Genomic DNA, 109,017 nt, shown 5'->3' on the forward strand with positions numbered 1-109,017 from the left:
CCGACAGCTGGGTTGCCCGGAACTGGCCACACGTTCGGGAATGGTGGGAGTCCAACGGCAACGGGCTCGACATCCTGCTCAAGGACATGCGCGCCGCACTACGCGAAGCCGACGACCTCGCACTCGCGCTGCCCACCACAGCGTTGACCTTCGACCTCATGCGGGCCGTGTGGCCAGCGTTCGGCGGATCCTTCCCCCGAGCCGACCAACCAGCGCCGGATCCGGTGGCATGGACCTGAACCCACGCCAGCTCATCCGTCTGGCAGTGACAACCGCGACCGACAACGCCCGCCAGGGACAACGCCCCTACGCGGCACTGGTCGTCGCTGACGGCACCGTGCTGGGCGACGGTGTCAACACCGTCCTACAGGACAACGACCCCACCGCACACGCCGAGGTCACCGCCATCCGCGCCGCATGCGCCCGAACCGGACGGCGGGACCTCACCGGAGCCGTTCTCATCGCCTCATGCCGGCCCTGCCCTATGTGCCAGGCAGTCGCCCGCCTGGTCGGCATCGGCACGATCTACCATGCCGGCCAATGTAGAACGCCCCCACCCCAGCTACCCGATCTGGAACTCATCCTCGTCCCGGACGACGACCTGAATCGTCCCTTCGTCGAATTCGAGCACCTTGGAATGCCCGACCTGGACCGACCCGCAGCCAAGCCTTTATGCAGCCCTGCTGAAGCCTGATCCGGCCAGGCGCTGTGGCCCATAATCGACCGCCACCGGACGGTCGGGCCGTTCCTCAGGCGGCCCGCAGGCTGGCCGGGCGCATGTCCGTCCAGACGTTCTCGATGTGGGTCAGGCACTCCTCACGGGAGCCACGGACCTCCATGTCCTGCCAGCCCTGCGGGACCGGCCGGTCCGCGGGCCAGATCGAGTACTGCTCCTCGGCGTTACGGACCACGACGTACTGCTCCGCTTCGAAACTCATCCCACGTCCCCCCGCTACGAACCACTGAGATCACTCGTTACGGACAACCCTATGCCAGCCGTCACGGACCGGGCAACGACCGCCTTCACTCGATTCGGGCGCCAACGATGCTCAGTCGTCGGTGGCGGCGCCGTTCGGCCGTGGTGGGTCCTCGGGCAGCGGCCGGACGAGCAGCTCGAACGCCTCGGCGTACCAGGTTTCGGGCACCGACTCGGGGTCGACCAGGCGTTGGACGCTCAGCCCGATGTCGAGCCCGAGGAGCAGGGTCGCCGTTCGCGCCACCAGCGCGGGATCCGGTCCGTCGGTTCGGGCGGCCAGGTGGGCGGCGATGCCGGCGCGGGTGCGACGTAGCGCCTCGATGTAGCGGGGCCGCACCCGGGGGTTGCGCATGGCCGCGATCCAGAACTCCATCATGAGCAGCGCAAAGTCGGCGTTCTCCCCGGCCCGGTCGCCTGTCGAGTTGGCCGAGCTGAGGGCGGCGAACGCCTGCACCATGTCGGTCTCGCCGGTGGCGACCTTGGTCAGGTCGGTGCTGATGATGTCGAGTTGCCGGTCCAGCAGGGCGAGGATGATGTCTTCCTTGTTGCGGAAGCTGGAGTACACGGCGCCCTTGGTCAAACCGGCGGCGGCGGCGATGTCGTCCAGCGAGGCCGCCGGTCCCCGCTCCGCCAGTAGCCGCTGCGCGGCGTCAAGCAGGCGGTTGCGGTTCTGCCGCTGCCGCTCCTGGCGCCCCATTCGTTCCATCAAGCGACTCTCCTGTCGTTCGGCTTGACCCGAATCTCCATATTCCCCATACTAGCCGGTATCTGGATACCGATCAGTATCGGAGATGTCATGGTGCTGCGGGTGGATCATGTCTGCAAGGAGTATCGCGGAGGAGTACGGGCGAACGACGACATCAGCTTCCAGGTCGGCGCCGGACAGGTGCATGGCCTCCTCGGTCACAACGGCGCCGGCAAGACCACGCTTGTCAACCAGGTCGCCGGGCTGGTCCGCCCGACCAGCGGCACGATCCGGATCGACACCGGCGACCCGGTCGCCGACCCTGGCTTCGCCCACCGGGTCTGCTCGGTGCAGCCGCAGGCCCAGGTGCCGCTGCTGGGTGTCACGCCCCGCCAGGCGATCACCCTGGTGGCTCGGATCCGGGGCGCGAGTCGGGCCGAGGCGGTCGCCGCCACCCAGCGGCTGATCGACGCCCTTGACATCAGCGAGTGGGCGGACACCCCCGGCGAGCGCCTCTCCGGCGGGGTCCGGCGCCTCACCGCGTACTGCCTCGCCGCCGTGCGGCCCGGCCGGGTGATCGTGCTCGACGAGCCCAGCAACGATGTCGATCCGGTGCGCCGGCGGCTGCTGTGGCAGCACGTCCGCTCGCTGGCCGACGACGGGCCGGCCGTCCTCCTGGTCACCCACAACCTCACCGAGGTCGAGCGGATCCTCGACCGGCTCTCGGTCCTGGCACAGGGCCGGGTGGTCGCCGAGGGCACGGTCGCCGACCTGCGCGCCGACGCCGGTCCCGCGCTGCGGCTCGACGTCAACCTGTCGACCGGCAGGCCGGAGCCGGTGGCGCCGCCGTTCGCCGCGCAGCCGCCACGCCGCGAACGCCAGCGACTGGTGTACGCCCTGGACCCCACCGACGCGGTGGCCGCGACCGAGTGGGCGACGCGTCTGCAGGCCGCCGGCGCCATCGACGACTTCTCCCTCTACCCGATGCGGGTCGAGGACATCTACCTCGCCCTCGACGAACACCAGCCGGCGACCGACGAGGAGGCCAATGATGTCGTGGCTCCGTAGCTACGCCCTGCTGCTGCGCTGGAACGCGCTACGGCTGCGTTCTCTGCTTCCGCTCTTCGCGATCGTCTCCGCCGGGCTCTCCGTCGGCATCATCGTCGGCTTCGCCTACCTGCTGCCCGACGTGGACGCGACAAGCGCGGCGTTCCTGGCCACCGGTGGCCCCACCATCGGGCTGATCACCGTCGGGCTGGTGATGGCGCCGAACATGGTGGCGCAGAGCAAGTTGCAGGGCAGCTTCGAGTTCGACCAGACCCTGCCTGTTCCACCGCTGGCCTCGTTCGCCGCCGGGGTCAGCGTGTGGATCCTGGGCGCGTTGCCCGGACTCGTGCTGTCGCTGATCGTCGCCGCGTTCCGCTTCGATCTGCGACTGGATGTCAGTCCGCTGGTGATCCCCGCCGCCCTGCTCGTCGCCCTGACCGCCACCACGCTGGGCTACGGGCTGGCCCATGCCCTCCCACCAGCGGCGGTCGGGTTGGTGACCCAGCTCGTCGTCTTCGTCACCCTGATGTTCTCCCCCGTCAACTTCCCCGTCGACCGGCTACCCGGCTGGTTGCAGGCCGTGCACGTCGTGCTCCCGTTCCAGTACATGGCGCAGAGCGTGCGCGAGTCACTCGTCGGCGGCGTCAGCCCCACCCCGTACCTCGTGCTGGCCGCATGGTGCCTGGTCGGTCTCGTCGTGACCTACCGGATGATCGTCCGGCGCCCCTGATCCAGGCCGGCGCCCCCTGGCCCAGGCCAGGGGGCGCCGGCCGGGCCAGGGGGCGCTGGCCCAGGCCGGTCCCCGGGCTCAGGCGGGCGTCACCTCGTAGAGCGGGAAGTAGCTGTCGAAGGCGTCCCGGGAGTACGCCTCGGCCAGTTGCGGGATGGCGTCGAAGGAGGCCACCGGCTCGTTGATCTCGGGCAGCCAGCCGGTGCTCTCCTGCACGTCCCGGATCCGGGCACAGTCCTGGAACCGCCAGGCATGGGTGTGCACGTGGATGTGCCGGCCGATGCACTCCACCGCCCGCAGGTTCGACAGCCGCATGCCGTGCTTCCAGCCGACGGTGGCGAGCACGCTCTCCCGCGCAAGTGATCGCAGTGTCACCCGGTGCAGCCCACCGCCCATGTTGTCCAGGAAGATCGAGACCCCCTGACCACCGCTGATCGCCATCACCCGCTCGACGAAGCGTCGCTTGGAATCGCGGTGCCGGTCCATCGCGTCCGGACCGCCGGAGGCTTTCGCCACGTCGTAGTCCAGGTCGAGGAACTCGCGCCGATCGATCGGGATAGCGCCGGACGCGGCGATCGCGGCCAGTCGGCTGTCGCGGCCGGAGACCATGGCGGTCCGGAAGCCGTCCCGCCGAGCCAGTTCCAGCTGTGCCCACACCACACCGCCGCCCCAGCCGAGCACCAGCGGGGGCTCGTCCCAGTGGTCGTCGACCTGCGCCTCCCAGCAGCGCCGGGCCACCCGCCAGTTGTCCCAGGCGGTGAAGTAGCGGGCGAACGGTGCCCAGCGTTCGATCGAGTGCCGGCTCTGTTCGGGCAGCGGCACCAGCAGCCGCGCCTCGGTGACGAAACGGCCGCACAGCAGCCCGGGCGAGCCGGGGGCGTCGTACGCGCAGATGCGCTCGGCGTAGCCGTTTCGATCGATCACTCCGAACGGGATCCACAGGCACTGCTGTCCCTCGCGCAGGCCCCGCACCCCCGGTCCGGTCGCGAGCACCCGGACCACTCCGCAGGTGCCGAGCACGATCCGGTCGTCGCCCCGCTGCCGGGCCACGTCCACCGGGTGTCGGGAGATCGCGTGCTCCATGTTGGCCTCCCAGCAGCCCACCAGCGGCTCGACGAGGACCTCGCCCTCCCCTGGCCGGCGCACCGGGATCTGCTCCAGCGTCAACTGCCCGCGGGTGAGTTCGCTGCCCGGCTCAGTGGCGTGCAGCACCCATGCCTTGGTCGTCGCCATCCCGCACCTCCTGATCGTCGTCATCCATCTGCGCGGCCAATGCCTGTTCCACGACAACGGCGAACGCCGCCACCGTGCGGTTCTCGAAGACGCTGCGGATCGGCAGCTCCACCTGCCACGCACGGCGAGCCCGCGACACCACCTGGGTCGCCTTGATCGAGGTGCCGCCGAGGGCGAAGAAGTCCCCGTCCGGACCGAGGCCGTCCACCTGCAGCACCTGACGCCAGAGCGTCGCCACCGCCTGCTCGGTGACCGTCATGTCGCCCGCCTCGGCCACCCCGTCGCCGGCCAGCTCACGCGGCGACGGCAACGCGCGCGTGTCGAGCTTCCCGCTGCTGGTCAGCGGCAGCCGGTCGAGCGGCACGACCGCACCGGGCAGCATGTACTCCGGTAGGACCTGCGCGCAGTGCGCGAGCAGCTTCTCCGCGTCGATGGTCCCCGCGCCGGACGGCACCACGTACGCCACCAGGGTGTCCGGCGTGCCGGTCGATCCGTCCGAGGCGCGGGCCACCACCGCGCAGTCCGCCACCTCGTCGTGCCGGCGCAGCACCGCCTCCACCTCGCCGGTCTCGATGCGCAGGCCGCGCACCTTGACCTGCTGGTCGGTGCGCCCGAGGAAGCGCAGCGCGCCGTCCTCGGTCCAGCGCACCAGGTCGCCGGTGCGGTAGAGACGGGCGGCGGGCGGACCGGACGGGTCCGGCACGAACCGCTGCGTGGTCAGGTCGGGACGCCCGGCGTACCCTCGGGCCAGTCCGACGCCGCCGACGTGCAGCTCGCCGGGGACACCGACGCCGACCGGTCGACCGGCGGCGTCGAGCACCCGGACCGTGACGTTCGGGATGGGCCGTCCGATGGGCGGTGCTTCCTCCTCGGGTCCGCACTCGTGCGCCGAGACCCAGATCGTCGCCTCGGTCGGACCGTACGCGTTGAAGATCCGTCGCCCCGGGGTCCACCACTGCCGTACCAGCGACGCCGGCAACGCCTCACCGGCGAGGACGAGCAGGCGCAGCTCGGGCAGGGCCGCGGCCGGCACGGCCGCCAGGGCCGACGGGGTGATGGTCAGCGCGGTGATCCGCTCGGTGGCGAGCAGGTCCCGCAGGTCGGGACCCGGCGCCACCCGTTCGGCCGGTGCGAGGTGCAGGGCGGCTCCCGCGCCGAATGCCATCGCCACGTCGAACACCGACGCGTCGAACGTCGGCGACGCCCACTGCAGCACCCGGTCGTCCGGACCCAGTCCGAACAGCGCGCGCTGGGCGGCGATGACGTTGCACATCCCTCGATGCGGCACGAGCACGCCCTTCGGCTGCCCGGTCGACCCCGAGGTGTAGATGGAGTAGGCGAGGTCGTCGGGGCCCACGGTGGCGGCCGGCCGGTCGTCGGCCAGGTCGGCGTACCGGTCCCGGTGCGCGTCCAGCAGGACGGTTTCGATCCCGGTGCGGGGCAGGCCGGCCCGGTGGCCGCGATCGCTGACCACCACCGTGACGCCCGCGTCGGCGAGGATGTCGGCCAGCCGGGCCGGCGGGTGGTCGGGATCCAGCGCGACGAAGTAGCCGCCCGCCTTGAGGACGGCCAGCATCGACACGACCAGTTCCGGGGTGCGCCCCAGGCAGAGCCCGACCGGTGTGCCGCGCCCCACGCCCAGCGCGTGCAGGTGCCGGGCGAGCCGGTTGGCCCGACGGTCCAGCTCCCGGTAGCTGACCGACTCGCCGCCGGCGCGCAGGGCGACGCGGTCACCGCCCAGGTCGGCCTGCTCCTCGACGAGCCCGTGCAGGGTCGCCGTGTCCGGGTACGGCGCGGCCGTGCCGCTCCAGCCGGTCACCAGGGCGCGTTCGGCGTCAGGTAGCACGTCCACGTCCCGGACCGCCGTGTCCGGGCGGGTGGCGGCGGTGTCGAGCACCGTCGCGAGGTGTCCGAGCAGCCGGGCGACGGCGTCGTGACCGACGCGGTGGCGATCGTAGCCGACCCGGACGGCGAGCCGGTCACCCTCGGGGATCACCAGCACGGACAGCGGGTAGTTGGTCCGGTAGCGGTACTGCCCGTCCCGGATCTCGACCGCGCCGCTGCGCCGGTGCAGGACGCCCACCCCGGGCAGGTTGAGCACGGTCATGATGGTCTCGAACAGGGGCAGGCCGGGCGGGACCTCGCTCCACCGCTGCACCTGCTCCAGCGGGCTGAAGTCGTAGCGGCGCAACGCCGCCTGCTCGTGTTGCAGGGCGACGGCGGTGGCGAGGACCGAACGGCTCGGGTCGAAGCGGACCCGCACCGGCAGCGTGTTGATGAACAGGCCGGCGGTCTGCTCCACGCCCGGGACCTCGGACGGGCGGCTGGACAGGGTGCCCCCGAACACCACGTCGTCGCGTCCGCTGTGCGCCCGCAGGACAAGCGCCCAGCACGTCTGCAGCAGCGAGCCGAGGGTGACCTTCCGGTGCCGGCCCAGCTCGCGCAGGGCGGCGACGGTCTGCGCCGGGACATGCAGTACCTGTTCCGGGTTGTCCCGGCCGGACGGTTCCGGCGGGTGCCCCTCGGCGGGACGGATCCACGCCGGGACGGTGGAGTCGGTGACGCCGTGCAGCGCTTCCCGCCACGCCTGCCGGGCCGCGTCGAGGTTCTGGGCCCGCACCCAGCCGACGTACTCCTGGAAGGAGGTCGCGGGCCTGGTCTCCAGCTCCCGCCCGGTGGCCAAGGTGTCGTAGTTGGCGAACGCCTCGTCGAGCACCATCAGCGCCGACCACGCGTCCAGCAGCAGGTGGTGGTAGCGCAGGACGAAGGTGTAGTCCTCGGCGCCGGTGCGGATGAGGGTCAGCCGGATCAGCGGCGGCTGCTGGACGTCGAAGCCCTGGAGCCGGTCGGCGCGCAGCCGCTCCTCCAAGCGGGCCGGCAGCTCCGCGGCGGGCACCTCCCGCCAGTCCAGGGTCTCCATGGGCACCTCGACGTGTTCCCGGACCACCTGGACGGGCTGTTTGATGTCCTCCCAGTGGAACGACGTGCGCAGCACCGCGTGCCGCCGCGTCAGCGCCTGCCACGCCGCGAGCAGCAGGTCCGGGTCGACGGGCCCGTGCAGCCGGTACTCGACCTGGTCGACGTAGAAGGCGGCCCGGGGGTCGGCGAGGCTGTGCGACAGCAGCCCCTCCTGCATGTACGACAGCCGGTAGATCGTGTCGACTCCGGGAACGGTCACCGGACCACCACCCGGGTGCCCCGTGCGGATGCGTTGCCAGTCATGTTCGTCCTCTCTGGTGGGATCGGACCGGTGCGGGCGCCGGCGGGGCGGGGGGATGTCACGGCTTGTCCTTCCTCGGCGTGCCGGTGGTGGTGCGACGGACGCCTGGCCGTCCGGAACTCGCCCCGGCCAGTTGCGCCGCCAGCGCGGTCAGGTCGCTCGCGTCCAGCGCCGCGTCGGCGAAGGAGGTCAGGTCGGGCGGCGCGTGGTCACCGTCGCCGGCCGGTGTCCGTTGCCCGCCCGGCTTTCGGGGTTCCGGGGCCAGGGCGCCGGTCGTCCGGCCGCCTGCGTCGTGGGTGTGGGCCGTCCGGTCGTCGGCGGCGACCGCGGCGAGGTCCCGGACGGTCGGGTGGGCGAAGACGTCGGCCTCGGCGATCCGCAGACCGGCCCGCCGGGCCGCCCCGACCAGCCGGAGGCTGAGGATGGAGTCGCCCCCGAGGTCGAAGAAGTTGTCGGTGACGCCGACCTCGTCGAGCCGGAAGATCTCCGCCCAGATCTCGGCGAGGATCCGTTCGCGCGGGCTTTCCGGTGCCCGGTGGCGGCGGTCGGGAGCCGCTCCGGGGGCCCGGGTGTGCGGGGGCGCGTCGACCAGTTCGGCGTAGAGGCCCGGATGCCACCGGTGGGGCAGGTGCCCGGCGAACCGGGACCAGTCGGCGTCGGCGACCACCAGGCACGGCGGTCCGGACGCGGAGCCGGCGAGTACATCCAACCCGTCGGCCGGATCGAGGGGGTGCAGCCCGAGCGCGCTCAGCCGCTCCCGCTCCCGCTCACCCAGTCGCGCCGCCATTCCGGTGCCCGCCCAGGGGCCCCACGCGATGCTGACCGCCGGCAGGCCCAGGGACCGCCGGTGGGCGGCGAGGGCGTCCAGGAAGGCGTTCCCGGCCGCGTACCCGCCCTGACCGGCGGTGCCGACCACCCCGGCCAGCGAGGAGAACAGCACGAAGAAGTCGAGCTGGTCGTGCAGGGTGGCGAGGTGCAGCTGCGCGGCGGCCAGCTTCGGGCGCAGCGGGGTGTCGAGCCGGTCGGGGGTCTGCGCCCCGAGCGGGGCGTCGTCGAGGCCGCCGGCGGCGTGCACCACGCCGCGCAGGGGTGGACCGGCGCGTCGCGCGGTGGCCACCGCCAGGTCCAGCCCGGCCGGGTCGGTGACATCGCAGGTCAGGGTCCGGACCCGGTCGCCCGCGCCAGCGATCGGTTCGGCGTCCTCGGTGGTGGCGCCCCGGGACAGCAGCCACACCCGACCCGCCCCGCGTTCCAGCAGCCAGGCCGCGACCCGGCGGCCGAGACCACCGGTGCCGCCGGTGACCAGGTAGCCGCCGTCCGGGTGCACGGGCAGGCTCGCCGGTGGGTCCGCCGGCGCCGGCAGCAGCCGGGGCACCAGCAGCCCCGGCGGGCGGACAACCTGCTGCGGTGGCGGCGCGGGCGCGGTGAGCGCGGTGAGCACGGCAGCGGCGTCGGCGGCCGGGTCGTCGCCGTCGGGCGGCAGGTCGAGCAGGACGAGGTCGGCGTCCGGCCGCTCGGTCATCGCCACCCGGCCCAGCCCCCACACGGGAGCGTGGGTGGGGTCGACCGGCCCGGAGTCGGCCTGCTGGCAGCCTCGGGTGACGAGCACCAGTCGTGTCTCCGGGTGCCGGGCGGCCTGGGCGTGCAGCAGGCGCAGGGCGGTGTGTGCGCCATGGGCCTGCCGGCCGCACAGCGCCGCGAAGCCACCCGGTATGGCGGGGGTGTCGTCGAGGGGCCACAGCAGGGCGATGCCGCGCAGCGGCTCCGGTCCGTCCGCCAGCAGGGCGGGCAGCCCGCCGGGATGGTCAGTGACCGCGGCTGGCGCGATCGTCCGGCAGGTTCCGCCCCCGTCGCGTACGGCTGCCGCGACCCGGTCGGCGATTCCCCCGCCGTCGGCCAGGAGCAGCCAGTCGCCGCTGGTGTCCGCGGCGGGTTCCGCGGTGGGTTCGGCGGGACGCCAGTCGACGCGGTGGCGCAGCCGGTCACCGGCGTTTGCCTCGCGCAGCAGCGCGGTGCGGCGCACCCGGCGCAGCCGCAGGCCGTCGACGACCAGGCGGATCCGGCCGGCGGCCCGCAGGGTGGCGTCGAGGACCAGTTCCTCGCCGTCGGGGGTGGCCGACCGGAGTCGGGCCCGGCAGGTGAGGTCGTCGTTGGTGTCATCGTTCGGGGCGTGCCAGGCGAGCCGGTCGACGCCGACCGGAACGGCGAGCCCGCCACCGTCGGCCACCAGCGCCTGCGGGGCGAGCGCCAACACCAGGCGGAGGCAGGAGTCGAGCAGGCCGGGTTCCGGTCGGGTGGACGCCGGTACGACGGGTGGGCGGCGCAGCGTGGCGTCGACCTCGTCGCCGTGCCGGACGACCGAGTCCAGCCAGCGGTAGCGGGGGCCCAGGCGGTAGCCGGCGGCGCGCATCCGGTCCTCCAGGTCCACCACGTCGACGCCCGTCGAGTCGCGCGGGCCCGGCGGTGCGGCCGGCGGAGGGCCGGCCGGCCGCACGGTGCCGGTGGCGTGCACCCGCCACAGTGCCGGGTCGGCCCCGGTCGCGCTTACCACCTCAGCGGTGCGGCCGGTGCCGTCCGGGGCGCCGAGCAGCACCTGCACCCTGACCTGCTCACCGGTGGTCAGGGTGAGCGGTTCGGGGAAGGTCACGTCGCTGATCTCGGCGGTTGGTTCGCCGTCGGCGGCGGTCGCGGCGAGGATCGCGGCGAGGTGGTTGGCGGCCGAGACGACGGTCGCGCCGAACAGGCCGTGATCGGTCAGCCGCTCTGGCAGTTCGGGGCCGATGGTCTGCTCGAAGACGCTGCCGGTCAGGGCTGGCGACCGCAGCCGCTGCCCGAGTGGGCCCGGGTCGACGGTCCGGGTGGCCGTGCCGCGGGTGTCGCGCCAGAAGCGGCGTCGCTGGAACGGGTACGTCGGCAGCGGCACCGCCCGGGTGTCCGGGTAGACGCGGTCCCAGGCCACCGGCGCGCCCCCGCAGAAGGCGGCGCCGAGCGCGTCCCGGGCGACGGTGCGGTCGCGGCGGTTCCGGCGCATCGTCGGCACCCACCGGACGCCGGGTGCCGTCAGCGCCCCGCGCCGGGCGAGTGTGCCGAGGACCGGGTCGGGGCCCAGCTCCAGCACCAGTCCACAGTCCAGCTCGTCGAGGCGTCGTACGGCCTCGGCGAAGCGGACCGGCTCGCGGGCGTTGCGCCACCAGTAGTCGGCGTCCATCGGCCGGTCGAGCAGCCGTCCAGTGACGGTGGAGATCAGGTCCAGGCGTGGTGCGGCGGGCCGCAGGTGGACCGCCTCGGCGGTGAGTTCGGTGCGGACCGGGTCCGTCAGCGCCGAGTGGAAGGCGTGCGACACTCGCAGGTCGCGGTGCTGGACGCCGGCGTCGGCCAGGGCTCGCGCGACGCTCTCGACCGCGCCGGCGGGCCCGGAGACGACGGTCTCGGCGGGACCGTTGTGGGCTGCCACGGAGACGTCGGGGTGCCCGGCCAGCAGGGCCTCCGTGACTGGCCCGTCGGCGGCGACGGCGAGCATCCGGCCGCCGGTGGGCAGGGCGTCCATCAGGCGGGCGCGGACCGCCACCAGCCGCAGGGCCTGTTCGAGCGGGAGCACACCGGCCACGCAGGCTGCCGTGTACTCGCCGACACTGTGGCCGAGGACGACGGCCGGTTCCAGACCCCAGGAGCCCCAGAGCCGGGCGAGGGCGTACTCGACGGCGACCACGGCCGGCTGGGTCCAGCCGGTGCGGTGCAGCAGGTCACCGCCGTCGTGGAGCACCCGGATCAGGTTGTCGCCCAGGTGCTCGCCGAGGATGTCGGCGCACTCGTGCAGGGCGGCGCGGAACACCGGTTCGCTGTCGTACAGGTCCCGGCCCATGCCCGGGTACTGGCAGCCCTGGCCGGGGAAGACGAAGGCGATCCGCGGCGCGTCACGTACCTCGCCCTCGAGAAGGTCGTCGGCCTGGCTCCGGGCGTACCGGTCGAGGCGCCGCCGCAGGTCCCGCGGGTCGGTGGCGGTGACCGCCACCCGGTGCCGCAGCGGGGCGCGGAACCGGGCCGCGGCGGCGCAGACGGACGACGTGGACAGTTCCGGGTGCCGGTCGAGGTGGGCGGCGTAGCGCCCGGCGAGGGCCCGCAACGCGGCGGGTGACCCGGCGGAGAGCGGCAGCAGCAGGTCGGTGGAGCCGGCCGGGGTGGGCGCGGCGGGAGTGGGGCCGGCCGGGGTGGGCGCGGGCCGGTGCTCGGCGAGCAGCACGTGCGCGTTGGTGCCGCCGATGCCGAACGAGCTGACGCCGGCGACCCGGGGCCGGCCGTCCGGCGCCGGCGGCCAGGGCCGTCCGTCGGTGGCCACCGACAGGGGCAGCTCGTCCCAGGGCAGGCGCGGGTTGGGCGTGTGGAAGTTCAGGTGCGCCGGGATCCACCGGTGGCGCAGCGCCAGCACCGTCTTGATCAGGCCGACCACTCCGGCGGCGGCCTCCAGGTGGCCGATGTTCGTCTTGACCGAGCCGACCACCAGTGGGGCGCGCCGGTGCCGGCCCAGCACGTCGGCGGCGGCGCGCAGCTCGATCGGGTCGCCGAGCGGGGTTCCGGTGCCGTGCGCCTCCAGGTAGTCGACGTCGGCCGGGGCGAGACCGGCGGTGCGCAGCGCGTCGGTGAGCAGGTCCTGCTGCGCGGTGCCGTTCGGCACGGTCAGGCCGCTGCTGGCGCCGTCGTGGTTGACCGCCGATCCGGCGAGCACGCCGTGGATGTCGTCGCCGTCGGCGATCGCGTCGGAGAGCCGCTTGAGCACCACCATCCCGGCGCCCTCGCCCCGGGAGTAGCCGTCCGCCGCCGCGTCGAAGGTCTTGCACCGCCCGTCGGGGGCGAGCGCGCCGGCGCGGCAGAGGAAGAGGGTGATGTCGGGGGCGAGCATCAGGTGGGCGCCACCGGCCAGCGCCAGGTCGCACTCGCCGGCCCGCAGTGCCTGGGCGGCCAGGTGGACGGTGACCAGCGAGGAGGAGCAACCGGTGTCGACCGCCATCGACGGGCCGCGCAGCCCGAGCACGTACGACAGGCGGCCGGCGGCCACGCAGAAGAGGTTGCCGGTGCCGGTGTAGCCGTCGATCCGGCTCGGGTCGGCGATCTGCAGGCCCTTGTAGTCGTCGATGGACAGACCGGCGAATACGCCGCTGCGGGTGCCGCGCAGCCGGTCCGCCGGTATCCCGGCGTGCTCCAGCGCCTCCCAGGCCACCTCCAGCAGGAGCCGCTGCTGGGGGTCCATGCTCTCCGCCTCCACGGCGGAGATGCCGAAGAACTCGGCGTCGAAGGTGTCCACGGTGGGCAGAAAGCCACCGCGGCGGGCGTAGATGGTGCCGGGTTCGAGGGGGTCGTCGCTGTGCAGGGCGTCGACGTCCCACCGGCCGCGAGGCACCGGCCCGGTGGCGTCGACGCCGTCGCGCAGCAGTCGCCAGAACTCGTCGGGGCCGTCGGCGCCAGGCACCCGGCAGGCCAGGCCGACCACGGCGATCGGCTCGTCGGAGGCGGGCGGGCGGGCGGGCCCGGCCGGGGTGGTCGCCGGCCCGGCCGGCGGCCGGTCCGGGTCACCGCCGAGCCCGGCCGCGAGGTGGGCGGCGAGGTCGGCGATCGTCGGGTGGTCGAACGCCACGGTGGGCCCCACCGAGACGTGTGGGCGCAGGTCCGCGGCGAGCCGCTCGGCGAGGCGGACGGCGGTCAGCGAGTCGAAGCCGAGGGCGAACAGGCCGGCGTCGGCGGGGATCGTGGCGCGGTCGCGACCCAGCACCTCCGCCGCCCGGTCCACAACGTGGTCGCGTACCCGGTGGGTGAGTCCGGCCGGGCTGCCGGCGCGCAACCGTCGCACGACCGGTGCTCCGACGGACACCTGCTCCGGCTCGTCGGCCGGGGCGCCGGTGCCGCGGTGGATGGCCGGCAACGCGTCCCAGGTGACCGGCAGGCCGGCGAGGTAGAGGTCCGCGGCCAGGGCGTGGATCGCCTCGGCGGCGGCCCGGTCGGGGCGCAACGAGCCCAGCACGGTGGTGCCGGGTCGTCCGCCCAGGCACTGCAGCAGCGCGGTGCGCAGCACCGGGGTGGGGCTCACCTCCAGGTGCACGGCGGCGTCGGCGCGGGCCACCGCGTCGAGGAAGCGCACCGGGCGACGGGACAGCATCCCCCAGTGCTCCGCGTCCAGCCGGTCGCCGCCGACCAGATCACCGTGGACGGTGGAGACCATGTCGGTGGTGGTGGGCCGGTTGCGCAGCAACGGCCGCAGGTCCGCCACCAGTTCCCCGGTGAAGGGCTCCATCTGGGGGCTGTGGAAGGCGTAGTTGATGCCGAGGTCGCGGTGGAACACCCGGTCCGCGGCCAGCCGTGCCACGGCGGCGTCCAGGGCCGACCGTTCCCCCGACAGCACCACGCTGGCCGGGCCGTTGACGGCCGCCAGAGACAGCCCGGCGGGCAGGTCGGCGAGCAGCCGGGTGGCCCGCTCCGCGGGGAGGCCGACGGCGAGCATCCCGCCGCCGCCGGTGGCCCGCTGCAACATCCGGCCCTGGTGGTACGCGACCGCCATGGCGTCGTCGACGTCGAGTGCCCCGGCGGCGTAGCCGGCGGTGATCTCGCCGAGGCTGTGCCCGATCACCACGTCGGGTCGCACCCCGATGCTGTCCAGCAGGGCGAGCAGGCCGATCTCCACCGCGACGATGGCCGGCTGGGCGACGGCGGTCTCGGCGAGCCGGCTCGACGTCGCCGGCCGCCTGATCTCCTCCGTGACGGACCAGCCGCCCAACGCCTGGATGGCCGCGTCGCACCGGTCCAGGGCGGCCGCGTACGGGGCGCATCCGGAGAGGTCGTCGCCCATGCCGGGCCACTGCGTTCCCTCGCCGGAGAAGACCAGGGCCAGCCGTGGGGCAGTGCTGCCGGTGGCCGTGCGTACCCCCTCGGTGGGTTCTCCGGCGGCGGCCGAGCGGAGCGCGGCCAGCAACGCCGTGCGGTCGGCGCCGGTGACGACCAGCCGGTGCGTCGCGCCCGCCGGGGCGGCCCGGGTGGTCGGCTCGGACCCGGCGGCCAGGTGGTCGGCGGCCTCGGCGGCCCGGCGGCGCAGCGCGTCCGGGTCGGCGGCGCCGATCGGCACCATCCAGGACATGGTCACCTCCGTCACCGTGGTTCCTCCGCCGCCGGGACGGGGAACGGTGTGTCCTTGATCTGGTGACCGCCCAGTTCACCCTCCACGAGCAGTACCTTCGCGGCGGCGGGTCGGGCGGGCGGGCGGAGCGTTTCGGCGATCGGCCGGTGCGGGTCGGCTGTGATCGCCGCGAGCGTCGCGACGAGGTCGTCGAGCACCCGGCCGGCGGCGTCGTCGGTCAACAGGTCACGGTGGTAGGACAGGATCAGTCCCAGTTCCACCCCGGGCATCACGTCGAGGCGGAACGGCTCGGCCAGCCGGCTGAAGAACGTCGGAATCCGCTCGGTGGAGCCGAACAGGGTCGGGTCGAGGTTCTGGAAGACCAGGTACGCGTCGAACATCGGCCGGTCCGCCGGCCAGCCGGCCCATTCCGCCACCCGTTCGGGTGCGACGTACTGGTGGTGAGCGGCGTCGGCGCCGAGGGTCATGACGTGTCTGAGCAGTTCCGCGACGGGTCGGTCGGGTTCGGGCAGCCGCACCCGCATCGGCAGCACGTTCATCGTCGGGCCGGTCAGGTCCTCGATGCCGGGCAGGTCCGCCGGGCGGCCGTTGAAGAAGACGCCCAGGGTGGCCTCGCCCCGTCCGGCGTACCGGGCGAGCAGCACCGCCCAGGCGGCCTGGACCAGGGTGTTCGGGGGCATTCGCAGCCGCTGCGCGGTGTCCCGCAGCGCCTCGGTGACCCGGGCGTCCACCTGCAGGTGCTGCCGGGCGTAGCCGCGCTGGGTGCCGGGCCGGTTGCCAGGGGTGGACGTGGCCAGCGGGGTCGGTGACCATCCGTCGGCGAACATCTGCCGCCAGAACCCGGGCGTGTCGGCGGGCACGCCACGGCGGCGCAGCCAGCCGACGTAACGGCTGAACGGCACGTCCTCGCCGGCCAGCGGGGTCTGGCCGGCGAGCAGCCGGTGGTACTCCCCGATGACGTCGCTGAGGAAGACGCTGAGGCTCCAGCCCTCCATCCGCAGGTAGCTGAAGCTGAACACGGTGCGGTAGGCGTCCTCGTCCACCTTGGCCAGGAAGAGCCGGATGCCGGCCGGGTCCTCGGGGGCGCAGCCCACCGCCTGGTCCTCGCGCAGGAAGCGGGCCAACTCGGTGTCCTGTTCGGTGGCGGTGAGCCCGGTCCAGTCCGCGTACCGGGAGGGCAGCTCGACGTCGCGTCGTACCACCTGGAGGGGTTCGTCCAGGCCGGTCCAGACGAACATGGTCCGGAGCAGGGCGTACCGGCCGGCGAGCCCCGCCCAGCAGCGGCGCAGCAGGTCCACGTCGATCGGGCCGCGCAGGGTGTCGACGCGCTGCACCAGGTATTCGCCGGGCCGCCGGTCGGCGACCAGCCGGCGCAGCATGTGGGCCTGGTACGGGGCCAGCGGGAAGACCTCCGTCACGTCGGGGTCGGCCAGCAACTGCTCCCGGCGGGCCCGGTCGCGTTCCGACAGGTGCCAGTGGTCCGGCTGGGCCGGGTCGGCGGTGGGCGCGTCGACGGCACCGCCCTCGGCGAGGCGGGTGTCGGCGACCGCGGCGAGTTCCGCCACTGTCGGGTACGCGAACAGGTCCCGCGGCACCAGCGGCAGGCCGGCCTGGTTGGCTCGGGCCATCACCCGGATCCCGCGGATGGAGTCCCCGCCCAGTTCGAAGTAGTTGGCGGTGGCGCTTACCCGTTCCAGGCCGAGGACGGCTGCCCAGATGTCGGCGACGAGCCGTTCGGTGCCGTCGGCCGGCGCGACGTGCGCGCCGTGGTCCCGGGCCGCCACCGGTGGCGGTGCGGGCAGGTCCGACCAGGCGACCTTGCCGTTGAGGCTGAGCGGGATGTCGGGTACGGGGACGAACACCGACGGCACCGCGTAGCGGGGGATCCGGTCCTTCAGGTGGGCCCGCCAGCGGGGGCCGAGTTCGCCCATCAGGCGGGCCTGGCGGGGCCAGTTCGCGAGCGCGCCGGTGCGGGTCGGGGGCGCCGGGGGCCATGACGGTCGCAGGTCGGCGCGGTGGAACAGGGCGTCCATCCGGGTCGGGTCGCCGGTGGACGGGCCGACGACGACGCGTACGCCCAGGTCGTCGGCGAGTCGGTGCAGTGCGTCGGGATCGACACCGGCCGGTTCCCGGTCGATGCGGGCGCGCAGCTCCCGCACGGTCCGGCAGGCCGCGTCGCCGGCCCGCAGCACGGCGACCTCCCGGAGGCGTTCGTTGGGTATTCCGGTCACGGCGACCGCCGGTTCCTCCCCGAGCCGCTCCCGCAGCCGGCCGGCCAGGTCGGCGTCCCAGCCCAGCGGGTCGACGGCCGGATCCGGCGGGTCGGACGCGGGGTCGACGACCGGATCCGGTGTATCGGCGGACGCGGGGCCGACTGTCGGTTCCGGTGTGGCCGGGCCGTCGGGCGTGGGGTCGGCGGCGACGTGGACCACCACGTCGTAGCGGAACCGGCTGAGTTCGTTGTCGTACCCGCCGGGCTTGAGCCGCACCTCGACGGCGGCGACGCCGGGCCGGGTCGCGGGGAGGGTGGTGAACAGCGCCGGGTCGAGCGCCAGCTCCTCCTCCTGCCAGGTGCGGGCGGTCGCCCGGGCGAGCACCGTCGCCAGGTCGTCGTCCGGGTCCGCCCGGCGCAGTTCCACCGAGCGGTGGAAGTCGGTAAGCAGGGGCAGGCTGCGGACATCGCCGACGATCAGCCGGCCGCCCGGGGCGACGAGCCGCAGGCACTGCTCCAGCACCTGCCGCAGGTAGTCGACGTCCGGGAAGTACTGCACCACCGAGTTCAGCAGCACGGTGTCGAAGGAGGCGTCGGGCAGCTCGGCCAGCTCGTGCGCGGCCCGCTCGTCCAGGGTCACGCCGGTCAGCGCGCGGGCCTGGACCTCGTCCCGGAGCTGGTCGAGCGCGAACCGGGAGATGTCGGTGCCGTGGTAGGCCGCGGCGTGCGGTGCGATGCGCAGCAGGAGCAGCCCGAGCCCGCAGCCCACCTCGAGGACCCGGCCGGGGGACGTGGTCAGGGTCAGGGAGACGGTCTCGTCGACCCAGCGCCGCATCTCGTCGGCGGGGATCGGGGCGCCCGTGTAGCTGCTGTTCCAGCTGGAGTAGTTGCGCTCCGCCGCGTCGGGGGTCTCCGGTTCGGTGTACGCCTCGTCGAACACCCGCGCCCACTGGCGCACGGTGCCGTCCACGTCGGTCACCGGAGGCCGGTCCGCGGCCGACGGCCCGGCCGGCCCCGGGTGCTCCGGCTCGGCGTGCGGCACCACGTACGCCACGAGCTGGCCTTCGTCGCCGGTGTCCCGGCGGACGGTGACCACCGCGTCCCGCACGGTGGGGTGCTCCCGCAGGGCCGCCTCGGCCTCGCCCAGTTCGAAGCGGATGCCGCCGAGCTTGACCTGGAGGTCCGCGCGGCCGAGGTAGGACAGGGTGCCGCCGGGCCGCCACCGGGCGATGTCGCCGGTGCGGTACATCCGGGCGCCGGGGTGGTCGGTGAACGGGTCGGGGACGAACCGTTCGGCGGTCAGCGCCGGCCGGCCCTGGTAGCCCCGGGCCACCTGGATGCCGCCGATGCACAGCTCGCCGGGCACGCCGACCGGCACCGGCCGGCCGGCCGGGTCCAGCACGTAGATGCGGGTGTTGTCGACCGGCGCGCCGATCGACACGTCGGCGGTGTCCTCCCCCGGTGGGCACCGGTGGGCGGTGACGTCCACCGCCGCCTCGGTCGGTCCGTAGAGGTTGTCCAGCCGTGCGGGCAGCCGCTGCTGGAAACGGTGGACCAGGTCACGGGGCAGCGCCTCACCGCTGCACACCACCCGGCGCAGTCCCGTGCAGGTGGCCGAGCGCGGCTCGTCGAGAAAGAGCCGGAGCATCGAGGGTACGAAGTGGACGGTGCTGATCCGTTGGTCGTTGATCAGGTCGGCCAGGTAGCCGGGGTCGCGATGCCCGTCCGGGCGGGCCATGGTGACGGTCGCGCCGACCAGCAGCGGCCAGAAGAACTCCCACACCGATACGTCGAAGCTGGCGGGCGTCTTCTGCAGGACCGCCTCGCCGGCGGTCAGTCCGAAGCGGCGCTGCATCCAGCGCAGCCGGTTCACCACCGCGCGGTGGCTGTTCATCACCCCCTTCGGCAGGCCGGTCGAGCCGGAGGTGTAGATGACGTACGTCAGGTCGTCCTCGGTGACCCCGCTGGCCGGGGCCCGCTCGGACTCGTCGGCGCAGTCGTCGCGGTGCAGGTCGATCACCGGTGGCCCGCCGGCGGGCAGCACGTCCCGCCCGCCGTCGCCGGTCAGCACGACGCGCGCTGCGCAGTCGGCGAGCAGGTACGCCAGCCGGGCGGGCGGGTGGTCCGGGTCCAGCGGCACGTAGCAGCCGCCGGCCTTGATCACACCCAGCAGCGCCACCAGTAGCTCGGGTGAGCGGTCGAGGCAGACCGCGACGCGGCTGTCGGGGCGTACACCGTGGCGTCGCAGCCGGTTGGCCAGCCGGTTGCCGCGCCGGTCCAGTTCGGCGTAGGTCAGCGACCGGTTGTCCAGCCGGACGGCGACGTGCCGCGGGGTGCGCCGGGCCTGCTCGGCGATCAGTTCGTGCAGGACGCGCGGCGTGGGTTCCGGGGCGGCGGTGTCGTTCCACACCCGCAGGACACGGTGGCGCTCCTCGGCGTCGACGAGGTCCAGCCGCGACAGCGGGGCGTCGGGGTCGGCGCAGACCTGGTCGAGAAGGCGCAGCAGGCTGGCCAGGATCCGTTCGACGGTGTCCCGGTCGAACAGGTCGGTCGCGAACTCCAGCCCGCCGGGCAGGGTGTCCCCGGCGTCCGCCAGGGACAGCCACAGATCGAATTTCGCCGACCCGGTGTCGCCCTCGACGAGCCCGACGAGTTGGGTGTCGGCGGTCAGGTCGACCCGGGGCGGTGGGGTGTTGTTCAGCGCGAGCATCGCCTGGAACACGGGGTTGTGGCTGGTGCTGCGCTCGGGTTGCAGCTCGTCGACGAGCTTCTCGAACGGCAGGTCCTGGTGGGCGAAGTCGGCCGACACGTCGGCGCCGACCCGGGCCAGTAGTTGCCGGAACGTCGGGTCGCCGGTCACCGTGGTGCGCAGCGCGAGGGTGTTGGCGAAGAAGCCGAACAGGTCCTCCAGCTCGGGCCGGTTACGGTTGGCCACCGGGGTGCCGACGACCACGTCGCGCTGCCCCGACCAGCGGGAGAGCACCACCGTGAAGGCGGCGAGCCACACCATGAACAGGGTGCTGTCGGTGCCGGCGCACAGCGCGCGCAGCCGTCCGGTGAGCCGTTCGTCGACGGTGAACCGCAGGGTGTCGCCGCGGAAGCTCTGCACGGTGGGCCGCGGCCGGTCGGTCGGCAGTTCCAGCAGCGCGGGAATGCCGTCGAGGCGTTCCCGCCAGTAGCGCACCTGCCGGGCCAGCGCGGGCCCGGTGAGCTGCGCGCGCTGCCAGACCGCGTAGTCGGCGTACTGGAGTTTCAGCTCGGGCAGCCGGGGTGTGCCGCCGGTGACCAGCGCGGAGTAGCACTCGGCCAGTTCCCGGGAGAAGACCCGGCCCGACCAGCCGTCGGCGATCAGGTGGCTCCAGTTGACCAGGAAGACGTGCCGTCGCGGGGTGAGCCGGAACAGCCCGAACCGGACCAGCGGCCCGACCGCCAGCACGAAGGTGCGCCGGGCCTCCTCCTGAAGGGCCTGCCGTACCCGCGCGTCGCGTTCCGCCTCGCTCAGGTCGCTCAGGTCGGTCACCGGCAGGTCGACGGTCGCCGTTGGCGAGACCACCTGCACCGGCTCGCCGTCGGACTCCTGGATGGTGGTGCGTAGTGCCTCGTGCCGGTCGATGATGCGCCGCACGCTGTCGCGCAGTGCCGTCACGTCCAACGGCCCGCGTAGTTCCACCGCCATCGGTGTGTTGTACGCCGGGCTGTCCGGCACCATCCGTTCGAGGAACCACAGGCGCTGCTGGGAGAAGGAGAGCGGTGCCGGGCCGTCGTCGCCGCGGCGGGGGATTTCGTCGCGGTTGCCGCGCCGCCCCTTCGACCAGGCCGACAGCAGTGCCTGCTTGGCCGGGGACAGCGTCGGGGCGGGGCGGGGCGCGCGCTGCTCGTCGACCGTCATCGTGGCGTCCCGTCCGACTCGTCGTCGGCCGCCGCCGGAGGTGCGGGGCTACCCGCCGCCGCCTCGGGTGCGGGGCTGCCCGCCGCCGCCTCGGGCGCGGGGTGTTTCGGAACAGGACTCTCGCCGGCCGTGGGCGCGCCGTCCTGGAGGGCACGGATGATGACGGCCTGGGCGGCGATGGTGTGCGCCTTGAACAGTTCCTCCAGCGGCAGGTCCACCGAGAAGCGTTCCCGCAGCCGGGTGACCAGGCGGGTGGTGAGCAGGGAGCTGCCACCCAGGGCGAAGAAGTTGTCGTGCACGCCGACGGTCTCGAAGCCGAGCAGTTCCCGCCAGGCGGCGGCGATCGTCTCCTCCAGGTCGTCGCGGGGTGCCGCGTACTCGGTGGTCAGGTGGGGACGCTGATGGAGGGTGCTGCCGAGGTCGACGTCGAGGCTCGTCGGACCGGCGTCGACCGGCTCCGGCAGCCGGCTCAGCGTCACCGAGTCGTCCTGCACCGGGACGGGTGCGTCCTGCGGCGTGTCGATCCAGTAGCGGCGGCGCTCGAACGGGTAGGTCGGCAGGGATACCCGCCGGCAGGACTGGCCGGCCGCGAATGACTCCCAGTCGACGTCCACTCCGGACTCCCAGAGCCGAGCCAGGGTGGCCAGCAGGAACGCCTGGTCCGGCTGCGGGTCACGGGGGTGCCGGATCGAGGGCAGGACCGGCGGTGCCGTGCCGTCGCCGTTCGCCGCCACCAGCGCGCCGAGCACGGTGCCGGGGCCGACCTCGACGAGCATCCGGTCGGTGGAGCCGGTGAGCAGGGTCCGTACCCCGTCGCCGAAGCGGACGGTGCCGCGCAGGTGGCGTACCCAGTAGCCGGGGTCGGTGGCCTCGGCCGGGGTGATCCAGGTGCCGGTGACGTTCGAGACGTACGGCTGTGTCGGCTCGTGCCGGGTGAGGCCGGCAACGTGGGCGCGGAACTCGTCGAGCACCGGTTCCATGGCCACCGAGTGGCCGAGGGTCCGCACGTGCAGCCGGCGGAAGTCCACCCCATCGGCGGCGAGCCGGTCGGCCAACTCCTGGACGGGTTCGACCAGGCCGGAGACGGTGCACTGGCCGGGCGCGTTCACCGCGGCGATGGACAGGTCCGGCCCCAGCCGGGCAGCCAGGTCCTCCTCGGGCAACGAGACGGCGAGCATGGCGCCGCCGGGTAGCCGGTCGATGAGTTGGCCGCGCAGGACGACGGTGTCGATGGCGTCGGCGAGGTCGAAGACTCCGGCCAGGCAGGCGGCCACGTACTCGCCGCTGCTGTGGCCGAGCATCGCCTCCGGGCGCACGCCCCACGACTGCCAGAGCCTGGCCAGCGCGTACTCGACGGCGAACAGGGCGGTGGTCACGCCGACGGAGGTGCCGAGGAACTCCTGCACGGCCCGGTCACCGTCCGGGGCACGGACCACATCCCGCAGGTCGAAGCCGAGGCGGTCGGCGGCCAGGTCGGCGCAGCGGTCGAGATGCTCGGCGAAGACCGGCTCGGCGGCGTAGAGCTGGCGCCCCATCCCGACGTACTGGCTGCCGCCGCCGGGGAAGAGGAAGGCGACCGTGCGGGCGGGCCGGAACTCGACGGCCGTGGCCGGCGGGGTGCTCAGTGCCGCGGCGGCCTGGGTGGCGTCCCGGCAGACCACCGCCCGACGACGCTCGAAATGCCGCCGACCCACCTGCAACGTGTACGCCACATCCGCCAACCCCACCCCACCGCCAGCCAACACCCCACCCACCCCACGACCCACCGCCACCAACGCCGACGGCGTCCGCCCCGACACCACCACCACCTGCCAATCCCGCACCCCACCACCAACCGAACTCACCACCGGCGCCTGCTCCAACACCACATGCGCATTCGTCCCACCCACCCCCAACGCCGACACCCCAGCCCGACGCACCCCCGCCAACGGCCACGACACCAACCCACCATTGACAAAAAACGGAGACGACTCCAACGCCAACTTCGGATTCGCCTCCCGAAAATGCACCGTCGGCGGCACCACACCCTCCCGAACCGCCAACACCGCCTTCACAAAACCCGCCACCCCCGCCGCCGCATCCAAATGCCCCACATTCGTCTTCACCGACCCCAACGCACAAAACCCCACCCCATCCGCATCCACCCGAAACGCCCGCGTCAACCCCGCAACCTCAATCGGATCCCCCAACGGCGTCCCCGTCCCATGCGCCTCCACAAAACCCACCGACGACGCCGACACCCCCGCCACCGCCAACGCATCCGCCACCACCTGCGCCTGACCCACCGCCGACGGCGCCGTAAAACCCGCCTTACCACCACCGTCGTTATTCACCGCCGAACCCCGCACCACCGCATGCACCACATCCCCCGCCGCCACCGCATCCGCCAACCGCCGCAACACCACGACGGCCAGTCCGCTGCCGTTGACGGTGCCGGCGGCTGCCCGGTCGAAGGCGCGGCAGTGCCCGTCCGGGGACAGGGCCATGCCGTCCTGGTGGCGGTAGCCCTCGGCCTCTTCGGCCCGGACGCCGACGCCGCCGGCCAGGGCCATGTCACACTCCCCCGCCAGCAGGGACTGGCAGGCCTGGTGGATCGCCACAAGCGACGTCGAGCAGGCCGTCTGGATCGTCATCGCCGGGCCGTGCAGATCCAGCTTGTACGCCACCCGGGTGGCCAGGAAGTCGTCGTTGGAGCTGATCATCATGGGCAGGTAGTCGAGGTAGAAGGCCTGCGCCAGCGCGGGGTTGCGCATGATGTTGTAGAGCGAGTAGGTGTTCATGGACTGGCCGGCGTAGACGCCGATCCGGCCCGGGAACCGCGCCGGATCGTACGCGGCGTCCTCCAACGCCTCCCACGCACACTCCAGGAACAACCGATGCTGCGGATCGGTCATCTCCGCCTCATGAGCGTTGAACCCGAAAAACTCCGCGTCGAACAACTCCACCCCATCCAACCGCGCCTTCGCCGGCACGTAACTCGGATGCGAATACACCGACTCCGGCACCCCCGCCGCCGCCAACTCCGCCGCCGAGAAAAACGTCACCGACTCCACCCCGGCACACACATTCCGCCAAAACTCCGCCACATTCGACGCCCCCGGAAAACGACCCGCCAACCCAACCACCGCCAGCGCGTTCTCCAGTTCCTCGGGGAGTTCGGTGGTGGCGGTGGCCGGGACGGTGTCAGCGGTTCGGGCCGGCGTCATGGGCTTCCCCTCTCGGTGGCTGGTGAATGGCCGGGCCGGTTCGTGGCCGGTTCCGGTGAGCGGACCGCCGGCGGCGGCCGTACTCCACGTCGATCGTCGGCGCGGACCCGGTCGGCGCGGTGGCGGTCGGACCCGCCGCCGCGTCGAGGTACGTGGCCAGCCCGGCGATGGTCGGGAACTCGAAGACGGTAAGCAGCGCCAGGTCGACGCCGAACCGGTCCGCGAGGGTGCGCTGGAGTTCGACCGCGAGCAGCGAGTGGCCGCCCGCGTCGAAGAAGTTCTCGTGCGGACCGCAGTCGCGGCCGAGCAGGTCGCGCCACACCTCGGCGACCCGGCGGGCGGTGGCGCTCAGCGGCGCGCCCGGCCCGGCGGCGCCCGCGGTCAGGTCCGTACCGGGTGTCTGGGCCAGGGCCCGCCGGTCCACCTTGCCGTTGCTGTTCAGCGGCAGGCTCGGCAGGGCGACGTACCGAGCGGGGACCATGTACGCCGGCAGCGTCGCCGCGCACCAGGACCGCAGTTCGGTGGCGTCCGGTGCGGCGTCGCCCCGCCCCACCAGGTAGGCCGCCAGGTGCCGGCGGGTCGGGTCGGCACCTGCCAGCAGGACGGCCACGTCGGCGACCGTCCGGTGTCGACGCAGCGTCGCCTCGATCTCGCCCAGTTCGATGCGGTACCCGCGCAGCTTCACCTGGTTGTCGGTGCGGCCGAGGTACTGGACAACCCCGTCCGGGCGCAGCCGCACCACGTCCCCGGTCCGGTAGAGCCGGGCACCGGGCGGGCCGTACGGGTCGGGCACGAAGCGGTCGGCGGTGGTGGCCGGCGCGCCGAGGTATCCGTGGGCCACTCCGGCGCCCCCCACGTACAGCTCGCCCGGCACCCCGGGCGGCACCGGTTCACCGGCGACGTCAAGCGCGTACAGCCGGGTGTTGGAGGTGGGGCGGCCGATCGGGGTCGGTCGCTCGCCCCGGCGGACCCGGTGGCCGGCCGCCCACACCGTCGTCTCGGTGGGGCCGTACATGTTCCACACCTCGGGGCACCGGTCGAGCAGTTGCTCGGCGAGTTCGGGGGTGAGGGCGTCCGCGGTGGAGACCGCCAGCCGCAGGTCGCCGCCGTCCCAGCCGGCGTCGACAAGCAGCCGCCAGGTCGAGGGGGTGCCGTCGAGCACGCTGACCTGGTGTTCGCGGACGAGCCGGAGCAGCCTGTCGCCCTGGCGGACGTCGTCTTCGCCGGCGAGCACCACGTGCGCCCCGACGGTGAGCGGGGCGAGCACCTCGTAGAGCGCGATGTCGAAGCAGATGGTGCTGACCGCGAGGACCACGTCGGACGGCAGCAGGCCGGGACAGGTGCGGACGCCGACCAGGAAGTCGACGACTGCCCGGTGCGGCACCAGCACGCCCTTGGGTCGCCCGGTCGAGCCGGAGGTGTGCAGCAGGTAGGCGGGGGCTTCCGGAGCGACCCGGGGCAGTGGGCGGTCGGGCGGCGGCGCGTCGGCCGGGGCGTGCGGCGGGCAGGTCCGCCGGCCGGGGAAGCGGCCGGACCATTCGTCGGCGGTGACCACCAGCTCGACCCCGGCGTCGTCCAGCAGGTCGGCGTGCCGGGCGGCGGGGTGCGCCGGGTCGAGGGGCAGGTACGCCGCGCCGCAGTGCAGCACCGCCAGCAGGGCCACCACCAGGTCGGCGGTCCGGGGCAGGCAGACCCCGACCAGCCGATCCGGGCCGGCGCCGGCGGCGCGCAGCTGGTGCGCCAGCCGGTGCGCCCGCTCGTCGAGTTCGCGGTAGGTGTGCGCGCGGCCGGCGCAGGTCAGCGCCACCGCGTCCGGGGTGCGGGCGGCCTGCGCTGTCACCAGGTCGTGCACGCAGCCGGTGGACACCGGCGCGGCGGTGTCGTTCCAGTCGACGATGAGCCGGTGGCGCTGCGCGGTGTCCAGCAGCGGCAGCCGGGCCACCGGGCGGTCGGGATCGGCAACGGCGTGTCGCAACGCGACGACGAACTGGTCGCCCAGGCCGCGGACGGTGTCGGGGTCGAACAGGTCGGTGGCGTACTCGATGATGCAGAAGATCGCGTCGTCACCGGTGCGGTGGGCATAGAACGACAGGTCGAACTGGGAGTTCCCGCTGTGCTGCGGGATCGGCGTGACGACCAGTCCACCGGTGCGGAACGGGCGCATCGGCTCGTCCTGCCAGCTGAACAGGGTCTGGAAGACGGGGTGCCGGCTCAGATCGCGGACCGGGTGCAGGGCGTCGACAAGCATCTCGAAGGGCACGTCCTGGTGGGCGAAGTCCGCCGACAGGTCAGTGCGTACCCGGTCGAGTAGCTGCCGGACAGTCGGCTCCCCGTCGAGGCTGGTGCGCAGGGCCAGGGTGTTGGCGAAGAAGCCGAAGAGGTGTTCCAGCTCGGCGCGGGTGCGGTTGGCCACGGGCGTGCCGATGACCAGATCCTGTTGGCCGGACCAGCGGGACAGCACTGCCGCGAAGACGGCCAGGCCGAGCATGAACGGGCTCACCTGCTCGGTGCGGCAGAACCGGTGCAGCGCGGGGGCCACGTCGGTGGGCAGGTCGAGGCGGAGGGTGGTGCCGCGGTGGCTCTGCACGGCCGGTCGGGGCCGGTCGGTGGGCAGGTCCAGCACCAGTGGCGCGCCGGCCAGCCGGTCTCGCCAGTACCCGAGCTGCCGTTGCAGGACCGGCCCGGTCAGGTACGAGCGCTGCCAGGCCGCGAAGTCCGGGTACTGCAGCGGCAGGTGGGGCAGCCGGGGCTGGCGGCCGGCCAGCAGTGCGGCGTAGCCCGCTGCCAGTTCCTGTGCCAGTACGCCGCCGGACCAGCCGTCGGCGATGATGTGGTGCATCGTCACCAGCAGTACGTGCTCGTCGGCGGCGAGGCGGACCAGCAGTGTCCTGATCAGGGGACGGCGCAGGTCGAAGGGCTCCCGGGCGCGGGCGGCGATGGTTTCGTCGAGGCGGGCTTGCCGCCGGTCGTCGGGCACCGCGGTGAGGTCCAGCGTCTCGATCGGGGTGTCGTCGACCGGCTCGATCACCTGGACCGGCTCGTCGCCGTCGTCGTGGATGGTCGTCCGCAGCGCCTCGTGCCGGGTGCGGATCAGGCGCAGCGCGCGGTCCAGCGCCGCGACGTCGAGCGGGCCGGTGAGCCGGAGTGCGATCGCCATGTTGTGTACGCCGGCGTTCGAGCCGGCCAGGCGGTCCAGGAACCACAGCCGGCGCTGCTGGAACGACAGCGGGGCGGGTCGCCCGGGTGGCCGGAGCGGGATCGCGGTGGCGGCGGTGCCGCGGGTCGCCGTCATCGTCCCGCCTCCGCCGGGTCCGTGTCGCTGATCAGTTGTTCGGCGTCCTCGTCGGAGAGACCCTCCAGCTCGGCGAGGAGCCGGTCCTGGAGCAGGTCGGCCTGTTGGGCGATGGTGCGCCGGGCGAAGGCTTCCGCGACGGTGATCGGCACCTGGAAGGTGTCCTGGAGGCGGGCGACCAGCCGGCCGGTCAGCAGCGAGTCCCCGCCCAGGAGCAGGAAGTCGTCGAAGACTCCGATCTCGCGGTAGCCAAGCAGTTCCCGCCACGCCTGGGCGACTGTCTCCTCGATGTCGGTGCGTGGTGGTTCGTACTCCGTATGCAGGTCGGGTCGGTCGTGTTTCGGGCCGGCCGCGGTGGGCGTCTCCTGCGGGACGGGTGCGGATCCGTTGAGCAGGCTGTAGCGGCGACGCTCGAACGGGTAGGTCGGCAGGGACACCCGGCGGCGCCGCTCACCGGCGGAGAAGGCGGTCCAGTCGATCTCCGTGCCGGCCAGCCAGAGCCGGGCCAGCGCGCCGAGCAGGGTCTCGTTCTCGTCCGCCCCGGAGGCGGCGGGCAGGGAGGCCACGATGGAGGTGGTGGTCTCGACGCCGGCCGCCCGGCTCATCGCCAGGGCCATCGTGCCCAACGCGTGTCCCGGCCCCACCTCAAGGAACGCGGCGTCGGAAAGGGTGGCGGCGGTGCGCAGGTTGTCGCCGAAGCGGACGGTTGCCCGCAGGTGGCGCACCCAGTAGGCGGGGTCGGTGGCCTCGGCGGCGGTGAGCCAGGCGCCGGTGACGTTGGAGCCGACCCGCGCCTGCGGGGGTCGCAGCGTGACGGTGGCCAGGTGTGCCGCGAACTCGTCCAGCAGCGGGTCGAGCATGCGCGTGTGCGCGGCCTGCCGTACCCGGACCGGCTTGGCGCGCATACCGTCGGCCCGCAGGGTCGCGTGGGCCGCCTCGACGGCGGCGGCCGGGCCGGAGAGCACCGTCTGCTCGGGCCCGTTGACGGCCGCGATGTCGAGTTCGTCGCCCGCGTACCGGGCGGCGTCGGGCTCGGGGAGGTTGACCGCGAGCATGGCGCCCTCGGGTAGCCGGTCGATGAGTTGGCCGCGCAGGACGACGGTGTCGATGGCGTCGGCGAGGTCGAAGACGCCGGCCAGGCAGGCGGCCACGTACTCGCCGCTGCTGTGGCCGAGCATCGCCTCCGGGCGCACGCCCCACGACTGCCAGAGCCTGGCCAGCGCGTACTCGACGGCGAACAGGGCGGTGGTCACGCCGACGGAGGTGCCGAGGAACTCCTGCACGGCCCGGTCACCGTCCGGGGCACGGACCACATCCCGGAGGTCGAAGCCGAGGCGGTCGGCGGCCAGGTCGGCGCAGCGGTCGAGATGCTCGGCGAAGACCGGCTCGGCGGCGTAGAGCTGGCGCCCCATCCCGACGTACTGGCTGCCGCCGCCGGGGAAGAGGAACGCGACCGTGCGGGCGGGCCGGAACTCGACGGCCGTGGCCGGCGGGGTGCTCAGTGCCGCGGCGGCCTGGGTGGCGTCCCGGCAGACCACCGCCCGACGACGCTCGAAATGCCGCCGACCCACCTGCAACGTGTACGCCACATCCGCCAACCCCACCCCACCGCCAGCCAACACCCCACCCACCCCACGACCCACCGCCACCAACGCCGACGGCGTCCGCCCCGACACCACCACCACCTGCCAATCCCGCACCCCACCACCAACCGAACTCACCACCGGCGCCTGCTCCAACACCACATGCGCATTCGTCCCACCCACCCCCAACGCCGACACCCCAGCCCGACGCACCCCCGCCAACGGCCACGACACCAACCCACCATTGACAAAAAACGGAGACGACTCCAACGCCAACTTCGGATTCGCCTCCCGAAAATGCACCGTCGGCGGCACCACACCCTCCCGAACCGCCAACACCGCCTTCACAAAACCCGCCACCCCCGCCGCCGCATCCAAATGCCCCACATTCGTCTTCACCGACCCCAACGCACAAAACCCCACCCCATCCGCATCCACCCGAAACGCCCGCGTCAACCCCGCAACCTCAATCGGATCCCCCAACGGCGTCCCCGTCCCATGCGCCTCCACAAAACCCACCGACGACGCCGACACCCCCGCCACCGCCAACGCATCCGCCACCACCTGCGCCTGACCCACCGCCGACGGCGCCGTAAAACCCGCCTTACCACCACCGTCGTTATTCACCGCCGAACCCCGCACCACCGCATGCACCACATCCCCCGCCGCCACCGCATCCGCCAACCGCCGCAACACCACGACGGCCAGTCCGCTGCCGTTGACGGTGCCGGCGGCTGCCCGGTCGAAGGCGCGGCAGTGCCCGTCCGGGGACAGGGCCATGCCGTCCTGGTGGCGGTAGCCCTCGGCCTCTTCGGCCCGGACGCCGACGCCGCCGGCCAGGGCCATGTCACACTCCCCCGCCAGCAGGGACTGGCAGGCCTGGTGGATCGCCACAAGCGACGTCGAGCAGGCCGTCTGGATCGTCATCGCCGGGCCGTGCAGATCCAGCTTGTACGCCACCCGGGTGGCCAGGAAGTCGTCGTTGGAGCTGATCATCATGGGCAGGTAGTCGAGGTAGAAGGCCTGCGCCAGCGCGGGGTTGCGCATGATGTTGTAGAGCGAGTAGGTGTTCATGGACTGGCCGGCGTAGACGCCGATCCGACCCGGGAACCGCGCCGGATCGTACGCGGCGTCCTCCAACGCCTCCCACGCACACTCCAGGAACAACCGATGCTGCGGATCGGTCATCTCCGCCTCATGAGCGTTGAACCCGAAAAACTCCGCGTCGAACAACTCCACCCCATCCAACCGCGCCTTCGCCGGCACGTAACTCGGATGCGAATACACCGACTCCGGCACCCCCGCCGCCGCCAACTCCGCCGCCGAGAAAAACGTCACCGACTCCACCCCGGCACACACATTCCGCCAAAACTCCGCCACATTCGACGCCCCCGGAAAACGACCCGCCAACCCAACCACCGCCAGCGCGCTGTCGAATTGGTCGTCGAGGTGCGCGGCTAGCTCGGTCATCGGTCCGTCCCTTCCGCGAGGCGGCGCTGTTCGTGTGCCTGCCGGCGACGTGCCAGGCCGCCGCGAAGGGCGTCCCGCCGGCGCTGTGCGTAGCCGTCCGGTGCCTGCGGTTCCGGCTTGCCGGCTGGGTCCGGGGTGGTGCGGATGCGGTCCAGGTGGGCCGCGAGCGAGGCCACGGTCGGGAACTGGAACAGGTCGACCACGTTCAGTTCGACGCCGAGCCGTTCGGCGAGTTGCTGGCGGGCGCGCAGTGCCAGGAACGAGTGGCCCCCGAGGTCGAAGAAGTTGTCGGTGCGGCCCAGCGGGGGGACGTCGAGTACGCGGGCCCACACCTCGGCGACCGCGCGTTCGGTGTCGGAGACCGGGGGCTCGACGGTGCTCTCCGGGCGCAGCGGCTGGCCGTCCCGCCAGGACAGTCGGTCCCGGTCCAGCTTGCCGTTGGGGGTGACCGGCAGGGCGTCCACCACGGCGAGGGCCGCCGGCACCATGTAGCCCGGCAGGTGCCGGCGGGCCACGGCCTGCACCTGCTCGTACGTCGGCCTGGGGCCGTCGGCGAGGACAAGCAGCGCGGCGAGGTCGCGGCGGTCGGGGCCGTCGCCCCGGACCACGACGGCGGCCTCCCGGACGGCGGGATGGGTCAGCAGCACCGCCTCGATCTCACTCGGCTCGACCCGGAAGCCGCGCACCTTGAGCTGGCTGTCGAGCCGGCCGAGGAAGTCCAGTCGGCCGTCGGACAGCCAGCGGACGAGGTCGCCGGTGCGGTACAGCCGGCCACCCGGCGCGCCGCCGAAGGGGTCGGGGACGAAGCGCTCGGCGGTGCGTCGGGGGTCGCGGAGGTAGCCCCGGGCGACCTGGTTCCCGCCGAGGCAGAGTTCTCCCGGCACGCCGACCGGCACCGGACGGCCCGCCCCGTCGAGCACGTAGGTGGTGACGTTGGCGATCGCCCGTCCGATCGGGGGTGCGTGCACCACCGGCCCGTCCTGCGCGGGCACCAGGTCGGCCGTCGCTACCACGGTGTTCTCTGTCGGGCCGTAGTGGTTGACCAGTTGGGTGCCGAGCCCGGGCGGCGGGGTGCGGGTGAGGGCGTCGCCTCCGGTGAGCAGCAGCCGTAGGGCTGACCCGGTCATCGCCGGCTCCGCCAGGACGGCCTCGGCGACAGTGGTGGGCAGGAAGGTGACCGTGATGGACTGGTCGACCAGCCACCGCGCCAGCCGGTCCGGTGCGACCCGGATCGGCTCGGGCGGTACGTGGAGCGTCGCGCCGCCGGCCAGCGCCGCCCAGAGTTCCCAGGTACAGGCGTCGAAGCCGGGGCTGGCGACGAGGGTGGCGCGGTCCCGCGGCCCGATCCGGTAGGTGTCGAGGTGCCAGTGCACCAGATTGGTCAGCCCGCCGTGGGTGACCTCGACCCCCTTCGGGCGCCCACTGGAGCCGGAGGTGTAGATGACGTAGGCGATCTCCCGTGGGTCCGGCTCGGCCGCGGCGACCACGGTGTCGAGGGCCCCGGCGGCGGTGGCGACGTCGAGCACCGGGGTGCGGGCCGCCGCGAACCGGCCGGTGAGTTCCTCGCTGGTCAGCACGGCGCAGGCCGCGCTGTCGGCGAGGGTGTAGGTGAGCCGGTCCGGCGGATAGCCGGGGTCGAGCGGCACGTAGGCCGCGCCCGCCTTCAGCACCGCGAGGAAGGCGGTCACCAGTTCCGGGCCCCGCTCCAGGCAGACGGCCACCCGGCGGCCGGGTGCCGCGCCGAGGGCCCGTAGCCGGGCGGCGACGGCGTCGGAGCGGCGATCGAGTTCCGCGTACGTCAGCGTCGTGTCGCCGGTCCGCACGGCGGGCGAGTCCGGGGCGGACCCGGCGCGCCGCGCTACCAGGTGGTGCACCGGCTCGGTGGGGTGCTCGCGGACCTGGCCGCTCCAGCGGCGGATGATCCGGTCCTCCTCCTCGGGGTCCAGCAGCGCCGCCGCTGACAGTGGTCGGTCGGGGCCGCCGCACAGGGAGCCGAGAATGGCCCGGTACTGGTTCATCAACTGGGTGATGCGTTCGTCGTCGAACAGCTCGGTGCTGAACTCGAACTCGCAGTCGATGTGCGTGTCGCCCTCGAACGCCATCACCGAGAGGTCGAACTTCGAGACGTCGCCGACCATGTCGAGCAGTTCCACCGTCAGCGGGCCGACACGCAACCGTTCGAACGGGGGGAGGTTCTTCATCGCGAACACGATCTGGAACAACGGGTGGCGGGCCGGGTCCCGGACCGGACGCAGCCGCTCCACCAGCAGTTCGAACGGGGCCTCATGGTGCGTCTGGGCATCGAGCACGACGTCACGCACCCGGCTCACCAGGTCGGCGAAGGTGGGGTCACCGGAGACGTCGGTACGCAGTACGACGGTGTTGACCAGCAGGCTGACCAGCGGCTCCAGCTCCATTCGGTCACGCCCGGCGACAGGCGTGCCGAGCACGACGTCGGACTGCCCGGTCTGCCGGTGCAGCAGCGCCACGAAGCCGGCCAGAAGCACCATGAACGGTGAGGCCGCGTACCACCGGGCGGCGGCCCGGACCTGGTCGGTGAGGTTGGCGTCGAGGCGCACCGTGCGTCGGGCACCCCGCCAGCCGAGCACGGCGGGGCGGGTGCGGTCGGGGGCCAGTTCGGTGGCTGATGCGCCGGCGAGCTGCCGTTCCCACCACGCCAGCTGGTCGTCGAGGTCGCCGGCGCGGACCCGGTGCTGCTGCCAGCGGGCGTGCCCGGCCGGGTCGACGGTCGGCCGGGTCGGTGCGGTTCCGTGTCCGGTCGCGGCCGCGTAACAGCGCATCAGGTCGTTGACCAGGACGCTGAGTGACCAGCCGTCGACGACGATGTGGTGCAGGTTGAGGAAGAGCCGGTGGTCGTGTGCGTCGAGCCGGAACAGTCGGGTCCGCAGCAGCGGACCGTGTCGGAGGTCGAACGGAGGCTGGTGTTCGGCGGCGACGGCGTCGCGTACCCGGGCCTCCCGCTGCTCGGCGGCCAGGTCGGTCAGGTCGGTCAGGTCGAGCCGGGCGGCGGGCGGGTCGACGACCCGCTGCACGGGGTCACCGTCGATGTCGTCGAACACGGTGCGCAGGGCGGGATGGAGCGCGACCAGCCGGTCGAGGGCGTCTTGCAGGGCGGGCACCGACAGCGGTCCGGTCAGCCGTAGCACCGCCGGGACGTGGTAGGCGGGGCTGTCCGGCTGGAACTGGTGCAGGAACCACAGGCGGCGCTGCGGGAAGGAGACCGGGGCCGGCGCGGCCGGGTCCGGTGCCGGTGTGGCGGCCGCGAACTGTCGCGGGCCGCCGGTCGTCGCCGTGTCGAGAGACGCGGTGGAGTCGTCCGTCGGGTCGCTGGCGAGGAATTCGGCTCCGGCCGCCAGCCTGCTGGCCAGCCGGGCCCGGGCCGCGTCGGATGATGTTCGGCGCACGGTACCGCCTTCTGCTGGGACGGACGGGTCAGCTCACCGGCGACGGCGCCGGTCCCGGCGGGTTGACCGCCTCGAACTGGCTCGCCCGGCGCAGCCGGTCGAGCAGCTCCGGTTGGGCGGCGCTGCCGCCGGGGTGGCGGAGCTGGTCGGCGAGGACGCCGTTGAAGGCGCGGACGAAGTCCTTGACCTGTTGGCCGTCCATGCCCTTGCGTTGCAGATAGAAGGTGCTCCACTGCTCGAACCCGAACTGGGGGAGCCAGGCGGAGCTGGTCACGTCGACGAAGAGGTCGTCGATGATCTGGGCGGCGGTCGACCAGTCCATCGTGCGGTGGGTCCAGTTGAACGCCTCACCCCGGATACCCAGTTCGTCGCGGCGCTGGTAGATGGGGGTGACCGGGTCGCAGTACCAGAGCTGGGCCCGGAAGTAGTCGGGGCGGCCCTGGTCAAGCAGGCTGACGGTTTCGGCGACGGTCTCCTCGGTCTCGCCCGGGAATCCGACGATCAGCGAGGCGTACGTGGAGATGCCGTGCTCGTTGAAGGCGGCGAGCGCGTCGAGGTAGTCGGCCCGGCGGGCGGTCTTGTTCATCTGCTTGAGCAGCGTGTCGCTGCCGGATTCGATGCCCAGGAAGACGCCCTCGCAGCCGGCCTCCTTCATCAGGTCGATGGTTGCCCGGTCGCCGTGGTCACTGCGGTAGAAGCAGTTCCACTTGAACCCGTAGTCCTTGTCGATCATCATGCGGAGGATGTCCCGGAACCGGTTCTTGGGGACGTTGAAGGTGTCGTCGATGAACGTCACGGTGTTGACCGACGGCAGTTTGCGGATGTTGTCCAACTCCCGCTCGACGTGGGTCACGTCGAGGTAGGTGTACTTGCCGGCGCGTTGCGGGAAGCCGCAGAAGGCGCAGGAGAACGGGCAGGACTTCGCCGTCCGGGTGGTGACGAACTCGTTGAACGCGTCCGGGCCGAACACCTGGTAGTCGACCAGCTCAGTGAGCGGGTTGGACTCGGTCTCGGTGCGGGTGTGGACGAAGTCGCCGTCGGCGCGGCAGGCCAGGTTCGGCACGTCGCCCGGGTCCGTGCCGGAGCGTAACGCGTACGCCAGGCGGGCGAGGGTCAGCTCGCCCTCGCGGCCGGTGACGTAGTAGTCGGCGCCGAGGTAGTCCATCATCGCGTCCAGGTCGGGGCGTTTCAGCGCGGCCACCTGGTTGGAGACGAACGGTCCGCCGACCACGATGGCGGCCGTCGGGTTGTGACGGCGGACGAACTCGACGATCTCGATGATCGGTTGCGGCGAGACGTACAGGGTGGTGGTTATCGCCACGAGGCGGACGTCGCCGGCCAGCTTCTCCCGCAGCTCGTCGCGCTGGTGCTGGAACAGGTTGACGTAGTCGATGCTCAGTCCCCGGCGGGCCAGGAAGCTGCCCAGCACGGTGACCACCGGCCAGAGGAAGTCGGCGTTGTGGAAGTACGGCTTGGGCGCGCCGGGTGGGCCCTCGCGCAGGTGGCTCAGCGCGTCCAGCGCACGCAGCGGCCGCCCGTCGAGGTCGATGTAGGCCAGGCGCAGGTCGCGGAAGGCGCCGGAGTCGGTTCCCATCAGGCGCACGTCGCTGACGTAGCTGGCGAAGTCGACGTCGTTGAAGCCGACGATCAGGCAGTCTGTCATGTACCGCTCCGTTCCGGGCGAGATGACCGGGGACCTGTTCGCCCGTTTTCGGGCCGGTCGAGGGGGCCGCCGGGGGCTATCGAGGTTCTCCCGTCAGGTCGGCGGCGATGGCCCGCACCACCGTGGCGGGCTCGTTGGTGTGGAAGAAATGGCCGCCCGGCACGCTGTGGCCGCGGTAGCCGCGGGTCGTCATCCGCTGCCAGCCGGCCATCGCCGCCGCGGTGGCGATCGGGTCTTCGGTGCCGGCGAAGCCGATGATCGGCACCTGGACCGGGTCGTGCGGGGCCCCGGCGTAGCGGTCTATCCAGCCGAAGTCCGCCCGCAGCACCGGGACGAGCAGGGCGGCCAGCGCCGGGTGGTCCAGGATCTCGGCGGGTGTGCCGCCCATCGCGACCACCTCACGCAGGAACTTCTCGTCGTCGAGGCCGAGCAGCCGCCGGGCGAGGTCGGGCAGGTCCTGCGGGGGGCGGGATCCGCCGACGACGAGCCGGCGGGGCAGCGCGGCGCCGCGCCGCTGGAGTTCCCCGACGACGGCGTGCCCGACGAGCGCGCCGAAGCTGTGGCCGTACAACGCGTACGGCCGGGTCTCCTCGGCCAGCAGGTCGGCGACCTCGGCGACGTCGAAGGCGGGCGGCTCGTCGATCCGGCTCTCGCGGCCCGGCGGTTGTAGGGGGCGTACCACGATGCCGGGTGCGGCGGCGGGGATCCAGGCCCGGTAGGCGGTCGCGCCGGCACCGGAGTGCGGCAGGCAGTACAGTGCCGTCGGCGCCTTGGGGTCGTCCGGGAAGAGGAACCACCGTTGTCGTTGGTCCGCCGGGTAGTGGACTGTCACGATTGATCCTTCCGCGGAGGCTCAGTTGACGACGGCGATCGCGCCGCCGTCGACGCGGTGGTTGGTTCCGTTGATGAAGCCCGCGAGTGGGCTGGCGAGGAAGACGACAAGCGCTGCCACGTCGTCGGGGGTGCCGAGGCGGCCGGTGGGGTTGTCGATCGATCCGGCGAGCACGCGCTGCTCGATGTCGGACCAGTCGTCGCCCCAGCCCTGCTCGGCGGCGAGACCTCGGACGTACGCCTCGACCCGGGGGGTGAGGATGACGCCGGGGCTGACGGTGTTGACGGTGATCCCGCTGCGGTCCAGCGCCTGGGCCAGGCCCGTCGTGAGGTTGACCAGACCCGCCTTGGTCGTCGAGTACGCCACCGAGGCCGCCTGTGGCTGCGTGGCGGCGCCGCTGGCGATCTGGATCAGGCGGCCCCAGCCGCGGCGCCGCATACCGGGCACCAGGGCCTGGGCGAGGCGCGCGGGCGTCACGACGTTGAGTTCGTGCAGGCGTCGCCAGTCCTCTTCGGTGGTGCCGTCCCATGGCCGGTCCAGACCGGTGGCGGCGCAGTTGACCAGGATGTCCACGCCGCCGAGGTAGCGCTCGGCGGCGACCGCCAGTCGCCGCGGGCCGTCCGGGTCGAGCAGGTCCGCCGCGACCGGTTCCGCGTCGCCACCACGGGCCCGGATGTTCTGGACGACCGACTCCATGGCCGGGACGGACCGTCCGTGTACGACGACGGTGACGCCTTCGTCGGCGAGCATCTCGGCGATTCGCGCGCCGATTCCGGACGATGATCCGGTGACCAGCGCGCGCCGGCCGTCCAACCCAAGATTCACTGTCCCCCCGGTGACTTCGAACGCCGCACCCCGCGGCGGGCCTGTCGGACCTGGACGGTTCGCCTACGGCGACCAGTTCGGTCGCGGGCTCCGGCCCGGCGGTCGGGCCGTCGAGGCGCCCCGGCGGGCGGTTGTCCCCCGCCGGCGGCGGTCGTGGTGGTCGCGCATTCGGTCGACAGCACGAATCAGCACTGCAATGCCCCCGTTCCCCCAGGTCCCCGCCGCCGCGGTGTCGCTTGATTGGGCGTACGACCGCGGCGTCCCGCTCTCCGGCGCGACGCCGATGAGCACGGTGGCGCATTTTCGCCAACCCGTCGGGACTTGGGCAGCACATCATGTGGACCGGCCGGAGTCAATCCCTCGTAATCAGTTCAACTGGTGCTGGCGCAGGTATTCACCCAGGCGGTCGCGGCAATTAACGATTCGTTGGGAGCGGTCCTTTACTGCGACCGGAAGCAGTTCTGCGAGGCATCGTGACGACGATCACTCCTTGCGCCGAGGGTCGGGCGTGGCGGGCTGCAGGCGGCGGATGGTGTCCCGACTGACCGCTTTTTTTTCGGACAGGACAGCACAAAAAGCCCTGAATGTGACAGGTTCGGTGACCGGACGAGCACGGGTGGACACATACCGAGTGGTATGCAAAGATCGAGGAACCGCTTGCGCATCGAACGAGACCATTCGGAGGCAGGCAGTCACGATGGAAGTCGCTTGTGCCGACTCTCCCGAGCCTCACCTCGGGTTCACACTTATTAACTGACGCCAGACCAGCCACGCGCCCGCTTAGAATCGGCTGCGACAGCTCGCCGCAGTGTCACTGACTGTCAACTGATAAAACGTCCGGCGCGGCACTATGCGCATTGCGAAAGTCGCCGCCCACGGCGCCCTTTTCGAGTAAGACCGTGCGCCCACCCGCCACCAGTGGACCCGGGCGCTGGACGGGGGACGGAATGAGGAAAGAATCCGGGCGATCCATGGACATCGCTATCGTCGGCATGGCCTGCGCGTTTCCCGGTGCCTCCGACGCGGCCGACTTCTGGGCCAACGTCGTCGCCGGCACCGACGCCGTGGTGGAGGTCGACCCGGGGCGGTGGGACCCGGAACGCTACTACTCGACGGACGCTCCCCACTCAGGTGAGCGGAGCCCGTCGCGCTGGGGGGGATTCCTGGCGCCGGTGCCATTCGACCCGATCGCCCACGGCGTGCCGCCCGCCGCGCTCGGCAGCATCGATCCGGCGCAGTTGCTCGCCCTCGTCACCGCCGAACAGGCACTGGCCGACGCCGGATACGCCGACCGTGCGTTTCCTCGGGCGCGGACGTCGGTGATCTTCGGTGCCGAGCCCGGCGCCGACCTCGCTACGGCCTACGGGATGCGGTCGCTGCTGCCGACCTACTTCGCCGACCCACCCCCCGCGCTCGACGCGCACCTGCCCCGCCTCACCGAGGACTCCTTCCCCGGCATCCTGGGCAACGTCATCGCCGGCCGCATCGCCAACCGCCTCGACCTGGGCGGGGTCAACTACACCGTCGACGCGGCCTGCGCCTCGTCGCTCGCCGCCGTCGACCTGGCCTGCAAGGAACTGCTCCTGGGCTCGAGCGACATGGTGCTGTGCGGCGCGGTGGACGTCCACAACGGAGTCCACGACTACCTGCTCTTCGGCTCGGTGCAGGCGTTGTCACCCACCGGCCGGTGCCGCACCTTCGACGAGTCCGCCGACGGCATCGTGATCAGCGAGGGCGTCGCCTGCCTCGTGCTCAAGCGGCTGCCCGACGCGGAACGCGATGGGGATCGGATCCAGGCGGTCATCGCCGGGGTCGCCGGCGCCAGCGACGGTCGGGGCATGGGCCTCACCGCCCCCCGCGCGCAGGGCCAGCAGCAGGCGGTCGAACGGGCGCTGCGGGCCGCGGCCGTGACGCCCGGCGAGATCGGGCTGGTCGAGGCGCACGGAACGGGCACCGTCGTCGGCGACCGTACCGAGCTGTCCGCCCTGTCCGAGCTGTTCACCGCCGACGGGACCGGCCCGGGCGCCTGCTCGCTGGGCTCGGTGAAGTCGCTGATCGGGCACACCAAGTGCGCCGCTGGCATGGCCGGGCTCATCAAGGCGGTCCGGGCGGTGCAGACCGGGGTCCGCCCGCCGACCGGCCACCTTACCCACCCCAACACCTACTGGGACGCCACGGCCAGCCCGTTCGCCTTCGACAGCGCCGCGCGACCCTGGCTCACTCCCCCGGCCCGGCGGGCCGCCGGCGTCAGCGCGTTCGGCTTCGGCGGCACCAATTTCCACGCCGTCGTCCGGGCCCACCCGAGCACCGCTGATCCGGAACAGGCGTGGGTCCGCTGGCCGGCGGAGCTGTTCCTGCTCCGCGCGGCGGATGAGGAGTCGACCGCGGAGACCGCGCGCGCCCTGGCCACGCTGGCCGCCGACACGCCGCCCGGGGGCGGCGCGCTGCACGCCCTGGCCCTGGACTGGTTCGACCGAACCCGCGATGACAACCAGCCGGTCCGCGCCGCCATCGTCGCCGGCGGCCTCGCCGAGCTGCGGGACCGGTTGCGGCTGGTCGTCGAGGGTGCCGCCGACCCCGCCGCGGGGGTCTACCTGGCGGCCTCCGGCCCGATGGAGCCGCCCGTCGTGGCTCTGCTCTTCCCCGGGCAGGGCAGCCAGCGGCCGGGGATGCTGGCCGACCTGTTCGCGGCCTTCCCCGCGATGCGGGCCGACCTGTACGACGATCCGGCGCTGGCCGCCGCCATGTTCCCCGCCACCTCGTTCGACGAGGCGACCTCGACGGCCCGGGCGGCGACGCTCGCCGACACGCGGAACGCCCAGCCCGCGCTCGGCGTCACCGAGGTCGCGCTGCTGGAGCTGCTCGGCTCCCTCGGCGTCCGGCCGGATCTGCTCGGCGGGCACAGCTACGGCGAACTGGTGGCCCTGCATGCCGCCGGTGCCCTGTCCCGGCCCGACCTGTCGCGGCTGACGGCGGCTCGGGCCGCGGCGATGCACGCGGCCGGCGGTCGGGGCGGCGCCATGGCGGCCGTGTCCGCCGGAGCTGAGGAGGTCACCGCGGTCCTCGCCCGCGCCGGGCTCGACGACGCCGTGGTGATCGCCAACCACAACGCCCCGGAGCAGACAGTGATCGCGGGTCCGGAGGCGGCGGTGGCGGCCGCGGCCTCCGGCCTGCGGGCGCAGGGTCGCTCCGCCACCACGCTCGGCGTCTCCTGCGCCTTCCACAGCCCGGCGATGGCCAACGCGGTCGAGGAGTTCGCCGCCGTCCTCGCCGGCTGCCCGGTGAGCCCGCCTGCGCTGCCCGTGTGGGCGAACAGTTCCGGACGGCGCTACCCGCGGACGCCGGAGGAGATCCGCCGGCTGCTCGCCGGACAGCTCGCCACCCCGGTGCGGTTCCTGACCCAGGTCGAGGACATGTACGCCGCCGGAGCCCGGGTCTTCGTCGAGGTGGGGCCCGGGCGGGTACTGAGCCGCATGGTCGGCCGGATTCTGGGTGACCGGCCGCACCGGGCGGTCAGCTGCGACGCCCCCGGCGAACCGGGGCTGCCCCGCCTGCTGCACGCCCTCGCGGAGTTGGCTGTCGCCGGCGTGCCGGTGGACCCGGGCCGCCTCTTCACCGGCCCACGGGCCACCGCCACCAGCGCACCCGCCGCCTCCGGGTGGACAGTGGACGGGCATCTCGTCCGGGGCCCGGACGGCCGCCCGGTGCCCAACGGCCTGCGCCCCGCCGCCGAGGCCCCACGGCTGGCGGCACCGGACAGCGCGGGCGCGGGTGACCCCCGCGAGGCGGCGGTGCTGGAGTTCCTGCGCAACAGCCGGGAACTTGTCGAGGCCCAGCGCGACATCATGCTCGGCTACCTGGGCCAGGACCCCGCGCCACGGCGGGTCACGCCCGATCCGACGCCGATTCCCGCCACACCGTCGCCAGTGGTGACCGCGCCCGCCCGCGCGGCGGCACCCGATCCCGCCCCGACCAGCATCCTCGGCCTCGCCGTCGAGCTGTTGAGCGAGCGGACCGGCTACCCCGCGCAGATGCTTGGTCCCACCATCGACCTGGAGGCCGACCTCGGCATCGATTCGATCAAACGGACGGAGCTGGCCGAGACCCTGCTGCGCCGGTTGGCGGTGCCTCGACCGGAGACCCGCCTGTCCGCTCTCGTCGGTGCCCGGACGATCGCCGACCTGGTGGAGAGGCTTCCCCCGCTCGACCCTGCCGCGACCGACGGCGCACCTACCGGGGTCGCCACGCCGCCCGACCCGCTGGCGGCGGCGGACGCCGCGCCCGGCGCCGCGACGATCGGCGGGCCCGCACCGGACGGTGGCCCGACGGCCAGCGCGGGCCGGGCACCCGACCGGTACGTGCCCGCCCTGGTGCCGCTGCCGGCGTCCGCCGGAGCCGCCGCCGACCTCTCCGACCGGGTCGCCGCCGTCGTCGGTGGGGCGCCGGAGCTCGCGGGCGCGTTGCACGACCGGCTGATCCGTCGCGGCGCTGACCTGGCCGCTCCAGCGGCCCCGCCGGAGAATCTCGATCTGGCGATTCTGCTGCCGGTCCTCGACGAGGACGGCGAGCCGGCCCTGCCTGCGGCCTACGACCAGCTCCGCACGCTGCTGACCGCCGGGGTGCCCGACATCACCGTGGTCACCACCATGGGCGGTCACTTCGCGCCCGTCGCCTCGGAGACGGCCCCGGCCGGTCAGCACGCCGCGCTTGCCGGAATCGGCTTCGCCGGGCTGGTCCGCACCGTCGCCCACGAGTACCCCCGGGCCCGGGTCCGGCTGCTCGACGCGGACCCACAGACCGGCGTCGACGCGGTCGCCGACCGCGTCCTCGACGAGGTCACCCGGGGGACGCGCGGGATCGTCGGGCTGCCCGACGGGCGCCGGGTGACCCGCCGCCACGTCCGGCAGGACCTGCCCAGCGGGCCCGCGACGCTCGACCTGGACACCGACTCGGTGGTGCTGGTGACCGGCGGCGGGCGCGGCATCACCGCTCGGACGGCCGTCGCGCTCGCCGAACGGCACGGCTGCCACCTGGAGATCATCGGGCGCACCGCGCCGCCGGAGGCGGTCGAGGACGCCGCCACGGCCGACCTGACCGACCCCGCCGACCTGCGCCGCGCACTGCTCGCCGCCGGTGCCGGCTCACCGGCCGAGGTGGAGCGCCGGTTGCGGGCCCTGCTCGCCGGACGCGAGCTACGCACGGTACTGGACCGGATCGGGGCATGTGCGGCGTCCCTGCGCTATCACCGGTTCGACATTCACGACGACGCCCGGCTGGCCGCCACCATCGACGAGGTCTACCGTCGGCACGGCCGGATCGACGTCGTCGTGCACGGCGCCGGGGCGATCGACGACCGGCTCATCAGCGACAAGGACCAGGCGTCGTTCTCGGCCGTCTACGACGCCAAGGTACGCAGCGCCCGAGTCCTGCTCGACGCGCTGAAGCCGGACCTGCGGCTGCTGCTGTACTTCACAAGCGTCTCCGGCGTGTTCGGCAACCGGGGACAGGCCGACTACGCGGCGGCGAACGACGCGCTGGACACCCTGGCGCTGGCCGCCGCCGACCGGTTCACCGGCCGCAGCCTGGCGGTGGCGTGGGGTCCATGGGCCGCCGCCGCCGGTGGCATGGTCTCGGCCGAACTGGAACGGGAGTACGCGCGCCGTGGCATCGCGGTGATCGATCCCGAGGCTGGCGTAGCGGCGTTGCTGCGCGAGATCGTCGAGGGTCCGCGGGACGTGCACCAGGTGCTCTACCTGGCCGGCGACCCGGCTCCGTTCCTGCCGGCCGGGTTCGATGGCTGAGCCGGCCGCGTCGCCGTACCCCCGCTGGTCGGGGCCGGCCGTGCTGCGGCTCGCCGCCTCCTCTCCCACCGAACTCGCCGACCGGTTGGCGGCGGTGGCCCGGGGTGTTCGGCGATCCGCCGACCCGGCCGACCCCGGCCTGCCGTGCCGGATCGCACTGCTGACGCCGACCGCGGACCGGCTCCTCCTCGCGCGGGACCTGGTGCTGCGGGAGCGGTCCTGGGACGGCCCGGCCGACGTGTGGTACACCACCGATCCGGTGCTGCGGCCGGGCCGCACGGGCCGGGTGGCGTTTCTCTTCCCGGGCCTGTCCGCGCACGACCGGCCGCCGCTCGATGACGTGGCCGGGGCGTTCGGCCTGCCCGGCTACCGGCCGGACCGCAGCGGGACGGTGGGTGGCCGGACGTGGGACCTGTTGCACACCGGGCGGCTGCTCGACGGGGCGCTGCGGCGGCTGGAGATCCGACCGGACCTGGTCGCCGGGCACAGTGCCGGCGAATGGAGCGCCCTGTTCTCGGCCGGCCGGTGGGCGGCGGGCGCCTTCGACGAGTTCGCCCGGCGGATGGGGCCGGACGCCTACCAGTTGCCCGACGTGGCCTTCGCGGTGGTCGGGTGCCCGGCGACCGAGGCGAGACGGCTGATCGACGGGGTGGCCGACGTGGTCATCTCCCACGACAACAGTCCGCGGCAGACGGTGCTCTGCGGCACCGACGCGGCGATCCACCGCGCCTTCGCCCGGATCGCCGACCCGGCGGTGCCCCGGACCGTACTGCCGTTCCGGTCCGGGTTCCACAGCCCGATGCTCGCGCCCTATCTCGACCCGGTGGCGGCCATCCTGCGGGCCGTTCCGCTGCGGGCCACCGACGTGCCCGTCTGGTCGGCGACCACAGTGGACCGGTACCCCGATGACGAGCTGGCGCTGACCCGGCTCCTCGTGCGGCACCTGGTCTCTCCGGTCCGCTTCCGGGAACTGGTGCAGCGTCTGCACGACGAGGGGACCCGGATCTTCGTGCAGGTGGGTCACGGCAGCCTCGCCGCCTTCGTACGGGACACGCTGCACGGTCAACCGCACGTGGTGGCCAGCGCCTCGAAGGGACGGCCGGACGGGCTGGCGGAACTGGCTCGGCTCGCCGCGGCGCTCTGGGCGCAGGGGCTGCGACCGAACTTCGCCGCGCTTCCCGGCGCCGACGCGGCTCTCTCCGACCGCGTCGGGCGGCGCGCCGACGCGGGGGGTTCCGGCGCCCGTCCGTGGGCGTCGGAGGCCGGCGAGGATCCGGTGCTCGCAGAGTTCCAGGACGTTCTGCGCGAGATCGCCGACACCAGCCGCGAGGTGCTCGCCGGCTGGCGGGGACGACACCGGGAGGACAGGGTGCGGCGCTGACCCCGGAACGCCCGATCGATTGTGGATAGGCTCATACCGTCCTGCTGCGCACGGGTTGCGCTTTCCCTCTCCGCCCCGGACGGCGGGGTGCCACGGAAGGATGTCGATGACAGAACGAGAGCTTCCCGCGCTAACCCGTGCCGAGCAGGAGCTGGTGGACCGTTACCTGCGCATCATCGACCTGGTGGCCCGGCTCAACCCGGCCCGGGACAGCGGTCACTTCGACGCGCGGGGTTGTGTGCTGGCCGCGCAGGCGCTGGCGGCGGAGGCCAAGGCGATCGGCGGGGCGGCGGAGACCATGCTGGAGCGCGGCGAGGACGAGTTGCACGCCGCGACGCTGGCCCGGGCGATGCGTGCCCTCGACGGCGAGCGTCGCATCGCCCGGTTGCGGCTGCCGAAGAGCTGACCGTCGGGTACCCGGGGAGGGGCAGGTTGCACGAGAATGGGCAGCGGCTGGCCGTGATCACCGGTGCGGCGAGCGGGATCGGGGCGGCGGTGGCCCGACGGCTCGTCGACGACGGATGGCGCGTGATCGGCTGGGACCGGCGCGGGTGCGATGCCGACGGCGTGACCGGACGCCGGGTGGACGTCCGCGACTACGAGCAGGTGGCCGCTGCGGCGGCCGCGGTGGACCGGGCGGATCTGCTGGTCAACAGCGCGGGCATCGGCGGGCGCGGGTTCGCCAGCGAGCTCGCGCCCGCGGCGTGGGAGCGGGTCATCGGGGTCAACCTGACCGGGACGTACTTCTGCTGCCGGGCGCTGTTCCCCGCTCTGCGGCGGGCGGAGGGTCTGGTCGTGAACGTCGCCTCCGTGGCGGCCCACCTGGCGATGGTGGAGAGGGCTGCGTACTGTTCGTCGAAGGCCGGGGTGGCGATGCTTACCGACGTGCTCGGGGTGGAGTGGGCCGCGCAGAACATCCGGGTCGTCGCGGTCAGCCCCGGCTACGTCCGGACGCCGCTGGTGATGGATGGCATCAACCGCAATCTTCTCGACGAGGAGGCCATCGTGCGGGGCACTCCGCAGCGCCGCCTGGCGGAGCCGGGCGAGGTGGCCGAGCTGATCAGGGCCCTGGCGTCGAATGAGCTGCGCTTCCTGACCGCTACCACGGTGCGTTTCGACGGCGGGTGGACCGCGAGCGGCGGCTACCAGCAGCATCTGGCGGGGTGACTGGCCGCCGGTGGCCGAGAGCGTGCCGAGCCCGCCCGACCGGGCGACCGGGGCCGGCCGGGCCGCGCTGAGCAGCGCGAGCGGTCACGGGACGCCGGACCGCGGGGGCGGCTGCGCCGAGCGGGCGCGGCCGACGGACGGCAGCGCCGTCGGCCGCGGTGGATCGGTCAGTTCCTCGCCATCGCCGCGCTCTTCTTGCGGCTGCGCAGAATCGTGTCGACCAACCCGTACGCCATCGCGTCGTCCGCGGTGAAGATTTTGTGCCTTTCGATGTCGCGGCCGATTTCCTCGCGGGGGCGTCCGGAGTACTGAGCGAGCATCTCCTCCATCTGGGTACGAATCCGCATGATTTCGTTGGCCTGGATCTCCAGGTCCGTGCCCTGGCCCTGGACGGCCTCGATGGCGGGCTGATGGATCATGATCCGCGAGTGGGGCAGCGCCATCCGCTTGCCCGGGGATCCCGCCGCAAGCAGGATCGCGGCGGACGACGCCGCCTGGCCCAGACAGACGGTCTGTACGTCCGGACGGACGTAGCGCATGGTGTCGTTGATCGCCGTCATCGCGGTGAAGGAGCCGCCCGGCGAGTTGATGTACATGGTGATGTCCCGGTCGGGATCCGTCGCCTCCAGGGTGATGAGTTGCGCCATCACGTCGTTGGCCGCCGCGTCGTCGACCGGGGTGCCGAGGAAGATGATCCGGTCCTCGAACATCTTGCTGTACGGATTGGTCTCCTTCACGCCGTACGACGTTCGTTCGGCGAACGACGGCAGGACGTACCGAGCCTCCACGGGCGGGTTGGGAGTGCGGATCATGTTGGCCCTCTCTCCTTCGGAAATTGGTTCCCGGCTGGTCCATCTGTTCACCCGGTGACCGTGCTGGTGTGCCGTGGCACGACCGCCCGAGCGACCGGAGGGCGATCAGGCCGGGGCGGGTGCCAGCGGCGCCTGGGCGACGCTGCTGATCACGCGGTCGACGATGCCGTAGTCGCGGGCCTCCTCGGCGGTGAACCAGCGGTCCCGATCGGCGTCCTTCTCGATCTCCTCAGGAGTGCGTCCGGTGTGGAACGCGATCCGCTCGTTCATGCTCCGCTTCATGTGGAGCGTGCTCTGCGCCTGGATGGCTATGTCCGAGGCGGTGCCGCCGATGCCACCGGAGATCTGGTGCATCATCACCCGAGCGTGTGGCAGCGAGAAACGCTTGCCCTTCGTGCCGGCGCAGAGCAGCAGCTGCCCCATCGAGGCGGCCAGGCCGATCGCGATGGTGGAGACGTCGTTATTGACGTACTGCATGGTGTCGTAGAGCGCCATGCCCGCGGTGACCGAGCCGCCCGGTGAGTTGATGTAGAGCGCGATGTCCCGCTCGCTGTCCGCCGAGGCCAGCAGCAGCATCTGGGCACAGATCCGGTTGCACACCTCGTCGGTGACCTCGGTGCCCAGGAAGATGATGCGCTCGTGCAGCAGCCGGTCGAAGACCTGGTCGTTGAAGGAGGCGAACCCGGCAGCCATTCTGAGAGACCTGTCGTACGTCATTCCTCTTCGCCTCCTGTGACGCTGGAACTTATTGATTCCTACCAAATGCCGCCGAACGACCGGAAAGTATTCGCCTGTCGGCAGAATCAGCGGGCGGGGACGAGGTCCGCCCGGTGCAGCGCGGCGCAGAGGCCGCGCAGCGCCGCGGTGTCCGGGTCGGGGTCGAACCCGCACCCCCAGAAGGTGTGGCCGGCAGCCCGGCACTGCACGTAGGACAGCGTGCCGTCCTCACCGTCCGAGGTGAACGGCTGGGCGCTGTGGTGCAGCACCTCCGGCGCCATGCCGACGTCCGCCAGTGCCTCGGCGAACGCCGGCAGCACCCCCGCGCCGGACCCACTGACCACGTAGGACTCGCCGCGGAACACCACCTCGGCCTTGACTTCCGCGCCGCCGGTCACGGTGGTCATCAGTTTGTGGGACACCAGCTGGACGGCGGTCGTAGCCGGCAGGAACTCGGTACGGAACGACTCCCACAGATCCTCCGGCAGGATCTCCCGGTCCTCCTCGTCGGAGACGTGCTGGATCACCGCCGACATCTCCCCCTGCAGGCCGCGGGGTAGCTGAAGGCCGTAGTGCGCCTGCAGCACGTAGTCCACGCCGCCCTTGCCGGACTGGCTGTTCAGCCGGATGATCGCCTCGTAGGAGCGGCCGATGTCCCGCGGATCGATCGGCAGGTACGGCACGTTCCACGGCTCTTCGGCTGCCGGTCGCCCGTGCTCCTCGGCACGCTCGTCCAGTGCCCGTAGTCCCTTGTTTATCGCGTCCTGGTGCGAGCCGGAGAACGCCGTGTACACCAGCTCCCCGGCGTACGGGTACCGCTCCGGCACCCGCATCCCGGTGCACTCCTCGAACTCCTCGCACAGCGCCGCCACGTCGGAGAAGTCGATCTGCGGGTCGACGCCGTGGCTCATCAGGTTGAGTCCCAGAGTCAGCAGGCACACGTTGCCGGTCCGCTCACCGTTGCCGAACAGGCAGCCCTCGACCCGTTGCGCGCCGGCCTGCAGGCCCAGCTCCGCCGCCGCCACGCCGGTGCCCCGGTCGTTGTGCGGATGGACGGAGAGGCAGGTGTGCTCCCGGTGCGGCAGGTTCCGGCTCATCCACTCCACCCGGTCGGCGAAGACGTCCGGGCCGGTGCATTCGACAGTGGCCGGAAGGTTGATGATGATCTCCCGGTCCGGGGCCGGCTGCCAGACATCCATCACCGCGGCGCAGACGTCCGCCGCGAAGTCGAGTTCGGTCTGCGTGAACGACTCGGGCGAGTACTCGAAGCCGATCACGCCCGGATGCTCGTCGGCCAGTTCGCGGCAGAGCTGGGCATGGTCGACGGCGAGTTGCCGGATCCCGGCGCGGTCCATCCCGAACACCACCCGGCGCTGGATCTCCGAGGTGGAGTTGTAGAGGTGGACGATGGCCCGGGGTGCGCCCTCGAGCGCCTCGAACGTCCGGTGGATCAGGTCGGCACGGGCCGGCACGATCGCCTGGATCACCACGTCGTCCGGAATCTCGTCGTTCTCGATCAGTTGGCGGGTGAACGCGAACTCCGTCTCGCTCGCCGCCGGGAAGCCGATCTCGATCTCCTTGTACCCGATCCGGGTCAGCGTCCGGAACAGCCGGCTCTTACGCTCGATGTCCATCGGCCGGGGCAGCGCCTGGTTGCCGTCGCGCAGGTCGGTGGAGAGCCACCGCGGGGCCTCGGCGATCCGCCGCGCCGGCCAGGTCCGATCGGCGAGGTCCACCGCGGCCGGTGCGGCGTACCTCGCCACCGGGAGGCCGCTGGCCCGCTGGAGCGGCATCCGTACCGGGAATGTGCGTCGTGCCATGATCAGCTCCCTCGTCAACTGTCACTCGAACACGGGCCCACCCATGCGGGATCGTTTGAGCTCGTAGAAGCCCGGCGTCGCAGCGAGCAGCAGCACGCCGTCCCAGAGCCGGCCGGCGGGCTCCCCGCGCGGCGCCGGGGAGACGACCGGTCCGAAGAACGCCGCACCACCTACCTCGTCCAGACGGATCACCGGAGTGCCCGCTTCCGGGCCGGCCGCCGCCACTGCCGTGTCGTGCGTGCGCCGGATGCGCGCGTCGTGGCTGTCGGTCTCGGCGGCCGCGGCGAGACCGGCGTCGAACCCGGCCGCACGCAGGCTGTCGGCGAGGATCCGGGACCAGACCTCCGGCCGGTGCCGCAGCCCCTCGTCGTGGAAGCGGACGCCGAGCCGCTCGTAGAGCCGGGGTAGCGCCTCTGCGCCGTGCTCCTGCTCGGTCGCGGCGAGCACCCGCAACGGTTTGATCATGTCGCGGACGGTGGCCCGCTGCTCCTCGGTGAGGTCCTGACCCTCGTACAGGTAGGTCTGGCTCATCAGGTCGAAGACCGGCTCGATCTCGCGCACCCGGGCCGCCTCCAGCAGCCAGCGGGAGGAGATCCACGCCCACGGGCAGAGCGGGTCGAAGAAGAAGGTCACACGCATCGGGAAGGCTCCGGATCAGGGTGCGTCGGTCGGGGCGGGGTTGCGCAGCACGGCCGCCGCGGCGGGCAGGCAGGCGACGATGCCGACCAGGATCGCGCCGGCCGGGAGCGCCATGCCGAGGCGCAGTGCGTCGGCGTACGGGCCGTCCGGCGCCGCGCCGTCCGGCCACGCCGCCAATCGCTGGGCCAGCAGCAGCCCGACCAGCGTGATCGCGGCGACCTGGCCGAGTTGGCGGATCGTGTTCATCAGGCCGGACGCCGCGCCGGCCAGCGGCGGCTGCACCTCCCGCATCGCCACCGCCGCCATCGGCGCGATCAGCAGGCCGTTGCCGACCCCGATCACCAGCATCGGACCGAGGAACGACAGCCACTGCGCGTCGAGATGCATCGCCGTGACCGCCCAGCCCATGCCGGCGAGGGTCAGCACCAGGCCGATCAGCAGGAGCAGGCGACCGTCCAGGCGGTCGGTGAGCTTGCCGGCGAACGGCGCCAGGAGCGTGGAGAGCACCGCCGGCGGGGCGAGCGCGAGGCCGGCGGCGAGCGCCGAGAAGCCCAGCACCGACTGGAAGAACAGCGTCATCACCAGCATGAAGCCGATGATTCCGAACGAGACCGACGCCGCCACCAGGACCATCGCCCGGTACGACCGGAGTTCGAACAGCGCGAACGGCACCAGCGGCTCGGCGTCCTGGCGGCGCCCCTGCTGCCAAATCAGCGCCGCACCGAGCACCAGGGCCGCGCCCAGCATCGCCAGGATCCACGGCGCCCAGTCGAACCGCTCACCCTCCATCAGCGCGAAGGTGAGGCAGAACAGGGCGGCGGACGCGAGCACGATGCCCACCACGTCCAACCGGTGCCGCCGGTCGAACCGCAGATCCGGTACGACCAGGAAGGTCAGGGCCACGGCGGCGACGCCGATCGGCACGTTCACCAGGAAGATCCACCGCCAGTCCAGGGCGGTCACCAGCGCACCACCCAGGGCCGGGCCGGAGATCGCCGCGACACCACCGACCGCGCCCCAGATGCCCAGGGCCAGGCCACGTCGGGTGGGTGGGAACAGGTTGACGATCATGGACATGGTCTGCGGGAGCATGAGCGCCGCGCCGAGGCCCTGCAGGGCGCGCGCGGCGATCAACTGCCCCGGGCTCTGCGCCAGGCCGCAGAGCAGGCTGAACACGGTGAAGATGATGGTGCCAGCGACGAACAGCCGCCGTGGACCGTAGAGGTCCCCCAGCCGGCCCGCGGTCATCAGCAGCACCGCCACGACCAGTACGTAGGCGTTGACCGCCCACAGCACCGTCGGCAGCGAGGTGCCGAAGTCACCGCGCAGGTCCGGGATGGCGATGTTGACGATCGAAACGTCCAGCATCGTCAGGAAGAATCCGAGAGCCAGCACGACCAGGCTCAACCAGGGATTCTGCCGCCATCCCGTACGGGCCTCCGCACCGTGTTCAGCCACGTCAGACGTCATCTATTCCCTCCAGACTGCGGGCGCCACCTTGTTGGTGCGCTCCACACGGCTCACTCTGTCCACCCGCTGCGCGGTGATCGCCCCCGGGAATCGGCTGTGCACCGCGGCGAGATGGTAGAAGTGCGCGGTGAGGTGGGCACGAACCGCTTCCGCGTCAGCATCACCGGAGTACTCCAGGGTCAGCGCCGTCGCAGCCTTCGGGGACTCCAGGTCGCGGGTCAGCACCAGCCGCGCCTCGTCGACACCGGCGAAGGTGCGGGCGTGCGCCACCACCTCGCCGACGCTGAACAAAGCGCTGCGCAGGCTGACCGCGTCATCGGCTCGGCCGAGAACCCGGAGACCGTCGGGACGTCCACAACGGCACGCGGCGGACGACAATCGGTCACCGAGACGATACCGCACGGCGGGCATCACCCAACCGTCACCGCGCCTGCTGAGCAACGCTCCCGCGTCGTCCAGCTCCAGGACCTGGTCCGGCATGAGATGCAATGTGGACACATCGCAGTCGGGCGTGTTGGTGGCGATGATGTAGGTCTCCACCGACCCGTAGTTGGCCCAGTAGCGCGCGCCCGGGAACGCTTTCTGCACGGTCTGGAACTTCGCGTCCGTCCACGGCTCGGCCAACCAGATGACCTTGGTGATGTCCAGTGTTTCGCCGGAGGCGATCAGGCCCTCCGCGAAGTCCGCGAGCGCGCTCGGCGTACCGGCCAGGGTGTCCAGGCCGATCTCCCGGAACATCGGCACCCAGTACCCGACGTCTTCGGGGACGAAGCCACCCGAGGGCAGCACCGTGCTGCGCGACTTCTCAGCCAGCGCCTGGATGTAGTAGTGCGAGGCCCAGAGCCGACCCGGGTTGAACAGGTTGAGTATCACGTTGTCCGGGCCGACCGGGGCCCACTCCCGCAGCACCCGGTCCACCGCCTGGTGGAACGGCACGTAGGTCAGCTTCGGCCGCCCGGTGGTTCCGCCGCTGGACATCAGCGCGGCGCCGGAGCCCCGGGACTGCTCGTAGGTCACCGCCCGGATCTCGGCCGGGCCGGCGATCGTCAGGTCGGTGAGCGCGGCGGCATCGGCCGGCACCGGCGCACCGCCGCGCCCCTCCAGGCGGCGGGCCTGCGCCAGCACGTCCTCGAACGGCAGGCTTCCGATCGTCGACGTCATGCCGGGGTTCCCGTCCGGCCGATCCACTCCGCGTGCGCGGCCAGGTACGCCCGGAACCGGGCCTCGATCACCGGACGTTGGATCTTCGCGATCTCCTCGGTCAGCGCATAGCCGACCGCGCCGTCCGGCTCCACCTCCGAGAGCCAGAACTGGTCACCGTCCCAGAGGAAGTCGGCGGCGAAGTACGGCATCCGCAGCCGCTCGGCGAGATAGTCGATGGAGCTCTCCAACTCCTTCGGCAGCGGCGGGTACTCCAGCCGGCCGCCGTTGACCAGGTTCGCGGTGAGCGAGGCGCCCTGCGGGATCCGCCGCAGCACGGTGTGTGCCTTGCCGTCGATCACGTAGACCCGGAAATCGTTCACCCCCTCGCCCAGGTAGGGCTGCAGCACCAGGGCGGTGTCCGCTCCCCCGGCCAGCCCGATCAGGCCGCGCAGCTCGTGTTCGTTGTGCGCGAGACAGACCCCGATGCCCATCCCCCAGTACGCCGGCTTCACCATCAGCGGGTACCGCAGGTTCTCCAGCGCGGGCTCGTAGTGCCTGCTTATCGCGTCCCGGCCGCTGCCGATCCGCACCGTCGGCACCCGCTGGACCGGGCAGTCGGACAGGTAGAGCATGGTGGCCATCTTGTCCGTGGTGATGTAGGACATCCGCGGATGGATCGGAAGGTAGAAGCCGGCCTGCTCGACAATGGAGTACGCGAACAGCTGGTTGCACACCTCGCCCACCTGGTGCGGCAGCGACCAGAGCGACGTAACCAGGATGGTGTCCTGCGGGGTTATCCGCTCACCGTCCAGGAACACCCGGGGCGCGCCCGATCCGGCCGCGTCGACCGCGAGAGCCTCCGACTTGTGCAGCGACATCGCCAGGCCGCAGTCGGCGGCGATCTCGGTGTAGGTGGTCCAGATGGCGGCGGCCTCGGCGGACCGCTGGCGTACCGTGCCGCGGTCGGGGTAGATCCAGCACAGGCGGCTCGCTGGAGTTGACGACGTCATGCCTTCTCCTCGGTGGTCAGGAAGTCACGGAGCACGGCGCTGAAGCGCTGAGGTTGTTCGACGAAGCAGAGGTGCCCGGAGTCCGCGAGGAACTCGACGCGGGCGTCGGGCATCGCGGCGGCCAGCCAGGTGCCGACCTCCGGCGGGTAGACCCGGCTGCGACTGCCGTGGACGAGCAGGGTGGGTACGCCGATCGCGGCCACCCGGTCCCGCCAGTCCTGCTTCAGTACGTCGGACAGCAGGCCGTGGACGGCTGCCGGATGTGCCCGGCGCCCCTCGGCGACCAGGTGGCCGAGCAGTGCCGGATCCGGCTCCGCCCGTTCGGCGAACGAATTGGTGATCAGGGATTCGACGAACGCGCCGCAGTCACGCTCCACGTCGGCGAGCAGAATCTGGGCGCCCTGCTCGTCCAGTGAGCCGAACGCGGCGTACTGCCAGTCCCGGCCGGTGACCAACCGGGGCGTCTGCTCGACGCTTACCAGCCGCCGTACCCGGTCCTCGCCGAACTCGCGCAGGTATGTCCAGGCCACCGTGGCCCCGAGGGACCAGCCGACCAGGCTGACCTGCTCGTCGCCCAGCCCGTCGATCACGAGGCGCAGGTCGGCGGCGCAGTCGTGCAGGGTCGGTACCCGTGCCGGGGCCGGCCGGTCGCCGTGACCGGGCAGGTCGACGGTGACCACCCGGTGGTCGCGGGCCAGGTCGTTCACCAGCGGATCGAAGAAGGCCCGGCTGGCGCCGAGGCCGGGAATCAGGATCACGGCAGGTCCGCTGCCGGTCTCGTGCCCGGGCATCATCGGCTCGCCAGGACGAACTGGCGGCGCAGCGCCGGCTTGTCGACTTTGCCGACCGGTGTGTGCGGGATGCCCTCGACGAGATGCAGATCAGCGCGCAACCGGTGCCGGTCGAGGATGTCGCGGACCGTGGCGGTGACGTCGGCGGCCGGCGTCGTGCCGGGGTCGATCACCACGATCACCCGGTCGGACAGCGTTCCCGGCTCGGCCAGCAGGCAGACCACCTCGCTCTCGGGGCAGGCGGCGACGCACTCGGCGTCCAGCAGCGGGGCGGGCAGCGGGCCGTCCGCCGCGGTAAGCACCTCGGAGACTCGGCCGATCACCCGGATCGCGCCGGCGGTGGTGCGCTGGGCGACGTCGCCGGTCCAGAACTCGCCCTCGCGGAAGGTACGGCGGTTCGCCTCGTCGGCGAAGAGGTAGCCCTCGCTGGTGCAGGGTGACCGGAGGACGAGTTCGCCGATGTCCCCGTGCCCGTCGACAAGCGGCGCGATCCGCATGCCGACGCCCTGGACGGCGGTCACGGTCCCGGCGGTCTGCAGCTCGTCGGCCATGTTGCCGGCCGCGATGCCGAACTCGGTGGAGCCGTAGATCTGCCGGATGTGGACACCGAGACGCTCGGCGGTCGCCCGGACCACGGCGGGACTCAGGTACGCGCCGCCGCACATCGGCAACCGCATGGCGGGCAGGTCCACCGGGCCGCCGGTCTGCTCAGCGGCACGGACCAGCATCTCGTAGTGTGCCGGGAGCGCGCTCATCACGGTGGCCCGGCTGCGCCGCAACCGGGCGAGGTAGGCCGCCGGCGGGTCGGCCGGGTCGGCCAGGACCAGTCGGGCGCCGCTGAGCAGCGCGGCGAACATGTGCAGGTCGGTGGCGTGCGCGACGTCCAGTGGGTGGCGGCAGTAGAAGACGTCGTCCGGGCGGATGCCAACATCGGCCAGCCAGCGCCGCCGCTCGGTCAGGAACTTGTCCTGCCGCCAGACCATCATCTTCGGGAATCCGGTCGAGCCGGAGGTCCACAGCTGCCGGAACAGGCCGGTGTACGCCTTCGCGGGCGGCTCCGGCGCGTCGGCGGCGAGCGTCTGCGGCGCGACGACGGGCACCGTTGCGGGCGGAACGTGGTGCTCGCGGTCGGCGACCAGCAGCACCGGGGTGCTCTGCTCGATCGCGCGGCGGGTGTCCTCCGGGCCGAAGTTGGCCATCAGCGGCACGTAGCGGGCACCGATCCGGGCTACCGCCAAGATCAATGCGACGTACCTGGCGCTGTTGGGCAGGGCGAACGCGACCGTGTCACCCTCGCGGACGCCTCTGGCGTACAGGCCGGCGGCCAGGCGTTCGACGAGCGCGACGAGTTCCCCGTACCGGATCGGGGTGTCGTCGACGTCGACGACCGCGACCTGGTCGGGCCGGTCAGCCGCGATCTCGCGCAGCGCTTGGCAGAGGACCGACATCACTGCGCCACCCAGGCCGCGTAGGTGCCGAAACGCCAATCCTTGGCGAGGCAGTCGACCTGGCCGAACCCCGCCTTGCGCAGCCACTCCAGCTGGTCCTCCAGGGTGGCGCAGATGTCGAGCTTCATCCGCTCCCGGCCGGCCGCCCACTCGTCCGGCGGGCAGTCCATCCGCTGGACGTGGGCCTCGTGCTGGAGGTCGTACATCGCCTCGACGGCCGGGGTCGGCCCGGCAAGCTGCTCGACGTTGACGAACACGCCCTGCGGGGTGAGCACCTCACGGATGCGCTGGAAGAGGTTCTGCTTGCCTTCGTGGGTGAGGTGGTGGATGGCCAGGCCGGAGACCACCGCGTCGAACGGGCCGGCGGGCAGTGGGTCGCGGATGTCGCCCACCTCGACGGTCACTCTCGGGTTGCCGGCGAAGCGTTCGCGCGCCTTCGCCAGCATGGCATCGGAGTGGTCGACGAGCACCAGTTCCGCGTCCGGCAGCCGGTCCAGGATGGCGCCGCCGAGCAGGCCGGTGCCGGCCCCCAGGTCGAGGATGCGGGCGTTCGCCGGAACGGTCTCGACGACCGCGTGAACTCCGCTGGAGTAGATCAGATCGAACGACGGGATGAGCTTGCGGCGCATCACGTCGAAGGTGCCGGAGTTCCAGATCTCAGGCTGTGTACCAGGCATCGAGGCTCCCTTTCGAGCGTCGTGGGCGGGGTGCGGGGTCAGCACCAGAGCTTTCCGACCAGGTAGTGCGATTCGGTGGCCAGGACGGAGACGGACGGCGACTCCGCCGCGCCGGTGTGGGCGGCAACCAGCGCGGCGATCTCGGTCGACTGCCCGGGCGTCATCACGCTGTAGTGGTCACCGGGCAGCCAGTGCGGCTCCGGGCCGGCGGCCAGCATCTCCCGCAGCGGGACCAGCGCCGGGAACCTGTCCCGCCGGGTGTCCTGCGCCTGCAGCAGCATCAGCCGTTTCGGGGCGGGTCCGGGTACGTGCCGCTCCAGGATGATCGAGTTGTGCTGGTAGACGGCGAAGAGCCGGGCCAGGTCGTCCGCGGCGAGCCGAACGGTCACCAGCCCGGCGCTCAGCAGCGACTCCTGGATCGCGGACAGGTCCGTGACGGTCGCGGTGTCCGGGACATACCCGGTGACGTCGGCTCCCTGTGCCAGGTCGTGGAAGAAGCCGGCGACCCGCTCGGCCGTGGTGACGGCGGCGGCGTCCGGATCACCGGTGAACGAGTCGATCGCGGTCACCGAGTCGACCCGACGGCCTCGACCGGTGAGCAGGCTGGCCAGCTGCGCCGCGATGACGCCCCCCATCGACCAGCCGACGAGGTGCACGACCGCGGACCCGGGCACCGTCCGGCAGATCTCCTCGGCGTACCGCTCCGCGGCCGAGACGAGGCTCGCCGGGCTGTCCTCGCCCGGCACCAGCCCGAGCGCCCGCAGGCCGTACACGGTCATTCCGGCCGGCCCGGACCACTGCGACAGCGCGTGCACCAGCGGCTGGTAGCAGAGCACGTCACCGCCGACCGGATGCACCAGGACCAGCACCCGGTTGGGGTCACCGTCCCTGATCGGGACGAGTGGTGAGGTGTCCTGCCGCTCGTCGTCCGAGCGGAACAGGCGGGCCTGTTCGGCCACCGTGCGGCTGCGCATCAGCGAGGACAGCGGCAGGGTGCGTCCGAACTCCTCCTTGAGCCGGTGGAACAGCCGCACCGCGAGCAGCGAGTTGCCGCCGAGTGAGAAGAAGTCGTCGGTGACGCCGCGGACCTCGGGGCCGAGCAGCTCGCGCCACACCGTCAGCAGACGCGACTCGTCCGGCGTCCGGGGCGGCACACCCGTCGTCCCGCCTCCCGGCACCGGCGCGACGCCGGCGAGCCGGCTCAGCAGGGCCTTGCGGTCGACTTTGCCGTTGGCGCTCAGCGGCAGCTCGTCGGTCACCTGGACCACGCCGGGGACCATGTAGGACGGCACCTCGGCGGCCAGGTGGTCGCGCAGCGTGGCAGGGTCGGGCGTACGGCCGGGTACCGGCGTCACGAAGGCGGCGAGGTAGGGCGTACCCCGGGTGTCGGCCACCGCGGCGACCGCGGTCCGCACCGCGGCGTGTGCCAGCAGGCGGGTTTCGATCTCACCGAGCTCGATCCGGTGCCCGCCGACCTTGACCTGGTCGTCCTGGCGACCGAGGAACTCCAGGACGCCCCCGGGACGGTAGCGGGCGCGGTCGCCGGTCCGGTAGCGACGCTCCCCGGTGGCGGGGTCGACGAGGAAGGACGAGGCGGTCAGATCCGGGGCGTTGTGGTAACCGTCGGCCACCCCGATACCGCCGATGTACAGGTCACCGGGCACCCATTCGGGGGCGTCCGCGAGGTGCCCGTCCAGCACGTGCATGGTCTGGTTGGCCAGCGGCCGGCCGTACGGGACCGTGGACCAGGCTGCCGGCAGTTCGTCGGCCCAGAAGTAGTTGGACCAGATCGAGGCCTCGGTCGCCCCGCCCATGGCGAGCACCCGGGCGCCCGGCGCCACCGCGGCGATCCGGCCGGGTAGCGGCAGCGGGATCCAGTCGCCGCTGAGCATGGCCAGCCGCAGCGTGCCGAACATCTCCGGGGCCCGGCCGGCGAAGTACTCCAGTGACATCGCCAGCAGCGCCGGTACCGAGTTCCAGATGGTGACGCCGTGCGCTTGGCACAGCCGTCCCCAGTGCTCCGGCTCGGGCACGTCGCTGTCGCGCGGGATGACAACCGAGCCGCCGGCCCCGAGGATCGCGAAGATGTCGAAGACGGAGAGGTCGAAGGCGAGCGCGGAGACCGAGAGGACCCGGTCCCGTGGGCTCAGGTCGAGGCGTCCGGTCAGGTCGCGCAGTGTGTTGGTGGCGGCTCCGTGGGAGATCACCACGCCCTTCGGCGTGCCGGTCGAGCCGGAGGTGTAGATGACGTAGGCGGGCCGGCCCCGGTCACCGCCGAGACCGTCCGGCCCGGATGCCACGGTGGTGTCGTTCCCGGACACGGCCAGCGTCGGCAGGTCCGGAATGCCGGCCGGCGGCGTGCCGCCCATGGTGATCATGGCGACCGCGGCGCTCTGCCGCAGGACCTGGACGATCCGCGACTCCGGCCACGTCGGACTGACCGGCAGGTAGGCGCCGCCCGCCCGGAGAACGGCCAGCACCGCCACCGGCTGAGCCCAGGACTTCGGCAGGTGGACCGCGACGAGGCCAGGCTCGGCGGAGTCGCCCACGCCGGCTGCGCGCAGCCGGACGGCCAGTGCCGCGGAGAGGCGGTCCAGCTCGCCGTAGCTCAGCGTGCGGTCCTCGTCGATGAGCGCGACGGCGTCGGGCTGGTCGCGCATCCGGTCGATGACGGCCTCGTGCAGCTCGCCCTCGAGATCCGGCGTCCCGGTCCGGTTCGCGGCACGGCGGGCGGCGAGCTGTGTCTCGGGCAAGGGCGCGGGGCGGGTACGGTCCCACGCCGATGGGTCCTCCGCCAGGTCGTCGAGCCGCTGCCGGTGGTACTCCGCGAGGTCGTCGATCATGCCGGGCGGGTAGGCCGACCGGTCGTGGTCGAAGTTGCACACCAGATCGCCGCCGAACTCGTAGGCCTGGTGGTCGAGCAGCACCTCGGGAGTGGCGATCGCGCCGTGCACCAGCGCGCCGCCGGGAAGCGCGAGCCGGAAGCCGTCGGCCAGCCCGGACACCAGCTCGATCCCGCTGCTGAACACCACCGGCACCGGGTTGCCGACGGCGCCGGTCCTCCGGTTCAGCTCGCGGCCCACCTCGACACCGGACATCTCGCTCGCCGCCAGGTCGTCGTAGAGCCGATCCCGTACCGCGTGGCAGCGGTCCAGGAAGGAACCCGACGTCTGTTCGTAACCGAGCAGCACGGTGGAGGCGGCGTTGCCCCACATGCGGTCGGGCACGGCGGCCGTTCCGGATCGGCTGGAGGCGAGCACCGCGACCGTGCCCGGGCGTCCGCCGGTCCACCGCAGCAGGCACTCGACGTAGAGCGTCAGCAGCGCGAGACCGGGTGAGATCCCGTGCGCGGCGCAGTGGCTCCGGAAGGTCTTCCACCGGTCGTCAGGGAGCCGGTGGCCGGACCGGTGCAGCGGCACGTCCGGGCGGCCGACGTCCTCGGGCGCGCGCGGCAGGTCCGGCGCGGGTGCCATCGAGTCCAGGCGGGAATGCCAGTAGCGCTCGGCGGCCCGGTACTCCGGCGTGGTGCGGCGAGTTTCCAGCCGGGTCAGGAAGTCCAGGTACGACTCGTCGCCGGCCGGCCGGTGGGCCGGATCGGCGTAACACTGTGCGAGCGCCGCGAAGAGCAGCTGGATGGTGACCCCGTCGAAGACCGTGAGCCGCAGCGCGACCTGCAGGTGGACGACGCCGCCGGGCAGCCGTACGAAGCGGAAGATGAACGGGCGGCCGGATGCGTTGTCCGGAACGTCCTCAGGGAGGGCCGCGCGCAGCACCGCGAGTTCGGCGTCGACCTCGTCGGCCCGCACGGTGGTGCGATCCACGATCTCGATCAGCTCAGCCGGGTCGTCGCTATCGGACACTCGGCCGAAGAACTGGCGGGCGTCCGCGGTGATCCGGGTGCGCATCACCGGCTGTGTCCGCCACACCCGCGCCAGCGCGTCGGCGAAACCGGCGATGTCCAGGTGAGCGGAGGCGCCGAACGCGTACTCCTGGATGTACAGAGCCGGCGACGCGTTTCGGGCGACGCCCTCCTCGCCAATGAGGTAGGCCTGTTGCAAGTCGGTCAGCGGGAACGGACCCACCTCGGGCTCCGGCCCCGGTTCCATCCCGGCGAGCAGGGCCGTCAGCTCAGCAATGCAATTCTGGATGACTATTCGGGACTGTTCGTTCAATTTTCGGTGAATCGACGCCTCGTCCTGTTTCGGAAACGAAGACATTGCGAAATCCTCCCATGGACTTTTGATCCGCCGGGACGGTATCACAGAAACAACAGTAGTCAGTTGAACGGTTCTTCTTCCGCCAAACAAGCACCCGAGACGGCGTTCAACCGCTGCAATTCATCGCCGGTCATGGCGTGTGTTTCTGCTCCAGTTCTTCAGCGAGTTCGACCCAGGCGGCGGCGCATTCCCGGGCAATCGACGCGAGCGTGCCCGCACTGTGCGGCGGAACCATCTCGGCGACCTCCGCGCACTGCTGCGAGTTGACCATGCGGACGCTGAGCCAGCGCAACATCCCGCGACCGCGCTCGGTATAGCGGATGGAGGGGTCCCACCGCAGACGCCCGATCAGCGCGCCGACGTCGGCGTGCTCGCGCTTGCGCTCGCGATCCGGGGACCGGTCCGCCACGGGGGCGGGCCGGACCTCGGTACGTAGCGGGTCGTCACCCGACCTCAGCCGATGCCGCACGTCGCAAGCGGTGCCAAGGGAGATCCCGGCCTCCTGCGCGACTTGGCGCAGCGAGCAGTCCGGGCGCTCGGCAAGCACCTGGACAGCGCGTCTGCGGCCGTCGATCGCGGAGAGCGGGCGGGCCCGGCCGTCCCGGCCGATCCGGATCGTGGCCCGGCCGCCGTCGACGCCGCGGCGGATGTCCGCCACGGTCCGGGTGGAAAGGCCGACGTCCGCGGCGATCGCCCGGTCGGAGAGCATCGGGTGGGACCGGACGATCCGCCCCGCCGCCTCCCGCCGCTCGGATCGGCTCAACGGTCGCCCGTGCCGGATATTCGTACGGACGCCAAGCCGGAACCCCTCATCCAACGCGCCCGGAAGAAGTACTGCGTCGATACTCGACTCGCCACGGAGTAATGCTGCTTTCAGGCGATGCACGCCATCGATCAGACGCATTGTCTCGGCGTGCACCAGGACCGGCGGCAACACCGTTGACCGGCGCGCCAAACGTCGCACATGATCTTCGTCGATTCCACCACTGCGCGCCGAGTCCGGTGGACCGATCTCTTTAATCGACAGTCGAATGACACGCTGCTCTGATGGGCTCCTTGAAGTCACCTAATACGCCCCCCGCACTAGAGCCTTGGCTCGACGGTAGCACCGTCCCCAGTGGCCGACAACCTTGGCAAGCATCGATCATCGGCGTAGCCTGCTCGCAATTCAAGCGGGTCTCGACATCAGTTGAACAGGCTCTCGACTGCCATCCGTGCCGGCATTCTCGGCCAGGGTCGAGCCGTCCCACATTCCAAGAAAGCCGGGCCAATCGGCATCTGCGGGCAGTCCAGATGAGGCCAAGCGGACAATTAGTCACATCAGTAGACATCTATATCTGCCACCCTTGCGTCCGATTCAGAGGGGTTGTGATCCACATCACGAGAGTGGGTGCCGTTCGGTCGAGCCGACGTTGGCGTCGAGGTCCGAACTTGCCGTGCCGCCGGCAGCCTTCCGAGCCCTCGGCGGGCCGATGCGCCCAATGGCCGCCAGCCGCGCCGTACCCGCGGACCACGCGAGTCCGTACGCCCGTACTGGGTCGGGCGACACTCCACGTAGCCTGTCGAGGCACCCTGCTCGGTCTTGTGTGCCGGGAAAGGCGTGGAGAAGGGGTGGCGGCCTGGATGAGCATCAGGGACATGAGAGACGTCGACTGGTCACGTCTGGAGCACGCGTACGGTCCAGCCGTGGATACCCCACGTCACCTCGCAGCTTTACTGGGCCACGATCGAGACGCCGTCGAGAAAGCGCTCGAACATCTCGATGTCGCGGTACTGCACCAGGGGGTGGCTTACTCGGCTACCGCACCGGTCGTCCTGGTGGTGGCCGGCTACCTCGACGAGTTGGCCGTTGAGCCAGCGGTTCGCGACAGTCTGCTCGAATTTCTTGGCTGGGTCGCTGAAGCGACCGTCGACATCGAGCACGGCCAGCACGGCCAGCACGGCCGTGGATTGCTCCCCAATCTGCACAAGGCGCTGGTGACGACGTACCAGAGCGTGTACGCGTACGTGGACGCGGAGAACGCCGATCTGCGGACAACGGCCACAGCGGCAGCCGTGTCGTATGCCCGCTGTACGCCGCTGAGCGAGGAGCGGCCGGTCCTCGGCGCGCTGCTGCGCCAGCGGATCGCCGCCGGCGAGAAGCGCGCCTGGTACGTCGCCAAACTCGTCGCGCTCGGCGCGCCAGTGGCCGACTATCTGGACGATCCTGAGTTCGACGTCCAGGTCACCGCCGCTCTCGCGCCGGGGCTGGCCGACCATCCGAACGCCACCGAGATCCTCATCCGCGGCTTGACACACGCCGCCGGCACCGGCACCCTCCCCGTGCTACCTGCCAACGATCCGCTGCAGGAATACGCAAACTCCTTCATCGATCCCGACCCGTGGCGCGGCTACTCGCTAACCGAACTGATCGCAGCCTCGACCAGGCGAGTGCGTGACTTCGAGCGCATCGCCGAACCCGCCGCGCAGCTCGTGCGTACCGCGAGCTGGACCGGTGCGGATCGGACCTGGGGTCCGCTGGTACGCGCGGCGTTCCACCCTGGTTATCGAACCGGAGCGCCACTCACCGTCTCACAACGCCTGGTGCTCGGCGCGCTGCTGGACAACCCTGAGCTGTGGGCGCCGAACGACGGCAACGCCGCCCTGGTGTTCAGACAGGCCGGCCTGCCCCGCGATCGCGATCGCTGTACGCAGATCCTCAACACCACACATTAATCGAGACAGCTATCGTTCGATATGTGGACTGTGGCGCGCCTGGAGGAGCATCCGACCGAAGCCGGCGTTCACCTTGGCCGGCATCCGGGGCGTCAACAGGAACGATCGCATCCGGCGCGGAGTCGAATCGGCCATCTTCCGGCCGACCAGATGCTGGTCCCGAACCGGAGGCCGGCAGCGGGTAGGAGACTTCTGTCGTGATCCGTTCGAGAAACTCGATGCCGGCCAGGTCGAGGTCCGCCGAGACTTCATCATCCGTGCGCGCCGTACGCAAACGATGAGCCTGGTAGCCGCGATCCTGCACGAGCGGGAACTGCCGCTCGGTGGCGGTAACCCATGCGTCGACCGCCTCCGGTGAGCGCCTGATCGCGTCGATGAGTCCCGGCACGGCTTCCCGCTTGGCGGGACTGACGTGCCGATCCAGATCAGCCTCACTCACCTCCTGATATGGCATGGAGAGTTGCCACCAGAACTTCATCAGGACTCGGCATTCCTCCTGCTCGCGGTCATCAGCAAAGGCGGCCCTGTGGGCACTGAAGCGGCGCCTGTCCGACATCGTCTATCGGCCAGATAGCCGCCCGACGCGAAGCTGGTCAGGACGGGTCCGGTAGGACACACGGGGGCGACTCCGCAATTCAGGGGGGCGCCCGGGAGAGGCCCGTGTAGGTCAGGCGCGGTGCCGCGTCAACCGGAGACTTTCCATGCCGTCGGCAGTTCCCCGCCGCACGCGGCGCAGGTGAGGTCGTCGTCCTTGACGATAGCGAGCTGACCGCAGGCCGAGCAGCGACGGAACTCGAACGCCGTGGTGAACCCGCCGGGATGCGGCAGACCCGCCCTATCGCACGCGGCGGCCACGACCGGCCACGAGGACGGCTCGGGACAGTACCCGGTCGACTGGTTGCTCACCTCGGTGACCGTCCAACCCGTGTCCTGCCGGGCAAAGGTGATCTCGCCGGCGCTGAGCACGGGGCGGCCGCCCGCACAGGCGACGTGCTCGCTGCGCCGGGGCGCGAGTCGCAAGCCGCCGGTGTCATCGACGACGAACGTGTGCGGCTCGGCGCGCTCAGCCGGGTTGAGTGTCGCAAGCCATTCGGCCAGATCGCCGGCAGAATCGATCCGGCGGCCGTCCTCGCGCGACCCGGAGGCAAGCACATCGACCGGACCAACGTAACGGTACGAACGCCGATGACCCGCCGCGACCTGTGCCACCGCACGAGTCTCACCTCTCAGACCGTGCAGCGCCAGCCGTTTTTACAGGTCACCGGGTGCGCCCGTGGCAGCGAAGCGGCACCGCGGAGGGACCATGCCACCCCGTCAGAACTGGCCCTTGGTGGGAAGGCCTCCCGCGGCGAGGATGATCAGATGGCCAGGCCCGCGTCAACCCGGCGTCGTACCGCCGGACGACGCTTGCCGTCGCCCCCGGTCGCTACTGGCGGGCCCGGGCGTGAGCCGCTCCCCCGGCATCGGCCCGACGGCGGTCGTGTTCGACCTCGACCGCGCGCTTGTCGACACCCACCGGTCGCGACCGGCGGTTCCCGGTCGTCGTCTGTGGAGGCGAGATCACCGATCCGAAGCCCGCGCCGGAGGGTCTGTCGCTGACCTGTCAACGCCTGGCGGTCGACGTCGCCGACGCCGCGTACGTGGGCGACGCGGAGGTGGACCGCAGAGCACACCACCGCCGCGGGCCCACTCCCGCTCCCCTCACCCCCGGAAGGACGATCCTTGACCAGCGTCACCTCGCTCCGATCTGACGACCGACGCGCCTGGGAGGAGCTGTTCTCCGGTTACCACGCCTTCTACGGACGGACCTGGCAGCCGGAGGACTACGACCGGGCCTGGCGGAAGTTCCAGCGAGGTGACCGGATCCACGCGCTCGGTGCCCGACTCGACGGCCGGCTGGTCGGCATCGCCCATTTCCTGGTCCATGCCAGTACCACCTCGCCCGACGTCTGCTACCTCCAGGACCTGTTCACCGCACCGGACGCCCGGGGCAAGGGCGTCGCCAGGACACTGATCCGGGCCGTCGAGGACTGGGCCCGCGAGCAGGGCTGCGCGCGGTTGTACTGGCACACCCAGCAGCACAACCGCACCGCCCGCCGGTTGTACGACCAGGTCGCCGAGTTCCGCGACTTCATCGTGTACGCGATGCCGCTGTAGCGGCCGTGCGGTCCGCGGCCGTGACCGGGACCGGCGCCGTTCAGGCGTGGCGATCAGGAGTCCTGGCGCCGCGTCCCGGCGCTTCCGGACGCGGCAAAACTTGACAGTGTTATATGACAGTGACATGGTTGCCCGGTGAGCGACGCGCCGTGGACCATCGACGAACTCGCCGACCAGGTGGACGCCGCCCTGGCCGGAGGGTCGTACCAGGGCACCCCGGACGGTCGCGTCCGGGACCGTCCGAACGCCCGCGCCATCCGGTGGTACGCGACCATCGGGCTGCTCGACCGACCGGCCGAGATCCGTGGTCGCACCGCGTACTACGGCCTTCGGCACCTGCTGCAACTGGTGGCGGTCAAGCGCCGACAGGCGGCCGGGCACTCCATCGCGGAGATCCAGGCGGAGTTGGCCGGCGCCCCCGACCGGGTGCTCGCCGGGATCGCCGAGCTGCCGGCCGCCCTGCCGCGGACCGGACCGGCGGCGGACGCGTCCCCCCGGCGGACTCGATCGGGCCGGGCCGCCTCCCAGGACCGCGCCACCCCGTCGGCAAGCGTCACCACCGGCGGGTCAGCGGCCGGCAGCTCCCGGTCGGCCGGCGCGTTCTGGACCAGCCGACCCACGAAAGCCGCGGCACCGGAACCGCCGACCCGTTCCGCCGGTCCGGCGGCGACGCCGCTGTTCGGCGTACCCCTGCGGGACGGCGCGGTGCTGGTGCTGACCGCGCAGCCCGACCACGACGACACCGCGGCCATCGCCGCGGCTGCCCGACCCCTGCTCGACCTGCTCGCCGCTCGCGGCCTGCTGCCGCCAACTGGGAGGGAAACCCGATGAGGATCGCCACGATGTCCGAGGCCGAGGTGGCCGGGTTGGCCGCCCCGGTGCACGAGGGCGGCTTCGGCGCCCTGCGCACCGAGCACGGCAACCTGCCCCTGGATCGGCTGGACCTGCGGGTCGACATCACCGGCCTGGTGTCCCGGGTGGAGCTGACCCAGGACTTCCGTAACGTGCACGACCGCCCGCTGGAGGCGACGTACGTCTTCCCGCTGCCGGACCGGGCGGCGGTGACCGCGATGCGGATGACCGCCGATGGTCGGGTGGTGCAGGCGGAGCTGCGGGAGCGGGCGGCGGCCAGGCAGGCATACGACACCGCGCTGGCGGCCGGTCAGCGGGCGTCCATCGCCGAGGAGGAACGGCCGGACGTGTTCACCATGCGGGTCGGCAACATCCCGCCCGGCGAACGGGTCAGCGTCACGCTGACCCTGGCCGGGCCGCTGGCCTGGGCCGACGACGAGGCGACGTTCCGCTTTCCGCTGGTGGTCGCGCCCCGGTACGTCCCGGGTCGGGCGGTGCCGGACGGCCAGGTGGGCGACGGGTACGCCGCGGACACCGACGCGGTGCCGGACGCCTCCCGGATCACGCCGCCGGTGCTGCTGCCCGGCGTCCCGAACCCGGTGGCGCTCAGCATCGACGTCGGCATCGACGCGGCCGGGTTGCCGCTGGGTGAGGTCCGGTCCAGCCTGCACGCGGTCGACGAGGCCGACGGGCGGCTGCGGGTGCGTCCGGGAGAGCGGGTCGACCGGGACTTCGTGCTGCGTCTGCCGTACCGGGTGACGGAGGCGGCGGCGGCGCTGGTGGTCGATCCGGATCAGGACGGCGAGGAAGGCACCTTCCGGCTGACTGTGCTACCACCGGAGGCGACCCGGCGGCCCCGGCCCCGGGATGTGGTGCTGTTGCTGGACCGCTCGGGCAGCATGGGCGGCTGGAAGATGGTCGCCGCCCGGCGTGCCGCGGCCCGGATCGTCGACACGCTCGGCTCGGGTGACCGGTTCGCGGTGCTCGCCTTCGACCACACCGTGGAGACGCCCCCGGACCTGCCGTCCGGCCTGGTGCCGGCGACCGACCGCAACCGGTACCGAGCGGTCGAGCATCTGGCGCGGATGGAAGCCCGGGGCGGCACCGAGCTACTGGGGCCGATGCGGGAGGCGCTGCGTCTGCTGGGCACCGGCGAAGCGACCGACCGGGTGCTGGTGCTGGTGACCGACGGTCAGGTGGGCAATGAGGACCAGCTGCTGCGGGAGACGACAGGTGAGCTGCGCGGGGTGCGGGTGCACACCGTCGGGATCGACCGGGCCGTCAACGCCGGCTTCCTCGGCCGGTTGGCGGTGGTCGGCGGGGGCCGCTGCGAGCTGGTGGAGAGCGAGGACCGGCTGGACGAGGCGATGGACCACATCCACCGGCGGATCGGCGCGCCGGCCGTCACCGCGGTGCGGCTGGAGGACCAGGGCCTGTCCGTGGTGGACGGGACGGTGACGCCGGCCCGGTTGCCGGACGTGTTCCCGGGCGTCCCGTTCGTGATCTGCGGACGCTACCGGGGCTCCGGTCAGGGTGCGCTTGTGGTGCGTGGCAGCACCCGGGACGGCCGGGAGTTCACCGTGTCCGCTGTCGCCGAGCGGCGGGAGGCGCCCGCGGTGACGGCCGTCTGGGCCCGGGCCCACCTGCGCGACCTGGAGGACACGTACGCGGCGGCCAGTGGCCCGGTCACCTCGCTGGAGCAAAGGATCACCGCCACCTCGCTGCGGTTCAGGGTGTTGTGCCGGTTCACCGCGTACGTGGCGGTGGACGACCGGGTGGTGACCGACGGGACGCCAGCACAGCGGGTCATCCAGCCGGTGGAGCTGCCGTCCGGCTGGACGCCGCCCGGCGGTCCGGCGTTCCGCCAGGCGTCCTGGGCTGCGTCCGCCGGCGCCCCGGCCGCGCCGGGTGCGGCGCCGGGATTCGTGCCGGGGTGGAACCGGGGCGCCTCGCTGGCGAGGGTGACAAGCGCCGACGAGGTGGACTTCGCCGGCGCGCCGCCGGTCGGGATGCCGCCGGCGCAAACGCCGTCCGGGTCTGGTCGTCACCCGGCACCCGTCGGGCGCCCGGCCGGATCTGATCGGCCGCGCGGGCTGGCGTGGGCGCGTCCGGCCGCACCTGAGGCCGCCGCGTCGACCCCGGCCGAGGACCTGCGTGCGCTCGCGGCCACCGAGGCAGGCCGGCTGCGCGCGGCGCAGGCTCGGTCCGAGTACGAGCGGCGTGAACTGCTCGAGGACCTGGGCAGCCGGCTGGCGGTACTCGGTGACGGGCCGCTGCGCGCGCTGGCCGAGGTGCTCACGCCGGCCGAGATCGCCCGGCGACCACTCACCGAGGTGTGGGAGCACTGCCTTCGTATCCTCGACGGGTACGCGGCCGGCCGGCGAGCGGAACCGTCGCGGGACACCCCCCGGGGAGCGTTCTGGAAGCGCTGAACCGCCGCCACGGGTCACCCATCGCCCGACCGATCGGTGGCGGCGCGTCGTGATCCTTCGCCTGACGGTCCGGGACAGCGGCACCGGAGGCACGCACGACGATGCTCAGCGCCGGTGGATCCGGGCCCGCCGGCACTGGCGACGGCGCGGTGGGCGTAACCCGGACCACCTCACAGCTCGCGTACCGACCGAACCTGCGGCAGCCCGTTGCCGGTCGACACGATCGTCACGGGGTCCTCTCGCGGTAGTGGCCGCTCGGTGCTGTCCCGCAACGTCCGGTGCGCGGGACATTCGCACGACGGCTCCAGCGGGTCCGGGCACCCGGCAAGAGCGGACCGCAACCGCTGGACCCCGTCGGCGTCGACCGGCCAGGACCAGTCCATGTCCCACGGCTCCTCCCAGGGCGGGTGGAAGCAGTCATGGTCGAAGTGCACGAGAACGCCAGCCCCGCACTCTGGACAGACCGCCACGTTGGTCCAGCGGTAGTTGACCTGGTGACCCTGGGCGCCGTGCGGCACGCCCCAGCTACTGATGCGCACGACCGTGCGCTGCTCCGCTCGGCACACGATGCAGATACCCATGACCGCCCCTCCCCTGCCGCAACCACAGCGACCAGGGTGTCATCCAGCGGCAGCCCCCCGACGGGCCGGGTTCCGACGTGACCACCCGGAACTCGGTATCCCCGAGTTCCGCTGATTTCAGGTTCGGGTGGTTAGCTCAACCCGCCCCAGAAGACCCTCCTGAGGATCGGCTAGTCGGACGTGTCACCCAGCATCTGGTACCGAACCGTCACGCACCAACTGGATACCTGACATCTGTGTCGCGGAAAGCCCCGGTCCCACCCTCGCCGTCGTGGATCTGCACCCGGTAGTGTGCCGTGCCCTGTGCGCCGTCACCTGTTCGCTGTGCTGGGCCTGCGATGTGTGCTGGGGAGTCGAACCCCTGCGCCTGCCCACGGCGCGCCAGGAGTGAACCGGATTACCCGCCGGCTCTCGGATTCGTGCACGCCGCCACGTCGGCTACCTGCTCCGCAACCTCTCAGTCCAGCAGGTCGACCTCCCAGTTGGTCCGCTGGATCAGAGTGTCGACCTCGCGAAGTTGCCGGGCGAGGTCGTCGGCCTGGCTACGCAATTGCGCCACCGGCAGCGCCGGGACCATCTTCAGCTCCGACCGCAACTGCCGAAACCCGCGCTGGCCCTCCCCGGCTGCGGCGTCGGCGGCAGAGGTGACCACGCTGTGCCGCAGGCGCAGCACGTCGCGGCGTGCCAGCGCGTCGGTGAGTGTACCGCCCTCAACCAGCGTGGCGGCATTGGTGCGGTTGATGTGCCGAATCAGCGTCTCCAGCTCACCGAGCACCTCGTCCACCTCCGCCAGGAGCGCCGCAGCGTCCTCAGCAGGCGCCTCACCCTCCTGGTATCGGGCGCTGGCGACGATGCGGGTGCGCAGTTGTTCGGCGCGACGCGCCGCATCCGCGCGCAGCGCAAGAGCCTCAGCAAGCTTCATGGCACCAGTATGACCAGCGAAGATCACCGCCGCCTTCCAATTTCGTGGACCACGGTACGTGCGGCAAGGGCGGTATGCCTTCAGATGGCACGTTCGGCGCCGGCGTCGATCCGGCGGCGCAAGGTGGCAGGCCTCCAGGCAGCCTGCTCCGCGCGGACGGCACGCGAGTCGCCGACGCGCGGAGCAGGCAACGGACTACCTGTCTCACACCACCCGCGCAACCAGCCAACGAGCGACAAGCAGTCGAGCCATGACCGCCATCGTCGTACCAACACGACAGCGGTATGGCGAACCGCAGCCTGTCGGCCGGTCAGCTGGGTCCTCGCACCGGAGCGAACCGTACGCCAGTGGCCTGTTCGGACAGTTCCCACAACCGGCGGCCGTTGTCCGGGTCGGTGGCGGCCGTGGACAGTCTGCCGGGCGCGGGATGGCCGCGCAGCTCGCCTGGGCCGTCGGGTGCGATGAGTTGGCCCGGCTGCGCGGTGGGGTCCGTGGCGGCGTACAGCTGTGGCCAGGCGCCGCGCTCGGCCGGCTGGGCGAGCAGGGGGTTACCGATCCGGCCGAGCAGGAGCCGCCAGATCGGGGTGGTGGCGCTGGTTTGCAGGTTCGTGGCGGTGTAGCCGGGGTGGGCGAGGTAGCTGCGGACCGGACTGGCGGCCGTGGTCAGCCGCCGGTGCAGTTCGTAGCCGAAAATCGCGTTGGCGAGCTTGGATTTGTTGTAGAAGCCCATCGGGGAGTAGCGGTGCCCGCCGGTCGGGTCGGTGAAGGACGGCTTCGCCTGCCGGTGGTTGACCGAGGTGACCGTCACCACCCGCGGATCCTGGCCGGCCAGTAGCAGGTCCAGCAGGAGCCCGGTGAGGGCGAAGTGTCCGAGGTGGTTGGTGGCGAACTGCACCTCGTGGCCCTGGGGGCTGAGGGTACGTGGCGGTGCCATCACCCCGGCGTTGTTGATCAGCACGTCCAGCCGGCGATGGTCGGACCGCATCCGGTCGGCGAACTCGCGTACGGAATCGAGGTCTGCCAGGTCGAGCCGGCGTACCTCGAGGTTGGCGGCGGCGATCTCGGCCGCCGCACGCCGGCCCTTCTCCCGGTCGCGGACGGCCAGTACCACGCGCGCGCCGTGGTGGGCGAGCGCTCGGGTGGTCGCCAGGCCGAGTCCGCTCGTTGCTCCGGTGACGACGAAGGTCCGGCCCGTCAGGTCGGGGATCCGTTCCGCGGTCGCCCGTCACGGCTCATGGGCTCACTGTGCTAGGGATGACACTGGGTGTCAATAGGTGCATTGAGTGTCGACGTGGTGGCGACGTACCATCGCCGAATGACACCTCGTGCGGACGGCGGCATGGCCGAACGCAAGCGCCAACTGGTGGCCGACGAGCTGCGCGACGCGGCCCTGATGCTGCTCGCGACCAAGGGCTTCGACGCGGTGACCGTCGACGACATCGTGGCCGCGGCCGGCATGTCACGGCGCACCTTCTTCCGCTACTTCGCCTCCAAGGAAGACGTGATCGTCCGGTTCCTGTCCGACATGGGCACGGACGTGGTGGCAGAACTCGCCGCCCGGCCACCAACGGAGCCACCATCGGTCGCCCTGCGCCACGCCGTCTGGGTGCCCCTCGCGGCCTGCACCGACCGTCCCGACCACACCGAGCGGGCCCGGGTCGTGGTTCGGCTGATCCTGGACACCCCCGCCCTGCAGGCCCGCTCGTTGGAACACCAGATCCAGTGGCGCACCGGCCTGGCCGCCGCCCTGGCCGCCCGCCACGGCCTCGATCCGGACGCCGACCCCTACCCGCGGATGGCCGCCGGAATGGCCCTGCTGGCCTTCGACACGGTGCTTCACCAGTGGCAGACCGGCGACGACGAGCAGCGCCTGGCCGACCTGACCGACCGGGCGTTCGCCATCCTGGCACCGGCCCTCGACGCGGTTGGTCTCCCTGCCGTCTCGACATCTTGAGCAGCACGGCCACCCACGCCTACGCCACAGGTACCAGTCCGCCATGCCCAGCGGGAATGGGGTTGGCCGGCCGACGATTCCTCGTCCGTGCCGGCACGATGGGGTGCCCCGATGCGACTGGCGCGCGATCTGGTCGATCGGTCGTCCTGACGAACGGATCAGATCGGTTCGCATGGGGTCCGACGGTCCGTTCGGCGCGAGCCTGGGAATGCCTGGCTGTGTGGTGGGTCGGGCGGCAGACGGTGGCGGGCGTACGTCCGCCTGCCGCCCGGTCAGTGATGTGCCGATCGATCAGCGGCGGCGCAGGGCCGGGTCGAGCAGGGCGGGTGGGGTGTCGTTCTTCTCGTGGGCGGCGAGGTCGACGCCGGGAGCCACGATCGCGTCGATCGCGTCCAGCACGTCGGCCGAGAGCACCGTGGCCACGGCGGCGAGTTGCGAGCGGAGGTGGTCGGTCGTGCGGGGACCGATGATCGCGCTGGTCACGCCCGGGTGCGCGGTGACGAAGCCGAGCGCGAGCTGGATCATGCTGAGGCCAGCCTCGTCGGCGACCGTGGCGAGCCGCTCGACGGCGTCGAGCTTGGCCCGGTTGGCGGGGATGCTGAGGTCGTAGCGCTGCCGCATGAAGCCCGAGCGGTTCGTGCTGATTTCCTGACCGGCACGGATTGCCCCGGACAGCCAGCCTGACGCCAGCGGGCTCCAGGCGAGCACACCCATGCCGTACTCCTGCGTCGCGGGCAGCACGTGGGTCTCGATACCCCGCTGCAGGATCGAGTAGTTCGGTTGCTCGGTCACGTAACGGCTGAGGCGTCCCTCGCGGGCGGCCCACTGTGCCTGCACGATGCGGTAGGCCGGGAAGGTGGAGGAGCCGAGGTATCGGATCTTGCCCGCGCGCTGCAGGTCCGTCAGTGCCGACAGCGTCTCGTCGTCGCTGGTCGTCGGATCCCACCGGTGCATCTGGTAGAGGTCGACGTGGTCGACGCCGAGGCGGCGCAGGCTGTTCTCCAAGGCGGTGACCAGCCAGCGGCGCGAACCGCCGCGCTGGTTGCGCTCGTCGCCCATCGGCAGGGTCGCCTTGGTGGCCAGGACGACGTCGTCGCGGCGGCCGGCGATGGCCTTGCCGACCATCTCCTCGGACTGGCCGCCGCTGTAGGCGTCGGCGGTGTCGATGACGTTGATCCCCGCCTGGAGCGCTGTGTCGATGATGGCGGTGGCGTCATCCTGGGTGGTGTTGCCGATCCTGCCGAAGTTCATCGCGCCGAGCACGAGGGTGCTGACCTGCACACCGGTGCGGCCCAAGGGGCGGTACTGCATGACTGTTTCTCCTTCGGGTGTCCGGCGTTCCACGGGTTGGTGACGGCCCGGCCGGTGGGTAGGCTGATCAAGCGGAACACTGTTCCGATAACCAACATACGGAACAACGTTCCGTTTGCCAACGGGAGTGACGGAGGTAACGTGACGTGGCCGACATCGACAGCGGCTCGGAACAACCGGTCCCGCGCAAGCGGGCCGACGCCCGGCGCAACGAGAAGGCCCTGCTCGACGCCGCCGCGGCGGCGTTCGTCACCTCCGGTGTCGACGTCCCCGTGCGGGACATAGCCGTCAGGGCGGGCGTCGGCGTGGGCACGATCTACCGCCACTTCCCCACCCGATCCGACCTCATCGTCGCCGTCTACCGGCACCAGATCGAGGCGTGCGCCGAGGCGGGACCGGCCCTACTGGCCGACAGCGACACGCCACACACCGCCCTGGCGCGGTGGATCGACCTGTTCGTCGACTTCCTGGTCACCAAGCACGGCCTCGCCGCAGCGCTACAGTCCGACAACGCCGCCTTCCAGACCCTGCACGCCTACTTCCTCGACCGGCTCGTCCCGGTCTGCGACCGGCTCCTCGACGCCGCCGTCGACGCCGGCGAGATCCGCCCCGACCTGGACGCCCACGAACTGCTGCGCGGCGTCGGCAATCTCTGCGTCGGCGCGGGCAACGATCCCCGTTACGACGCACGCCGCCTGGTCGACCTCCTCGTCGCCGGGCTTCGCGTCGGCTAGGTGACGCTGCCGGTAGACGCCCGGACGGGACGCGGGGGGCAAATGCGGAGCCGCGTACGCCACCGACTACCCAGCGGCCATCCCGGAGCGGGGCTCGCCGCGCCGTGGGCCCGACACGGCGGTTGACGCCCCATAGCGACTTGACGCCACCCTCGTCCGACCGATCCAGTCGTCACCACTCCGTCTGCTGTCCGTCACTGCCCACGTGGGCGATAGCGGAGCTGCACGACGCCGTTTCCGAATCGGCGCTGGTCGAGCAGCTCAAAAACGATCCGCGTGCCGGTCGGCAGCCCCGGCTTACCCCCGCCGACGACCACCGGCCAGACGAGCAGCCGGCACTCGTCGACCAGCCCGGCCTGCAACGCCTGCGCCGCGAGGTGGGCACCGCCAATGGTGAGATCGCTGCTGGCCGTGGCCTTCAGTTCCGCTACCGCGGCGGGGTCGAAACGGCGTTCGATTCGGGTGTCGGCGGTTGACGCCTCGGTGAGGGTGGTGGAGTAGACGACTTTGCTCGCCGCCTGCCAGACGCTCGCGAAGTCGGCCATGAGGTCGGACTGCGCGGCCAGAGCGGCGTCGGTCTCCCAGACGGCCATCGCCTCGTACAGCCGCCGTCCGTACAGGAACGTGCCCACCGACCGCAGAAGATCGGTGTAGAGCACGAAAACCTCGTCATCCATCGGCAACCAGGCGAACTCGCCGCGTTCGTCCTCGACGTAGCCGTCAAGCGACATGTTGTTCACGTAAATCAGCTTTGCCATCCTCATATCCTTCGGTAATCAGCTGTGCGTACCAGGAGATTTCGTCAGCGTGGCGGTCAGCTCGTGAACGCCTGGAGCCGGGTCACCGCTTCCTCCACCACCTCGAGCACCCGGCACCCGGCACCCGGCCGTCGGTCGACGCGCCGGCCGCCGCCCGGGCGGCCGACCAGATCGAACATGCGGCGGACCCTGGCGCACGGGTGCATCGGCCGTCATCTCCCGTGACTGCGACAGCACCCTCGTGGGATGTCCCTCACCCTGACTACGAACGACCCCGCCCGAATCCGACACCGCCCGCCGACATCAACCCAAGACGACGTCAGCCGTACTCTGCTGGCCACGATCCTGGCGCCGGCGACCCGAGGCCGCACCCCGCGCCACGCCAGGGCGGGCAATGCGGATGCGTCTCGCAGAGGCGGGCAGCTACCCTGACCGCATGTGCCGGTACGCCGAGACCCCATACAAGGTCCACTATGTGTGCGTGCCGTGCCGGAGTAGCAGCAAGCAGCCGTGGGACGCGGTAGCTCATCCATGTCCGCGCTGCCGAGCACCCATGGTCCTCGCGGGCCACGATTTCGCCGCTCCCAAACGCCGGGACACCTCCGGTTGGGCAGCCGTGGCGGCGGTGCTTGCCGCGGGACTTCGCTACGAAGGCTTCGAGACGTGCGGCTGCGGGCGCGAACCGAAGTTCCGGCCACGTACCAGCGCACAGCTTCGCCAACGCCGCCGGCTGGCCGCCCGTCGTGGCGTCGCGCTCGCGGACATGCTGGCAGCCCGTGATCCCTATGGTGACGGCGCCTGAAGCATTCCTCGGGAGCGCACATCCTCGATGTCGTGCCCCAGCTTCTCGGTGCCGGCCCGACCGGCAGGGCCACCATGGCCCGGGTTCCGCAACTGAAGCATGCGGGTTCGTGGCCGAGGAAGCTTCAGAATTCGGGAACCCGAGAGCTCCGCAACGCACGCATCCCCCGGTGCGTCTCCCCACTGAACGCCCGAATTGTGGCAGCTCGCGTTCGGGGCGGCTACCGCTTCGGCTGTTCGTGGAGGAGGTCACGCACCTGCATGAGCGCGAACCCGAGGAGGTTGGGGCCCTTCCACCGAGCCGGGTCGGAGGCCGCGAGGTCGTCGGCAGCCAGCCCGATGCCCCAGATCCGGTCTACCGGGCTGGCTTCGACAAGAACCCGCCGCGCGGTACTGAGGAGGAACGCGCGCAGTTCGGCGTGCTGGCCGAACTTGGCCAGGTTGCCGGCGACCACGATGTCGAAGCGGTGCTCGTCCCAGGTCTGTTGGTCGAAGCCGGTGACCCGAGCGCCGAGCGCCTTGGCGGCGTGTGGGTGTGGTGCGGCGAGAATCCGCTCGGCCATGGCGTCGTCGCCGAACAGGGTGGCCTTGCGCCACATCATGTAGTGCTCCGCGGTGGCGAACGCGAGCCCGCCGACGGTGAACGAGGACGGCCACCACTGGCTCAAGCATCCGGCGCCGATGCTGCCGTCGCGTTCCGGCTGATGCCCCCAGAAGAACAGGAACCTGATCCGGTCTCCCCGCGCCTGGACGGTGACCAGATCAGCGACGCTACGACAGGAAGCCAGCATGATCGCGAGTGTGCTCGACCAGGACCGCAGCGCGCCACCCCTAATTCGCCACCAGGCGTGGCCCTGGAGCCAGCAGCATGAGCGTGCGCCTGATCTCGTCGTCTGTACCGCCGGGCAGCAGCGCGAGGAGACTTCCCTGCCGTCAGCCGACGGCTCTCCAAGGTCGGCGACGGCGTACCTACGATCGGTGCATGAATAGCGGGGCGTGGTTCATCGTCGGGTCGCTGGTCGCCATCCTTCTTGTCCTTGCCGGACTCGCGCTGTTTCTCCGACAACGGGCAAACGCGGATAGGTCCGATCGAACGCTGAGGGCAGCTCGTCGCGCCATCCGCCAGAGCGGACGCGACAAGCGTCACCGGGACAGGGGCAGTATCCGCGGCAAGGGATACGGCGGCGACGACAGCCAGGGCTTCAACGCCGGCGTTTCGAGCGACGGCGGGACGCCGTAAGGCGACGTCGACCAGCCGGGGCAACTCCTCGTCATGACAAGCGTGGATGGCGGCAGGAGTGGATGGCCTGGCCGCTACAAGCTGCGTCCACGGCGCGTCCGATCGAGCTGTCAGGCGTACGAGGGCCGGCGCGGGTCGAGCAACTCGGTGATGCGGCCCCGGTCGAGGACTTCGATGAGTGCGTTGGTACCGCGTTCGACCTTGACCGCTATCTCTTCTGGGTGCAGAGGGATCAGCGCGAGCAACGCGATTCGGATGCCGCCGCCGACGTCGATCGTCCGGGCCTCTGGCGGCACTCGCAGCATCGGCGTGACGACGACTCCGGCGAACGGGGTGTCCGACGCGTACGGCTGCGCGGGATCGCCGTTCGGCACGGAATGCCATTCGCCGATCCAGGTTCCGTACTCGTGCGGCAGCCGAGCTACCTGCTTGAGGATCCGCAGCGGCCACCCGATTTCGTCACCGAGCCCGGCTACCTCGGTCAGCGGCCAGTCTGCCGGCAGGCAGAGCATCAGTTCGGCGTACGGGCTGATGTCGTGGCCCTCTGGGACCGTCATCGGCAGCTCACTCATCCCAGAAGTGATAAGTGTCCGGTACGGGCGTTCCGTGGTCGGGGCCACGACATAGACATGCACACTGACCAGGTGCGAGGCGATCTCGTGGTAGACGAACTCGACGGGTCCGAAGTGTTCCTCGATGTGTCGGTCGATAGCGTCGGTGAAGGCCTGCTGCGGCCCTTGCGCCGGTACGAACCCGTCGTGCAGCGACTGATGGCGGAGGACTCCTGACCCGCGCGACTCGTCCATGGCGACGCAGCCTATGCAAGGGTCCAACGGGGCGCGACCGGGGGCACGCTCATCGGCAAAGAGCCAGCGCTCCAGATCGGCCGGGTGCCGTCGGGTGGGTGCCGAGGGTGGCATGACAGCCGTCGCGGCGGTCAGGCCGGTTCGCCACCCCAGGTGAGGGCGAGCCACAGGTCGTTCATGGAGTTGTCGTTCAGGTGCAGGGTGAGCGGGCCGACAGCCGCGGGCAGCGGGTCGTCCGCGAGTGCGCCGACCCGCAATCCGCCCAGCGCCGTGTCGGCGACCAGTTCGTGGACGGCTCGTCCGGGGTCGTCCGGCGGGGCGGTCGACACGGCCACCGTGGGTGGTGTGTCGGCGTCCGGCTCGGCGAAGAGCTCGAACCCGTGCAGGGTGACCGCGCCGACAGCACGAGCCCAGTACGGGTAGTGCTCGTCTCGCAGGGTCAGTGACAGTCGCGCCTCCGGGTTGCCGCCGTCGAGTTCTGCGGCGGTGAACCGGGCCCACTCGGTGGGGAACTCGTGCCGGACCGACAGCAGTCGCAGTGAGCCCGTGGCCGCCGCCTGCCCGACCCGGTCCCGCACGTGTGTCTGCGCCGCCGCGCGCAGCGGGGCGCCGCCGTCCCGGGCGGTGTAGCGCAGGTGGAGGATCACGTCGGAGATCGTGCCGTGGTCGAACTGGGGCAACTCGGTGGGCAGTTCCAGGCGCCACCGGCTGATCGCGCCGGTGCCCTCGAACGGCAGGTACCGGTCGTCGCGCAGGTTCACCTCGAACATTCCGCTGTCATTGGTGCCGGCGCTGGTGACCACGGACTGGACGCCGCCGAAGTGGTCGCTGAACCGGTCGTCGCCGTCGCCGTCGCGCGCGTACCCGCCGTCGCGCAGGGCCGGGCTGACCCGCACCGAGCTGCCCTGCAGGGTCAGGGTGGCGTTCACCCCGGTGTACGGGCCGACGACGCAGGGGATGCTCAACGCCACCGACCGCAGCCGACGGAAGTAGTGCCCGGGGCAGCCGATCAGGTCGAACAGGTCCTCGGACACGGTGAACTCGCACGATCCGGTGGCCCGCAGCCGCAACAGCGCGACCGGGTCGAGCTGGCGCAGGCTGACATGGGTGGTCAGCTCGTACTCGCGCCGGTTCTGCTCGTGGTAGGCCATCTCCATGCGCTTGAGGTCCAGGTACAGCTTCTCCCCCGCCAGCAGGCCCTCCTTGCCTGCCTGGTAGCCGTAGCTGAGGAAGGTCTGGTGCGGGTCGCCGAGTTCGTGTTGCAGCGCCCGCTCGGCCCGTTTCGCCACGTCGTAGGCGAACTGGAAGTACTGCCCGTACAGCCCGCGCACCTCGCGGCGCAGCCACGCGTACAGCTCGTGGTTGCTGGTCTTGCCGGTCTTCGGGTCGGTGAGGAACCGCTCCACCTCCTCGGCGTGCCGGATCATCTCCTGGTGGTTGCGCCACTCCCGCTCGGCCAGCGCCTCCCGGATCTGCGCCGCCCGCCACTGCCGGTAGATCTGGGTGATCTCGCTGGCGACAACGTTGCGTTGGAACGTCCATTCCTGTTCCCGCCGCTGGTACGTGCCGATCTTGGCGGCCTGGTTGGCCTCGAAGCTGAGTCGACCGGCGATGCCGCGGGCGACCGCGGATCCGGCGTCCAGCACCTGCTTGAGGTGTACGCCGCCGAACGACACGCCGACACCGATTCCCCACGGTTTGGCCGAGCCCTCGACCTGTGGGACGAAGCCGACGATCGCCGCGATCGCGTCGAGGCCGGCGGCGGTGTCGTGCAGGATCTGCGCGCCCCACAGCAGGTCCAGTTCCTTCGCCTCGTACGTGGACAGCTTCCGCCCGTCGGTGTCGACCACGTCGGTGTCCTCGATGTCGACGTCGATGGTGCGGTGCGCGAGTTCCGGCTCCCGTGCCGAGAGCCGAAGCCGCAGCAGCGCGTCGGTGTCGAGCTGGTCCAGGGCGGGCACGTCGATGTCGGTCTCCTCGGTGCCCAGCAACCGCTCGTAGTAGGTGAGCCGGGCGACCGCGCCGTGGAACGTCATCTCCAGCCCTTCACGGGCCTTGACCGACTCCTGCCACTGTCCATACCGGATGGCCTCGCCGAGCCGGAGCATGCCGGTCTCGTGCCGGGCCCGCAGGATCGCCAACGCCTCCGCGTCCTGCTTTTCGATCGTGGCCAACAGCATCCCGCCGAGTGTCTTGACCTCGTGGCAGATTTCGGCCGCCTTGGCGGCCAGCACGGTGAACCGGACCAGCGGCAGGGGCTGCCCGAGGCCGGCCACGATGGCACCGACGTCGAGTCCGGCGGCGGCGGCCTTGGCCAGCAGCGCCGGGTCGATCGGCGGGTCGAACAGCGGCAGCCGGCGGAACACGCCGTGGATGTCCAGGCTGTTGCGGATCTTGAAGAGCCGGTCGGCCACGGTGTCCCAGTACCCGAGCAGCTTGTCGTTGCGCGGCACGCAGAAGTACAGCGACGTGGCCACGCTGCGCAGTGCGGCCACCGGGGCGCCGTCGGCCGCCTGCGGCACGCTCACGTGCGTGTCGAACGGCAGGTCGACCTCCACCTCGGCGAGTGCGTTACCGAACTCGTCGAGCTTGCCCCGCAGGCTCGCGTACGTCTGCGGCTGCGGTTGGCCCTTGCTCGGCACCTCCTGCGGCCGGGGGCCGAGCAGGTTTGCCGCGAGTACGTAGAGCTGGGTCGCTTCGTTGATGCTCTCGCCGGTGTCCTGCCGGAACAGGTCGTCGCCCCAGCCGATCAGGTTGTCCAGGTAGGACATCACCGCCTTGAGCATGAACGAGGTGTGCCGGTAACGCGCCACGGCGTGTGGTCGGAACGGCGTGTCCTTCCATCTGCCGATCGCGTCCACGGTCTCTTCCCACAGCTTCGGGTCGGCCCCGGTGGAGAGGTTGGCCAGCACCCGCTCGATCAGCGTGGGGTCGCCCTCGCGGAATGGCCGCACCTTCCAGTACCGGTCCGGGGTCGGGTGGTCGCTGTCGTCGGTCGGGTCGAAGATGTGGTGCAGCCACCGTTGCGCGTCCGCGTAGCGTTGGCTGCGGCTCAGGTGTACGGCGATGGTCAATGGGACGTGGTAGAACAGCTCCCAGTTGTACGCCGAGTACGCGCCGCTGGACGAGAAGTCCAGCTCGTGCACCGGGTGCTTGTGCCGTTGGTCGTTGACCACCAGCAGCCCGCTGGGGGCGTACCGGGCCGTCGTGAACAGCTCTTCGCGCAGTGGTGGGGTGGCGGTGTCGGCGTCCTGCAGCCCCCGCACCGACCCGGTGATCAGACGGTTCACCAGCTCGGTGACGTACGGGTGGGTGTGGTTGTGGAAGCGGTACTTGAGCAGCCGTACCTTCTTGACCGTCGGCACCGCCGGTTGCTCGGGCTGCGCCACCACCTGCGGTCCCCGCTCGGCGAGCCACGTCGCGTGGTACGACGGCGCCAGCGTGCTCGTTAGGTCGATCGCCATGACGGTCAGCTCCTCGGGGTGGGGTTGGTGGCTTGATTCCGGACGACCGAGCCGTGTGGGCCGGTCCGGAACAGGCGGCCGGGGTCGGTCAGTAGGCCGTCGGCGCCGATGGGCTTGCCGTCGAACACGACGACGGCCTCGTCCCGGGTGAGGACGTCGACCGGTCGGGCGATCGGCGTCCTACCGAGCACCACGTCGGGCCGGACCGGTCCGTCGAGCGGGTCTGGGAACGCCGCGGCGACCGGCTGCGCGGCCCAGTACTCCGGCTTGTCGAATTCCCGCCAGATCGGGTTCTGCGCCACCACGGACTGGTCGGCGTCGCCTATCGAGAACTCGGTCCAGTCCGGCTCGACGAAGAAGGTGTTGCTGGCGTCGGTGAAGAAGAACGGGTCCTCGGGCCGGTTGACCGACTGGCCTGCCTTGCCCGTGCCGGCCGGGCTTTTCGTCAGCTTCGCCGGGGGCGGCACGATCACCAGGTGGTATCCGCCGGGAACCGCGCCGAGGATGTCCTCGGTGATGTCGCAGGGCGCGATGCCCTGCGCGGTGATGGTGTGCCCTTCGACGTGCACGTGGAACGCGGGTCCGGTGCCGCGCCACCGGCCCTGACCCGCCCGCGTCAGCGGCTGGTCGTTGCCGGTGAGGTACGGCGGCTCCAGGGGCGTCCGGTACGCGCCGCTGTGCGCCGGCGGCACGTGCCGGCTGAGCACCGTGAACGACTGCGCGGCGCCCTGTCCGAGCAGGCTGACCGAGACCGCCCCGCTGGCCAGGACGTCGGCCCAGATGAACACCTTCGACGCGGTGAACGTGGCGTCGACGTACTGGATGTGCGGCTCGTCGGCGGTGGCCAGCACCGGGTCGCTCCACACTCCCGGGCCGGCACCGGACGGGGTGTAGCAGCTCCAGTAGAGCTGCACCTCGATCTTCTTGCGAGGCTTCAGGCCGGTGATGGTGCTGACCGTGACGTCGGCCGCCTTGGTGCTGCCGGACTGCTGCTCGGCCTCCGCCTGCGGCAGGAACAGCACCCAGAACAGGTGGATGCGGCCCTGCCACATGACCATGGCGAGATGGTTGCCGTCGATGGATGCGGTCACCGGGATCCACGGCGTCCAGGACCGGTGCGACCAGGTCCGGTAGTAGTACCTGCCCGGTGCCGCGCCGGTACGGGCGACGACGTGCAGCACGTTGGTGGCCGGATCGAGCTTGCGTTCCAGGTAGATGGACCTGATGTCGAGCCGGGCGATCTCGTCGAGGCCACGCAGGTAGCCGAAGAACGCGGCTTCCACCGCTGACTGGTCCAGGTCGCTCTCCAGCAGTGCGCTTTCGAGTTCGGTGAACAGGTGCGTCTTGTCGTCGCGGAACTCGGGTTCCAGCCAGTTCTCCGGCCACAGGAAGATCTTGCGGTTGGCTTCCCAGACCCGGTACCGCTTCATCCAATCCCAGTGGTCGGCGTTGATCGACGACGGCGACACGTCCTCTTCGAGGTTCAGCAGGCAGCGCTGGATGAACAGTTGCACCGACGAGATCGCCAGCCGGAGCCGGGAGGTCAGCACCACAGGTTCGGTGCCCGGGTCGATGAGGAAGTGTTCGAACAGTTGCTCCATCCGCTGGTAGCCGGTGCGCTGCAGCACCTGTGCGACAAGGGCGTCGCGTCGCTGCTGGCGCAGCCGGTCGAAGATCGGCTGCGCCACCCTCCGCCATTGCTCCTGCGGGTACCTCGCCTTCACGGTGTCCCGCACGTCCTGCGCCACCACCCGGTCCGGCGTCGGCGTGGCCCAACGGCCCAGCGCCGCCGGGTCGACCCCGATCCGGTTCGCCAGCGCGAGGACCCGCCACAGCCGACCGAGCCCCTGTTCCTGGGTGAAGTCGGCGGCGACGGCCTGGTCCCCGGTCACCGCGGCCGACGCGCCGACCAGTTCGGCGGCGGCGCGGACGATCGCCGGGGCGCGCCGGGTCATCGTCGCCAACCGCGTGGTCACGTCGGTCAGCACGGTTTCGGCCACGTCGTCCGGGTCCGCGCCGGCCGGCACCCGGCGCCGGGCGGTGACGAACACGTCGATCAGGTCGGCCGGTTCGGCGGCCAACTCGCCGCGCAGGCGGGCGTAGCCGGCGAGCCTGAGCAGCTGCCGGAACCGGGCCTGCACGGCGTGCGGCGGTTCCGCGGCGGCCGCGGTCGGCAACGCACCGAGGTCCAGGCCGTCGAAGTCGTCCGGATGGGTGGTCAGGTGCCGTAGTTCCACTTCGGTCAGCCCGAGTTCCCCGGCCAGGTAGAGCACCTTGCCGAGCAGCCCGTGCACCCGGTGCAGCCGGTCCACGGTGGAGCGTTGGTAGGTGACCAGTGCGGTCACCGGGCCGGTCGGCAGGTGCTGACCGCGCACCAGCAGCGTGACGACGGTGCCCGCGGTGTGTTCCAGGGTGAACCCGTACGCAACGCCGGCCCGCAGCTCGACCTCGGCCGCCGGTGCGTCCGCCGCGATGGTGGCGGCAAGCACCGGCTCGCCGAGGTGATCGAAACGCAGTCGCACCTCGCTACCGGCGTCGCCGGCGACGGTGAACCGGTACCCGCCCGACGCCGGCACCTCCAGGTATCCGGTGACCAGCCCGTCGGTGACGGTCAGGCCCCGGACCCCACTGGCCAGGTAGGCGTCGAGCAACGCGACACCGGCCACGTCCGGGTCGTCGAGCAGGGCCGGGTTGGTCAGCAGGGCGGACACCAGGCCGGGGTCGGCGTCGCGGTCGGCCGCGACCGCGTCCACGACCGCGGCGCGAGCCAGCCGGTGCCGCGCGTACGGCAGCAACGCGGCGGCGAGCAGACCCCGGCGGGTCGCGTCGGCGGCCTGGTCGGTCGGCGGCGTGAACACCACGTCGCGATCGCTGTCGCCGAGGAATCCGACCTCACCGACGCCGGGGATCTGCCGTCGGCGCAGGTGCTCGTCGAATACCTCGTCGGGCAGCGCCGCGACGCCGGTCCAGGCGTCCAGGAACGCGGCCACGACCGGCTGATCCAGCACCAGCGCGAGGGTGCGGGTGAGCACCTCGTCGGTGAAGGTGAGCGCGTCGGTGGGGACCGCGTACTCGGCCGAGATCCGGCCGAGTACGGCGGCCAGCGACCGGACCAGCGCCAGCGGCGGGTGCGCCGCCGCCCGGTGCCGACCGACCGGGTCGAACCGGTGCCGCAGCAGGAAGTCCAGCTCGGCGACGGACAGGCCGGCGGCGGCCAGCGCGCGGACCGTCTCCACGAAGCGGAGGGTTTGCTGGTACGGGTGGTCGTCGGCGGCGTCGGTGACCGGCCCGTCAGGCAACGGCGTGAACGGGTCCAGCCCGGAGAGGTCCTTGAGGACAAGCAGATCCGCCACGCTGACCTTGAGCAGGCGGGCCAGAAGTCCGTGCCGGTACAGCAGCGACACCGTCGTCATGGTCAACGGTGCGGTGGCCGGGTCCAGCCCGGCGCCTTGAAGGATCAGTGTCACCTCGTCGGCGGTGAGCCGCAGCGCCGCCTGGACCGCTTCCCGGTGCTCGCCAAGGGGCACCCCGGCGGTGAGGTAGGTGCCCGGCTCCCCGGCGAAGACCGGGTCCCGGGTCTGCGGCGTGCCGGTCAGGAACAGTTCCTCGTACCGGCGGTCGGACAGCGGCGCCCACAGCACCAGCAGGTCGCGCCGGACGGCCCGACCCACGTTCAGCACCTCACCGAGGCGTTCCAGCCGGGACAGGCCCAACAGGGCGCTGCCGATGGCCGGTCCGAGGGTGGCGCCGGTCCGCGGATCGGGATCGGTCGGCAGGAACGTCATCAGTGCCTGGTCGGTGTCCTCGATCGACCAGTCCAGTCGCCGCCAGATCCGGACGAACCCGTTGAGCAGCAGGAAGTCCACCGGGTTGGCGGCGCCGTCGACGTGCCGCAGCGTGGTGTCCTGCCAGTCGCAGTCCTCGACCCCTTCCGGATCGGCCAGTATCAGCGGGTTGCCGGCCGCGTCGCCCAACTCGGGGTTCACGAACCTGGTTCGCAGCAGGGTGAGCAGCTCGCGGTAGGTGACGCCGAGCCGGCGGGCCAGCGTGCGGGCGTTGGCCAGTTCGCCCCACTGCCCGGCGGGCGCGTTCGCCGGGTACCCGTACCGGTCGGGCCAGGTCGGCAACGGGTTGGCCGCGGTCAGGACTGCCAGTTCGGCGGTGGAGAATCCGAGTTGCTCGTAGCCCACGGCGGCAAGCCCGTAACCCGTGGCGGGGCGCAGCTCGTCGGAGGAGCGCAACGCCTCCAGCAGTTCCCAGAACGGCACCTCGAAGTGGCGGGTGAACGCCCGTACCGTGGCCAGCCACAGGTCGAACGGCGCCGTCATCGGATACCGCGCCTGCCGGAGCAGGTCGTAGGCGGCCGGCAGGAGGTTCTGCGGTTCGGCCTGCAGGTCCTCGCTGGCGGCCGGACCGGTGTCGTAGGCGGCGTCCGGGTTCAGCTCGTGCCCGTTGACCAACCAGAACTCCAGCACCTCGTTGACGACGTCGATGTAGGGCAGCGCCGTGTTGGTGTTCTGACAGGTCAACAGGGTGTGCGGCAGGTCCGGCCGGCGGTCGGTGAGGCCCAGGTACGGGCTCTTGGGCAGCGCCGGGGCGTCGTCGAGGAACTTCAACAGGTCGACCAGGTACGCGGCGGGGCTGAGCACCGACCGGCAGTGCTCGCACTCGCAGTAGTCCAGCGAACCGAACAGCGACTCCAGCGTGGGGAACTGCTTGACCAGGTCGGCCTGTGCCGCGCTCACCACGTCATCGGGCCTGGCCAGCGCCGGCAGCAGCCGGGCCGAATCGAGCTGCTTCGCCGCCGTCACCAGGTTCAGGGTGACCGCGGTGACCTGCTGCGCGCGGCGCCAGGTGAGTTCCGCCTCCGCCCGGCTGGGGAACTCGTCGCCGTAGCGGGCCACGAAGTCCCGTTCCGGCACCGCGCTGACCTGGTACGCCGACCGCAGGTTGTGCCGCTGGAGGACGCCGATCGCCTCGTCGCTGGCGGTGATCTGGTACTGGCGGTTGAGCGTCGCCAGGTGCGCCGAGGCGGCCTCGGCCCGTTCGTCGGACAGGCCCGCGAAGAGTTCGTCCCGATGCTCGGTGACGAAGCGGTGCAACGGCCGCTGGCCCGGGACGAACCCGGTCTGGGCGGCCCGGTCCAGCACCGTCGCCACGTCGCCGGCGAGCACCGGGTTCCGGTCAGCCAGCGGCAGTTCGCCGGCGCGGACCCGCTCGCCGAGCACCTGGGTCGGGTAGCTGACGCGTACCTTGAACGCCAGATCGGCGGTGTAGGCGGCCAGCCGCTCGTCCACGGTCGCCGCCTGATACGCCGGCGGGATCATCGCCTCCAGCACGCGCTCGTTGCCACCGGCCAGTTCGCGCAGCCGGTCCTGCCAGGCGGCCGGCTGGTACAGCCGGCCGGCGACAAGCGTCGTGGGCAGGCGCTCGGTGCTGCCGGCCTCGGCGCGCAAGCTCTCGGTCAGCCTGGCGCTGTTCATGGTGAGCGTGCCGAGCTGGGCGGTCAGCTTGAGCCGGTCGGCCGGCAGTCCGGCCCGCGCGGTCGCCTCCCACAGGGCGCTGGCGTTCCCGGTGTGGGCGGAGAATATCTCGTCGAAGCGGTCCTGCTGCTCGGTGGACAGGCCGGTGGCCTTGAGCATCGAGCCGTAGCTGGATGGCGTGCCGTTGATGGCGAGCTTGCGCCGGGTGCTGCGGCCGAACGCGTCAAGACGCGCCTGCGCCGCCGCGATGCCCGCGTCGTCGAGGCGGACCACGCCGGCTTCGACCGCCTTGCGCAGCGCGTGTCCGATGCCGACCGGGCTGATCCGGGCGAGCTGGACCGAGTCGGCGGGCAGGCCGGCGCGCAGCAGGCCGTAGCCGACCTGCGGATCGATGTCGACGGTGGCGGCCAGCCGCTCGGCCGACGCGGCGACCGCGATCAGCCGGGCGTCCCAGCCGGTGGCCTCGCGGAGCAGCGCGAGGTCCCTGCGGTCGTCGTTCTCCTGCGCCTGTCCCAGCTTCGCGTCACCGAGGTGCTGCCGGACGCTCGCGCTCAGCCGCGCGAACTCGGTGTCCGGCGGCGGTAGCTGCGCGGCGGGGATCACCACGTTGACCGGGCCGCCGAGGTCGACCCGGTCGGTCGGCGGGGCCAGCGGAATCTCGGTGCCCGCCGCGCCGACGGCCCGCACGTCCAGCCGCTTCAGCCGCGCCGGCAGCTCGGCGTCCATTGCGTACTGGCCGTCGGCACTCGTGACCACCTCACCGAGGAGGGTCGCCGTGCCGCCGAAGCCGGGCGCGTAGAAGCGCAGAGTCACGCCCTCGGCCGGGACGCCCTTGTCGGTGAGCAACACCCCGGCCAGCCGGCGCGGCGGCACCTCTGCCGACGACGGCACCGGCCGGTCGGCGGTCGGCCGATCTGGTGCCGGCCGGTCGGCGGTCGGCCGATCTGGTGCCGGCCGGTCGGCGGCCGGCCCGTGGAGCCTGGGGCCGTCGGGCCCGGGCTCGTCTGATCTGGGCTCGTCCGGGCTGGGCCTGTCTGATCTGGGCTGGTCCGGTCGCGGCTCGGCGATCGGCGGTGCCGGCGTCACCGGCACCCGGCCCACCACCGACTCGGCCGGCGGGTCGTTCAGCCGCAGCACCGTGGTCGCCAGCTCGGCCAGCGCCCGGTCCAGCACGGCTGCCGTGTTCTTGTCGACCACCGCCGTGTCGACGAGCCCGTGCGACACCTGGAACGCGGCCACCGCCTGGGCGGTGCCCACACCGAACAGGCGCTGCGCCCGTTCGGTGTCCGGGATCGCGTACCCCAGCCGGGTCAGCTCGGCCTGCAGGGCCACCACGTCCTCACCGGATAGGCCGGCGCGCAGGTCTCTGCCGTGCAGTCGCATGTCTTCCTCCCTACTCGCCGCTCATCTCGGTCGGCCTGCCGTCGCGGAACGCCGCCACCCCGTTGGTGACGGTCACCGCGGGATTGGCGCGGCTCAGCTCGCGTAGTTGTTCGTTACCGAACTCGGACACCACGATGTCGGTCAGTCGGGTCGCGTCGCGCTTGATGTCGATCACGTCCGGCAGCGCCGTGGCGTCGTCGACGACCAGCGCCTGCAGCGCGCGCAGTCGCTGGAACGCGCTGAGCGGCACCGGCTGGCGTTGCGAGGACAGTTCCACGGTCTCGACCCGGGAGAACGTCGCCACCGTCTGCACGTCGAGCCGGTGACACGACCAGACCGTCAACCAGGTCACGTTGCCGTTGTCACCGGTGAAGCGCTGGAGGGTACGGCAGTCGACGACCCGGAGCCGCCGCAGGGTTGGCACGGCGGCGGTGTCGCCGACCTCGGTGAATCGCCCGGAGACGAACGCCAGGTACTGCAACGGCAGGTTCCGCAGCTCGCCGAGTGACGGCTCGGGCCAGGCGCTCAACTCCAGGTCCACCACATCGCGGCAGGCGCCGATGGCCGTGAGGTCGACCTCGTCGCCCCAGCGCACCGCCAACCGGCGGATCGGGGTGCCGGCCAGCTCGGCCAGTGACCGGCGACGGTTGCGGTCGGTGTCAACCTTGACGTAGTCCCACGGGGTGTCGCGCCGTAGCCCGGCCAGCGTCCGCACCCGCAGCCCGTACACCTCCACGGTGCGCAGGTGGGGCAGCGCGGCGAGGAACCTCAGGTCCCGCAGCCGGGAGTCCGGGCCGACCACCAGGGACCGGATCCGTTCCACGCCGTCGATCCGGGCCAGCCGCCGACCGAGGGTGGACTCGTCGACCGGCTTGCCCGCCGTGTTTTCGAGGGCGAGCGTGTCGTCGCCGTCGGAGACCACCACGCCGGTGGGTTCGGCCCACTCCTCGACCGTGAGCGCATCGAGCATTCCCGTCGCCTCCGCTAGTAGATCTCGCCCGCGTAATCGACGACCGGAAGTTCCTTGCGCAGCACGCCGGGGACGAAGTCGCCCCAGAAGTCCAGCCTTCCGTACAGGAACTCGGCGATCTCGATGAACTCCTCGAATTCCTCCTCGGTGACCTCGACCTTCTGGCCCTTCTTCTCCCCGGAGAAGTAGTTCTTGTAGTACTTGTTGCCCCACAGGCCGCCGAGCGGTCCCTGGTACTGGTTGAACGTGAACTCGCCGTACTCGTCCCACAGCTCGTAGGGCGCCATGACGTACCTGCCGACCTTCTGCTCCCGGGCCATGTGGAACGCGTCGAGGAGGATGAGCAGACCGCCGGCGGCGCGCAGCTTGATGCCGCCACCCGGCGGCTTGGCCGTCTGCCCCCGGCCGACTGTCACGCCGTGCCGCTGCGTCCACGCCTTGACGTTCTCCGGCGACGCGGCCCGCCGTTGGTTGAGCACCTCGCCCGGTTTCGCGCCGCGCTGGGCCTGATCCAGCTTGACCTGCTCGGCGGCGCGCAGGGCCTCGTTGACCGCGCTGCGCACGGTCTGCCGGCCGGACGCGGTGATGTTAATCTCCGCCTTCACCTGGTACACGGTGATCTTGGTGGAGTTCAGCATCAGCCGGGCCCTCCACGAATGCCCGCTGAACCGCGCCCACAGGCTCTGTGCGGTCGAGCCGACATAGGTGAACGGCTTGCCGCGAAAGGTGCCCTCGATGACGTAGACCCGGCCGACCACCTGCGGTTCCTCGCCGTCCGGGTCGTCGTGGACGATCGGGTTGTTGAACACGAAGCAGTAGAGGTGCAGCGCCAGCCGGGACGGTGGTGCGTGTGGCTGGTTGGCCGGCTCCTCGCCGCCGCCGTCGGGCCCAGCCGCGCCGGCGTCCGCGGCCGGACCGGCCGCCCCGGTGGCGGTCTCCCCCGCCGGTTTGGCGGTGCCCGGCGCCCGATCGGTCCGGTACGGCGCACCGGACTGGCTTCCGCTCAGCGGGCGGTCCCCGGCCAGCAGCCGCGCCGGGTCCGGGGACAGCCAGCGCGCCAGCCATGGGGCGTAGTACCGGGCGCCGTAGTAGTAGAGCCCGGTCGGCTCGTCGCGCTCGTTGCCGGCGAACCGGTAGCGCTTCGGGGTTTCGGTCGCCGACCGGACCGCCTGGTACGTGGTCGCACCGAACGGCGCGTACTCCTCGTAGGAGATGATCGCGCCGGCGTGGTCGAGTTCCAGGCTCGCCGAGCCGAGCCGGTCGGCGTACTGGAACCGCACCAGCCGGGCCGGGCCGCCGTCGTCACCCTGGGTGCGGGACTCCACCAGCGCCACCCGGTCCTCACCGGCCCGGATGTGCAGCGTCTCCCGAGCCAGCGTCACCGTGGTCCCGTCCCCGGCGTACTCCCGGTACACCTCGACCTGTCCCAGGTAGATCCGTTCCACCCGGCGGGTCGGAGCCTGCCCGTCGGCGGCGTGCCGATCGGTGACCAGGCGGACCCGCTCGGTGCCGGCGTCGTAGCCGTACCAGGTGGTCTCCGGCGTGCCGGTGCCGGTCACCTGTCCGGTGGTGCTACGCAACCGGTCCAGGTGGTCCCAGGTCAGTTGGGGCAGGTGCGGCAACGCGACCACGTTGCCGTGTCCGTCGTAGGAGCAGGGCTCGACCGTCGCTCCCGCCGTGGTCCGGGTGAGCCGGTTACCGGTGCGGCCACCCTCCAGCGGGCTCGGCTCCAGGTACTCGTGCTGCCTGGTCCAACCAGGTTGGGCCGGATCAGTTCCACGATGGACGAGCGCGAGCAGGTTGCCCGCGTCGTCGTAACGGTACCGTTCCCGGTAACGCCCGACCGCGTTGCCGTCGCCGGGATGGGGCAACCGAACCCGGTCGGTGTCGCCGGGTCCGCTGGGCGCCGCGCCCCCGGCCTGGCCGAGGTGTTCCCGGCCGGTCGCCTCGACGAGCTGGTATGTCGCGTCGTAGACGAACGTCGCGTCGGCCTCGACCTGCCGGTTGCGGAAGAACAACGGTTGCTGGGCCCGGTCCTGGACCGAGGTGACGTTGCCGGCCGGGTCGTAGCCGAACGCGAGGTCCTGCAGCACGTCGGCGGCGCCGCGCTCGGTGCGTTGCCGGACCAGCTGGAACGTTGCCGCGTCGTACTCGTACGTGGTGCGAACCCCGTTGCCGTGCTCGACCCGGGTGCGCTGACCCCGGGCGTCGTACTCGACGGCCGTGACGAACGCGACCTCCGGTGCCTCGCCGCGTACCGTCGCATCCACCCGCTCCAGCAGGTTCGCCGCGTTGTAGGTGTACCTGAGCACGCTGTCGTCCGGTGTGGTCACCGCGGCCGGCCGGTTCACGGCGTCGTAGGCCGTTCGGGTGCGGTATCCGGTGTCCTCCAGCACCACCTCGGCCGACCAGTCCGGCTCGCCGCGGTGATCCGCCACCAGCCGGCGGGTCCAGTCGACCAGGTTGCCCTTGACGTCATACCGGTCGTTGGTGATCACCCCGGATCCGTCGAAGACCTGGTACACCTCCCGACGCAGGTTCCGGGCGTCCACCTCGGGGTGCGACTCGCCGAAGACCGTCCGCCCCACCAGCGTTTCCGGCCCGCCGGCCGGCCGGACCCACACCTCGACCGGGCGACGCAACACGTCGTAGCCGGTGCGCACCCGGCGCCCCAGGCTGTCCCACTCGACGATCGGGCTGCCCTGCACGTCCCGCAGCACCCAGCGTCGGCCCGCATCCATGGTCTCCGCGTGCAGGCAGGTGCCGAGCAGGTCGTGGTCGCGCCGCTCGACCAACCGGCCCTCCGGATCCCGTACGGCCCGTTGGTTGCCCTCGATGTCGAGCAGGACCAGGGTCGGCAGCAACCGCTCCACCGGCGCGCCCTCGTCCAGGAACCGGTTGTGCGCCACCGCGAGCACCGGCCGGCCCAACACGTCCGGGCAGACCACCGCCGGCGTGCCGGCATGCACGGCGGTCTGCTCGGCCGCGACACGCTCCCGGTCGCCCAGGGCACCGCCCTGCCGCCGGGCGTGCCAGGTCTGCCAGTCCTCACGCAGCGCCAGGTGCGCGGCCAGGAAACCCCGCACATCCAGGTCGGTACGCGGGTCGAGCAGCACGGTGTCGTTGCCGTCCCAGCTCGCGTCCCGCCACGGGTCGTGCACCATCTTCAGGTAGGTGTCGTCCGGTGCCAGGGTCGCCACCGGCCGACCGGCCGGGTCGTAGCACAGCACCGGGCTGACCCCGCTGGCCCGCTCGGGTTCGAACGCGGGCGTCCCGGTGAAGAACGGCTCGTACTGGCGCACCGGGTTGCCCTTGTTGTCGAAGACGGTCCAGCCCGTGCCGGACCACCGCACCGAGCCGTCCGGACCCGCCTCGGCCGGCAGCTTGCGCTGGATCTCCCGGCTGAACCCGTCGGAGTAGCTGAGGCTGGGCAGCACCTCGGGCAACTCGCCCGGCCCGAGGTCGGCGTCGTGGGTGTCGCGAACCAGCGAGCAGACCACCACCGGCCGCGGCCGCGCCTCGGCGCGGGTGCGATGGTAGGCGAACAGGTCGTACACCGTCCGGCTGGTGGCCCGGCCAAGCAGCGCGTGCGGATCGGCACGGGGATCGGCCAGATGGGCGATGACCACCGCCTCGGGCAGATCCACGACGAAGCCCGCGAGCGTGTCACCGGCGTTCTGCCCAGCCTTGCCCATCGTGGCGGTGCCGACCACGATCCCCAGCGTGTCGAACGCCACCGCGGTCCGGTTGCCGTTCGGGTCGGTCACCAGCCGGGGGCTCAGGACCCGGTAGTCCAACTCGGCGGTGACCACGTTGCCGAGCGAATCCCGCGACCGGCGCACCAGCAGGTCGGCGTCGTCGTAGTCGACCGTGGTGACGTTGCCGAACGGGTCACGCAACTCGACCACCTGGAAGAACCGCGCCGGGTCGGGTTCGGCTCGACCGGACGGGATCCACCAGCCGGTGGCGTCGGCGACGTAGCCACCGTCGGTCTCCAGCAAGGCCAGGTCGGGCACCAGGTCCTCGGTGCCGCCGTCGACCGGGCGCCGGTACACGTGCGCGAGCAGCTCCGGAACGAGGGCGAGCCGGTAGCTCTCGTACGGCAGGCCGTGCGCCGCCGCCTGCCCGGCCGGAAGGGCGCCGGTCAGGTCCTCGCGCCGGTACAGCGTGCGGACGTGGTCGATCAGCCGCCGCCACGAGCCGGGACCGGCCGGCTCGGTGTCTCCGTACGACAGCTCCTGGGCGGTCCCGGCCAGCTCCAGCAGGTCGGCGTAGGCCAGCCGCCCGGGGACCGTCGGCTCGGGCAGTCCGAGCAGCTCGAAGGTGCGCGTCTCGGCGGGCAGCGGGGCCCGGTGCCGGTCACCCGCGTCGATCGGTGCGGTGTACCGGTTGACGGTGAGCGTCGCGCGCGACGTCGACTGTGCCTCCCGCACCCCGTCGCGTGCCCAGGCCGGTAGCCGGGAGTCGGTGTGGGCGTCCGGATGCCGGCACCGGTAGCCGACAGTGACCGCCCGCAGGATGTTGCCGTAGCCGTCGACGTCCAGGGTGGCCCGGTGGGTGACCCTGGGATCGGCCACCGGACCGCCCGGCAGGTCGTAGAGGGTCCGCTCGTAGTGGTAGGTGACCGTTTCCCGCGGGTACGCGTGACAGACCGCGGTGCGATCGCCCGACCCGCGCGGTCGACGCAGCTCGACGGTGTAGTTGGTTTCGATCACCTGGTAGGGGCGCTCGGCCCGGGACGAGCCGTCCTGTGCGTACACCTCCTGGCGCAGCACCCGGCCCCGCAACGCCCGGCACGCCTCGCGAAGCTCGTCCGCGCTCGGGCGGTGCGGCACAGCGGTGCCGTCGGGCAGCCGGAGCACCGACGGGGCCGGCGTGTCGTCCAGCCACAGCATCCGCTGCTGGTCGGCGGTGAGGCCAGGTTCCCGCCAGTACTCCCCCTCGAACTGGCGGGACAGCCCCGAGTCGGCGAACGCGCTCGTGCCGGTGTGGAACCACGTGCGGGTCAGCACCGGCGGCACATGCGAGGCCGGCTGCTCATTGGACACCACGAAATCCACCGGGCCACCGACGGCCGACAGCTCCTCGGTGTCCCACTGCTCGACCATGCCGAATCCGCAGAACTCGCGTTCATCACCGTCGAAATGGCCGTGATGGTAGGCGTAGCGGGTGACGAACCGGTTCCGGCTGATCCGGTCACGGGTCTCCACCCGCTCCACCACGTGGACCGGGAACGGCAGGCGGCCGTGCCACGGTCGGCCGGCGGCGCGGTCGGCGAGATAGAACCGGGTCGACGGCGCGTACCGCACATGGGTCTCGGCGCCGAGGTTGTTGACCACCGACACCAGCAGGTGCGGCTTGCTCGACCCGAGCAGGTCGATGTAGCGCAGGCTGCGTCGGGCGTCCTCGGTCCGGTCGGAGGACCACACCAGGCAGGCGGTGCCGGTACCGAACAGGTCCACCACAGACACGTGGCTGCGGCGGTCGGTGCGCGGTGCGGTGGCCACCAGCCGGGGCGGGGTCCAGCCGTTGCCGCTGCGGTTGAAGTACAGCCGGGCGCCGTCGTGCCCGAGGTAGACGAGGTCGGTCACGCCGGAGCCGTCGAGGTCGGCCAGCCGCAGGTACCGCGCGTCGAACAGTTCGGCCCGATCGAACCAGGGCGCGTCGTCCATCACCACCTTCGCCCCGAACCGGCCATGGCCGAGGTTGGGCCAGTAACAGACCTCGCCGTTGCGGATGCGCACCAGGTCGGTGAGCCCGTCGCCGGACATGTCGGCGAGCTGGATCGACCCGGCGACGTCGGCGAACACCAGGCGCGGCCCGCGGTCCTCGTCGGCCGGCACGCTCACCCGGTGCGCCGGTCCGAAGCCCCGCTCGGCCCGGGACGGGTACCAGGTCATCGCCTGGTCCTCGGTGATCAGCAGGTCGGCGTGGCCGTCGCCGTCGAGGTCGACGAAACGGACGGTGGGATCGTCCCAGTCCACCTCCGGCAGCGTGTCGAACGGCACGAAACTCCGCCAGCCGGCACCGCGCTCGCCGCGCTCGAAGAATCCGGGCGCCGGGCCGTCGAGGACCACGACGTCCAGCCGCCCGTCCCCGGCAAGGTCGAGCAACTGGGTGCCGGCCGCCGCGGCCGGCACCGTGGACGGCACCGGCCCCACCGGCCGCGCCGGCCCGAACCGACCGCCACCGAGGTTGCTCTTGTAGTGCCAGCCGTTCGCCTGCGCGACGAGCATGCCGGCGATCCCGTCACCATCGAGATCCACCCACTGGTAGCCGTCGCCCGCCAGGCCGGCCGGGGCGCCGGCGAGACTGTCCACGTCGACGACGCCGACCTCGTCCCGCAGCCGCGCCGGCTGGTAGCCGAACTCCAGCGGTGGCAGTTGCCGGGTCACGACACCGCCGTCGACCCGCCGATGTCCACTCTGGATGACCGAGGCGAGGAACGAACCCACGGCGGTGCCGGGCTGGTACGTGAACGCGGTCGAGCGGACCAGGCAGTCGGCACCGATCTCCGGCTCGTCCGGAAAATGGTGGAACATGAGCACCCGCTGGCACAACCGATACGTACGAAGCTCGAAGGTGGACCGGTACGACGAGAACGGGTCGGTTCGCACCGGCCACGGCCGGTCCGGCTCGGACAGCGGCACGGCCGGATCATGGTCGCCGTAGTCGAAGACGACCTCGAACATCCAGCCCGGCTGGGACAGTGTCGGGTCGGCCAGCCAGGACACCCGGTTGCCGTACCGGATGCGCTTGAGGTAACGGTTGGCCGCCCGCTCGGCCGGCCGCCGGTGGCGCTCGTGCGCCTGGCCGACGTCCACACCGGCGGCATCCTCGGCCCGGTATTCGTACACGACGACGTTGCCCTTGTCGTCGTGGCTGCGGCTGACCAGCCAGCGGAACACCCGACGCGGATCGTCCGGGTCGGCGAGTCGGGACCCGGCATCGGCGCCGTACCAAGTGGTGACGTTGTCCCCGGACAACGTCCGCCAATGGACGTCGCCGTCGGACAACCGGGTCCACCGCTCGATCCGGGCGAACGCCGCCTCCACCCGGGGCTGGTAGCGATCCACCCGGTAGCCCGGCTCCACGGCGGGCCCAGCCCCCAACGGCACCAGGTCCTCGGCGCCGGAGAGCAGGAAGACGTCCGAGTCGTCGTAACGCGGCAGACCCTGGTCGGTCTTCCGGCTGACTGACGGCAGCGACAGCGCCCAGCCGAACCCGAACGGCCCGTTGCCTTGCGCCGAGTCGTAGGCGAGCGCGAGTTGTGGGCCGAACCCGGACCGCCCGGCGCTTGTCGCGATCGGCACCGTCATCGCTCCGGTGCCCATGGCCGGGTTCACGGCGAGCTTCTCCCCGATGCCGCGGATCGCCCCGCCGCCGGTGGGAAGCGCGACCGACGGTGCCGACGGGACCGAGGTGGCCGCGTACCCGTCGCCCCGCCCGGCCCCGGTCGACGCGCGAGCCGGAGCCGAATCTCGTTGAGGCACCTGGAATACGCCCATGGTCATACCTCGCCAGGCCACAAGAACATTGGGTAAGACCGTGGCCGTGATCGATCCGGCGCGACAGCGCTTAGTCCGGCTTCCGACTGTGTCGCCCGTTTGCTAGGACGCCTCGCGGCAACGTGCAACGCACGGTGAAGTCCGGATCATCTGCCCTGCACCGGACAGCCTTGGTCGACGGGCGGAGGACCGGGCTACCGGCGGCCACCGAAGGCCGCGTGTATGACCACGCCGACGAAGGCGATGGTCACGGCGGTGGCAGTGGCCGACATGGTGCCGGCCGGCTGCATCATCCAGGTCAGGACCTCACGGTACGCGGGTGAACTCGCCGGCCCGGAGAGAAGCACCGCCAGAGACCATCCGACGGGCAGCAGCCAGGCCCACTGAGCCCCCCAGGCAACTCCGCCGAGCGCGAGCAGCCCCCCGACCCCGGCGGCGTTCCTGACCAGGAACTCCACCGCTGCCACCGGTTCGCCTACCAGCGCCGGCACGGCGGATACGACGGCAGCGGTCGCCATGACGGCGAGGATGTGCGCGGCCCGTCGTGGCAGCCAGGCGAGCCCAGCCGTCCGGTCCAACGCCGGGTCCGCGCCGGCGAGCCCCGGCCCGAACGCGACGGTCGCCACCAGCACGGCCAGCAGCGCGATGGAGAGTTTGAGCCGTGGCACATCGGTCGCGTGGCCCAGCCACCACAGCACGGTCACCCCGGTCAGCGCCGCCCCTGCTGAGGTAGGGATGCCCCGGCATCGCAGGTACAGCGTCAGCCATCTCATCGACTGTCCCCGACGAGGATGTCGAGCAGGTTCACCTCGTCACAGGCCAGTGCCGCCTCCCGCAACGCGGCGACGCGGGTCCGCTGCTCGGTTGCCGGGAGCGACTGGAGCTTCTCCCACGCCCGCAGCGCCGCGTCGCGATGTTCGCCGGACGGGGGTGGGCCGCCGATCAGCCAGGCCGCCGCCGCGAACCGTGCGATGTGGTGTGACCGAGCGGCGGCCGGCTTCCCGATGATGTACGTACACGGCCGCGTCCCCGCCCCGCCCAGCAGCCGCCACCGCAACGCGTCCGGGCTTCCCTTCGCACCGCCCCAGGGGGCCAGCTCGAGTTCTACGAGCAGGGTGTCGCGCGGTTGTGGGCGGGGCTGCGAGTCGTACCACGGTGTGGGTGTCTCCTGGACGGACGTCGGCGCCTGCGGCAGCTTCGCCGACAGAGTCGCGAGCGCCTGCCGCGCCGGTTCCCGCAGATCCGCCAGGGCAGTGGCGTGCACCCGGGTCACACAGACCTTGGGCCCCGCATCGGAGCTGCACACCAGAGCGGCCGCCTCCGGATCGGGCACCGGCAGCCGCTCCCGGTCAGCGGGTAGCAGGGCCAGGGCCACGATGGCCGCGACCACTGCCGGCAGGAGGCCGGCCAGCCGCGCGGTCCGGGTGGCGCAGACGAAACCGGCGAGACCGGTGACGGCCAGGCCGGCCAGCCATATGGTGTGCGCGACACTGACTCTGCCGGATACGGTCACGAAGTCGCCCCAGAACCCGAACGGCGATGGCGTCAGCAGGTGAACGACCTTGGGCACGTGGGAGTATCCGCGATCGGTGATGGCGACGATCGCCACGGCGGCACCGGCGACAGCGGTGATGGCAGGTGTCAGCCGCGACGGTACGAGCGCCCCGACGGTCATGCCGAGCCAGGCACCGGACACCATCCAGAGGACGCCGACACCGGCGATCACCACGGACTGGCCGGGGAGATAGCTGGTGAGCACCGCGACCTGGGCTACGCCGGCGGCGTACATCAGGATGTAGCCGACGGCGGCCGACAGCGCCATCGCGGCGGCCGCCGGCAGGACCCGCTGCCAGCGGGGCCGGGCGGTCGTCGAGATCAGCTCGTCGGTGCGGCACCTGCGGTCGCGGCCCGCGTGCCAGGCGCCCAGGCCGAGAGCCATGGGCCAGAGGATGAGCAGGTACTCCCGCTGCCAGAGCGCCAGGAGCATCCAGCGTCCGCCCCAGCCGTCCACGGCGACATACAGCAGGACGACCCCGAGCAGGGCCGTCCCCGCAGCTACCCAGGGCGCGGCCGAGCGGTGGAGCTCGACGCGAAGGATCCGGCCGGTCACGCCACACCGTCCGCCGCGCGATGCCGGCGCAGCAGTTCGGTGTACCCGCGTTCGGCCGCGCTGTCGCCCACCACCCCCTCCTGACCCAGCTCCACCAGGTCGGCGGGTACTCCGTGGAAAACCACCCGCCCGGCGTCCATCAGCACCACGTCCGTGCAGGCCGCCACCACGTCCTCCACCAGGTGTGTCGAGACCAGCACGCAGGTGTGTGCGCCCAGGTCGCGCAGCAGCGACCTGAAGGCCACCCGCTGCTCGGGATCGAGACCCACCGTCGGCTCGTCCAGCAGCAGGATCTCGGGGTCGTTCACGACGGCCTGCGCGATGCCCGCCCGCCGGAGCATGCCTCCGGAGAGCGTCTTCATCCGGGAGTTGCCACGATCGGTGAGCCGTACCCGTTCCAGCGCGCGCTCCACCGCGTCGGGCACGTCGCGCGCGGGCACCTCCTTCAGCCAGGCCATGTATTCGACGAACTCCCGCAGCGTGAATCGGCCGTAGAAACCGAACTCCTGGGGCAGGTACCCGATCGATCGCCGCACCGTCCGTAGATCGAGCCGTTCGGGTACGGAGTGGCCCAGCAGTTCGAGGTCACCGCCGGCCGGGCGCAGCACGGTCGCGAGCACCCGCATCAGGGTCGTCTTGCCGGCGCCGTTGGGCCCGAGCAGCCCGTGCACGCCGACGCCCAACGACAGGTCGAGGCCGGTGACGGCAAGGTGCCGACCGGTCCGGACTCGCAGGTCCAGCGCCCGGATCGCCCATGCGTACGTGGTCGGCGCAACAGACGCGGCGCTGATCGCCTTTTTCATTCCGTACGTCCTCTTCATCGAAGCTCGGCGGCACTGTTGCGTCGGGCGATAAGTACGAGGGTCACGACCGCTGTCAGCGCCGCCCAGCCTGGCAGGGCAGCCTCGGTCAGCAGCACCGACATCCGGGCGGTGACGATGCTCGGCCCGATGACCACCGCCACCCACAGCAGCGTCAGCCCCGCCGTGGCCCGGGGCAGGCCGACCATCTCACCCAGTGCCAGCGCGCACATCGTGAAGGCCAGGCACGGCAGCAGCCAGCGGGCCGGGGAGGCACCCACCAGCCAGCCGGCCGCGGCGAGCACCGGAATGACCACGACGAGGACGACCAAGGTTCGCCGCAGCACCAACCCGAGACCGGCCCGCGCTGTCGCGGCGACCATCTCGTGGGCCGGATCCACCCGCCGCGTCCAGGCGGTGGCGACTCCGAGAAACGGCGCCACCGGAGCCAGGAGGACGACAAGCGATGGCAGCGCCCCGCTCCTGGCTCCGGCGGCCAGGTCGAAGCCGAGGGCGATCAGGACCACGAGCACCGTCGTCGCGAGCCACGGACCGAACAGCGGCGTCACCCATCGGGTGGCCCGCGAATGCAGCCACCGACGCCGTCCGGGTGCCGGTGCGGTAGCGGACACCGCCGCGTCCAGACCCGTCCACACCCGGGCCAGCAGCGCCGCCGTGTCGACGTCGCCCACCTTGGCCAGGCGGCTCCGGCAGGCCGCGCACTCCTCCAGATGTGCCTCCATCGCCCACGTGACGTCGGGGGCGATGCCGGTGTCCCCGGCGCCGTACCGGCCCAACAGGCCGGTCGAGATGTGTGGGGTCATGACAACGCCTCCCGCAGTGCCAGTCGCGCACGGCGGGCGCGAGTCTTGACGGTCCCCTCCGGTAGACCGAGCAGGACCGCGGTCTCATGGACCGTGAGACCGTCCACCACCATGGCGTGCAGGACCTGGCGCAGCTCCGGCGCCAGTCGGCGCAGGGCGTCCCCGACCTCGTCACCGACCGTGCCGTCCAATGCCACGTCCTCCGCCGCCGGTGGGTTCTGCATCGCCAGTACCAGGGGTACCGCCTGCGCATTCCTCGCCCGTCGGCGGAACGCGTCGATGAGCCGGCGCGCGGCGATGGACCACAGCCAGCCGAGCCCGGTGCCGGCGGTCACGCCCGCGAAGGTGTCCGCCGCCCGCCATACCGCCAGGTATGTCTCCTGCATGACGTCCGCGACCACGTCGTCGTCATCGCAGCGGCGACGCAGCCGGATCAGCAACCACGGGGACGTCCGGCGATACAGCTCGTCGAAGGCCACCCGGTCGCCACGCGCGATACGCCGCACCAACTCCGCTTCATCCACCCTCACACCCATACAGACGCCGGGACCTCAAGATCAGGTTCTCGTCACGCGGTGCTCGCGGCGAGTGCGTGTACTGACGGGTCATCGCCACCTTTCGCGGTGTCGCCGCAGCCCGTCGAGGACCAGGTCGAGTCCGACCTCGAACTCCTCGGCGTACGCGTAGCCAGGCTTCAGGGCGCGGTCGACGATCATCTCGGCGAGGTGCGGGAACTCGTCGCGGGGTAGCTGCTGCAGGATTGAGCCGGCCACGTCCTTGATGTCGACGGAGGACGTGAAGGGCAGGCTGAGCTCCTGGAGCGCGAATCCGTAGAGGTAGCTGTCCAGCACCGAGATCGCGTGCGCCGCACCGGAGATCGAGAAGCCCCCCGACCGCAGGCAGCCAATCACCGCGTTGTGGTGACGCAGCGTCGCCGGGCCGGGGTTTGTCCGTGAGTCCATCAGGCTTGTCGCCCACGGGTGACGGACCAGCACACCGCGCATCGAGACTGCCCGGCGTCGCATCGCGGCCTGCCAGTCGGCGTCGTCCGACGGGAGCTCGATCTCGTCGAAGACGAGGTCGACCATGCCGTCGAGAATGTGGTCCTTCTTGGGGAAGTGGTGGTACAGCGACATGGCCTCGACGCCGAGCCGTTCGGCGAGCCTACGCATGCTCAGCGCGGCGGTGCCCGCCTCGTCCGCCAATGCGACCGCGGCGCGAAGCACCCCTTCCTTGCTGAGTGAGTTACGGCGGGGCGCGGGCGTGCCGGCCGGTTCGGTTCTCACGGGGCCTCCTGTTCAGGCTGTGTGGATACCTTGACAGTCTTACACCGTAAGGCTATACCTTACGACGTAAGGCTGGAGCGGAACGCTGGAGAGAGTCATGGAGTCGATCGGTGTGGACGGAGCCAGAAGACCGGGCGCGGGAAGGAAACTGTGCATCGTCGGCGCGTCCGGGAAACTCGGGCGCTATTTGGTGCAGCATGCCTTGGATCGGGGTTACCAGGTGGTGGGTGTCTGCCGAGAGCGGAGCGTCCACAAGCTCGCCGACTTCGGGGGACGGATCAGGGTGTTCGCCGGACCGACCGACGACCGCGCGGTGATCGCGCGCGCGGTGGACGGATGCGATGCGGTGCTCACGGTGTTGGTGCCGTGGGGGGTGAACAACTACGCCTCCGGCACGGCCCAGGCCGTACTCGACCACGCGCGTCCGGGCGCCCGCCTGGTGTTCTCCTGCGGTTGGCACGTCGCCCGCGACGAAAAGGACGTGTATCCGCGGACGTTCCGGATGTACGCGGCCGTGTTCGGTTGGCTGGCGAGACTCGCCCGCGTCGTTGACGTGGACGACCAGGTGGAGGCGGGTCGAAGGATCTTCGCCAGTGACACCGACTGGACGGTCGTTCGGGGCAGCGACCTGGAGGAGGGGGAAAGCCAAGGCCTGCCGGTGTGGAGCCGGCACGTGGGGGACCCCGTCCTGTCCAGCAACCTGACCCGCCGCGTGGACTACGCCCGTTTCATGGTCGAGGCGGTGGACAACGACGTTCTCATTCGAGAGGCCCCGGCCATCGTCGGCCGGCTGACCCCATCTGCCCTCGCGCACGCCGACCGGCCGGCGTAGCTGCCGCGATTGTCACCTTCGTGGCGGTCAGCGTCGCGATCCAAAGCCTGAACCTGCTCAACCAGAACGCGGTGCGTCAAGCGACGGAGTACCGCGCCGAGGGACGTAGCACCGCTACCGGGTCTCGGCTCACCCTTCCTTCACCTGCGTGTTCTGTCCCGCCGTGATCTGCCACCGGCCGTCATCGTGGGCCAGCACGTAGGTCGGCCTGCCTTCGGGCTGGTCCGTGAGCGGTTCGCCCGCAAGACTGATCGGGCGCTGCCGGATCGTGACCACGGCGACGTCGGCGCGCACGAACAGGATCTGCTCCACGGTGTAGGTGGCCGTGCTGTCGCGCATCGCCCCTGGCAGCACCCGCCTGGTGAAGGCGTCGATCTCGCCGCGGCCGACGAGGCGCTTGCCGTGTGCGGTGGTCCACACCGCCTCGGGTGCGAACTGAGCGATGAAGTCATCCGGGCTCTCGTTCTGCTGGGCTCGTTCCACGTCCCCGACGAGGGCGGTGATCGCCTCGACGTCTGCCCTTTGCCGCTGGGCGGCCTGCGGTGGCCGCACGCGAATGAACGAGTCGGGGTGCGCGACATAGGATCCCGAACGCAGGTCCTCAACGGCACCGGCCCGGTGTGGCTTCCAGCCAAGGGCCAGTGCCGCGGGGGCGCCCACAACCTGGTGGAGTGCGAGTGCCTCGGCGAAGGTGGCGCCGATCTCCTCCGCGGCGAGTTGCTCCGGCCACGACTTCTCCCGGCCCACCCCGCCGGCAACGAGGTCAGCCGCCCGGGCGAGGTCGGCCACGGGCACAGCCGCCTCGGCGACCCCGTGCAGGACCGTGCCCGGTTCGGCCCGTTCGAGTGCGAGTACGACCAGATCCGCGAGGTCGCGCACATGCACCGCGGGCCACCTGACGTTGCCGCCACCGACATGCCGGCCCACACCGTGCTGACGGGCCCAGGCCACCAGCATCCCGGGGATGCCCGCGCCCTTGCCGTGGACGATGCCGGGCCGGACAACGACTCCGCCCACACCAGCACGCGCTGCGGCACGGACCCTGTCCTCGACGAGGGGACGTCCGGAGACGATCTCGATCGCCCGCGTGGGACTGGCCTCGTCAGCCTCGTCGTGGGTCTCACCGAGCACCCACACGCCGCTGAGGTAGACCAGGGACCGCGATGTTCCCCGCATGGGCGTGAGTAGTGCGTCGATTGCCGCCAGGTCCGCGTCCCAGTCCCCGACCGGTGCGGCCGCGTGAACCACGGCGTCGATGTCGTCGGTGAGCGCCGCCGTGAGCGTCTCGGGCCTGGTGAGATCGCCACGTCGGATCTCCCTGCCCGGCGGCGCGTCGGTGCTTCCCTCTCGCAGGAACAGCACGGGTTCGTGCCCGGCGTTCTCGAGATGGTCGACGACCGTGGAACCGATGTAACCGGTGCCACCCAGAACCAGAACTCTCACTGTTGTCCTCCTTGTACTCGTGCTCGGGGTTCTGCTGTGTCGCGGGCGAGAACCAGAACGGTCACCGCGTCCGAAACCGGGGACGCGCGCCGTTGATGTTGAACAGCAACGTGTAGACCGAGGTGGTTGCCGTGATGAAGAGGCGGTTGCGCTTTGTTCCACCGAAGCAGAGGTTCGACACCACTTCCGGCACGCTGATCTTGCCCAGCAGCGTGCCGTCCGGGTGGATGCAGTGCACGCCGTCGCCGGCTGCGGCCCAGATCCGACCCTCCTCGTCCAGCCGGATGCCGTCGAACTGGCCTACCGTGCACTCGGCGACCACCTCCCCTCCCCTGAGACGTGAGCCGACAACCTCAAACCCCCTGATGTGTCCGCGCCGTGTGTCCACGATGTACAGCACGCTCTGGTCCGGGGAGAACGCCAGGCCGTTGGGCCGATCGAAGTCGTCGGCCACGATTCGCACCTCTCCTGTCGCCGGATCGGCGCGGTACACGTGGCACGCGCCGATTTCCGAATCGGCCCGAACCCCTTCGTAGTCGCTGGCTATGCCGTAGGGCGGGTCGGTGAACCAGACGGCCCCGTCCGCGGCGACGACAACATCGTTGGGGCTGTTGAAGCGCCTTCCGTCGATGTTGTCGGCGATCACGGTGATCGAGCCGTCGTGCTCGGTGCGAGTGACCCGCCTACCTCCCTGTTCGCAGGAGATCAGTCGGCCGTGCGCGTCGATGGTGTGGCCGTTGGTGTACCCCGCGGGTCCGCGGAAGACGCCGACCTCGCCGGTCGTCTCGTCCCAGCGCAGGATGCGGTCGTTCGGGATGTCGCTCCACAGCAGGTACCTCCCGGCCGGGAAGTAGGTGGGCCCTTCCGTCCATTTGCAGCCGCCGTGCAGGCGCTCCAGCAGATCATCCCCGAACAGCAACAGTCGCTCGTCGAACGACTCGACCTTTGTCCGAACGACATCCATGTCTTGCCCCCTACACCCAGATGACATCAAGCTGTGCTACCGTATGACGGTATCTCATACGGCGCAAGGGTGGTTATGGACGACACTGATCGGGCGCTCCTGTCGTTGCTCCAGGACGATGCGACGCTCTCCTACGCCGCACTCGGTGCCCAGGTCGGGCTGTCCGCGGCCGCGGCACACGAACGCGTGCGCAAGCTCCGCGACCGAGGCGTGATCAAGCGCACCACGATCGAGGTCGACCCGGCAGCGCTCGGCCTGGCCGTGCTCGCGTTCGTCCTCGTCGACTCCACGGCCTGGGTGGGCTCACCCGAGACCGCGGACAAGTTACGCGCACTCCCTCCCGTTGAGGAGGCGCACATCGTGGCTGGAACGGCATCCTTGTTGATCAAGGTGCGGACGGCCGACACCCGGCTGCTACAGGCAGCTCTGAAAGATATCCATGACATCGCTGGCGTGTCCGGAACGAACGCCATCGTGGTACTCGAAACCTGCTTCGAGCGTCCGACCAACGTGGGTCGGACCGGACAGGGAGAGGGCCGGTGAACCAGCCTGCCGCGGACGCGGAAGCGCGCACGCCGAAGACGGGGGCAGCATTCGCTGGTCTGGGCCGACGCCGGCCCCGGGGCGGGCGGGTCCGCCGCGGCGCCCGGGCCAGCTCCGGCAGCGCCAGATCGGACTCGGTGGCGGCAGCGAAGAGCCCTTCCTTGTCACCGAAGTACCGCATGACCAACGCGGATTCGTTGTTCGCCTCAGGAGTGACTTATGAGCAGTGACGTACTCATCATCGGCGCCGGCCCTGTCGGGCTGACAGCGGCGATCGTGCTCATCCAGCACGGGCATGACGTGGTCGTGGTCGACGCGCAGGCCGAGGGAGCCAACACCTCAAGAGCCGCGGTGGTGCATTCACGCACACTGGAGCTGCTCGAGCCCTACGGCGTGGCCGGGACACTGACCGCTCGTGGCGTTCACACGCCGCGCTTCACCATCAGGGACAGGGACCGCATCCTGATCCCCGTTCCGTTCGACGACCTGCCTACCGCATACCCCTACACGTTGATGATCTCCCAGGCGGACACGGAGGCGATCCTGCTCGCCAGGCTGGAGCAGCTCGGCGGCAAGGTACTTCGCCCGGCCGTCGTGACCGGCGTGCGCCAGGACGCCGCCGCGGTCACCGCCACGTTCGAGGACGGCAGCGAGCTCAGCGCGGACTATTTGATCGGCTCCGACGGCATGCACAGCGTGGTCCGCGACAGGGTGGGAATCGGGTTCTCCGGTGACACCTACGCGGAGTCCTTCGCCCTCGCCGACGTGCGACTGACCGGCGGCGCCGACGTCGACGAGGTCATCCTGTACTTCTCCCCCGACGGACTGGTCGTCGTCGCGCCGCTGCCCGGCGGGTTGCATCGCATCGTGGCCACCGTAGATCAGGCACCCAAGGTCCCCGACAGCGCGTTCGTGCAGCAGTTGCTGGACACCCGAGGGCCGCAGGCGCGTCCCGCTGTGGTCCACGAGGTGATCTGGGGATCCCGGTTCCGGGTGCACCACCGCATCGCCGATCGCTACCGCCACGGGCGGGTCCTCCTCGCCGGCGATGCCGCCCACGTCCACTCCCCGGCGGGCGGCCAGGGGATGAACCTCGGCATCGAGGACGCCGTGCTACTCGGCGCGGCCCTGGCCAAGGTCCTGGCTGGAGCGTCGACCAATCTCCTCGACGAGTACGCCGACGCCCGTAGACCAGTCGCCGAGAAGGTTGTCGCGTTGGCGAGCAGGCTCACGGCGCTGGCCACCATGGGTTCGCGAAGGCGCCGGCCGCGCAACCTGGTCCTGGGTCTCGCCGGCAGGGTACCCGCTGTCCGGCGCAGGCTGGCGCGACAGCTGTCTGGGCTCGACCGCCGCTGAACGGGTGACGTCACCCCACCGGTTCGAGGAGAAAGAAGGGCGAGCAAGAGTGAAGATTGTCAATGGCCGTCGCGCGGTGAAGATCCGCCTGCGGGAACCCGAGGACAGCGGCTACCTCCTGCTGGCCGGTGAGGTCGGCCGGTGGCTCGGTCCGTTCCCCGCGGCGACCAGGGCCACGAAAGGAGTTGCCGCCCGGCTGAGCCGACTGGCCGCCACATTGGCACTCCGTGACGATGTCGAACAGGCGACGGTGTTTCGCGCAGTGCTCCGCCCGCCGGGCGAGGGCGGTGAGATCCTCGACCGGCGAGGGCGCAGCCACGCGCGGTACGACATCGTGGTGCTGATCCGTACCACGAGCCCGGACATTGCCAAACAGCTCCGCGACGACCCCGGTTACCGAGCACTGGCCGAAACCCTGCGCCGGGAAACCCGGCGCACCCATCAGATCGTGGCCCGCAACGCCGCGCGGATCGACACCGTCGACCCGGCGCGAGACCACGCCTTCCTTTTCAACTTCTTCTATGCGGACGACAACGACGTCCTCCTGGACGTGTGGGAGTACACCGCAGGCTGGTTCCAGAACAAGACAGACCTGCCCAACTCCACCCTGATGCGTCCGCTCGACGGGGAACCCGCCGACTACGGCATCATCAACCACGCCAGTTGGCCCGGACTGCGAACCTTCCTACCCAGCCTGCTCTTCCGGCCCAGCTTCCGCAGCTTCGTGCTCGCCAACTTCAAGGCCAACGGAGTCGCGGCACAGCCGATCATCTATCGCCGGACCTGAACCGACCCCTCGTGCAACCAGAGCTGCCGCTGCCGCGGACCGACGCGGATCCGAGGCCGGTCAGTAGCCGATCAGACGGTGCGGCCGGAGGAACAACCGCCGGCATCGGGTGTTGGGGAGCCGGCTGGTCGAGAGGCGGGACGCCGACCGGTCCGCGATGCTGCGCTGCCGCCGGTTGCGCCGGTGGTCGGCTGGCGACACGTGACCCGTCTGCCGCGGAGCATTATGTACGGTTGGACGCCAACGATTACTCGGCCGTCCCCGCCACACCGGGGGCGTGCGGATGCTGTCGTCGATCTTCACATACCGTGGGGTCAAGAGGGTGTCCAGGTCTTGCGTCACAGCATGATCTTGGGTGCCCTCTCCTCATGCCCGGACATCGACCCCTGACTTCGAATCTAGGCGACTGTCCGGCGAGCGAGGAGCGCGAATGAGTTGGGCAGACGGCCGGCCCATGCCGCGGCGTCAACGCCACCCATGCGCCAGAATGGGTCGGCATACTCGCCGAGGTGAAGGATGTGCAAGCCGGCCGCGGCCACCGTCGTCACGACTTCGCCGAGTGATCGCTGCCACTGGACCGCTCCGCCGGCAGGGAATGTGTCATTGAGGTGGCTCCTGGCGAAATAGCTGCGGTCCGGTCGGATCCGAGGTTCGTCACTGTCCCAAGTCCACAATGGCGCCGCAGGATGCTCCTCGTAGATGAACAGATGTCCCGACGGACGGAGCAGGCGGACGATGTCTTGAGCCCACCGAGCCAGGTCGGGCATCCAGATCAACGCGCCCTTGCCGGTGTAGACGAGGTCTGCGCAGGCGTCGACCAACGGAGCGCCGGGGAGCGCCGCGACGATGTACCGGCAAGCGACGCCGAGTTCGTTCGCACGTCGCTGCGCCGCGCGGACCGCAACCTCGCTGTAGTCAACTCCCACCACCGACCTCGCACCAGCCCGCACGAGAGCGACGTCGTCGGTGCCGTTCCCGCTCTGCCAGTGCAGAACATCAGGCGACCGGCGCAACACGTCATGCAACAGGTCACGCTCAACCTCGACAAGCGATGAACCGGCTTCGGCCTCCGCCAGCAGGGCCTGGTACTCCCGGATGTGCTTCCGAGATGCCGCCTCCCAGGCACGCCTGTTCGCCCGCGTCGTCGCGTCCATGCTGTGCATGCTGTGCATGCTGTCCATGCCTCGGACACTGATCCGCTGTTGAGCGTCCGTCAACCGCAATCTGGACGTTCGGCCAGCGCTCAGGCGATGCAAGTCCTCGTCAGGAGACGTATTCACATCGGCACGACCGCCGCTGGGCGCTGCCGTCCTCGGTCACGTACTGCGACGCCCACTCGGCAACTTCCCCAGCATTCGAAGCTTGTTGATGTCAGTCCTGCTGCAGGGTGTGCGTCGAGCGCGCGCCATCCGGGCACGATAGCCGCCTTCGTGTTCGCTGGGGTCCTGTCGGTGGCCGGTGCGAGAATGCCACGCATCCGATCTTGGGAGGCTTCGTGGG

Annotated in this window: 69 protein-coding genes (1 of these 69 only partly in view); 21 read left to right on the top strand and 48 right to left on the bottom strand. The window is 71.5% G+C overall.

Features of this window, described 5'->3' with window-relative positions; translation table 11 throughout:
• Both ACFQUZ_RS20335 and ACFQUZ_RS20340 read left to right on the top strand, forming a co-directional pair.
• Positions 1–239 carry the 3' portion of an NAD(P)-dependent oxidoreductase gene (locus ACFQUZ_RS20335; protein ID WP_377444513.1) on the top strand. It extends 640 nt beyond the left edge of the window, so 239 of the gene's 879 nt are visible here — the last part of the coding sequence; its start codon lies off the left edge, out of view; it ends in the stop codon at positions 237–239.
• Positions 230–694 carry a nucleoside deaminase gene (locus tag ACFQUZ_RS20340; RefSeq protein ID WP_377444516.1) on the top strand — a complete coding sequence of 155 codons (465 nt, stop codon included), beginning with the start codon at positions 230–232 and terminating at the stop codon, positions 692–694. Before ACFQUZ_RS20335 ends, ACFQUZ_RS20340 begins: the two co-directional genes overlap by 10 nt.
• A 55-nt stretch (positions 695–749) precedes the next feature.
• Here the strand turns inward: ACFQUZ_RS20340 and ACFQUZ_RS20345 are convergent, their stop codons facing one another.
• Positions 750–938, bottom strand: coding sequence for an MbtH family protein (locus tag ACFQUZ_RS20345; RefSeq protein WP_377444518.1), 189 nt, complete (start codon positions 936–938; stop codon positions 750–752).
• Between the two features lie 111 nt (positions 939–1,049).
• On the bottom strand, positions 1,050–1,682 hold the full coding sequence (locus ACFQUZ_RS20350) for a TetR/AcrR family transcriptional regulator (RefSeq protein ID WP_377444520.1): 633 nt from the start codon (positions 1,680–1,682) through the stop codon (positions 1,050–1,052).
• A gap of 90 nt (positions 1,683–1,772) precedes the next feature.
• On the opposite strand from ACFQUZ_RS20350, the gene ACFQUZ_RS20355 reads away from it, so the two are divergent.
• Together ACFQUZ_RS20355 and ACFQUZ_RS20360 are read left to right on the top strand one after the other, a co-directional pair.
• Positions 1,773–2,729: an ABC transporter ATP-binding protein gene (locus tag ACFQUZ_RS20355; protein ID WP_377444523.1), complete on the top strand. Its 957-nt coding sequence runs from the start codon at positions 1,773–1,775 to the stop codon at positions 2,727–2,729.
• Positions 2,710–3,438: an ABC transporter permease gene (locus tag ACFQUZ_RS20360; protein ID WP_377444525.1), complete on the top strand. Its 729-nt coding sequence runs from the start codon at positions 2,710–2,712 to the stop codon at positions 3,436–3,438. The genes ACFQUZ_RS20355 and ACFQUZ_RS20360 overlap by 20 nt, the downstream gene beginning before the upstream one ends.
• A 78-nt stretch (positions 3,439–3,516) precedes the next feature.
• On the opposite strand, the gene ACFQUZ_RS20365 is transcribed toward ACFQUZ_RS20360, so the two are convergent.
• The 11 genes from ACFQUZ_RS20365 to ACFQUZ_RS20415 all read right to left on the bottom strand — a co-directional run bounded on the left by ACFQUZ_RS20365 (position 3,517) and on the right by ACFQUZ_RS20415 (position 37,408).
• Positions 3,517–4,671: a hypothetical protein gene (locus ACFQUZ_RS20365; protein ID WP_377444528.1), complete on the bottom strand. Its 1,155-nt coding sequence runs from the start codon at positions 4,669–4,671 to the stop codon at positions 3,517–3,519.
• On the bottom strand, positions 4,634–7,849 hold the full coding sequence (locus tag ACFQUZ_RS20370) for an amino acid adenylation domain-containing protein (protein WP_377444531.1): 3,216 nt from the start codon (positions 7,847–7,849) through the stop codon (positions 4,634–4,636). The genes ACFQUZ_RS20365 and ACFQUZ_RS20370 overlap by 38 nt, the downstream gene beginning before the upstream one ends.
• A gap of 100 nt (positions 7,850–7,949) precedes the next feature.
• Complete coding sequence (locus ACFQUZ_RS20375) at positions 7,950–15,026, bottom strand: SDR family NAD(P)-dependent oxidoreductase (protein ID WP_377444534.1); 7,077 nt, start codon at positions 15,024–15,026, stop codon at positions 7,950–7,952.
• Positions 15,023–21,112 carry an amino acid adenylation domain-containing protein gene (locus tag ACFQUZ_RS20380; RefSeq protein ID WP_377444537.1) on the bottom strand — a complete coding sequence of 2,030 codons (6,090 nt, stop codon included), beginning with the start codon at positions 21,110–21,112 and terminating at the stop codon, positions 15,023–15,025. The genes ACFQUZ_RS20375 and ACFQUZ_RS20380 overlap by 4 nt, the downstream gene beginning before the upstream one ends.
• Positions 21,109–24,318 (bottom strand): type I polyketide synthase, encoded by a 3,210-nt coding sequence (locus tag ACFQUZ_RS20385; RefSeq protein ID WP_377444540.1) that lies wholly within the window; start codon positions 24,316–24,318, stop codon positions 21,109–21,111. Before ACFQUZ_RS20385 ends, ACFQUZ_RS20380 begins: the two co-directional genes overlap by 4 nt.
• Positions 24,296–27,610 carry an amino acid adenylation domain-containing protein gene (locus tag ACFQUZ_RS20390; RefSeq protein ID WP_377444542.1) on the bottom strand — a complete coding sequence of 1,105 codons (3,315 nt, stop codon included), beginning with the start codon at positions 27,608–27,610 and terminating at the stop codon, positions 24,296–24,298. Before ACFQUZ_RS20390 ends, ACFQUZ_RS20385 begins: the two co-directional genes overlap by 23 nt.
• Complete coding sequence (locus ACFQUZ_RS20395) at positions 27,607–30,663, bottom strand: type I polyketide synthase (protein WP_377444544.1); 3,057 nt, start codon at positions 30,661–30,663, stop codon at positions 27,607–27,609. The genes ACFQUZ_RS20390 and ACFQUZ_RS20395 overlap by 4 nt, the downstream gene beginning before the upstream one ends.
• Positions 30,660–34,088 (bottom strand): amino acid adenylation domain-containing protein, encoded by a 3,429-nt coding sequence (locus ACFQUZ_RS20400; protein ID WP_377444546.1) that lies wholly within the window; start codon positions 34,086–34,088, stop codon positions 30,660–30,662. The genes ACFQUZ_RS20395 and ACFQUZ_RS20400 overlap by 4 nt, the downstream gene beginning before the upstream one ends.
• A 28-nt stretch (positions 34,089–34,116) precedes the next feature.
• The gene (locus ACFQUZ_RS20405; RefSeq protein ID WP_377444549.1) at positions 34,117–35,751 is read right to left on the bottom strand and encodes a PhpK family radical SAM P-methyltransferase; all 1,635 of its coding nucleotides are present in this window, start codon (positions 35,749–35,751) and stop codon (positions 34,117–34,119) included.
• Positions 35,752–35,827: 76 nt separating this feature from the next.
• The gene (locus ACFQUZ_RS20410) at positions 35,828–36,583 is read right to left on the bottom strand and encodes a thioesterase II family protein (RefSeq protein WP_377444551.1); all 756 of its coding nucleotides are present in this window, start codon (positions 36,581–36,583) and stop codon (positions 35,828–35,830) included.
• Between the two features lie 21 nt (positions 36,584–36,604).
• Positions 36,605–37,408, bottom strand: coding sequence for an SDR family NAD(P)-dependent oxidoreductase (locus ACFQUZ_RS20415; protein ID WP_377444553.1), 804 nt, complete (start codon positions 37,406–37,408; stop codon positions 36,605–36,607).
• A gap of 971 nt (positions 37,409–38,379) precedes the next feature.
• Between ACFQUZ_RS20415 and ACFQUZ_RS20420 the strand changes: the two genes are divergently transcribed.
• From ACFQUZ_RS20420 to ACFQUZ_RS20435, 4 genes are all read left to right on the top strand, one after another.
• A complete protein-coding gene (locus ACFQUZ_RS20420) occupies positions 38,380–43,209 on the top strand; it encodes a type I polyketide synthase (protein ID WP_377444556.1) in 4,830 nt (1,609 codons plus the stop codon).
• Positions 43,202–44,590 (top strand): ACP S-malonyltransferase, encoded by a 1,389-nt coding sequence (locus tag ACFQUZ_RS20425; RefSeq protein ID WP_377444559.1) that lies wholly within the window; start codon positions 43,202–43,204, stop codon positions 44,588–44,590. Before ACFQUZ_RS20420 ends, ACFQUZ_RS20425 begins: the two co-directional genes overlap by 8 nt.
• 106 nt (positions 44,591–44,696) lie before the next feature.
• Complete coding sequence (locus ACFQUZ_RS20430) at positions 44,697–44,996, top strand: hypothetical protein (RefSeq protein WP_377444561.1); 300 nt, start codon at positions 44,697–44,699, stop codon at positions 44,994–44,996.
• Positions 44,997–45,022: 26 nt separating this feature from the next.
• Positions 45,023–45,757 carry an SDR family NAD(P)-dependent oxidoreductase gene (locus tag ACFQUZ_RS20435; protein WP_377444563.1) on the top strand — a complete coding sequence of 245 codons (735 nt, stop codon included), beginning with the start codon at positions 45,023–45,025 and terminating at the stop codon, positions 45,755–45,757.
• A gap of 167 nt (positions 45,758–45,924) precedes the next feature.
• On the opposite strand, the gene ACFQUZ_RS20440 is transcribed toward ACFQUZ_RS20435, so the two are convergent.
• From ACFQUZ_RS20440 to ACFQUZ_RS20495, 12 genes are all read right to left on the bottom strand, one after another.
• Positions 45,925–46,569 (bottom strand): ATP-dependent Clp protease proteolytic subunit, encoded by a 645-nt coding sequence (locus tag ACFQUZ_RS20440; RefSeq protein WP_377444565.1) that lies wholly within the window; start codon positions 46,567–46,569, stop codon positions 45,925–45,927.
• Positions 46,570–46,674: 105 nt separating this feature from the next.
• A complete protein-coding gene (locus tag ACFQUZ_RS20445) occupies positions 46,675–47,262 on the bottom strand; it encodes an ATP-dependent Clp protease proteolytic subunit (RefSeq protein ID WP_377444567.1) in 588 nt (195 codons plus the stop codon).
• Between the two features lie 110 nt (positions 47,263–47,372).
• Positions 47,373–49,106 (bottom strand): 2-isopropylmalate synthase, encoded by a 1,734-nt coding sequence (locus ACFQUZ_RS20450; protein ID WP_377444570.1) that lies wholly within the window; start codon positions 49,104–49,106, stop codon positions 47,373–47,375.
• Positions 49,107–49,127: 21 nt separating this feature from the next.
• The gene (locus ACFQUZ_RS20455) at positions 49,128–49,745 is read right to left on the bottom strand and encodes a disulfide bond formation protein DsbA (RefSeq protein ID WP_377444573.1); all 618 of its coding nucleotides are present in this window, start codon (positions 49,743–49,745) and stop codon (positions 49,128–49,130) included.
• A gap of 15 nt (positions 49,746–49,760) precedes the next feature.
• Positions 49,761–51,215 carry a DHA2 family efflux MFS transporter permease subunit gene (locus ACFQUZ_RS20460; RefSeq protein WP_377444576.1) on the bottom strand — a complete coding sequence of 485 codons (1,455 nt, stop codon included), beginning with the start codon at positions 51,213–51,215 and terminating at the stop codon, positions 49,761–49,763.
• Positions 51,216–52,376: a hypothetical protein gene (locus tag ACFQUZ_RS20465; protein ID WP_377444579.1), complete on the bottom strand. Its 1,161-nt coding sequence runs from the start codon at positions 52,374–52,376 to the stop codon at positions 51,216–51,218. It abuts the gene before it with no gap.
• Positions 52,373–53,368, bottom strand: a complete 996-nt coding sequence (locus ACFQUZ_RS20470) for a RimK family alpha-L-glutamate ligase (RefSeq protein ID WP_377444581.1) — start codon at positions 53,366–53,368, stop codon at positions 52,373–52,375. Before ACFQUZ_RS20470 ends, ACFQUZ_RS20465 begins: the two co-directional genes overlap by 4 nt.
• Positions 53,365–54,126, bottom strand: a complete 762-nt coding sequence (locus tag ACFQUZ_RS20475; RefSeq protein ID WP_377444584.1) for an alpha/beta fold hydrolase — start codon at positions 54,124–54,126, stop codon at positions 53,365–53,367. Before ACFQUZ_RS20475 ends, ACFQUZ_RS20470 begins: the two co-directional genes overlap by 4 nt.
• Before the next feature lie 32 nt (positions 54,127–54,158).
• Positions 54,159–55,607, bottom strand: a complete 1,449-nt coding sequence (locus ACFQUZ_RS20480) for a class I adenylate-forming enzyme family protein (RefSeq protein ID WP_377444585.1) — start codon at positions 55,605–55,607, stop codon at positions 54,159–54,161.
• On the bottom strand, positions 55,607–56,284 hold the full coding sequence (locus tag ACFQUZ_RS20485; protein WP_377444588.1) for a class I SAM-dependent methyltransferase: 678 nt from the start codon (positions 56,282–56,284) through the stop codon (positions 55,607–55,609). The genes ACFQUZ_RS20480 and ACFQUZ_RS20485 overlap by 1 nt, the downstream gene beginning before the upstream one ends.
• Positions 56,285–56,322: 38 nt before the next feature.
• A complete protein-coding gene (locus ACFQUZ_RS20490; RefSeq protein WP_377444591.1) occupies positions 56,323–60,501 on the bottom strand; it encodes an amino acid adenylation domain-containing protein in 4,179 nt (1,392 codons plus the stop codon).
• Positions 60,502–60,631: 130 nt separating this feature from the next.
• Positions 60,632–61,567, bottom strand: coding sequence for a ParB N-terminal domain-containing protein (locus ACFQUZ_RS20495; RefSeq protein ID WP_377444594.1), 936 nt, complete (start codon positions 61,565–61,567; stop codon positions 60,632–60,634).
• A 572-nt stretch (positions 61,568–62,139) separates the two neighbouring features.
• On the opposite strand from ACFQUZ_RS20495, the gene ACFQUZ_RS20500 reads away from it, so the two are divergent.
• Positions 62,140–63,216, top strand: coding sequence for a hypothetical protein (locus tag ACFQUZ_RS20500; protein ID WP_377444597.1), 1,077 nt, complete (start codon positions 62,140–62,142; stop codon positions 63,214–63,216).
• Here ACFQUZ_RS20500 and ACFQUZ_RS20505 read toward each other — a convergent pair.
• The gene (locus ACFQUZ_RS20505) at positions 63,200–63,694 is read right to left on the bottom strand and encodes a hypothetical protein (protein WP_377444600.1); all 495 of its coding nucleotides are present in this window, start codon (positions 63,692–63,694) and stop codon (positions 63,200–63,202) included. The two genes, ACFQUZ_RS20500 and ACFQUZ_RS20505, sit on opposite strands and share 17 nt — an antisense overlap.
• Before the next feature lie 206 nt (positions 63,695–63,900).
• Positions 63,901–64,425 (bottom strand): hypothetical protein, encoded by a 525-nt coding sequence (locus ACFQUZ_RS20510; protein ID WP_377444602.1) that lies wholly within the window; start codon positions 64,423–64,425, stop codon positions 63,901–63,903.
• A 293-nt stretch (positions 64,426–64,718) separates the two neighbouring features.
• Here ACFQUZ_RS20510 and ACFQUZ_RS20515 point away from each other — a divergent pair, with 293 nt between their 5' ends.
• The 4 genes from ACFQUZ_RS20515 to ACFQUZ_RS20530 all read left to right on the top strand — a co-directional run bounded on the left by ACFQUZ_RS20515 (position 64,719) and on the right by ACFQUZ_RS20530 (position 68,657).
• Entirely contained in the window at positions 64,719–64,967 is a 249-nt protein-coding gene (locus ACFQUZ_RS20515; protein ID WP_377444605.1) for an HAD family hydrolase, read from the top strand.
• Positions 64,939–65,373, top strand: a complete 435-nt coding sequence (locus ACFQUZ_RS20520) for a GNAT family N-acetyltransferase (protein WP_377444608.1) — start codon at positions 64,939–64,941, stop codon at positions 65,371–65,373. The genes ACFQUZ_RS20515 and ACFQUZ_RS20520 overlap by 29 nt, the downstream gene beginning before the upstream one ends.
• A gap of 135 nt (positions 65,374–65,508) precedes the next feature.
• Positions 65,509–66,204 carry a MerR family transcriptional regulator gene (locus tag ACFQUZ_RS20525; RefSeq protein ID WP_377444611.1) on the top strand — a complete coding sequence of 232 codons (696 nt, stop codon included), beginning with the start codon at positions 65,509–65,511 and terminating at the stop codon, positions 66,202–66,204.
• Positions 66,201–68,657, top strand: coding sequence for a VIT domain-containing protein (locus tag ACFQUZ_RS20530; RefSeq protein ID WP_377444613.1), 2,457 nt, complete (start codon positions 66,201–66,203; stop codon positions 68,655–68,657). The genes ACFQUZ_RS20525 and ACFQUZ_RS20530 overlap by 4 nt, the downstream gene beginning before the upstream one ends.
• A 170-nt stretch (positions 68,658–68,827) precedes the next feature.
• Here the strand turns inward: ACFQUZ_RS20530 and ACFQUZ_RS20535 are convergent, their stop codons facing one another.
• The 3 genes from ACFQUZ_RS20535 to ACFQUZ_RS20545 form a co-directional block, all read right to left on the bottom strand.
• Positions 68,828–69,238 carry a hypothetical protein gene (locus tag ACFQUZ_RS20535; protein WP_377444616.1) on the bottom strand — a complete coding sequence of 137 codons (411 nt, stop codon included), beginning with the start codon at positions 69,236–69,238 and terminating at the stop codon, positions 68,828–68,830.
• 457 nt (positions 69,239–69,695) lie between these two features.
• Positions 69,696–70,160, bottom strand: a complete 465-nt coding sequence (locus ACFQUZ_RS20540) for a DIP1984 family protein (RefSeq protein ID WP_377444619.1) — start codon at positions 70,158–70,160, stop codon at positions 69,696–69,698.
• 310 nt (positions 70,161–70,470) lie between these two features.
• Entirely contained in the window at positions 70,471–71,367 is an 897-nt protein-coding gene (locus ACFQUZ_RS20545; protein ID WP_377444696.1) for an oxidoreductase, read from the bottom strand.
• Between the two features lie 108 nt (positions 71,368–71,475).
• Here ACFQUZ_RS20545 and ACFQUZ_RS20550 point away from each other — a divergent pair, with 108 nt between their 5' ends.
• Positions 71,476–72,114, top strand: coding sequence for a TetR family transcriptional regulator (locus ACFQUZ_RS20550; protein WP_377444622.1), 639 nt, complete (start codon positions 71,476–71,478; stop codon positions 72,112–72,114).
• A 291-nt stretch (positions 72,115–72,405) separates the two neighbouring features.
• On the opposite strand, the gene ACFQUZ_RS20555 is transcribed toward ACFQUZ_RS20550, so the two are convergent.
• The gene (locus tag ACFQUZ_RS20555) at positions 72,406–73,425 is read right to left on the bottom strand and encodes an aldo/keto reductase (RefSeq protein WP_377444625.1); all 1,020 of its coding nucleotides are present in this window, start codon (positions 73,423–73,425) and stop codon (positions 72,406–72,408) included.
• Positions 73,426–73,571: 146 nt separating this feature from the next.
• Here ACFQUZ_RS20555 and ACFQUZ_RS20560 point away from each other — a divergent pair, with 146 nt between their 5' ends.
• Positions 73,572–74,159, top strand: a complete 588-nt coding sequence (locus ACFQUZ_RS20560) for a TetR/AcrR family transcriptional regulator (RefSeq protein WP_377444628.1) — start codon at positions 73,572–73,574, stop codon at positions 74,157–74,159.
• A 194-nt stretch (positions 74,160–74,353) separates the two neighbouring features.
• On the opposite strand, the gene ACFQUZ_RS20565 is transcribed toward ACFQUZ_RS20560, so the two are convergent.
• Both ACFQUZ_RS20565 and ACFQUZ_RS20570 read right to left on the bottom strand, forming a co-directional pair.
• Positions 74,354–74,917, bottom strand: a complete 564-nt coding sequence (locus ACFQUZ_RS20565) for a dihydrofolate reductase family protein (protein WP_377444631.1) — start codon at positions 74,915–74,917, stop codon at positions 74,354–74,356.
• 56 nt (positions 74,918–74,973) lie between these two features.
• Entirely contained in the window at positions 74,974–75,096 is a 123-nt protein-coding gene (locus tag ACFQUZ_RS20570) for a hypothetical protein (RefSeq protein ID WP_377444634.1), read from the bottom strand.
• Positions 75,097–75,470: 374 nt separating this feature from the next.
• On the opposite strand from ACFQUZ_RS20570, the gene ACFQUZ_RS20575 reads away from it, so the two are divergent.
• Positions 75,471–75,719, top strand: coding sequence for a hypothetical protein (locus ACFQUZ_RS20575; protein ID WP_377444638.1), 249 nt, complete (start codon positions 75,471–75,473; stop codon positions 75,717–75,719).
• A 220-nt stretch (positions 75,720–75,939) separates the two neighbouring features.
• Here the strand turns inward: ACFQUZ_RS20575 and ACFQUZ_RS20580 are convergent, their stop codons facing one another.
• Positions 75,940–76,509 (bottom strand): NADAR family protein, encoded by a 570-nt coding sequence (locus ACFQUZ_RS20580; protein WP_377444641.1) that lies wholly within the window; start codon positions 76,507–76,509, stop codon positions 75,940–75,942.
• Positions 76,510–76,700: 191 nt separating this feature from the next.
• Here ACFQUZ_RS20580 and ACFQUZ_RS20585 point away from each other — a divergent pair, with 191 nt between their 5' ends.
• Entirely contained in the window at positions 76,701–76,958 is a 258-nt protein-coding gene (locus ACFQUZ_RS20585) for a hypothetical protein (protein ID WP_377444644.1), read from the top strand.
• A gap of 110 nt (positions 76,959–77,068) precedes the next feature.
• Here the strand turns inward: ACFQUZ_RS20585 and ACFQUZ_RS20590 are convergent, their stop codons facing one another.
• The 11 genes from ACFQUZ_RS20590 to ACFQUZ_RS20640 form a co-directional block, all read right to left on the bottom strand.
• Positions 77,069–77,764, bottom strand: coding sequence for a suppressor of fused domain protein (locus tag ACFQUZ_RS20590; protein ID WP_377444647.1), 696 nt, complete (start codon positions 77,762–77,764; stop codon positions 77,069–77,071).
• Positions 77,765–77,895: 131 nt separating this feature from the next.
• On the bottom strand, positions 77,896–81,228 hold the full coding sequence (locus ACFQUZ_RS20595) for a hypothetical protein (protein WP_377444650.1): 3,333 nt from the start codon (positions 81,226–81,228) through the stop codon (positions 77,896–77,898).
• 5 nt (positions 81,229–81,233) lie between these two features.
• On the bottom strand, positions 81,234–88,094 hold the full coding sequence (locus ACFQUZ_RS20600) for a neuraminidase-like domain-containing protein (protein WP_377444653.1): 6,861 nt from the start codon (positions 88,092–88,094) through the stop codon (positions 81,234–81,236).
• Positions 88,095–88,104: 10 nt separating this feature from the next.
• The gene (locus ACFQUZ_RS20605) at positions 88,105–89,064 is read right to left on the bottom strand and encodes a hypothetical protein (RefSeq protein ID WP_377444656.1); all 960 of its coding nucleotides are present in this window, start codon (positions 89,062–89,064) and stop codon (positions 88,105–88,107) included.
• Between the two features lie 14 nt (positions 89,065–89,078).
• Positions 89,079–96,572: a SpvB/TcaC N-terminal domain-containing protein gene (locus ACFQUZ_RS20610; RefSeq protein WP_377444659.1), complete on the bottom strand. Its 7,494-nt coding sequence runs from the start codon at positions 96,570–96,572 to the stop codon at positions 89,079–89,081.
• Between the two features lie 194 nt (positions 96,573–96,766).
• Positions 96,767–97,345, bottom strand: coding sequence for a hypothetical protein (locus tag ACFQUZ_RS20615; protein WP_377444661.1), 579 nt, complete (start codon positions 97,343–97,345; stop codon positions 96,767–96,769).
• On the bottom strand, positions 97,342–98,682 hold the full coding sequence (locus tag ACFQUZ_RS20620; protein ID WP_377444663.1) for a hypothetical protein: 1,341 nt from the start codon (positions 98,680–98,682) through the stop codon (positions 97,342–97,344). The genes ACFQUZ_RS20615 and ACFQUZ_RS20620 overlap by 4 nt, the downstream gene beginning before the upstream one ends.
• On the bottom strand, positions 98,679–99,485 hold the full coding sequence (locus ACFQUZ_RS20625; protein ID WP_377444665.1) for an ABC transporter ATP-binding protein: 807 nt from the start codon (positions 99,483–99,485) through the stop codon (positions 98,679–98,681). The genes ACFQUZ_RS20620 and ACFQUZ_RS20625 overlap by 4 nt, the downstream gene beginning before the upstream one ends.
• 14 nt (positions 99,486–99,499) lie before the next feature.
• Positions 99,500–100,306, bottom strand: a complete 807-nt coding sequence (locus tag ACFQUZ_RS20630) for a zf-HC2 domain-containing protein (protein WP_377444667.1) — start codon at positions 100,304–100,306, stop codon at positions 99,500–99,502.
• Complete coding sequence (locus ACFQUZ_RS20635; RefSeq protein ID WP_377444670.1) at positions 100,303–100,842, bottom strand: RNA polymerase sigma factor; 540 nt, start codon at positions 100,840–100,842, stop codon at positions 100,303–100,305. Before ACFQUZ_RS20635 ends, ACFQUZ_RS20630 begins: the two co-directional genes overlap by 4 nt.
• Positions 100,843–100,911: 69 nt before the next feature.
• Complete coding sequence (locus tag ACFQUZ_RS20640; RefSeq protein WP_377444673.1) at positions 100,912–101,592, bottom strand: TetR/AcrR family transcriptional regulator; 681 nt, start codon at positions 101,590–101,592, stop codon at positions 100,912–100,914.
• A gap of 97 nt (positions 101,593–101,689) precedes the next feature.
• Between ACFQUZ_RS20640 and ACFQUZ_RS20645 the strand changes: the two genes are divergently transcribed.
• Positions 101,690–102,424, top strand: coding sequence for an NAD(P)-dependent oxidoreductase (locus tag ACFQUZ_RS20645; RefSeq protein WP_377444676.1), 735 nt, complete (start codon positions 101,690–101,692; stop codon positions 102,422–102,424).
• Between the two features lie 129 nt (positions 102,425–102,553).
• On the opposite strand, the gene ACFQUZ_RS20650 is transcribed toward ACFQUZ_RS20645, so the two are convergent.
• The gene (locus ACFQUZ_RS20650; RefSeq protein ID WP_377444679.1) at positions 102,554–103,867 is read right to left on the bottom strand and encodes an SgcJ/EcaC family oxidoreductase; all 1,314 of its coding nucleotides are present in this window, start codon (positions 103,865–103,867) and stop codon (positions 102,554–102,556) included.
• A gap of 61 nt (positions 103,868–103,928) precedes the next feature.
• A complete protein-coding gene (locus tag ACFQUZ_RS20655) occupies positions 103,929–104,831 on the bottom strand; it encodes an SMP-30/gluconolactonase/LRE family protein (RefSeq protein WP_377444699.1) in 903 nt (300 codons plus the stop codon).
• A gap of 75 nt (positions 104,832–104,906) precedes the next feature.
• Between ACFQUZ_RS20655 and ACFQUZ_RS20660 the strand changes: the two genes are divergently transcribed.
• The 3 genes from ACFQUZ_RS20660 (at position 104,907) to ACFQUZ_RS20670 (ending at position 107,517) form a co-directional block, all read left to right on the top strand.
• Positions 104,907–105,374, top strand: a complete 468-nt coding sequence (locus ACFQUZ_RS20660; protein ID WP_377444682.1) for an Lrp/AsnC family transcriptional regulator — start codon at positions 104,907–104,909, stop codon at positions 105,372–105,374.
• 219 nt (positions 105,375–105,593) lie between these two features.
• Positions 105,594–106,730 (top strand): FAD-dependent oxidoreductase, encoded by a 1,137-nt coding sequence (locus tag ACFQUZ_RS20665; RefSeq protein ID WP_377444685.1) that lies wholly within the window; start codon positions 105,594–105,596, stop codon positions 106,728–106,730.
• Between the two features lie 49 nt (positions 106,731–106,779).
• The gene (locus ACFQUZ_RS20670; RefSeq protein ID WP_377444688.1) at positions 106,780–107,517 is read left to right on the top strand and encodes a hypothetical protein; all 738 of its coding nucleotides are present in this window, start codon (positions 106,780–106,782) and stop codon (positions 107,515–107,517) included.
• Between the two features lie 398 nt (positions 107,518–107,915).
• On the opposite strand, the gene ACFQUZ_RS20675 is transcribed toward ACFQUZ_RS20670, so the two are convergent.
• On the bottom strand, positions 107,916–108,698 hold the full coding sequence (locus ACFQUZ_RS20675; protein ID WP_377444690.1) for a class I SAM-dependent methyltransferase: 783 nt from the start codon (positions 108,696–108,698) through the stop codon (positions 107,916–107,918).
• Between the last annotated feature and the right edge of the window lie 319 nt (positions 108,699–109,017).

It is taken from the genome of Plantactinospora sp. GCM10030261 (assembly GCF_042666615.1).
Lineage (GTDB): Bacteria > Actinomycetota > Actinomycetes > Mycobacteriales > Micromonosporaceae > KBS50.

Excerpts from the sequence above, each read along its gene's own strand:
- ACFQUZ_RS20675 (WP_377444690.1), bottom strand. The coding sequence starts at position 108,698 with ATGGACAGCATGCACAGCATGCACAGCATGGACGCGACGACGCGGGCG.
- ACFQUZ_RS20555 (WP_377444625.1), bottom strand. The coding sequence starts at position 73,425 with ATGCAGTACCGCCCCTTGGGCCGCACCGGTGTGCAGGTCAGCACCCTC.
- ACFQUZ_RS20580 (WP_377444641.1), bottom strand. The coding sequence starts at position 76,509 with ATGCTGGCTTCCTGTCGTAGCGTCGCTGATCTGGTCACCGTCCAGGCG.
- ACFQUZ_RS20445 (WP_377444567.1), bottom strand. The coding sequence starts at position 47,262 with ATGGCTGCCGGGTTCGCCTCCTTCAACGACCAGGTCTTCGACCGGCTG.
- ACFQUZ_RS20385 (WP_377444540.1), bottom strand. The coding sequence starts at position 24,318 with ATGACGCCGGCCCGAACCGCTGACACCGTCCCGGCCACCGCCACCACC.
- ACFQUZ_RS20575 (WP_377444638.1), top strand. The coding sequence starts at position 75,471 with ATGGTCCTCGCGGGCCACGATTTCGCCGCTCCCAAACGCCGGGACACC.
- ACFQUZ_RS20350 (WP_377444520.1), bottom strand. The coding sequence starts at position 1,682 with ATGGAACGAATGGGGCGCCAGGAGCGGCAGCGGCAGAACCGCAACCGC.
- ACFQUZ_RS20530 (WP_377444613.1), top strand. The coding sequence starts at position 66,201 with ATGAGGATCGCCACGATGTCCGAGGCCGAGGTGGCCGGGTTGGCCGCC.
- ACFQUZ_RS20590 (WP_377444647.1), bottom strand. The coding sequence starts at position 77,764 with ATGGACGAGTCGCGCGGGTCAGGAGTCCTCCGCCATCAGTCGCTGCAC.
- ACFQUZ_RS20360 (WP_377444525.1), top strand. The coding sequence starts at position 2,710 with ATGATGTCGTGGCTCCGTAGCTACGCCCTGCTGCTGCGCTGGAACGCG.
- ACFQUZ_RS20425 (WP_377444559.1), top strand. The coding sequence starts at position 43,202 with ATGGCTGAGCCGGCCGCGTCGCCGTACCCCCGCTGGTCGGGGCCGGCC.
- ACFQUZ_RS20610 (WP_377444659.1), bottom strand. The coding sequence starts at position 96,572 with ATGGGCGTATTCCAGGTGCCTCAACGAGATTCGGCTCCGGCTCGCGCG.
- ACFQUZ_RS20340 (WP_377444516.1), top strand. The coding sequence starts at position 230 with ATGGACCTGAACCCACGCCAGCTCATCCGTCTGGCAGTGACAACCGCG.
- ACFQUZ_RS20595 (WP_377444650.1), bottom strand. The coding sequence starts at position 81,228 with ATGGCGATCGACCTAACGAGCACGCTGGCGCCGTCGTACCACGCGACG.
- ACFQUZ_RS20645 (WP_377444676.1), top strand. The coding sequence starts at position 101,690 with ATGGAGTCGATCGGTGTGGACGGAGCCAGAAGACCGGGCGCGGGAAGG.
- ACFQUZ_RS20390 (WP_377444542.1), bottom strand. The coding sequence starts at position 27,610 with ATGACGGCGACCCGCGGCACCGCCGCCACCGCGATCCCGCTCCGGCCA.
- ACFQUZ_RS20450 (WP_377444570.1), bottom strand. The coding sequence starts at position 49,106 with ATGGCACGACGCACATTCCCGGTACGGATGCCGCTCCAGCGGGCCAGC.
- ACFQUZ_RS20635 (WP_377444670.1), bottom strand. The coding sequence starts at position 100,842 with ATGGGTGTGAGGGTGGATGAAGCGGAGTTGGTGCGGCGTATCGCGCGT.
- ACFQUZ_RS20380 (WP_377444537.1), bottom strand. The coding sequence starts at position 21,112 with ATGACGGTCGACGAGCAGCGCGCGCCCCGCCCCGCCCCGACGCTGTCC.
- ACFQUZ_RS20570 (WP_377444634.1), bottom strand. The coding sequence starts at position 75,096 with ATGTTCGATCTGGTCGGCCGCCCGGGCGGCGGCCGGCGCGTCGACCGA.
- ACFQUZ_RS20585 (WP_377444644.1), top strand. The coding sequence starts at position 76,701 with ATGAATAGCGGGGCGTGGTTCATCGTCGGGTCGCTGGTCGCCATCCTT.
- ACFQUZ_RS20665 (WP_377444685.1), top strand. The coding sequence starts at position 105,594 with ATGAGCAGTGACGTACTCATCATCGGCGCCGGCCCTGTCGGGCTGACA.
- ACFQUZ_RS20490 (WP_377444591.1), bottom strand. The coding sequence starts at position 60,501 with ATGTCTTCGTTTCCGAAACAGGACGAGGCGTCGATTCACCGAAAATTG.
- ACFQUZ_RS20480 (WP_377444585.1), bottom strand. The coding sequence starts at position 55,607 with ATGTCGGTCCTCTGCCAAGCGCTGCGCGAGATCGCGGCTGACCGGCCC.
- ACFQUZ_RS20440 (WP_377444565.1), bottom strand. The coding sequence starts at position 46,569 with ATGATCCGCACTCCCAACCCGCCCGTGGAGGCTCGGTACGTCCTGCCG.
- ACFQUZ_RS20550 (WP_377444622.1), top strand. The coding sequence starts at position 71,476 with ATGACACCTCGTGCGGACGGCGGCATGGCCGAACGCAAGCGCCAACTG.
- ACFQUZ_RS20365 (WP_377444528.1), bottom strand. The coding sequence starts at position 4,671 with ATGGCGACGACCAAGGCATGGGTGCTGCACGCCACTGAGCCGGGCAGC.
- ACFQUZ_RS20505 (WP_377444600.1), bottom strand. The coding sequence starts at position 63,694 with ATGAAGTTCTGGTGGCAACTCTCCATGCCATATCAGGAGGTGAGTGAG.
- ACFQUZ_RS20625 (WP_377444665.1), bottom strand. The coding sequence starts at position 99,485 with ATGAAAAAGGCGATCAGCGCCGCGTCTGTTGCGCCGACCACGTACGCA.
- ACFQUZ_RS20535 (WP_377444616.1), bottom strand. The coding sequence starts at position 69,238 with ATGGGTATCTGCATCGTGTGCCGAGCGGAGCAGCGCACGGTCGTGCGC.
- ACFQUZ_RS20540 (WP_377444619.1), bottom strand. The coding sequence starts at position 70,160 with ATGAAGCTTGCTGAGGCTCTTGCGCTGCGCGCGGATGCGGCGCGTCGC.
- ACFQUZ_RS20465 (WP_377444579.1), bottom strand. The coding sequence starts at position 52,376 with ATGACGTCGACGATCGGAAGCCTGCCGTTCGAGGACGTGCTGGCGCAG.
- ACFQUZ_RS20345 (WP_377444518.1), bottom strand. The coding sequence starts at position 938 with ATGAGTTTCGAAGCGGAGCAGTACGTCGTGGTCCGTAACGCCGAGGAG.
- ACFQUZ_RS20455 (WP_377444573.1), bottom strand. The coding sequence starts at position 49,745 with ATGCGTGTGACCTTCTTCTTCGACCCGCTCTGCCCGTGGGCGTGGATC.
- ACFQUZ_RS20405 (WP_377444549.1), bottom strand. The coding sequence starts at position 35,751 with ATGACAGACTGCCTGATCGTCGGCTTCAACGACGTCGACTTCGCCAGC.
- ACFQUZ_RS20615 (WP_377444661.1), bottom strand. The coding sequence starts at position 97,345 with ATGAGATGGCTGACGCTGTACCTGCGATGCCGGGGCATCCCTACCTCA.
- ACFQUZ_RS20605 (WP_377444656.1), bottom strand. The coding sequence starts at position 89,064 with ATGCTCGATGCGCTCACGGTCGAGGAGTGGGCCGAACCCACCGGCGTG.
- ACFQUZ_RS20565 (WP_377444631.1), bottom strand. The coding sequence starts at position 74,917 with ATGGCAAAGCTGATTTACGTGAACAACATGTCGCTTGACGGCTACGTC.
- ACFQUZ_RS20630 (WP_377444667.1), bottom strand. The coding sequence starts at position 100,306 with ATGACCCCACACATCTCGACCGGCCTGTTGGGCCGGTACGGCGCCGGG.
- ACFQUZ_RS20395 (WP_377444544.1), bottom strand. The coding sequence starts at position 30,663 with ATGACCGAGCTAGCCGCGCACCTCGACGACCAATTCGACAGCGCGCTG.
- ACFQUZ_RS20420 (WP_377444556.1), top strand. The coding sequence starts at position 38,380 with ATGGACATCGCTATCGTCGGCATGGCCTGCGCGTTTCCCGGTGCCTCC.
- ACFQUZ_RS20485 (WP_377444588.1), bottom strand. The coding sequence starts at position 56,284 with ATGCCTGGTACACAGCCTGAGATCTGGAACTCCGGCACCTTCGACGTG.
- ACFQUZ_RS20655 (WP_377444699.1), bottom strand. The coding sequence starts at position 104,831 with ATGGATGTCGTTCGGACAAAGGTCGAGTCGTTCGACGAGCGACTGTTG.
- ACFQUZ_RS20500 (WP_377444597.1), top strand. The coding sequence starts at position 62,140 with ATGAGAGACGTCGACTGGTCACGTCTGGAGCACGCGTACGGTCCAGCC.
- ACFQUZ_RS20460 (WP_377444576.1), bottom strand. The coding sequence starts at position 51,215 with ATGACGTCTGACGTGGCTGAACACGGTGCGGAGGCCCGTACGGGATGG.
- ACFQUZ_RS20355 (WP_377444523.1), top strand. The coding sequence starts at position 1,773 with ATGGTGCTGCGGGTGGATCATGTCTGCAAGGAGTATCGCGGAGGAGTA.
- ACFQUZ_RS20600 (WP_377444653.1), bottom strand. The coding sequence starts at position 88,094 with ATGCGACTGCACGGCAGAGACCTGCGCGCCGGCCTATCCGGTGAGGAC.
- ACFQUZ_RS20660 (WP_377444682.1), top strand. The coding sequence starts at position 104,907 with ATGGACGACACTGATCGGGCGCTCCTGTCGTTGCTCCAGGACGATGCG.
- ACFQUZ_RS20470 (WP_377444581.1), bottom strand. The coding sequence starts at position 53,368 with ATGACGTCGTCAACTCCAGCGAGCCGCCTGTGCTGGATCTACCCCGAC.
- ACFQUZ_RS20430 (WP_377444561.1), top strand. The coding sequence starts at position 44,697 with ATGACAGAACGAGAGCTTCCCGCGCTAACCCGTGCCGAGCAGGAGCTG.